This window comes from Polynucleobacter sp. MWH-Svant-W18 (assembly GCF_018687495.1).
GTDB lineage: Bacteria > Pseudomonadota > Gammaproteobacteria > Burkholderiales > Burkholderiaceae > Polynucleobacter.
Window position 1 is genome coordinate 1,495,756 of sequence record NZ_CP061293.1, and the last position, 112,553, is coordinate 1,608,308.

The following is a 112,553-nucleotide window of genomic DNA, read 5'->3' on the forward strand; positions in this document are numbered from 1 at the left end:
GGGTTCAGCCCCCTCTGGGCAAAGACGGCACCGTTCCATTGGCAGCAAGATTACTGCTGCAATTTGAGGGCATCAATCTTGCAGATGATGTTGTCGATATCAATAAGTACTCTAACAATGTCATGGCACGCCAACTGTTACTTACCTTGGCGCTAGAGAAAATGGGCAAGCCAGCCACTACTACTAATGGACAATTGGTGATTCTGAGTTGGCTGAAAAAAAATGGTATGGATTTTCCAGATCTGGTCATTGAAAATGGTTCAGGCCTCTCACGCAATGAAGCGATCTCAGCATCACAAATGAATCAACTCTTGATCGCCGCTCGCAATCTATCTGTTGGAGAAATTTTCTACAACAGCCTGCCTATTGCTGGAACTGATGGCACGATGAGAAATCGCTTGATGACCCAATTGCGTAAATTTCTACACTTGAAGAAAAAACCGGAAGTCAGAATGAAAACTGGCTCACTTGCTGATGTACGAGCCATCTCTGGATACGTCGTTAGTAAATCCGGAAAAATGTATGCAGTCACCTCGTTCATCAATCACCCCAATGCCTGGCGAGGACTAGAGGCTCACGATCAATTACTTTCGTGGCTCTTAGAGGATGGGCCAGAACCAAAACACGCACGCTGAAGACGATCTCTCACGCCATCCCACTCTTCACCCGTTGGTGGCTCAGGAAAAAGAATTAAATCCCAACCCTGCTGGTCTAAATCTCTGAGTGTGCGATACAGCTTGCTAGCAAAACTGGCAGGGTCGCTAGACACAATGATCTCCGACACATCAATAGAGGGATGATCTTCCAAAACTAGTGAGGATTCAGAATCCCAAACAGCTACAGCAACACGCGATTTAATATCTGGAAATTCACTCAAAGCATCCAAGGCGCGACCCGGTGCATATAGAATAAGGGGCGTAGTTGGGGCATAGTGCGCCTTCAAGCTTCCAGAAACTCTGGGGACATCTGCTCCTTCATCGCTTTCATTATTTTGAAGATGAAGTTGACCAGGCAGATAAACATGAACACCTGTTTTAAACAAAATCTCTTTAGGAGTAATGACACCGGGGCGCAATAAAATTGCTTTATCACCTGACGAAAAATCAATGATGGTGGACTCAATTCCAACTTCGCAATCCCCGCCATCCAAAATCATCAAATCCAATATTCCTTCAAATTCATTACGCACATCGGCAGCGCTAGTTGGCGATACCTTGCCAAAACGATTGGCTGATGGAGCAACAACAGCACCCTTAAATTTTCGCAATAGGGCTTGAGCAATCGGGTGCGCAGGGGCGCGTATGGCAACAGTATCTTGCCCGCCAGTCAGCGCATTCAAGACACTTTTTTCTTTTTTAAAGACCAAAGTTAATGGTCCTGGCCAAAAGGTGTTGATTAATTTCAAGGCATCTTCAGGAATATCTCTAGCCCAAGGAGCCAATAAAGGGACCCAATCTATCTGCGGCACATCAAATTGATTAGCGGCAGCAATATGAACAATTAATGGATGATCAGCAGGCCTGCCTTTTATAGTGAAGATCTTCTGAATCGCCTCAGGATTTTTGGCATCGGCTCCCAGGCCGTATACGGTCTCTGTTGGGAATGCCACTAGACCACCATCACGAAGGGTCTGTACTGCCTCATTAATCACTGCAGATGATTGCAGTGGCGTACTGGCTGAAGACATTCTATGGCTCGATACCTAATTCCGCGGCAACGGCAGCACAATTTTGACGTGCTTCATTTAAAGCTTCACCCAAGCAATTAATGTGACCCATTTTTCTACCGATGCGCGGTGCTGACTTACCGTAGAGATGTAACTTTGCATCAGGGTGTGCCAAGACTTTATTCCAAGCAGGCTCTTTAGCATTCTCTTCGCTACCTTCAAACCAAAGATCTCCTAGGAGATTTAACATCGAAACCGGCGCTAGCTGTCGAGCATCGCCTAGCGGTAAGCGCGCCATTGCTCGAACTTGCTGCTCAAATTGACTCGTGACGCAGGCATCCAAGGTGTAGTGCCCTGAATTATGTGGGCGGGGCGCAATTTCATTAGCCACAATATCGCCGTTCTTGAGCACAAAGAATTCAATACAAAGAACGCCAACGTAATCAATCTTCCGAATTAATGCTTTGGCCGCATCAATAATTTTTTTCTCTTGCACAGGCTTTAATGAGGGTGCCGGAACAGTAGATGTATGCAAAATGCCATCGCGATGAATATTTTGTGCGACCGGATAGGCCACTACCGCATCGTCGTAACCACGCACTACCAAAGCAGAGACCTCGAAATCCAAATCCATCCGCTTTTCGAGAACACAGGGCACGCGCCCAAAATTATTCCATGCAGAAGCCAATTCTTCAGCATCATAAACAGTGGCCTGCCCTTTACCGTCGTAACCCATGCGTGCAGTCTTCAGTATTCCTGGGAGCAATTCTTCTGGAACATGTGCAATATCGGCATCATGCTCAATGACAAAGTTTGGAGCGGGGCCAATATTGGTCTCCGCCTTCCAGGTTGCTAAGAATTTTTTCTCTGCAATGCGATTTTGGGCAAGAGAGACGCAACTACTTCGAGGCGCCACAAATACCCCTAGAGACTCTAGCTCATCTAAGGCTTGTGCTGGAACATTTTCAAACTCAGTACTTACCGAGGCACATAAGGATGCCATTTCTTTTAAAGCAGCTGAATCTGTGTAATCTGCTTGAATGCATTTTTCTGCAATTGAACCAGCTGGGCTATCAGGACTAGGATCTAAGACGCACACTTTATAGCCCATAGCTTGTGCAGCTTGAGTAAACATACGCCCCAGTTGACCGCCACCCAAGATACCTAAATATGAACCCGGCAAAATGGGCTCTAAATACTCTGCCATGTATTAATATCCCGGCAAATTCATGGAACGCGCAGTATCAGACTGCTTACTGCGAAACTCTTCTAGACGTTTAGCTAAATCAGCATCATGAAGAGCCAGTCCAGCAATCACATGTAAAGCGGCGTTAGCTGCACCCGCCTCGCCAATAGCGAAGGTAGCAACTGGAATCCCTTTGGGCATTTGCACAATTGAATACAAAGAATCTTCACCACGCAAATATTTACTAGCCACAGGAACACCATAAACAGGAACAATAGTTTTAGAAGCGAGCATACCTGGCAAGTGAGCTGCACCACCTGCTCCAGCAATAATTGCCTGAAGGCCATTAGCCTGGGCATTTTCTGCGTACTGGAACATGTCATCGGGCATGCGATGTGCGGATAGAACTTTGGCTTCATGTGCCACACCAAATTGCTCGAGCATCTGAGCAGCATGCTGCATAGTGTCCCAATCTGAATTGGAACCCATCACTATTCCGACTATTGGCTTCTTGCTCATTGCTTCTCCGAATACCTTAAATTCTTCTAAGACCTCTATTATCCCCGAGTTAAGACTGCTCAGTAAGCCTACTTAAGGCTTCGCGATACTTTTGGGCGGTTTTTTCAATAACTTCAGCAGGTAATTTGGGAGCTGGCGCCGTCTTAGGCCAAAGTTTGCCATCTACCATGGCAGTTTCAAGCCAATCACGCACAAACTGCTTGTCATAAGAGGGTGGGTTTGAACCAACGTAATAGGTCTCCGCCGGCCAGAAGCGAGAAGAATCCGCTGTCAGAATTTCATCCATCAAAACTAATTGGCCCGCATCATCTAAACCAAACTCAAACTTGGTATCAGCAATAATGATTCCCCGAGTAGCGGCGTACTCAGAAGCCTCTTTATACAAACGAATACTCACTTCGCGGATCTGGTTGGCCAATTTCTCACCAATCAACTCCACCACCTTTTCAAATGAAATGTTTTCATCATGCTCACCCACTTCTGCTTTAGCAGCAGGCGTGAAAATCGGCTCAGGTAATTTTTGCGCATTCTCTAGACCATCAGGCAGGGCAATTCCACAAACCTTGCCAGTCTCTTTGTAATCTTTCCAACCGCTCCCGGCTAAATAGCCACGCACTACAGCCTCAACCAAAATTGGCTTCAAGCGCTTGGCAACTACTGCACGTCCCTGGACCTGAGAGACCTCTTCTGCAGTAACCACGGATGTTGGATCAATTCCAGTTAAGTGGTTTGGAATAACTTTGGCCAACTTATCAAACCAAAAATTAGCCATTTGATTCAGAACGACTCCCTTCTCGGGAATCGGTTCACCCATCACCACATCAAATGCAGATAAGCGATCAGTAGTGATCATTAGTAGCTTGTCATTGCCTAGTGCATAGACATCGCGCACCTTGCCTTTAGATAACAAAGGTAATGACTGAATAGAAGTGGCATACAAAGCTGGCATTGTTAAATCACTTTACGATCTGAGCAAGTTTTCCGCTCTTATAGAGTTCTGCCATTTTTTCTAATGGGATGGGTTTAATTTTGGATGCTTGACCTGCAGAACCAAAAGCCTGAAAGCGTGCAATACAGACTTTTTTAGCTGCTTCACGGGCAGGCTTTAAATAATCGCGTGGGTCAAACTTACTAGGATTCTCAAATAGATAACGGCGAATCGCTCCTGTCATTGCTAAGCGAATATCGGTATCAATATTGATCTTACGAACGCCATTTTTAATACCTTCTTGAATCTCTTCTACTGGCACGCCATAAGTCTCTTTCATATCGCCGCCAAATTCTCGAATCTCTGCAAGTAGTTCTTGCGGAACACTAGATGAGCCGTGCATGACTAAATGGGTATTCGGAATACGCGCATGAATTTCTCTAATGCGATCAATTGCCAAAATATCGCCAGTGGGTTTCTTAGTGAACTTGTAAGCGCCATGACTGGTACCAATTGCGATGGCTAAAGCATCGCATTGGGTAGCTTTCACAAAATCAGCAGCCTGCTCAACATCCGTTAACAACTGCTCTCGAGTCATAGTGCCGTCTGCGCCATGGCCATCCTCTTTATCACCCTTCATTGTCTCGAGTGAGCCTAATACTCCCAACTCGGCCTCTACAGTGACTCCAATGGAGTGAGAGAACTTCACTACCTCTCTAGAAACATCTACGTTGTATTCATAGCTCGCCACAGACTTTCCATCAGCCTCTAAAGAACCGTCCATCATGACACTAGTAAAGCCACTCTTGATTGCTGCCATACACACAGCTGGACTTTGGCCATGATCTTGGTGCATTACGACTGGAATATGCGGATAGGCTTCAACAGCAGCAGAAATTAAATGGCGTAAAAAGGCTTCACCTGCATATTTACGTGCACCGGCAGAAGCCTGCATGATCACTGGGGAATCAGCTTCATGAGCCGCCTCCATAATTGCAGTGACTTGCTCTAAATTATTGACATTAAATGCTGGTAAACCGTAACCATTCTCAGCAGCATGATCCAAGAGTTGACGTAAAGATACTAAAGCCATGATGTTCTCTTTGTTAATAACGTTAATAGTAGTAATTCAATATTTCGATGTAATAGGTAGATGAAAAAATTTAATTGGTTTTCACCTGGATAATTTTGAGGCTGTTGGTACCGCCCGGTTCGCCCATTGGCTCGCCTGAAGTTAATACCACTGTATCGCCCTTTTTAATTGCACCTGCTTGCTTTAAACACATTTCTACTTCTTGCAAAGCAGTATCCCGATCGCGGCTGTAGTCCAAACCGAGTGGGGTGACATTACGGTAGGTGCTTAAAGAACGTTGCGTAGCAATCTTCGAAGTCAAAGCAAAAATTGGTACGTGAATATTATGTCGACTCATCCAAATTGCGGTTGAGCCGGAGTCAGTAAGCGCAGCAATTGCATTCGCATTTAAGTGATGAGCGGTAAATAAGGCCCCCAGCGCAATTGTTTGGTCTATTCGAGTAAAGGTTTGATCCAAAAAGTCGGTATCTAATTGCACACGATAGGACTTCTCTGCCTCGACACAAATTTCTGCCATCGCCTTAATAGTCTGCACTGGGTACATGCCAGTAGCCGACTCAGCAGAGAGCATCACTGCATCAGTGCCGTCTAGTACCGCATTTGCTACATCACTCACTTCGGCCCGCGTTGGCACTGGCGCACTAATCATTGACTCCATCATTTGAGTGGCGGTGATCGTAAACTTATCAGCCTCGCGCGCCCAAGCAATCATGCGTTTTTGGAGTGCTGGTACAGCTGCATTACCCACCTCGATTGCTAGATCACCGCGAGCAACCATAATGCCGTCGCTTTCTGCAATGATGCTTTTGAGAGCATCTGGCTCTATCGCCTCTGCACGCTCGACTTTGGCGATCGTTTTTACCTTACCAACTCCATACTTAGCACTTGCAGCATCTGCTAGCTTACGGGCATAGGCCATATCTGCGCCATCTTTTGGAAAGCTAATCGCCAAAAAGTCAACTCCCATAGCAATCGCCGCATCTAAGTCAGCAATATCTTTCTCAGTCAAGGCTGGCGCAGTTAAACCTCCACCTGCACGATTAATACCTTTGTTATTAGAGAGCGGGCCACCTTGCTCAACGAGCGTGAAAATCTCTCCACCCTTGACGCTTTCAACCCGAAGCACTACTAAACCATCGTTTAATAGCAAGCGATCACCTGGCTTCACATCGTTTGGCAACTCTTTGTAATCAAGGCCTACGCGTCCTTGATCGCCTAATTGACAGGCAACATCTAAAACAAATTTTTCACCTTCTTTCAGAAGGACTTTGCTATCAGCAAATTTTCCCACCCGAATTTTTGGACCTTGCAGATCCGCCATGATGCCGACTTCTTTACCCACTTCAGCGGAAATACTTCTCACCAAATCATGACGAGCCTTATGATCTGCAACCGTACCGTGTGAAAAGTTTAGACGCACGACATCGACGCCCGCACGAATCATATCGCTTAACACCTCAGGCTTTTCTGATGCAGGCCCTAGAGTGGCGATGATTTTGGTTGCTCGTAACATATTTAGTCTTTCGCCCGTTCGGCTAATACTGCAAAGGCTGGTAAGGTTTTACCTTCGAGAAACTCCAAGAAAGCGCCGCCGCCAGTAGAGATGTAATCCACTTGATTTTCAATACCGTACTTCGCAATAGCAGCCAAAGTATCGCCGCCGCCAGCAATCGAAAATGCCGGCGAATGGGCAATAGCAGCAGCCAGCATTTTGGTGCCGCCGCCGAATTGATCAATTTCAAATACACCTAAAGGGCCATTCCAAACAATCGTACCGGCGTGGGCGAGCATGATTGATAAACGAGCTGCAGTCTTAGGTCCAATATCCAAAATCATATCGTCCTCTGCCACCTGATCTGCAGGCACGCGATTTGCACGCGCCAGTGGTGAAAGCTCATTCGCTACAACGACATCCTCTGGAATCGGAACATGCGCACCACGTTTTTCCATGAGCTCCATGATTTCTCTAGCTTCCTGCACCAAATCGGGCTCAGCAAGTGATTTACCAATCGGCAGACCTTTAGCTAGCATGAACGTGTTGGCAATTCCGCCGCCAACAATCAGTTCGTCAACCTTGTCAGCCAAGGCTTTAAGGATAGTGAGCTTCGAAGAAACTTTAGAGCCTGCAACAATTGCTACTAGTGGACGCTTCGGGCTTGCCAATGCTCGACTTAATGCATCCAATTCAGCAGCCATCAAAGGGCCAGCACAAGCAACCGGTGCAAACTTTGCAACCCCATGCGTAGTTGCTTCAGCACGATGTGCAGTACCAAATGCATCATTGACATATACATCACACAAAGCGGCAATCTTTTTTGCTAACTCGTCGCTATTCTTTTTCTCGCCAATATTCAAACGGCAGTTTTCCAGAAGCACCACTTCTCCGGGATTAACTTCAAAACCACCCTCAACCCAATCACTTATCAGCGGAACCTTACGATTCAGTAAGGTAGCAATACGATCAGCCACGGGCGCCAAACTATCTTCAGATTTAAATTCGCCTTCAGTCGGACGACCCAAGTGAGAGGTCACCATCACCGCCGCACCAGCATCCAAACACATCTGAACTGCAGGCATAGACGCCCGAATACGGGTGTCTTCTGTAATGTTCCCCGCTTCATCTTGGGGAACATTAAGGTCAGACCGGATTAAAACCCGTTTTCCCTTCAATTGGCCTGACTGGGCCAATTCACTTAAACGCTTAACTTTGAATAAGGTATCCGGCATGAGAATGTATAAATAAGGTGGTTTTTAGGGAATGCTCCATTCTAAATCGTCCAGCCTTCGCACCCAAGGGATCTGAGCCATCAAACCACCCCGCCTGCTCTACAATAGGAGTTTGGGCGCATTTTCAGTCGGGGGAGCTAAAACCCTGGTTGAGCGCCCCGATTAACCAGATACAAAAAGGTAGAGAAAATGTCGATGTCCGACCGCGATGGCTTTATTTGGTCCGATGGGAAGCTAATTCCTTGGCGAGAGGCCAATATTCACGTCCTTACACACAGCCTGCATTACGGCATGGGCGTATTTGAGGGAATCCGGGCCTACAAGACTCCTAATGGCACAGCCATTTTCCGCCTTCCAGAGCACGTCAAACGTCTCTTTAATGGCACCAAGATCTTCCAAATGAATATGCCATTCAGCCAGCAAGAAATTACCAAGGGCATTATTGACGTAGTCAATAGTAATGAGCTGGAGGCTTGCTACATCCGCCCAATTATTTTTATTGGCTCCCAAAAACTAGGCATCTCCCCGAAGGGTAACTCTATCCATACTGCAATCGCAGCCTGGGAATGGGGTGCTTATCTCGGCGAGGATGGTATTAACAAAGGTATTCGTGTGAAGACTTCTTCATTTACGCGTCACTTTGTGAACTCTTCATTAGTACGCGCTAAGGCATCTGGCTATTACATCAACTCCATTTTGGCTAACCAAGAAGTCACTGCCAATGGATATGACGAAGCCCTATTACTAGATACTGAAGGTTATGTGTCTGAGGGATCTGGTGAAAATATTTTCATGGTGAGCGATGGCATTGTTTATACGCCTGATTTAGCTTCATGCTTAGATGGCATTACACGCGATTCAATTATTGAGATTGTGAAAGATCTCGGCTTAGAGTTGCGCGAGAAACGCATCACTCGCGATGAAATCTATTCTGCTGATGAAGCTTTCTTCACTGGCACTGCTGCTGAAGTAACCCCGATTCGTGAGCTTGATGATCGCACTATCGGTGATGGTAAGCGCGGTCCTATCACTGAAAAAATTCAGAAGACGTATTTTGATGCTGTTTATGGCAGAAGTGATAAATACAAATCTTGGCTCACCTACGTGAAATAATTTCTTTTAGTGTTTAGGAATAGCATATGACTCAAGCTCAAGCGTTAATGGTAGATGGTAAAGATCTCCCATTACATTGCCCAACGAATCAAACACCAGCCTGGAACTCTCATCCACGGGTGTTCTTGGACATCACCAAAACCGGGGAAGCAAAGTGTCCATACTGTGGCGCTGAGTACAAACTCATTCCTGGCACCGAGCCACACGGACACTGAGCCTCATCAGCGCCTTTCATCAGGCGCTGAGTCGGGATACAACATATGCGAAGTATTCTGATCATCGCCCCGAACTGGATTGGGGATGCTGTAACTACCCAGCCACTTCTGGCCACTCTCAAAGCACAATATCCAGAATCTAGAATTGATGTTCTGGCTAGCCATTGGGTTGCACCCATCTATCGCGCTTGCTCGGAAGTTAACCAAGTCATTGAAGCCCAGCTCGAACATAAAAAACTACAGTGGAATTTACGCAAACAGTTAGCTAAAGAGATTGAATCTAAAAACTATCAAGCCTGTTTTGTATTACCCAATAGCTTTAAGTCTGCTCTTATTCCTTGGCTGGCTAATATTCCATTTCGTATTGGCTATCGTGGTGAATGCCGTTTTGGCCTGATCAATGTAGCGCTTGATAATCCCAGCAAAGTGAATCGCCCACCGATGGTGGAACACTACTTAGCACTCAGCCATCTCCTCAAAGAAGGTGAGCTAGCCACTTCGGTCAAGCTAACACCTAAGCTCAATATCCCGCAGATAGCAAAACAATTAGTAGAAAAAAAGATTCAGGATCATGGCGTCAATCCTCAATCTATTTACGTACTGTGTCCCGGTGCAGAATATGGCCCTACTAAGCGCTGGCCTACCGACCATTTTGCAAAACTCACAAAGCTTTTATTAGCCGAAAATTCTAGCAATCAGGTGATCTTGTTAGGCGGCAAAGGTGACCATATTCTTGGCCAGGAAATTACATCCCAAGCGGGAGCTGTAGACAATCTGCAGAACTGGTGTGGTGAAACCTCGCTAGATGAAGCGATTGCCCTAATTAGCATGAGTAAGGCCGTCATCAGCAATGATTCGGGCTTAATGCACATTGCAGCAGCTCTCAATACTCCTCAGATTGCTATCTTTGGATCCAGTGATCCAGCCCATACTCCACCCCTTTCCAATAAGGCTAAGGTGATCTGGTTGAATATGTCTTGCAGCCCATGCCATAAAAGAGAGTGTCCTTTAGGCCACTTACTGTGCTTAAAAGACATCCTGCCGGAACAAGTATTCGCTACACTCAACACCTTGTAGTAATTTCTCAGGAAAAGTGAGCTATGTCCAAACTTGCCAGACTCTTTCATAATGCAGATGAAGTAGTGGATGCTTGGCGCGATGCATTGCGTCATCGGGATGTACAAAGCGCCTTAGATATTTGGCTTGATGATGACTCTATTACCTGCGTACTACCTGAAGGTCACCGCTTAAGTGGACATGCTGAAATCCGCAAGGGTCTAGAACGTTTACTCTCTAAGCAGCCCTTATTTCTTGAGCCAATTGCTTGTATTAGCCACACTATCTTGGGTGCTGCGGTATATGACACCACAGAAGCAGTTCACCTCAGAGCAGATCAAGTAGAGGCTGAGTTTTTTCTTAATATCACCTTGGTCCTTCTGCAAGATAGTCAAGGTTGGCGCATCGCCCATTTACACGCAAGTCGCTCTACCGAAGAAACATTTGACGCTCCGTCAACACCACACGGACTGCATTAATCATCATCATGGATGAGCAAGTATTACGATCGCTCATCAAATGGCCTAATGTGCCAGATTGCTACGGCTGGCTTGCTTTAGATAGAAGAGGTCAATGGCGCATGCGGGATGAATTTGCGCAGCAACATCAATTACCAGGACAAGTCATTAATCATCAGGGATTAAAAGAATTTATCGCTAGAAACTATACCAGCGATGGTCAAGGTAGATTCTTTTTTCAAAATGGTCCGCAGCGAGTCTTCATCACCCTTGATGCTACACCCTGGATAGTACGGATCAACTCAAATAATGAGGGTTTACAGTTCACTACTCAATGCCACAATACGATTGAACCACGCGCAGCATTCAGTGATGAGCTTGGAAATATCTACATCGCTGGCTCAATAGATCCAGCGCCCTATAAAGAGCAGGATGCGTCGTCATTTACCTATGGAGATCACATGAGCGTAGCGCTCTTACATGATCATGACTTAGATCAATTTTCTGAATTAGCAAAATTGCATCAGGCTGCCTGTAGTTTTGCTGGCACTTGGACTTGGCAAGAAAAGCAGCTTCCACTGGACCCGATACACTCCGATGAGCTGGCTGGTCGCTTTCATTTCATCCCAAAACCAAGCAATCAGAGCAGTGTTTAGCTCGGCAACTTACCTTGCTCCTTGAGTTCATCTCGGTATTGCCTTTGCATTTCACGTAAGCGGGCATCGATACTAGAGCCTTGATAGTAATCAGAGTCGCTAGCCGTGCGAGCGATCTTTAATTGCTCAATTGCAGAGGGCCATGCACCCTCCAAGGCATATTTTTCACCCAATGCGAAATGACGCATTGCTACATTTTTAGCCTGATCATAGGCCTTAGATAATAAAGTCCACCACACAATTTCATTGGGCTGTAAGCGAGTGCGAGCTTTTAGCCAAGTAATGGCATCATTAGTACGCCCCAATGCTAACTCCGCATTAATCATTGCAGCCCCAGCTGCGTAAGACTGTGGGTATGCGCGTAGAGTACTTTGTGCGATTTGCAAGGCTTCCTCTCCTTTGCCTTTAGCCAATGCCAATTCAGAGGCAGTGATATCTAAGGATAAGCTTTGTCTTTGAATCGGCGAGCCTGGAGCGCTAGCGGTCTGCGCAAGATTGCGCGCTTGCTGCAAATACGACTCTGCTTGATCAATTTTTCCTTGCCGTTGCGCAATGAGAGCCAAACCATAGAAACCCTCCATTTGCTTGCCAGCTTGTGCTTGCTTACTAAAGCTCTCAAAAGTATTTTTTAGGTCATATAGCCCGCTTGAAGTCCCTGACTGCTCCATGCGTGCTCTCGCTTTAATGAAATAAAACTCCACTGAGGTGGGAACATTACGTGATGCCACAGTTCTAGCACGGTCCTGCATATCAGCTATACGATCTGTTGTTAGGGGATGGGTGCGCACATAGGCTGGTACGCCTTTATCCATCACACCAGTGGCTTTTTGCAAACGCTGAAAAAAACCTGGAGCACCATTCACGTCATAGCCACTCGCATCTAGAATCTGAAAGCCAACTCGATCAGCCTCACGCTCAGCATCCCTCGAATAGGAGAGTTGATTGTCAACGGCGAGAGCCTGACCACCTTGCATTAGTCCAGCAGCTGCAGAGGGGTTACGAGACATCGCTAACGCACCAAGTACCATGCCCGCAATAGCAATCATAGTGTTAGTCGATTGCTTATCCATTTGACGCGCGAGGTGGCGTTGCAATACGTGCCCCGTTTCATGGCCCATGACCGAGGCAACCTCAGAATCAGTTTCAGCGCTGACAAGTAAGCCAGTATGAAAGCCTATAAACCCACCTGGTAAAGCAAACGCATTGATACTGCTATCTTTAACCGCAAATACTTCAAAGTTATAAGCGCCACTCCCTTGCTCATTGGCACCCCCAAGCTGCAATTTTTTGGCTGCCTGCAGTAAACGACGCTCCATCGTGTTCAGAAAATCATAAATTGGTAAGTCGTTGGAATAATCTGGATCAGGTCGGATTTGACGCATAATCATCTCGCCATATTTACGCTCATCGATTCGACTTAATGAGTCCCCACCTGGATCGCCCATATCAGGCAAAACAATATTGGGCTGACTTCTTGAGGCATTACGCGATGGTAATTTAGAAGATTGAGCCTCAGGGGACTGCATAGCCCTGCCAATATTTTGGATAGCTGCAGAATTACCCTCTACAGAGACATCACCTGCGGTAGCAGCCACAACAGGCGCAATACCATAAGGCATCATGGCCAATATGAGCTGAATGGACAAAACTCGCTGCAAAAAAGAGGTTTTTTTAAGGGGCTTTATATCCTGCATACCTATATGGTAAAACTTATCCCATGAACAAACTAACTCATTTTGATGACAGCGGCCAAGCCCACATGGTAAATGTAGGTGATAAAGCTGCCACCCATAGGGTTGCCATTGCCACCGGCAAAATCAGCATGCTTCCCAAAACCTTCAAGATGGTGGATGCAGGGACCCATAAAAAAGGTGACGTGCTTGGAATCGCCAGAATTGCAGGTATACAAGCATCTAAGAAAACGGCTGATTTGATTCCACTATGCCATCCGCTAGCCTTAACCCATGTAAGCATCGAGTTTCAAAAAAATAATCAAGAAAGTAGTATCAGCTGTCAAGTCCGAGCAGAAACTACAGGCCCTACTGGGGTTGAAATGGAAGCCCTCACAGCAGTCCAAGTTGCCCTTCTCACAGTTTATGACATGTGCAAAGCAATAGATCGCGGCATGGTGATGGGAGATATCAAACTACTTGAGAAGAGTGGCGGGAAGAGTGGTGAGTGGAAGATGAAGAAATAAAAACTAAACCAAAGAGTAGTTTTTAAAAAATATGGTTAGCTCTATCCAATATTCGCCCCAAAAGCATTAAAAAATGCTATAAAACCGCTTGCAAAAAATCTTTGGAGACTCTAATTCCCTGATTAAACTGTGCATGAACATCTTTATATCTAAATACCTTCATCACCCCATCACTAACATATGGGTCAATGAACATCTGATCCCTTGGGAAATCCTGGTAATCGCCGAGCCAAACCAATGTAGGAATTCTAAGCATTGAACTCATTGTTTTAATACCGCTGTCACTGGCTATAACTGCGTTGCACTGTTGAATATAAGCCAAACTTTTAGCTGGGTTTTCATGACTAACGAGCCTTAGAGTATCTGATTGCGTTAGACCTATCGGCTCTATTTCATGCCTCAGACCAAATACTATTACATTGTAGTTATTCGATATAAGCTCCTTAATTACTTTCGCTGGTATAGATTTAAGGACCATACCAAATTGTTTTTGGGTCTTAATAGAATAGGCACTTCCGTTAATGTGAATACCAACCACCGGCTTACTATTATCAAACAATGGCTGCTCAATATCGAGTGGATTTACGTCAAAGTATTGTGTGCGGGGACAGTTGATATATTCAGGACCTCTTGGCAGAGAGTTCAATAACTCAATCTTCTCTTGCTCGCTATTAAAAGTAGAAAGGCTTTCAAGCTTAATTCCAAAGGCTTCAAAAAAAAGCTTAGCGCCCTTAAGGTGGGTTACACAGACATATTTAATTCCATGCTTATTAGATTTAACAAATGGGATGCATTGTAAAAAATCTCCCATACCGCCTTGCAATAGGACTACCTGTTCCATGCTATCAAATCCCTCATAGAGTTTTCCGAATTAAACTATTGGCCCTCAATTTCTAGATAACTATCCTGCGTAACGCTCTCTATAGAGCTGTTTCCCACATTTAGAACAAATATATGCTTTAAAGTGGGGGCCTTTGCTCTAGACATTGGAGATAATTCTGAACTAGGGCCTGTAAGGCACTTTCATAAACAAGCCTGGGATGTGCCTACTTGAGCCACAGTAACCCCATTTAATATCACAACTATTTTAATTGGTTGCTTGCAATATTCATCGCGACTGCGCTTTTCCAATAGCCAATCCGACCATTTCTCATCTTTTACCTTGATTGCTCTGATTTCAACCCAATTTTTAATTGGCAAAGCAGCAACAAGAAATAGCACTGCAATAACAATATTCTAAATCATCCTTTAAGCTCCTTACGACCCATTATATTCAGAGTAACAACTACCAAATCCTCTCTAAAAATCAACTACACATGGCACTCCGCAATAAAGTGAGTCTATTTCCGCCATAGTCTAACTTATAGCTATCTTGTCAAACTATTTTTTAGACTTTACTACTCACTATTTATGGCATATACAAAGCAGTAGACCGATGTATGGTGACGGGAGATATCAAACTACTTGAGAAGAGCGGCGGCAAGAGTGTTGAGTGGATGACGATGGAGTAACTTAACAACCTCGATACCCTACTTAAAGTATCGCCTAACCAATAGAGATGTGCTCTGGCTGTAGATCTGCCTGATATCTCTCATACATTTTGATGTAAGCCGCCTCAAGGTTTTTAGTAAAAAGAGGTGTGTCAAATAAGGGGGTAGTCAAACGGTTGTTTGCTAATTTCAATTTAATATCTGTGAGCTTCTGAGGATTTCTTGCTAACTCTATCGCCAATGCCTCATATTGTTCTTGAGTATTGGTAATGAGTTCTGGCAAATCAATGGCATTCAAAAGACTGGCAGCTACACGGCTAGCAAAAGATTGACCCATCATCGTCAATACTGGCAGCCCAGCCCATAAGGCATCGCTTGCCGTGGTGTGAGCGTTATAGGGAAAGGTATCTAAAAACAAATCTGCTTGATTATGGCGCGCTAAATGCTCAGCCGGGGGCAATCTATTTGCAAAGACTAATCTTTCCGCATCAACCCCTCGATTTTGAGCTTCTTTTTTGAGATTTTCAACTACCCAAAAATTATCCTGCAATAACCACAAAACACTTCCTTCGACCGCCTGCAGTATTCGCATCCAACCATCGAAAGTTGCAGGCATTATTTTGTAATTATTATTAAAGCAACAAAAGATAAAGCCCTGATCTGGAAAACCCAATTCCTTTCTGATGAATTGTCTCTTCGCAATAACTCTTTTTCTATCGTTCGATTGATAGCTATGAGGTAATAAAACTACTTTTTCGGAGTAGCTATGCTCTGATAGCATAGGAATAAGAGTTTGATCGGCAATGATGTAATCAATGTAATCAGCCCCCATCGTGCTGGGGTAACCAAGATAATTTACTTGGATTGGCGCTGGTCGATAAGAAAAAATTCTAGTTCTTGAGTCTTGAGTAAAGCCCTTTAAATCAATAGCTATGTCTATATTTAATCTTCTACTTAATTGAGCGATCTCTATATCTGACTTATTACCAACCTCAATAAAATCGTCAAATGAATTTTCTAGCCGCTGCCGCATCTCATCCCTGATTTTTGGGCCAAATGAAAACCCAACTATCTCGAATTGACTTTTATCGTGCAATTCAAAAAGTTCAGCCATTAAATACCCAGTAGCATGATTGTGAAAATCTCCTGAAAAATAGCCAATGCGGATTTTTTCATTTCTGGCATATTTAGGAATTGGGCCTAAAGTAAGATTCTGTGGATGCTCTGATTGAATATATAGTTCAGAAGATTTTTTATGGGCAAGGGGATCGTCGCTCAACGCAAGCAGGGCAAATGGCTGTGAAACCTTCTCATTAGCCCCCACCTTTTTGGAAATAAATTCTAAGGAATCTGCCAAACTTGACCAGCTGCAAATTTTCATCTTGGTGTGAACTAAATCTCCACGCACCCAATCAATATCAGGCTTAAGGCTGAGGGCTTTGTCGTAATGGACAATCGCTTCGTTGTAACGCTTGAGCTCATTAAGAACGTTACCCTTGTTAGACCAAGCTTCTGCATAGTCAGGCTTTAGGCTGAGTGCTTGATCATAGTGAGCAATAACCTCGTCATAACGTTTGAGCTCATTAAGAACGTTACCCTTGTTAGACCAAGCTTCTGCATAGTCAGGCTTTAGGCTGAGTGCTTGATCATAGTGAGCAATAGCCTCGTCATAACGTTTGAGCTCATTAAGAACGTTACCCTTGTTAGACCAAGCTTCTGCATAGTCAGGCTTTAGATTTATAGCTTTATCAAAAAAGTTGATGGCCGATTCGAACCTATTTAATTCTTTTTCGATCAGACCTAAGTTTAGGTATGCCTCACTATTATCGCCTTCAATCAGAAGAGCTTTTTCAGCAGCTGCCTTCGCTTCGGAATACTTTTGTAATTTTAATTGTGTTGCCGATAGATTGATTAATGTCGAGACCCTATCAGGCATCAGTTCATGAGATTGAATAAACTTACATTCTGCTTCAGAAAAATTCTCTTGTTCAAAAAAAATGCAGCCATTTAAAAAAAATTCCTTCGCTAATTGAAAATTACTCATGGTTCTTATTTTTAATATGGAAAAATAATAGTGAAAACACTCTACTCAACCAATAGATAGATGTTCCGGTTGTAAATCTGCCTGATATCTCTCATACATTTTGATATAAGCCGCCTCAAGGTTTTTAGTAAAAAGAGGTGTATCAAACAAGGGAGTTATCAATCGGTTGTTTGATAATTTCAATTTAATATCTGTGAGCTTCTGAGGATTTCTTGCTAACTCTATCGCCAATGCCTCATATTCTTCCTGGGTATTGGTAATCAGTTCTGGCAAATCAATGGCATTCAAAAGACTGGCAGCTACTCGACTAGCAAAAGACTCACCCATCATTGTTAACACCGGCAGTCCAGCCCATAGGGCATCACTAGCGGTAGTTCCGGCATTATATGGAAAGGTATCTAAAAACAAATCGCATACCCGATAACGAGCCAAATTTTCTTCCGGAGCAATAAAATATCCAAATACTAATCTCGCACCATCAACCCCTCGCTTCTTTGCCTCGTTTATTAGATTAGTCTTTGCTTGCTCATTGTCTGCATAAAGGAAAAGGACGCTACACTCAACGGAATTCAATATCTGCATCCAACAGTCAAAGGTGGCAGGTAAGATCTTGTAATTATTGTTAAAACAACAAAAAACAAATGCTGTTTCTGGAATACCGAGCTCTGCCCTTGTAAATTTTCTATCAGAGATAATTCGTTTTCTGTCATTTGCCTGATAGCTAGGTAAGTAGACAATTTTTTCAAGATAGAATTTCTGCAGATCCTCAAGAATAATAGTTCGATCCGCCAACAAGTAATCGTAATATTTTGCGCCCATTGTTCCTAAATATCCAATATAACTTAACTGGATAGGTGCGATACGATACGAAAAAATTCCTGTCCGACTATCTGCAGTATGGCCCCCTAGGTCTATCGCAATATCAATTCGTAGATCTCTTGCTAGTTTTGCAACATCTACATCAGACATCGCACTGACATCAATAAATTGACTGAAGGCCTGATTTAAACGTAAACGTATAGGACTTTGATCATCAGCACCAAAAGAAAAGGCAATGATTTCAAATCTATCTTTATCGTGTAATTCAAATAGTTCTGCCGTTAAGATTGAGACGGCATGATTTCTGAAATCTCCTGAAAAATAGCCAATGCGGATTTTTTCATTTCTCGCATATTTGGGAATCGGACCTAAGGCATTATTCGACTGGTATTTACTCTGTGTATAAATTTGAGCGCATTGCCTATGCATCTCAAGATCGTCATTTAGTGCGAGCATTGTAAATGGTGGTGCAACTCTATCACCGGTCGAAATGCCTATACGTAGCTTTTTTATGCTTTGATCGAGCCCATTCCAGTGACAAATTTTCATTTTTGTATGAAGTAGCCCCCCCTCAACCCAATCGAGACTGGAAGCAAAGCTAAGCGCCTGTTCATAGTGAAAAATTGCCTGTTCATAAAGCTTAAGTGCATTTAAGACAATAGCTTTATTAGACCAAGCTTCTGCATAGTCAGGCTTTAGGCTTAAGGCTTGATCGTAGTGGGCAAGTGCCTCGTCATAACGTTTGAGCTCATTGAGAACGTTTCCCTTGTTAGACCAAGCTTCTGCATAGTTAGGATTGAGACTTAGAGCCTTATCGTAGTGGGCTAGTGCTTCGTCGTTACGTTTGAGCTCACTAAGGGCATTGCCTTTATTGGACCAAGCTTCAGCATATTTTGAATCGATTTTTATTGATTTATCGTAAGCTTCAAGAGCATTGACGTACTCTTTAAGTTCAAGGTATACATTTCCGATATTACTTAAAGCCAAAGCATTTTTTGGGAAGGCTTTTAGCGAATTTCCCAAATGCTTAAGAGCTTTCGAATACTCCCCCCTTTGGGCTGAGATAACTCCTAGAAGCCTAAGAACATCAGCATTGTTAGATTGAAATCTTAATGCCTGCTTTAGATATAACTCGGCCGACTCTAAATTTGAATTTCTAAGAGACTCAAGCGACTTGGTTAGAAGAAAAGCAATTTGTGGATTCATAAAACTATTTTATATCGATCAGAAAGTAGCAAAAATTGGCATTAGGCTTAACCAGGCCCTAAATTAACTTGGTTAAGCCTCATATTTTCAAGTCCTCATTTACTAATTCTGCATTCTGAAGGGAGCAACTGAGGCAAAAGATTGGTTTCAGTGGATCTGCAAGACCAACCACCCGACCATGTTGCCCCCTCTGGTTTTGATAAATCTAATGGCTGAGGTGAATTTGCGTCAGGATTATTTGTGGGTACTAGATGCAATGTGTTCTTACCTTCGGGCGCAACGCTCACTTGGTAGTCAATTGCAATGGCGCCCGAAGGCATAATTTCAATTAATTTGACGCTGCGTGTTGGGCCAAAGGTAAAAGAGCCGTTGGTAGCCTCATCCATCGCAACCGTTCCACGACTGGCAAATGCCTCAGTGACTGCCAACTTTGCACTAGAAGATAAATTCATACCTTCAACCACGCGGCTACGAGCAATGTAGTCTTGATACTGCGGCACCGCTACTGCTACCAAAATTCCAATGATGGCAACAACTACCATGACTTCAATCAAGGTGAATCCAGATTCTTTGTCTTGCGTTTGTGTCTGCATATCTTTTAGCTCCTGAGGTGAAAACCCTCATCATCTACTCTATACCCCTTGCACTCAAGGCAGCTATATATAAAAAAGCCAGCTTTAGAGGCTGGCTTTTACTGATACTGGTGCAAGAAATTATGCTGGTTTGCTGGAATTCTTTTTCTTTAAATAGGTTCCCAGCAAAATCACAATCGCAACCCCAACACCTTCAAAAATCATATGGGCATCTTCCATGGCAGCTTGAATCGATTCCTTTATTGCTGGGTCTTCAACCAACATTCCGCCGGCCAATAATCCTAATAGTCCGGCACCCAAGGTAATGATGACTGGAAAACGATCCATCACTTTCAACAACATCGTGCTACCAAAAATAATCAATGGAATAGAAAGTCCCAAACCAATAATAAGCAGTGCCAGGCGAGTTTCTTCTGGCCCCTTTTGCGCGGCTGCAGCAACAGCCAGAACATTGTCTAAACTCATCACCAAATCAGCGACCAGGATTGTTCTAATAGCACCCCAAATATTAGAGTGCCCCTTCATTTCAGCTTCATCATCACTATCAGCTAATAACTGAACGCCAATATAGACCAGCAAAATTGCGCCAATTATCTTCAAATAAGGCAAGGTGAGTAGTTGAACAGCAGTAATGGTTAACACCACACGCAAAATAATTGCAGCGGCACTACCCCAAAAGATAGCTTTCTTTTGTTGATGGGATGGTAAATTCCGAGAAGCCAAGGCAATCACCACAGCGTTATCGCCAGATAGCAAAATATTCGCCACAATGATTGATAAAAGTGCGGCCCAAAATGCTGCACCTGAAAAGACTGAAAAATCCATTTTGTCTCCCTACTTTTTTATTTTTTTGTCTAACTATTGAATACTTAAAAGGGTGCTGTTTAAACAGCGCCCTTTTAATTACAACATGGCTTTTAATAAAGCAGCCATTTCAGATGGGTTCTTTGTTACTTTGAAGCCACATTCCTCCATCACAGCAAGCTTGGCATCGGCGGTGTCAGCACCACCAGAAATCAAGGCGCCAGCATGACCCATACGCTTTCCAGGAGGCGCAGTCACACCTGCAATAAAACCAACTACCGGTTTTTTCATATTCGCCTTGCACCAACGAGCTGCTTCAGCCTCATCTGGGCCACCAATTTCGCCGATCATGATTACTGCATCTGTTTCGGGATCTTCATTAAACATCTTCATGATGTCGATGTGCTTCAAACCGTTAATTGGGTCACCACCAATGCCAACTGCAGTAGATTGACCTAGGCCAATCGCTGTCAATTGACCTACTGCTTCATAGGTCAAAGTACCAGAGCGACTCACAACCCCAATACGGCCCTTTTTATGAATATGGCCGGGCATGATGCCGATCTTGATTTCATCTGGAGTAATGATTCCTGGGCAGTTAGGGCCAAGTAGCAAAGTCTTTTTGCCGCCAGCAGCTTCTTTTGCGTGCATCTTGTTACGCACTTCAAGCATATCGCGCACAGGAATACCCTCTGTAATACAAATTACAAAGTCCAAGTCAGCTTCAACAGCTTCCCAAATAGCAGCAGCCGCACCAGGAGGCGGCACATAGATCACAGAAGTTGTTGCACCAGTTTGCGCAGCAGCTTCTTTTACTGTTCCATAAATTGGGATGTTAAAAATAGACTCGCCTGCTTTTTTCGGATTTACACCCGCAACAAAACAGTTTTTACCATTTGCATATTCTTGACATTTTTCAGTGTGGAACTGACCGGTCTTACCAGTAATTCCCTGGGTAATGACTTTAGTATTTTTATTAACCAAAATAGACATTTTGAAATTCCTTGATTATTTGTTTTTGGCAACAGCAGCAACTACCTTAGTAGCAGCTTCAGCCATTGAATCGGCACTGATGATTGGCAAACCAGAGTCAGCAAGAATTTTCTTGCCAAGCTCTTCGTTTGTACCCTTCATGCGCACAACCAAAGGCACTGTGAGGTTTACTGCCTTACATGCAGTAACAACACCATCAGCAATCACATCGCAACGCATAATGCCGCCGAAGATATTGACCAAAATTGCCTCAACGCTCTTGTTTTTCAACATGATCTTGAATGCTTCAGTTACTTTCTCTGCTGTCGCACCACCGCCAACGTCCAAGAAGTTTGCTGGCTCACCACCAAACAGCTTAATGGTGTCCATGGTTGCCATGGCCAAACCAGCACCGTTAACCAAACAACCAATATTGCCATCTAAAGAGATATAAGCAAGGTCAAACTTAGAGGCTTCAATTTCAGCTGCATCTTCTTCATCGATGTCGCGATAAGCAACGATTTCTGGATGACGGAATAGTGCGTTTGGATCAAAGTTGAACTTCGCATCGAGCGCCTTGATCTTGCCGTTGCCCTCAAGAATTAATGGATTAATTTCGACCAATGAAGCATCGGTATCCCAATAAGTCTTATAAAGGTTTTTGAATACATCGCGAGCCATTGGAATAGAGGCTTCAGGAACGCCAATGCCTTTTGCAACGATATCGCAATCTGCATCTGTTAAGCCAAGCAATGGATCAACAAATACTTTGATAATTTTTTCTGGATGAGATTCAGCAACTTCCTCAATATCCATACCGCCTTCGCTAGAGGCCATGATCACATTTTTCTGTGTTGCGCGGTCAGTAACGATACTGAAGTAGTACTCTTTTTGAATATCTGCACCGTCTTCGATTAAGAGACGATTGACTTTTTGGCCTTCAGGTCCTGTTTGGTGAGTCTTGAGTTGCATACCCAAGATTTCGGAAGCGTATTTCTTCACGTCGTCCATGCTTCTAGCCAACTTCACACCGCCGCCCTTACCGCGACCACCTGCATGAATCTGGGCCTTTACAACCCATACTGGGCCGCCTAGTTTTTCAGCAGCTTTCACTGCCTCATCAACACTAAATGCAGGAATGCCGTTAGGAACAGGCACATTAAATTGGCGAAGAAGCTCTTTGCCTTGGTACTCGTGAATTTTCATAATTACTCCGAAACGGTATCTTTTTTAGCAAGTGATGAGGATTAGTTAAACCGATGTTGCCTGTATCTCATACTTACCCTAGAAATAGCCAAATTAGCTAAATTTGAATAAATGCGAACGGCTTGACCGACTCCATAAGTCTATCATGCTGCAACGCGGCAAATCCTCGCTGGTGATCCGTAATTGCCCTAATCAGGCTGCTGACCGCCAATGATTTTGCCGACCACTTCCGAGCTAAAACCCTTCGAAGCTAAGAAGCGATATTGCCTGGCACGCTCTTTCTGATCCTGTGCTTTTATCCCATATTTGCGGAGCCACAGTTCATAAGCCCGTTGGTATTCAGTCTCCTTGAGTGACTGTAGCAGCTTGCTTGACTGAGCCGCCCCAATGCCAGCTCGCTCTAACTCACCTTGAATTTTTCGCATTCCGTAGCGCTCGCTGCGCCTACGTACCAGCGCTTCAGCAAATCGCTCGTCTGAAAGCCAACCGCGCCCCTCAAAATCATCCAAAACAGCTTCAATCTTTGATTGCATAGACTCGGGGGTTTGATCCACTTGCTCAGCCCAGAGCTTTGCCCATCTCGCCTCAGATTCTGCAAGCTTTGCTGCTAATCCTTTACGACTGTATTCGCGGAGGGATAAAAGGCGCAAAGCCCGAGCTTTGAGACTCGGGCTTTGCTTGACTCTTTCTTTGCTGCCTAATTCAGACATCGAGTTACTCGACTTCCTCTTCTTCGCTCAGGACATCAGTGACTACTGCAGAGCCAGTTTTAACGCCTAACTTTTCCCGAATCTTGGCTTCAATATCTTTGGCAATCGCTGGATTTTCTTTCAAGAAATCGCGCACATTGTCTTTGCCCTGACCGATACGGTCGCCGTTATAGCTATACCAGGAGCCAGATTTCTCAACGATATCGGCTTCTACGCCCATATCAATAATTTCACCTTCCCTAGAAATGCCAGCGCCATACATGATGTCAAAAATTGCTTCACGGAATGGTGGTGAAACCTTGTTTTTAACAACCTTCACTCGCGTTTCATTGCCAACCACTTCATCGCCTTTTTTGATGCTACCAATGCGACGAATATCCAAACGCATAGAAGCGTAGAACTTGAGTGCATTGCCACCAGTAGTGGTTTCTGGAGAGCCAAACATCACACCAATCTTCATACGAATTTGGTTAATAAATATCACTGTTGTATTGGTGCGCTTGATAGCGCCAGTCAATTTGCGCAAAGCTTGACTCATCAAACGTGCTTGCAGGCCTGGCAATGAATCGCCCATATCACCCTCGATCTCAGCCTTTGGAACTAAAGCAGCAACTGAGTCAATCACGATCAAATCAATCGAGCCTGAACGCACTAAAGCGTCTGCAATTTCTAAGGCCTGCTCACCAGTGTCAGGTTGAGAGATTAATAAATTATTTACATCGACACCGAGACGTGAAGCGTACTGCACATCCAATGCGTGCTCTGCATCGATAAAGGCGCAGGTTCCACCAAGTTTTTGCATTTCTGCAATCGCATGCAAAGTTAATGTTGTTTTACCGGATGACTCTGGGCCATAAATTTCAATCACACGACCACGTGCAAGACCGCCGACTCCAAGGGCAATATCTAGACCCAGGGAACCGCTTGATACCACCTGAATATCTTGGCTAATTTCAGCGTCGCCCAATCTCATGATTGAGCCTTTGCCAAATTGCTTCTCAATTTGTGCCAAGGCTGCTGTTAGCGCCTTTTGCTTATCTCCGCTCATTCCTTCAAATTCAGAAGAGGCTGATTTTCGTTTGTCATCCAAGGCCATTTTTGATTCCTTTTCGCTTTGTATTGGGCTTTTTCCCGAAGTTTTATCTACTGTTCCACAACTTAGGACTTACTGTATATAAAAACAGTAGTCTTTGCAAGCGACTTTTGAAAGGAATTTACGGATTTGCTAATAAGCCACGCTCTAAAGGGGTGCGGTCCCAATAGAAAAAGAGGGGCATAGCCATTGCCCAAATCAGCCCAAGTAGGATAAAACCGGGTAATTGACCTCCAGGACCCCACTCCCCAGCTCCCAGTCGAATCCCTGCTTCGTAAGACAATGGGCCGCAAATACCCCCTAAAACAGCCGCTAAAGTCGGTCTGTCACGCAACCAAGACAAAGACCCATTAATGGTGGTTCCCACTAACACCCAAAGAGTCCACATCCACAAGGGCGATAAATAGGGGGCAGGCCAAGCATCCCCAAAATTGATATAGCCCAAATACATGATCAGGGTATCAGCAGCGACTCCGAGGATGAGGGCCTTGATGAGAAGGCTAATTTCTGTTTTTGGAGAAGGTGAACGCCAGATATGAAAGGCAATATAGGTCAAAGAGGCCAGAACAGCCCACAGCACTTGATGGTTGGCTGCTCCTAATACACAGGCAAACCAACCAGCCTGAAAGAGTACAAAGTTCCAAAATTTAGCCATAGGTAGATTCTAGCGAGACTATGAAAAAAGGCCACTGCCGGTGGGCAATGGCCTTGGGACTTGGTGGCGAATCAGGGATTTGAACCCCGGACCTGCGGATTATGATTCCGTCGCTCTAACCAGCTGAGCTAATTCGCCGAACTGGAGATTATAAGGTCAAATCGCCTTGAGAGCCAGCCTCCCTAGGATTGATAACGAACGCGATCAATCAGTAGCATATGTGGCACTGTCAAAGCTGCTAAACCAACAAATACGAATCTTAGCAATCGCTCATAGTCAGGTAACTCTGGAAGATAAAACCAGGCCAATACTGCAATGAAAACTACTCCCATCATCGGAGCCAAGGATATCAGCCCCAATTTCATGAAAGGCATATCCGCATAGGCTTTGGTACGCAAAATATGTCTTAAGCTGTGCATCCCACAAAAGTACAGTGTAAAGGCGACTAATGGCGGAGCTAGGGTAAAGTTACTAGACCAGATACTGTTAGTGATGTCTTCCATTTAGGTGAGACGCGGTCTCTTTCTAAAAAGAAGAATGCAGTAGAAGCAACCAAAGCCATAGAGATCAGCCAAAAACTGATGCCTACAAAGTCACTTGGCTGCAATACCTTGGATGCTGCCCAAACCGGGGTGCTAGTAAGTCCTAAAGCAAAACAAGAGCCTAGAGCAAACTTCACCTTAGACCAGATGGAATTGAATTTCATGTTGTCTCCTATGTGGTATTCCTGATCAAACTCTAACAAAAAAACAAAAAAGTTTGTCAAAAGCAAATATTAACTACAAAGAGAAAATGTATATTTGAAAGCTCTATTTAGGGAATCCAGAAAAATAACTAGGGTAAATCCTAGCTAATAATCCCCTTGTTAAGAACGCAATCCCAGCAATACAAGCGACATTTTTGAGATTTTTTTAGTGATTTAACAATCCTCTGCCCACAAACACAGATATGACAAAAATTAATATTTCTGTCATAACAATTTAGTAAAAACTTTCATAACCAATTGAAAGACAATATGGCAGAAAATAATCAAAATGGATGTTTAATCGTTGGCGAAGGTGTAAAGCTTTCGGGTACATTCAACGTTCCCGATATTGCCTCTATTTCTGGCACTATTGAAGGTGAGCTGACAGCACGAGAAATTATTGTTGGCGCGACTGGTGTACTTAAAGGAAAAATCTCTGCGGAAGTTGTTGACCTACGCGGCGAAATTCATGAGAACCTACATTCCAAAAAATCGCTTTTCATACGCGCAACTGGTAAAATTAGTGGATCAATTCAATACGCTGAAATTGAAATTGAAAAGGGCGGAGATTTGCAAGGCACCCTAATAAAAATAGACGCTAACGTTAATTCCTCTTCACAGTCATAAATCATCATGTTCAGCAAAAAGAAAGAGAATGAGGATGTCCACGATAGCGAGGAAACGTCCATAGAACACCTAGAGGTCGAGGAGACCTCAGTACGGCACTCGGAAGCAGTTCACCTTAAACCTTCCATCATCAGTGAAGGGTTTGAATTTATTGGTGAAATTAGATCTAAGGGCTCCATCACCGTTGACGGAAAACTCAAGGGAACTGTTTCAGTTCAATCGTTAACTATTGGAAGCACTGGTAGTGTTGATGGCAATGTCTCTGCTGACAATATCAACGTTAAGGGTCAGCTTTCGGGGCAGATGGAATGCAGGGATCTAGTAATTGGGGGTAGAGCAGTTGTTGAGGGCTCACTCTCCTACTCCAACTTAGCCATTCAGCGTGGTGGGATCATCAAGGGCGATCTCAAGCGTAAATAGAAGCGCTCCTTAACGCTGCTTCTGTGCCTCACGTATTACTGCATTTGCATCAATCGCCGGATTTATTTGAGCCCCTTGAATGATGAGCCCAATAATTTGGGAACCGTGTTCAATACCAATGGTTCCATAAGTTACGTCGCCTCTGACTACCGCAGTTTCATAAAAGTCAGCGCGTTCTTTTGCGTAAATATTTCCCTCAACTTTGCCAGCTACCATAACCCGATATGCAGTAATGTCGCCAATTACAACTGCGCCCTCACCAATAGCTACCGTGACCCTGGCATCTGGATCGCTCTCAATATTGCCGACAACTTTTCCATCAATCCGCAAACTATGGGCAATTACCATTCGACCAAAAATTTCTGACGTTTTTCCAACCAGGGTCTCGAAATGCTCGCTTGTTGGCTTTAGGGAAATTTTCTTGCGCTTATCAAACATGGTTATCTCAGAAATTTAAGTTAATTGTCATATTACAGCGAGAGCTTTAAATGCTCAAAAAATTCTTTAAATGTGGGCACTCACATTTAATTACTACTAATTAAATTAAAACCATAAGCAATTCAATATTGTGTGACATAGTTTTATGTCCGAATTTTCATCAAAATTTAGTAATATCGTAATTCGCCAATTACATCTGCAAAGATCCAAGGAGACCTTCATGATGTTTAAAAAAACCAAGAAAAAAGCTTTAGGTAAATCAATTCAAGATTTTGAATCGATACTGGGGGCCAGCATTCGGGTTGACGGTAATCTCATCATTGCAAAGAGCGTGAGGATTGATGGCAACTTATACGGCAACATTTTGCAAGAAGAGGGCTCTGAGGCGACTATCGCTATCGCGCCAAGCGCTTGCATATTCGGAGATATCCGCGCTGAACACATTATCGTGGCGGGCTCAGTGAAGGGTAATATCTTTTCATCCGGAAAAATTGAGTTGCTTGCTCATGCTCATATTGAGGGTGACATCACCTACGGCAATATAGGTATTGAGATTGGCGCCAATGTAACCGGTAAGCTGTTACAAATTTCAGTGGCAGGCGTGGCTGATGAGGCTGAGCTCCTTCTGTCTCAAATGAAACAAAAAATTCCAAGCTAAAACATGCAAATCATCTGGGTATCCGGCCCTGTTGGGCACATCCGTAAGATCAATCTGACGTACCGCCATTTGTTGATTGGCTCTTGCTCGCTGATCCTAGCATTAATTCTAGTAGGGGCAAGTCTGCAGTATTTTGGATTTCGCATGGCAATTGAATACGACCCCCAATTGGCCAAGCAACTCGGCAATTTACATTCGCCTGTGGAAATAGAAAATCTCAACGCAATCTACAAATTGAAGTTATTGGAATTAAACGATCGCATTCTTGCAAACAATCAAAAACTGAATCAACTAGAGACCCTTAATAAGAAGCTTGAGCAACTTGCCACCCCATCCGCCCTTAAAAGTTTTAGTCCGAAACAAAACTCCCTTGGGGGTAAATTTATTCCCTTGAATTTAGCTAGCGAAGCCAATAATTCTCGACCACTAGAATTGTTTTCAAACATATCGACCCTAGTGCATTTGCAAGATCAGTATGCTGAGGCTTTGATTCATCAAAACGCTAATTTCTTAAAATGGATCGAATCCAAACCCACGGGAATGCCGATTCAGAATATATTCAGTATTTCTAGTGAATATGGTCCCCGCATAGACCCCTTTAACCGAAGGGAAAGCTTTCATTCTGGCTTAGATTTTCAATCCCCCATTGGCACACCCATTACAGTCACAGCAAATGGCCGCGTGCTCAAAGCTAACTGGGATGCAAATTATGGCCGGCTTTTAATCATTGATCATGGTGATGGTTATCTTTCAAGGTACGCCCATACTCAGGAAATTTATGTTCGCGAGGGGGATGACGTCAGACGTAATCAGGTTGTTGCTTCCGTAGGTACAAGCGGAAGATCAACTGGACCTCACTTGCATTATGAGATTGTCAAAAATGGTGAGGTCATCAATCCTAAGGGGATGCTAATCGGCTTGACTGATCGCTAAATTGCGGTTGTTTGCGTTTGATATTGCAAGCTTTTATTAGGGTCAAAAGGAATCTCAGCATCACCCTCTCTTTGGTATGAAAGAATTGATGCATACCGATATAAATCCAGAGTTTTTTCAAGCGCTTCCTTAAGTGACTCAGCATAAATACGGATTATTGAGATCTTTGCATCCTCATTTTTAATTAAGAGTAGTTTTATTTTCCAAAACATCTTACGATCCTTCGTTCTTCTCAACAGAGTTTTTTGCCCGCAAAAATTGAGGGATAAATAGGTCAACTACTTTTCGCCCAAATCTCTCATTTTTCAATGGGGTTGATGGCAGCGCCGATATGGGCGCTGAATTTTTAATTGCGCCAGGTACCATTACTTGGCCTTGCATGTAACTTCTAGAGGAAATACTAGCGCCACTTTGGATAAGTTTGCTCAATCTCGCTATCGAGCAATACTTTTCATAGATAAAGCTCCCAAATTCGCAAAAATTCTTCGCAACGCCCTCATCTTCCGCCTGACAAAGAAAGCTGCCGCAATAATATTGATCAATATCGCTTACTTTTAGTACTGGTGGGCTAATAAAACAATTATCGTTTCCAGATACAAAGGGAAACATGCCTAGAGTATCTTGACTAGGTTCAATTCTGCTCGGCACCATAACCATGATCTGCTGTTTTTTTCGGGCAACTGCAAGATTTCTTTGAAGGTACTCCAGGGCAAAAATTTCAGAGCTAGCCATTTCTACTCGGCTGATTGAGCTTGGAATAATAATCATGTCGAATTCCAGCATAAACTCGGAGGGTAAGCTATGCGTCCAAGTCAAGTCGGCAATGACAAGCTCTGCAGCTTTTGTGCAGCCTCTTAATGCCGCCTTGGCCTCAAGCAAGACTAAGCCAGAATTATTTTGGTTTTGGAGGTGCGCTTGACAAATCTCAATACCAAAATTTGATGCCTTTTTTAACCAATTAGATGAAGAGGACTGTTTATCAAAATCGACAAATGCCGTTTTGATTCCTTGCTTCAACGCAAAAAAAGCTGCTAGATTTGCAGAAATCGTGCTTTTACCAACGCCACCTTTTTGGTTCGTAATTAATATTTTAATCGGGGTCACGAGAAATCATTGCCTCTGCTAATTGTTGGCTTGTCTTGAGCAATAGAACCGACGAGCATAGATCTGCTTTATTGCAATTTGATGTCACTTTCGCTCTTTGCTGATATTTTGCCTAAATCGTGTTTGACAGACCTCATCAGGTAGATTATTTTGGGTAATGTTCGGGGTTTCCACACTTAAGGTCGTCAACCTCCCCCACCTCCCCCTCCCACTTCAACAGCCTGTCCTTTTCTAAGAATACGATGATTAAACCCACTAAACCTTTGCGACTGTTTACCGCGCTTTTTTAAGTGCATGTATTGCATCCATGCTTTTTTTAGGGGGCCGCTCTAAATCCGATAGCAAGGGATCGAAAATCTTGGAAGCGGCAATCTCACCAACCATTCCACCATTTACATTTGAAGAAAATGGCCAAGTCGTTGGAGTCGATATGGAAATCTTTAAAGGATTTTGTGAGACCCGTGGTTACACCTACAAAATAAAAGCATATGACTTTGAAGGCATGCTTGGTGCGGTCGCTAGCGGTCAAGCAGACGTAGCGTTTTCTGGAATTTCCATCACCCCTAAGCGCTTACAAGTAATGGAATTTTCCAATCCCTACACTCAAAATGGCTGGGATTTGGTAAGCCTGACAAAACGGAATATTCGGATTACCAATCTATCGCAACTTAAAAATTATTCCATTGGCTTTCCGGCGGGCGCAGTCTTTATGGCTTATATCAAAAATGATTGGGAGCCCAAGGGCATTTATTCTGCAAGCCAAGTCAAGCTTTATCCTTCAATGAGTGAAGCGTTAACCGATCTTAACAACGGCAATCTCGATCTTGTTTTTGTCGATAGCTCAATGCTGCTGACCTATATTAATAAGATGAAAATGCCTCTCACGAGCAGCTACGCAGTCCCCTATGAAGATAAATTGGGTTTTGCTTTTGTTAAGAGCTCTCCTATTCGGGATGATTTCAATAAATATCTTGCAGAACTAGGCCCAGAGAAAATTCAAGCTATGGAAGAAAAATGGAGTAAGTAATCTTTTTTAGCCGACTGGCCACCCTTAATCACTTTTTCAGTTTTCAGGTTTGGCCTATCAATTTTCCAACATATCAATAAAAGCTAATCGCAGACCAAGTTTCCGGGAAACTTCCTTTGGGATGCACGCTCAGCCATTACTTCGAACCGACTGCGAATGCTATGTTTCATGAAGTATTCAATCACCACATTTGGAATCATCGAATTTGGCTCCACCAGAGACTCATACCTAAAAATTGTTTTACCTTTGTCTGGGAACAACTTCCAAGTACCCTTGTAATACTTTGTATCTCCACTAATTTGCTCAAAATTCAATTGTCGATTTGGGGTCTCCGTGTATTCAATCACCGACTGAATTTCAATCGGGATAAACAAGATTTGCTCCTCAACCACTCGCTGTACCCGCACTCTATTGCCCGACCTTGAAATCACTTTTGACTCTGTGATACCCGGAATATTTTTAGCATCCTCATAGTCACTTAGAAATGCAAAGGCATTGCACAGATTGATCGGCACAAGATAGCTGGCATGAATTTGAAAGCGGCCATCAATTGCATTAACGGTAGTTTGTACATCAAAAGGATTGCCAGATTCTTGAGCAAATGCTTGCAGACAACATAGAAACAGCGTTGCGGAAAAAATCCATTTCATTGATGGGCTTTATGAGTGAAATAAACCATTGAAGAATAGCAAAAAACCACCCGAGGGTGGTTTTCCTGCACGTATCTCATGAATGCTGAATAAATTAATTTGAGGTTCCCGTCGTATAGTCGTATACGGGCGCAGGGCTCCCCGCAGAACCCTTCAGGGCAAGGCTATGAACTGTTTCCGCCTCATCTGCTTGCACCTCCTTGGTCGCGCCTAACAAGTCCTTGAGCTCTTGCTTGACAACATCCAGTCGGTCCTCTAGACGACGAAAGCGCGGATTCAATTCATCAGGGATCTGATGAGGGTTGCTTAATGCAATCTCAGATTGATCTTGAATATTGGCTTGAACTTGAGTAGCAACAACTCCGATACCCACACAAAGCGCAGTCAGCACAACAAAACTGAGGCGTGGCTTACTTTTAATAAATTGATATGGCATTTATAGCTCCTGTGAGTAAATTAATAGGCTTGTTCTTGATTAAGGGCTTGATTGAGATAGGAAATCACTTGCTCAGTTTTTGGTATTGGATCTCCAACACCAAGGGTGCTAGCACTCACGAGCCCAGCAAAAAAAGACATTGCAGATACCAATATGAAAGCATTGAACTTATTCATCGCCACCCCTTTTTTAGAAATCATTTGCGACCCACCTACTTCAACAATATAGGGTGAAATTAAGTCACTTTAGCGATGGATTTATGACAAGTTAGCGTCTGCTGGTGTTTGGAAGACCTAAAAATGTGGGGCTGATTTTTTAATGGAAAAATATTTTGAGCGGCGGTAGAAATGTCATATTTCTTCCTGAAAAATGAGGCTGCTTGTGGGGTATCAAGCGCTATTGAAATGGGGAGAAACAAATGACCACCTTTACAACTGAAGATCGAGAGCTGTTTGAGAGAGAGCCGATCCCGTTTTACGGATACTGCTATTTAACAGACCCAGCTGCGCACGATAAGAATTTGATGGGTCAGCCTGTCTTTAAAAAGATGAAAGTGGAATATCGGATTGACGATAGCAGCGAAGATTTAGAGAGCTAATCGACTCTTATTGGCTTTAAGTCTTACTATAGAGGGATGCGATTCCATCCCAATGTACTCGTTTCTTTCTGCATTTTGAGCGCCCTATTGCCATTAGGCACATCAGCAGCGCAAATTTACATCACTAGCTACCCATCTGAAGCCAGCGCCAAGGTCTATGTAACGAAGTATGCATCCGAGGCAAACTGTATTGTTTATGAGACTCAATACTCCTCTGAAACTGATCCAGGAGTCTGATTTTATACAAAATACAAAACTAATGCGCGTGCCGTAATTTATTACACCCAATACAAATCCGAAGCAGATCTCATTGTGTATTTCACAAAATACAAAAATGAAGCCCGCTGCCGCTATTAAACCTTAGTCACTAAACCCTACATCACCCTCCCATGAAACTACTCTCCATATCTGCAGGCAAAGTTGTATCGCTTTTTGGCGACCATCACCCCAACTACCAATCTGTTGCTTCAGCGATTCATAAGAAGAGTATTAGTAACCTACAAAATCCTACCTCAGTCGAGATTGGCGTATTAGGTGTAAAGGGTGATGAACAAGCAGACCTCAGTGCTCATGGCGGGATTGAAAAAGCGATCTACGCTTATCCGGCTGAGCACTACGCATTTTGGAATCAACTCTTGACTCGTGAAACAAAGAAGTTGACCGCTCTAGAGTACGGAGCGATAGGCGAAAATTTCACGATTGAGGGCTTGCTAGAAACTGAGGTATTTGTGGGGGACATACTCCAAATTGGAGAGCTCGAATTTGGAGTAGTCAAACTTCGTGAGCCCTGCTTTAAATTCAATGCCACAGTCGGTTATAAAGGCGCCGTCAAAGCGATGTTGCAATCCGGCTTTAGCGGCTGGTATCTACGCGTCTTAAAAACGGGAATATTGACTGCTGGCGCACAAATCAAGCTCATCCCCGGACCAAGAGAGCTTTCCATTGCCCAGCAAAATCGCAATCTACTCCAAAGCCGTAATCAACAAAATTTGTGGGAATAAAAAAACCCGACCATTGCTGATCGGGTTTCTTATTTGATGCAGACTACAGAAGCTTAGTAAATCTTCTTAGTCACGTGCGTAGATATCTACGTCTTTGGTTTCTTTAACAAACAGTGTACCGATTACCAATGTCATCGCAGCGATGATGATTGGGTACCAGAGACCGTAGTAAATGTTACCGTTTTGCGCTACCAAGGCAAAGGAGATCGTTGGCAACAAGCCACCGAACCAACCGTTACCAATGTGGTATGGCAAGGACATAGAGGTATAGCGAATGCGGGTTGGGAACATTTCCACCAACATCGCAGCGATTGGACCATAAACCATGGTTACCAAAAGCACTAAGTAAACCAACAAGAGCAATACAGCAACATAGTTAATTTGTGCTGGATCAGCTTTAGCTGGATAACCTTCTTTGTTCAAAGCTTCACGAATTGCTTTCTTGAACTCAGCATCCTTTGCTTTAGCTTCAGCAGGGTCAAGACCCTTAGAAGAATAGCCAGGGATTTCTACATCACCGATTTTCACTACAGCAACAGTTCCTGCTGGCGCTGGAATAGTTGTATAGCTAGCAGAGTTAGAGGCCATCACTTGTTTTGCAATATCGCAAGAACTTGTGAATTTCGCTGTACCCGTTGGGTTGAACTGGAAAGTACATTCTGCTGGATCAGCAGTAATGGTTGCTGGTGCAGTAGCCATTGCTTTTTCTAACGCTGGGTTAGCAAAGTGGGTCAAGGCATTAAACACTGAAACTGGTGTGTTAGGAATGTAAGTAATTACAGCCAATAACAAACCAGTCATGATGATGACCTTACGACCAATCCTATCTGACAAGCTACCGAATACCACGAAGAATGGTGTACCGATGACCAATGAAGCAGCAATCAATAAGTTTGCAGTCTTAGCATCCACCTTCAACACTTGGGTGAGGTAGAACAAAGCATAGAACTGACCTGTGTACCAAACCACTGCCTGACCTGCAACCAGGCCAAACAATGCCAAGATCACAATCTTCAAGTTCTTCCATTGACCGAATGACTCGCCCAAAGGTGACTTTGATAGTTTGCCTTCTTCTTTCATCTTCTTGAAGGCTGGTGATTCATTCATGGACAAACGAATCCATACAGATACAGCCAGCAATGCGATAGAAACGATGAAAGGAACACGCCAGCCCCAAACTTCAAAGTCTGGGCCAGTAAATTCACGTGTGAACAAAATCACGAGCAAGGAGAGGAACAAACCAAGAGTTGCAGTTGTCTGAATCCAAGCTGTGTAGGCACCACGCTTGCCATGAGGGGCATGTTCTGCAACATAAGTGGCAGCACCACCATACTCACCGCCCAAAGCCAAACCTTGAAGCATACGCAATGCAATCAAGATCACTGGAGCAGCAACACCAATAGTTGCATAGTTAGGAAGGATACCCACAATGAAGGTTGCGCCACCCATCAAGAGGATGGTGACCAAGAAGGTATATTTACGCCCGATCAAATCTCCCAAGCGGCCAAACACCAATGCACCGAATGGACGCACGATGAAACCAGCAGCAAACGCCAACAAAGCAAAAATGAAGGCTGAGCCAGCATCTAAGCCTGAGAAGAACTGCTTGGCAATAACGGCAGCCAAAGAACCGTAAAGATAAAAGTCGTACCACTCAAAAACCGTGCCCAATGAGGATGCAAAAATGACTTTGCGTTCTTCGGCGGTCATTGGGGCTGCTTTAGTTGATGTTGACATCAGTAGCTCCTAACTATTTTTATTGAAATAAAAAACAACGGGTCGATTATGCTTTGAAAAAAATCAAAGAAATCGACTACTTAGGGTAATTCCCCATCAAAACGACTCGGGGTTTTCCCGAGAAATATGCAAACTAGAGGCATTCAAGCCACATGCCTAAGCCTAGCGTCTAATCGCATGGGGATTGGGTCCACGAAGTGACAGCGCAATTAACGCGTTTTAGTAATAAACATTTTGGGAACATGGAGATCCCAATAAATCGCTGCTGCACGTAAGCTAAAAATACAGAACATACAAATCACAGAACCCTCTAGTGCATATTGCGGAATAAAGTTCAAAATCAGTACGTAAGCGCAACAACCCAAGGTCACCGGAATTGCATAGAGTTCATGTGACATCAAGAGCGTTTTGCGTCCAGCCAACACATCTCGCAATAAGCCTCCGCCAATTGCGGTAATTACGCCCAAGATCACGGGTGCAACAGGCAAACCAAAGTTCATGATCCAGGCCTTATTGGCTCCTTGAATAGCAAACAGCGCTGCGCCAAAGCCATCGATATACAACATCCAACGATAAATTTGTGGCTGAGTAAAAAAAGATTCAGCAAAAAAGGTAAGTGCGCCTGCACCCAAAGCTAGCCAAACGTAGATTTGGTTTTCTGACCAAAAGATGGGGGCCTCTAAAATAATGTCTCGAATCGTACCCCCACCAATTGCGGTAATTAGCCCTAGCACCAACACCCCAAAAAGGTCGACCCCACGATCAGCAATTGCTAGAACGCCTGTCACAGCAAATGCCATGGTTGCTATCACGCCAATCCAGAAATTAATCTCTTCCATGGCAATAAGTCTAAAGCACTTTAAATACGCTCTTACCTAAATTGCTGCCTGTGAATATACTCATCTCCATGTCTTTAGCAAAAACTCTCTATGCAAACCAAGCTCTATAGTTTTTGGCGTAGCTCCGCCGCCTTTCGAGTTCGGATTGCTCTAAACCTCAAGGGCGTGGACTATGCAGTTATTCCGGTGCACCTAAATAAGCATGGTGGCGATCAACAATCAGCAGAGTATGCAGATAAAAATCCGAATCGCTTAGTTCCCCTACTAGATGATGGAAAAAATTCTATTCATCAATCGCTAGCCATTATTGAATACCTTGAAGAAATTCACGCTGAACCCGCTTTACTTCCAAAAGTGTTAGTGGATCGTGCTTGGGTGCGCTCACTCGCCATGGACATCGCCAGCGATATTCACCCCATTACCAACCTGCGTGTATTGCGCTATTTAATAAAGCAATTGGGTATCAGCAAAGAAAATAAAGATATTTGGTATCAGCATTGGATGCATCTAGGGCTTGAAAGTCTAGAAAAGCAGCTCGGCAAGGATTCTCGAGTAGGCCGCTTTGCTTATGGTGATCAACCGGGTTTGATCGATATCTGCCTTGTGCCCCAATTATTTAATGCCCTAAGCAGTCAAATGGATACTAGTTGCTACCCCACACTCATGAGAATCTTTGGTGAGTGCATGAAGTTGCCGGCATTTATCGATGCGTCCTGGGAAAACCAAATAGATGCCGAAGGATCAAATCCTACTGTTGCTCCATAGAAATAGTGAGAGTGTTACCAGGGAACCCATAGTAGTAATTAATACAACACGAGAAATCACGCTCCCATCTGCTTTGTAATACTGTGCCAACATAAAAGGCCCCGTCCCCGTTGGCAATGCACTCAAAATCACAATCGCATTTACCCAAAGTGTGGGCAAATCCAAAATTTGGGCAGCAATACACCATGCTACCAACGGTTGAATAATGAGTTTGGCAAAACTAATACTCCATGCCTGAGCTGGAAGGGAGTCGCTTTTTTGCGTCAGAAATAAACCAATTGAGACCAAGGCACAGGGGGTGGCAGCAGCCGCTAGAAAAGCAATTACTTGTGATGCAGGCCCATACATCTGAAATTCACTTGCAGCCCAAAGTAAGCCTGCGACTGGTGCTATGAGTAAAGGGTTTGTACATAAAGATTTGAGAACACTCAGTATGACTTCATGGGATTTTTTATGCGACAACATGCCCACCTCAATCAACACAGTCGCTAAGGCAAACATTACAAACACAATAAAAGTAGAAATAATCGCCGGCGCTAAACCATCTTGCCCCAATGCCAATGCACAGAGGGGAATGCCCATGTATCCAGTATTCGAGTAAGAGGCAGATAGCCCATCAAAACTCGATGCTGCTAAATCATGAGTGCGATACCAGCTCACACCAAGGACGAGGATAAAAACCAGAAAACAACTCATCAGGAAAGCAAAAATGAATTCTGGTTGCCACAGTGTTTGCCAACCACTAGTTGCCGCAAAATTAAATAACTGGGCTGGTAATGCAAGCCAGACCACAAAACGATTTAGCTCAATAGAGGCGCTTACCCCCAACTTACCAGTACGGCCACAAACATACCCTATGAGTATGAGAGCAAAAACGGGTAAAACGACATTGAATACGTAGAGCAATTGACTTCGCTTGGAGTTAAGCTATTTTCTTTAGGGATTTGATGTAACGCTGTGCGTTTTTTACGTAACGTCCCGCGATATCAGCGATACCCGCAATTTGCTCAGGGCTCAGGGCCTTCACCGCTTTGGCAGGAGAGCCAATAATCATGGAGCCTTCTGGAAATTCTTTTCCCTCAGTAACGAGAGCGCCTGCCCCAACGAGGCAGTTCTTACCAATTTTTGCGCCATTCAAGATCACCGCACCAATTCCAATTAAGCTACCATCGCCGATTTCACAACCGTGCAACATCACTTGATGTCCAACCGAGACATGCTTACCAATCAAGAGTGGATAGCCAGGATCAGTATGCAAAACAGATGCGTCTTGCACATTGCTGCCCTCGCCAACCTGAATCAGATCATTATCGCCACGAATCACAACCTTTGGCCAGATGCTGGCATTTTTATGCAGCTCTACTTTGCCAATTACTTCCGCGCTTTCAGCAACCCATACGCCTTCAGATAATTGAGGGGTGTATCCGTCTAGTTCATATATAGCCATGACCCATTATAAGTAAGACTAGGGTAAGACCTAGGTCTGGAGTCATTACTGAGGCGCAAACGATAAAATGGATCGGTTATGATGATTTTTCACACACTTAAGGGAGAACCCATGAAGAAAGTCCTCGTTGTTTTAGCTGCGCTCGCAGCATTTTCTGGCCTGACCCAGGCTCAAGAAACCATCAAAGTGCTGAGCACTCAAGAATTAAGTAGCGTTTGCAAACTCCCTGCAAGCCCGGAATCACGAAGCTATTGTGTGGGCTTCACAACTGCGGTCTATGAAACCTATTTGGCAACTCGACACCCGCAGCGCGCCAAGCCATTTATTTGCGTTAAGCAACCTGCGCCATCACGTGATCAAGTCATTAGTGACTTTGTAAAGTTCGCACAAGAAAATCCTCAAGTAGCTGATAAACCAGCAGCAGGCGTTTTCCTAGGCTTCTTGGCTTCACGTTTTCCTTGCGCCCGAAAATAATCGGCACATCTAGCTAGTTCAAAATACATTTAAAGGATCAGTTGATATGAAAAAAATTATCGCGATTACGGCAGCAACCTTAGCAATCGTTGGCTGCTCTAATATGAGTAATACTGAACAGCGCACACTTTCAGGCGCTGGTATTGGTGCAGCTGCAGGTGCAGTCGGCACCGCTATTTTCCATGGCAACCCGATTTGGGGCGCAGTCGGTGGCGCAGCAGTTGGTGCAGCATCTGGCTATGTATATGATGCCTACAAGAAAAACCAAGCCTCTGAATACAATGCTGGCTACAACGCTGGAAAAACAAATCAGCCTGCTGCAGCTCCGAATTAAAAATAGTATTGCAGTAGCGTAAACCGAGCCCAGCTTGTATTAATTTACAAGCTGGGTTTTTATTTGGATCTCTCCGGATAAAGCTTTATGTATAGGACATTTGTTGGCAATCTCTAGCAAACGCGCTTTTTCTTCAAGGCTTAAATTTCCGACTAGCGTGATATCGCGGGTGAATTTCTCTATATCATCGCTTCGCTCAATGTCTACAGTCACAATTGCATTCTCCAAGCCCATTGCTTTACGAGTGGCATACATTTTCAAAGTCATGCTTGTACAAGCAGCCAAGGCAGCGCCTAAGTATTCGTGAGGATTAGGGCCTGATCCACTACCGCCCTGATCAAGCGCTGCATCGGATAGAAATTGCAAGTCATCTACAAGCAGTTTTTGCTGTAGCGGCCCATCGCCAAACTGCGACTGTACTTTTCTCATATCAACCTTTCAACTCAGAATTTATTTGCTATTAAGCAGTATGTGGCTTACTCACTTTAGCCGCCGTAGGCAGCTCCGCTTTCTTCCAGGCACCAAAACCACCCTCTAAATGCGACACTCTGGGTACACCCATTTTTTGCAAAGTTTGCGTGGCCAACGCAGAGCGCCAAGCAGAGGCGCAATATAAAACTAAATGCTTGCCTTCACCAAAGATAGGTTTGAAATACGGGCTTTCAGGATCAACCCAAAATTCCAGCATGCCACGGGGAGCATGCAGAGCGTTAGGAATCATGCCATCTCGCTCTAATTCACGAACATCTCGTATGTCTACAAAGACAGTGTCTGGATTCTCCAATAAAGCACCTGCCTCTTCTACAGATACCGTTTCAATTTCAGCCATTGCCTGGGCTATAAGGTCTTGATACCCAATCTTTAATTTCACCAAAATCTCCTAAAGTAACAATCTATTGAAGTACTTCATCATTTGCTACCATTCTGCTATGAACTTTACCCCGATAGAGCTTGGTGCCAGCATTATTTTTGCAATTGCTGTGTTGCATACCTTCTGCACTGCGTATTTTGAATCCCTTGCAAAAAGATCCCCCTCCCATGCCGGACTATGGCATCTGTTGGGCGAAGTAGAGGTTGTCTTTGGCTTTTGGGCTGCCATTTTATTTATCTACATCTCCCTGATCGGAAATTTGGATACCGCAAAAGATTATCTAGATAAACGCAACTTTACCGAGCCCTTATTTGTTTTTGCCATCATGATTGTGGCTGGTAGCAAACCGATTCTGTATATCTCTACTGAAATCTTGCAGCTACTCGCTAAAGGATTGCAGCTTGGATTGCGCATGAGAGCCACACCTGCCCTTTATTTTTTAACCCTCTGCATCACACCCTTGCTGGGCTCTCTGATTACTGAGCCTGCAGCAATGACTTTGGCTGCTTTTTTATTGCGCGACCTTGTTTATAAACATCAATGCTCAAAAGCCCTATTATTTGGCACTCTCGGAGTTCTGTTCGTCAATATTTCGATTGGCGGAACATTAACCAACTTCGCAGCCCCACCTGTGCTCATGGTAGCTTCAACTTGGGGCTGGAGTTCGGGCTTTATGTTTGCCAACTTTGGTATTGAATCTTGTGTTGCCATATTTATTAATGCATTGTGCGCGACGCTGATATTCCAAAAGCAGTTGATTGATTCAGGGAGTCCTGGAAAATCGATAAAAATTCCAGCAGCAGTGATTTTGGTGCACTTACTCTTTTTGCTTGGTGTAGTGGTGTTTGCTCACGACCCCACGATTTTTATGTGGTTGCTACTATTTTTTATCGGATATACCACTGCATATCCCAAGCATCAGAGCCCACTCATTCTCAAGGAAGCTTTATTGGTTGGATTCTTCTTGGGTGGATTGGTGGTCTTGGGCGCCCTTCAAGGATGGTGGCTACAACCCATCCTCTCAAACATGAGCCCCAGCGCAGTGTTTTATGGCAGCCTCGCTCTCACAGCAATTACTGATAATGCTGCGCTGACCTATCTTGGCTCTCTCGTTACCGGAACATCTCTTGAATTTAAACTCGCCTTGGTAGGAGGCGCTGTTGCTGGTGGAGGTCTCACTGTGATTGCAAATGCACCAAACCCAGCAGGCATCGCTATCTTGCGTCAACACTTCCCAGGTGGCGCAGTTTCTGCTCTCTATCTATTCCTAGCTGCGCTTCCGCCCACATTTATAACAATTCTGGCGTATCGATTCTTATAAACAGTAAAATCTGAGCTTCGCCCCCAGCTATAAACCTGAGAACGGCATATGAAAAAGCTCTATATCAAAACCTTCGGCTGTCAAATGAACGAGTATGACTCGGGTAAGATGGCCGACCTCTTACATGCCGATGACGGCATGGAGCTCACAGATAAACCCGAAGATGCCGATGTGGTACTTCTGAATACCTGTTCAATTCGTGAAAAAGCCGAAGATAAAGTTTTTTCTGATCTCGGTCGCTTACGTGAACTCAAAAAAACCAAGCCCAATTTACTAATTGGTGTTGGTGGTTGCGTCGCTAGTCAAGAAGGTCAACAAATTGTGAGTCGTGCGCCTTATGTGGACGTAGTATTTGGTCCGCAAACCTTGCATCGCTTATCGGATCTGCTTGCCCAACGTCGGAAGACTGGCGTATCGCAGGTAGATATTTCTTTTCCGGAAATTGAAAAGTTTGATCACTTACCCGCCTCAAGGCAAACCCGCGGGTCTGCCTATGTTTCAATTATGGAAGGCTGCTCCAAATACTGCAGTTACTGCGTAGTTCCCTATACGCGAGGCGAGGAAGTCTCAAGACCCTTTGATGATGTCCTCACCGAGGTGGCAGGGCTTGCAAGTAAAGGCGTAAAAGAAATCGTATTGCTGGGACAAAACGTCAATGCTTATCTTGGGCAAATGGGCGGTACGGATGAGATTGCTGACTTTGCATTGCTGATCGAATACATTGCTGATATTCCTGGGGTCGAAAGGATACGCTTCACCACGAGTCATCCAAAAGAATTTACTCAGCGCCTGATTGATGTGTATGCAAAGGTTCCGAAGCTAGTGAGTCACTTACATCTCCCTGTGCAGCATGCATCAGACTCTGTTCTCTCTGCTATGAAACGTGGCTATACAGCACTGGAATACAAAAGCATCATTCGCAAGATGCGAGCAGTGCGCCCAGACCTCACTTTATCCAGTGATTTCATTGTTGGTTTTCCAGGTGAAACGGAAGCTGATTTTGAAAAGCTTTTAAAGATGGTGCAAGAACTAGGGTTCGATAACAGCTTTTGCTTTATCTTTAGTCCTCGTCCCGGGACCCCAGCTGCAAACCTGAGCGATGACACCCCCTATGAAACTAAACTCAAACGACTACAAACGCTGCTGGCTCTCGTTGAGAGTCAAGCCAATCACATTAGTCAAAGAATGTTGGGTAATACAGAGAAAATTTTGATCGAAGGCCTGGCAAAGGATGGGGTTAATCTACAAGGTCGTGCGGAGAATAATCGAGTGGTTCATTTCACAGTGCCTGATCAGGATATTGAATCCTTGATTGGACAAATTGTGGACATTCGCATCACAGAAGTGCTCAACTACACCCTGAGAGGCGAACTGGTTCAAGCATATGCCCACTAAACTCAATATCGATATTCAGTTTGCGAGTCCTACTATTGAGGTAGCATTAGCAAAGACAGCTTCATCCATGCTGATGAAAAAATGGGTAAGAGCCGCAACCGATCATAGCGGCTTACTTACTCTGCGCTTCGTAAATGCAGCGGAAGGCAAAAAACTGAATTTCGCTTTTCGCAAAAAAAACTATGCAACCAATGTTTTAACTTTTCCGTATGACTTATCTAAAAATAGTTTGACTGCGGATATTATTTTTTGTCTACCGGTTATTCAGAAAGAAGCTAAAAATCAAAATAAGACCTTAAAAGCCCATTTAGCGCACCTCATCGTCCATGGTTGCTTGCATGCACAGGCTTACGATCATGAATCACAAAAGGATGCTGTAAAGATGGAGGGCTTAGAGGTCAAAATCCTGCAAAATCTGGGTTTTCCAAACCCTTACCTAGATCAATAACTGCCTATCAACGGCCCATTTAACGATTCAACATATTTCTACGCTATTCTTGCAACATGCCTGACCCCAATAAATCTCTTTTAAATCGCTTGGCGGAATTTTTAACGCCCGAGCCATCCAGTCCTAACGAACGTCGCCAAGAACTCATTGCCACACTGCGCGAAGCCCAAACTGAGGGCTTAATTGATGCAGATGCACTCTCTATGATTGAGGGGGTATTTCAAGTAGGTCGCTTGTGCGCACGAGATATTTTGGTACCCCGCGCACAAATTGATTGGATTGATATCAATCAACCCCTCAACGAACTCATCAAAAGTGTGATCGAAGCCGCTCATTCACGCTTTCCTGTCTTTGAAGGTAGTCGTGATAACGTGATCGGCATCTTGTTAGCAAAAGATTTGCTCCGCCATGCAAGTGAAAAAGATTTCCAGGTACGCGACTGGTTACGTCCCGCAGTATTCATTCCGGAATCAAAGCGCTTGAGTGTTCTCTTGCGTGACTTTAAAGACAACCGCAATCATTTGGCGATCGTTGTCGATGAATATAGTGGTGTAGCGGGAATTATCACCATTGAAGATGTTCTTGAACAAATTGTTGGCGACATTGAAGATGAGCACGATATTGACGAGGAAGCAGATAACATCATCTCTTTGGACAATGGCGATATTCGTGTCAAAGGAATTACTGAGCTAGATCAGCTCAATGAAGCTCTGGGTACACAATTCGCAGAAGAGGATATCGAAACAGTTGCTGGCCTAGTTGTACAAAAACTGGGGCGCGTTCCCAAAATTGGCGAGCGAATTGCAATCGATGGCATCGAATTTGAGGTACTTCGTGCGGATCCTCGGCAGATTCATATTTTGTTGGCTCGCCAAACTCCTAAAAAACTTGACTGAGAATTGCCTTGCTTGATTTGCATTCCAGTAAGGATCGCTTCAACCCTAATGCTTTAGCATTCTTTACGCTTTTTATTCTGGGCGCGCTGATTGCGCTTGCTGCGGAACTTCCTTACGGCGGTTGGATTCAAATTCCACTGCTGAGTTTAGTGTGGTGGCGCTTCAGTTTGCAAAATCAAGGTTTACGCAAACACTATCTTTTCTCAGGAATGGTTTTTGGGCTTGGTTACTTTGTAGTCGGTCTATGGTGGCTCTACATTAGCCTGCATGATGTAGGCGGAATGAATGCTCTCCTATCTTGTGCGGCTGTTTTTTTACTATCTGCTTATGTTTCCCTGTATTTTTCGGTAGCGTGTTTCTCGCTTCATTGCTTTAAATATTCTCGCTTCACAGGTTTATTTTTAGCCGCCAGCTGGGTAGTCAGTGAATATTTACGTGGTGAATTATTCACAGGCTTTCCATGGATGGGTCTTGCTGAATCCCAGGTTAATGGGCCTTTTGCAGCAATGGCACCTTATTTTGGCGGGTTAGCATGCACCTTTTTGGTGGTGTATGTCTCCTGGCAAATCTTTCAGCTCAAAAAGTATGTTGCCTATACGACTTCAACACTTTTTCTTCTGGGCTGCATTATGGTTGCAGCAAACCAATGGTCCTTTACTAAGCCGATTGGCGAGCCAGTCACAGTTGAGCTCATTCAAGGCAATTTCTCACAGAGCCTGATCTTCAAACCCGAAGGCGTACTACAACAAATTCATTTTTACAGCTCTACCATGCTGCAATCCAATGCAGAATTAATTGTTGCTCCAGAGACTGCTTTTTCTTGGCCTGAAAATAATTTACCCAATGGTCTACTTGAGAGCTTGCAAAGCTTCGCAAATTCCACTGGCAGCAATTTGCTATTTGGCGTCATTGGCCGAGACCCCAAACCCCAAGAGTTTTCAAATCGCGCCCTTGGACTCTCTCCTTCAGAGAATCCCTATCGATATGACAAAAATCATTTGGTGCCTTTTGGAGAGTTCATTCCCCCAGGCTTTCATTGGTTCGTAAATGCTTTTAGTGTTCCATTAAGTGATTTTGCGCGCGGTGGAAATGCTCAAGAAAATTTCATCATCCACAGAAAAAATCAAGATCCGGTTTATGCCGCTGTCACCATTTGCTATGAAGATGTATTTGGTGGTGAGCTAGCTAGTCGAATTCGAAATAATCCCAAGCCCACCAACCTATTGATTAACCTGACAAATCTTGCTTGGTTTGGTAAGTCTCAGGCACCGACGCAACAATTGCGCCTCTCCCAATTACGCTCTCTAGAAACTGGCTTGCCTGCCTTAAGAGCCACCAATACTGGCATTACGGCAGTATTAGGTCCAGATGGCAAAGTATTGCAAGTACTTCCAGAGTTCATACAAGGCACCCTAAGCACTCGAGTTCAGGCTTACACCGGAAAAACGCCCTATGTCATGTGGGGCAATTTGCCGATTTTGAGTATTTCTTGTCTCTTACTGATCTGGGGCTTGATTCGTCATCGTCGTTTTTAGCGACTTTTAGCCGTCACCCTTGCTAGCCATGTAAAATCAATGGCTTAGCCAGGTTAAACATGCTTACTTTTCAGCAAATCATTCTCAAACTACAAGATTATTGGGACCAACAAGGTTGCGCCCTGTTGCAACCTATCGACCTTGAGGTTGGCGCTGGGACATCTCATACTGCAACCTTCCTGCGGGCGATTGGTCCCGAGCCTTGGAAGGCTGCTTATGTCCAACCTTCGCGTCGACCGAAAGATGGTCGCTACGGAGAAAATCCCAACCGACTACAGCACTACTATCAATATCAAGTTGTCCTAAAGCCTGCACCAGAAAATATTCTGGAACTGTATCTTGGCTCTCTAGCAGCTTTGGGTCTTGATCTAAAAGAGAATGATGTGCGCTTTGTGGAGGATGACTGGGAGAACCCGACATTAGGTGCCTGGGGGCTGGGTTGGGAAGTTTGGTTAAACGGCATGGAGGTGACGCAGTTCACCTATTTCCAGCAAGTCGGCGGTCTTGACTGCAAGCCCGTTCTTGGTGAGATCACCTACGGTATTGAGCGTCTTGCGATGTACATTCAAAACTGCTCAAATGTTTATGACCTAGTTTGGGCTGATGGCATTACCTATGGTGATGTTTATCACCAAAATGAAGTCGAACAGTCTTGCTATAACTTCGAACACTCCAATACGGATTTGCTATTTGCAAACTTTACAAATTTCGAGAGTGAAGCAAAACGTCTCATGGAAGTGCCATTGGCTTTACCCGCCTACGAGATGGTTCTTAAAGCAGCGCATACTTTCAATCTACTTGATGCTCGTGGCGCTATCTCTGTTACAGAGCGTGCAGCCTATATTGGTCGCATTCGCAACCTGTCACGCTCAGTAGCGCAAGCCTACTTTGAATCTCGAGAAAAACTGGGATTCCCAATGTGTCAACGCCAAGCAATATGAGCACTACTAATAATCCGATTCAATTAGCCACTCTGTTGATTGAAGTATTTACAGAAGAGCTTCCGCCCAAATCACTTCGCCGCTTAGGCGATGCATTCGGTGAAGGCATCTTCTCCGCTTTAAAAGCTGCTGGTTTGGCAACAGCAGATTCGCAAGCTACTAGTTTTGCAACACCCCGTCGCTTAGCAGTACAGATCAGCAATGTTTTGAATCAGGCACCAGACTATCCTGTGCGCGAGAAGTTATTACCAACGAGCATCGCCTTCGATGCTCAAGGACAAGCAACAGCGCCTTTACTCAAAAAATTGAGTGCTCTTGGTTATGGTGATATTCACCTCTCTACCCTGGAGAAATCAGGCGAAGGAAAAAACGAGGCTTTATATCTGAACGTCATTGCTCCTGGTGCAGCACTGAATCAAACTGCACAGACAGCTCTTGAGCAAACACTCAGCAAATTACCAATTGCCAAAATGATGTACTATCAAGTGCTACAAAAAGATGGGCAGTTGGCCGATGTTCAGTTTGCTCGCCCAGCCCATCGAATCTTGGCTTTGCATGGTGACCAAATTCTCAATATTAATAGCCTAGGGATTTATGCTGGAAATCTTACAGAAGGCCACCGCTTCCTAGCCCCAGGAAATCTCACCATTGCCTCAGCAGATCAATATGAAAATGATTTGCAAACTAAAGCCAAAATTATTCCGAGCTTTAACAAACGTAGGGCACAAATTGAATCTGCTCTTTTAAAAGCTGCTGGCAGTGATCTTGTCTTAATGCCAGACAGCCTCTTGGATGAAGTAACAGCTTTGGTTGAGTGGCCAGTAGTTTATGAATGTCTCTTTGATCAAGAATTCTTAGAAGTACCACAAGAGTGCTTGATTCTCACGATGCAGACCAATCAAAAATACTTTGCGCTGACAGATCAAAATGGCAAGTTGCGCAATCGCTTTTTGATTGTTTCTAATATTGAAACCGCTAAGCCTGATGCGATTATTTCTGGAAATGAAAGGGTTGTACGGCCCCGCCTTTCAGATGCGCGCTTTTTCTTCCAGCAGGATCAAAAGCGTCCTTTAGCATCACGCGTTGCTGATTTGGGTAAAGTGGTTTATCACAATCAGTTAGGTACTCAGCTAGAGCGCAGTAAACGTGTTCAGGCAATCGCAGTGGGTGTTGCAAAAAAACTCTCTGCAGATGAAGCCCTTGCAAGCCGAGCTGCAGAAATTGCAAAAACAGACTTACTAACCGACATGGTCGGTGAATTTCCAGAGCTGCAAGGCATTATGGGTCGTTACTACGCCACTCATGACGGAGAGCACAGTGACGTTGCCGCTGCTTGCAGTGAACATTACATGCCTCGCTTTGCGGGCGACACATTACCGCAAACCCCTACCGGCACCATCTTAGCGATTGCTGATAAGCTTGAAACCTTGGTTGGCATCTGGGGTGTAGGCCTTGCTCCAACTGGCGATAAAGATCCCTACGCTTTACGCCGCCACGCTCTAGGTATCTGCCGCCTGCTCTTGGAAAAAAATCTCTCCTTGAGCCTGCCAGAGTTAATTGAATTATCTCGTAGTCAATTTCCACAAAAAGATGTTCAAGAAAAGGCAAATGCTGCAGCGATATATGAGTTCATTATTGAGCGCTTGCGTGCCTACTTGCGCGATCAATCTGTTGCAGGAAAACCCTTTACTAGTGCTGAAATTGATGCCGTCCTCAGCCAAGGTCCCGCACAAATCAACGATCTTATTGAGCGCTTAACTGCCCTACGCGAATTTAATGCTCTGGCAGAATCTGCTCAGCTAGCAGCAGCAAATAAACGCATCAGCAATATTCTGAAGAAAACGAATACCCCTATTCCAGCTTCTTGTTCTAGCAAGTTACTGCAAATACCAGCCGAAGCAACTCTCTATCAGACTTTAGAAGCTATTACCCCTGCACTTAATACTGCTTATGAGAAGCGTCAATTCGTTGAACTCCTTAAAGCACTGGTTGCCTTAAGCGGTCCCATTGACCAGTTCTTCGCCGATGTAATGGTGATGGACCCCAATACTGAACTGCGCGACAACCGCCTAGCTCTCCTGCAACAACTTCACCAGAAAATGAATCTCATTGCCGATCTCGGCAAATTGGCATGAGCACTAGCTCCACAAAACTCATCATCCTTGATCGCGATGGCGTGATCAACGATGACCGTGATGATTATGTGAAATCGATTGATGAGTGGGTTCCCATACCAGGAAGCCTAGAGGCAATTGCACTGCTGAATCAAGCAGGCTACCAAATTGCTGTGGCAACCAATCAATCGGGTTTATCAAGGGGTTATTTCACAATTAATGACCTGCATGCCATGCACAGCAAGATGGATAAATTGCTACAGCCATTAGGCGGTCATATTGATAGCATCTTCTTCTGCCCACATACAGACGCGCATGGTTGTGACTGCCGCAAACCTGCGCCAGGTCTCATGAAAGAGATCGCACTACGCTATAAAAAAACCGATAGTACGCAAGCTCTTTTGGGGGTGCCCATTGTGGGGGACTCATTGCGCGATCTTCAGGCCGGCTTAGCTCTAGGAGCGATCCCCCATCTCGTTCTCACCGGAAAGGGCGAGAAAACTTTGGCCAAAGGGGATTTGCCTGAGGGCACTCAAATTCATGCGGATTTGCTGTCGTTTGCACACTCACTTCTCGAAGATAAGGTTTAGAAAACTGATGACTTTTATTCGATCACTACTATTCGCTCTTTTTCTCCTCATCTTCACTCCAATTTGGTCAGTGTTATGTATGCTGGCCTTCCCTTTCCTTAGTCCAGAACATCGTTATAACTTCATTGGCTTTTGGAACAAGGTGGTGATTTGGCTGCTCTGGCATCTTTGCGGAATACATTATGAAATTCGCGGCATGGAAAATATGCTTGCAGTACTCAACCAACCAATTGTGATCTTGAGCAAACATCAATCTGCTTATGAAACAATCGCCTACATTGCCTTACTACCAAAGCAGCTATGTTTTGTCTTCAAACGTGAATTACTTTGGATTCCCTTCTTTGGCTGGGCTTTGGCTTTACTCAAAATGATTCATATCGATAGAGCAAATAAACAAACTGCAGCACTTTCAGTTGCGAGTCAGGGACGCAAGCGATTAGCTGAAGGTAAATGGATCATGTTATTTCCAGAGGGCACCAGAACACCCAGAGGCTCTACAAAGCCATACCGCAAAGGCGGCGCCCGCCTTGCAAGTGCTACTGGTGCTTTAGTTATTCCGATTGCACATAATGCTGGTAATTTCTGGCCTAAAAATAGTTTTTTGAAACAGCCTGGTACCGTGATTTTCTCAATTGGCCCAGCTATTGCTTCCGAAGGTAAATCTGGTGAACAGTTGCAACAAGAGGTTGAAGGCTGGATCGAAGCTGAAATGCGTCGCATTGATCCAAGCGCTTACCAATAAAATATTTAAGCGGCTAAGATCTTAGCCCATTCAATATAGCGCTGAACCGAAATATCTTGCGCTCTGGCCTTTAATTCAATCTCAGTCAATTTCAATCTTTCAGCATAAGCCTGCAAATTGGTTCGCAGCATTTTTCTTCTTTGTGAAAAAGCTGCAGCCACCACCTGCTCTAAGGTGCCCCATTGAGTCGAACTAAGATCAAAGTCTTTGCGGGGAATCATGCGCACTACAGCCGAGTTCACTTTTGGCTGAGGATCAAATGCTTCGGGAGGAACCTCCAAGACAAGCTCCATATCGTAGCGAGCCTGCATCATCACTGATAACCGACTAAATTCAGAACTACCCGCTGTGGCCACCATTCGCTCCACCACCTCAGCTTGCAACATAAAAATCTGCTCATCAACATCATTTGCGGCGGCAACAAGATGAAATAGTAGTGGAGAAGAAATGTTGTAGGGCAAATTACCGACTACCTTACATGGTCCTTTTTTGTCAGTACGATTTTTAGCCCACTCTGAAAAATCAAATTGGAGAGCATCCCCTTCAATTACTTTTAAGCCATCAAGATTTTGCTGATTCCAATAAGCAACTAGGTCGCGGTCAATCTCCAAGAGATCAAGCTGCTCTAGGTTTCTCAGTAAAGGCCTCGTCAAAGCACCAAGACCGGGGCCAATCTCAATCACATGCATTTCTGGGGCAGGCTTAATTAAGGCCACAATGGAGTAAATAACGCCATCATCTTGCAAGAAGTTTTGACCAAAACGTTTTCGCGCGCGATGCATGCCTTAATTTAGCTTTCGGGTATTTAAAGCTAAGGTATATGCCAAGCGGAGAGCATCTAACATGCTGCCGGAGTCTGCAATTCCTTTTCCAGCGATGTCTAAAGCGGTGCCATGATCAACCGAAGTCCGAATAATTGGTAGGCCTAGAGTCACATTTACTCCCCCGCCAAAGCTTACAAACTTAAAGGGGGCTAGGCCTTGATCGTGATACATCGCAATAAAAGCATCTACTTGCTCAAGTGCCCCAGCATCAAACATCGTATCCCCAGGATAAGGTCCTGTGACATCAATGCCCTGCTGATTAGCAGATTCAATTGCAGGTGTAATGCACTCCATCTCTTCAGTGCCCAAATAGCCTGCTTCTCCTGCATGCGGGTTTAAACCGGCAACTCGAATCTTGGGTTTAGAAATACCAAATTTGGCTCTTAAATCTTGGTCAACTATCTGAATTGTTTCCAAAATCAGGTCATATGTAAGCGCAGCTGGCACATCCCTCAAGGGCAAATGAGTAGTTACTAGAGCAACTCGCAAGTCTCTAGGACTCTTGATTCCTAAAAAACCCTTTGCTAGTGGAGCGCATAGCATCATGACAACATGCTGCGTATTGCAATGCTGTGCCAAATATTCTGTATGGCCAGTAAAAGAAATGCCAGCATCATTGATGACGCTCTTTTGAATTGGCGCTGTGACCATTGCGTCATAGCGCCCCTGTAAGCAAGCATCTATAGCTTGATCAAGCATGCTGAGAACGTATGGAGCATTAGAAGAATTTAAGAGCCCCAGCGCTGAAGGAGCAACTAAGGGAACAGGGTCAACCGTAAGGCGTTTGAATATACTTGGATCAATTTCTGAGTCAACCCTTAGTAAATCTGGGTCACCCAAAAGAGTAATGCGTGCATTCGGTTGTTCTGCCAAAAAGTCTTGGGCGGCAGCCATGGAAACCTCAGGACCAACCCCAGCTGGTTCGCCGGTAGTAATTACCAGATTAACGAGGGGCTGAGCTTGCTGCATCATCAACATTCAGGATTTTGACCGTTGCTGTGTCACGCAATTCACGCAGCCAATCCTGATAGGCTTGCTCAAATTTTCTTTCGCGAATCGCCGCGCGCGCGAATTCTCGCTGCTTCTCAACAGTTAATTGCGCATCTCGACGCTCGAGTACTTGAATCAAGTGCCAACCAAATTCGGATTTGACTGGATTACTAACTTCGCCAATTTGCAATCGATTCATTGCTTGCTCAAATTCTGGGACTAAATCTCCAGGCCCCATCCAGCCCAAATTTCCGCCATTAGCAGCTGAGCCATCCTCGGAATATTTTTTAGCCAACTCACCAAAATCAGCAGTTTTGGCGCGCACTTGATCACGATAGCCCTGCAAGCGTCTTTCCGCATCTTGATCCGATAAACCAGGCCTATTTTTTAACAAAATATGGCGTGCTAGGGTTTGCGTGATTGGAATATTTTGAGGGGTTGATGGGGTCTCTGATGCTGCAGCCTGTTGCTGTGCAGGTGCGGCAGCGTTCATGGCACGCCGATCAATCACCTTGAGCACATGATATCCCGCAGGACTTTTAACCACTGTATTGACTACCTGACCACCGCCGGTATTTCTAACGGCTTCATAAAATAATTGCGGTAAGCGATCAGGGGCTCGGTAACCCAAATCCTGAAATTTAATTTTCGGATTCTCTTTTGCTGCTGCTGCACCGAGTTGCAAGAAGTCGACATCACCTCTAGCGTCTCGCAATAAAATTTCAGCCTGCTTCTTAGCATCAGCCTGAGCCCCAGCGCCAGCAGAGGGATCAACCGGAATAAAAATTTGCGCTACATCAATCTCTTCAGGTGCACCCTTAACTGGAGGGGCTGATCGTGGAGCGCCATTACCTTGCATTGCACGTTGACGATCAGTAATAAAATTATCAATCTCTGCATCAGAGATTTTGATCTTTGATTCTACTGAACGCTCACGATAGCGACTGACAACTACATCATCGCGGAGAGTGTCTTTATAGCGATCAAACGACATACCCGTAGCAATGATTTTTGCCTTGAACTCAGCATACGTCATTTTATTTCTGCCGGCGATATCTCCAATAATTTTGTCCAATTCTTTATTGGTCACTCCGATACCCTCTTGTTCGGCATTTTGCAATTGAATTTTTTCAATAATTAAGCGATCTAAAATTAGTTTTCGTAGATTTTGACCTTCAGGCAACTTCACGCCTTGCTTTTGAAGACTTACAATTCGATCATCAATCTCCTTACGAGTGACATACCCAGTATTGACAACTGCAGCAACGCCATCAATATTGCGAATCTTTCTATCTGAAGCAGTAGAACTATGTGATGAGTCTTGAGCGGATGCAACTCCCACAACGAATAAGATCATCCCAAAAAGGATGGCAGACAAACTCTGTTTTAAAAAACTCCTACAAAGCATCATTGATAATTCTCATATATGGAGGGTGGTATAGGCTTAGAGGTAGGCATATATCCTGGAACATTTAGCCTCATGATATCAACTGGATTACTACCAGCGCTAGCAAAGCCCCTAAATTCTATCTGGAACAGGACCTGGGTGGTGGTAATCAAAGAAGTATTAACGGCCTGAGAATATGCTCCACGAAAGGTCCAACAGTCTCTAGTCCACTCTAATCCAACCAACGTGTTCAAAGTTTTAATGGTTAAAGCATCGTAACCCCAGCGTCCCAAAACAGAGACTTCGCGTGTAAGAGGCCATTGACCTGAGACATTGTATTGATCAGTAGTTGTTGCACCTGGAGTCGCTGTTTGATTGTTTTGTGTAGAAGCTTGAATTGGAGGTGACCAGACATTACGATAACCAAAGTTTAGACTTCGGCCAGGAGTTGGTCTCCAGCTAGCACCCACGGTTGTCTGGACAAAGCGATTTAACTGGGTGTTGTACTGACCAAACATATCTGCACTGAAGTTACCCAATAGACGCACCGATGCAGAACCCAGAGTATCTGAATAGGTAGTGGGGTTAGCAATATTTCCATTTAGACCAACTTTTTGACCTGTAAATTGCTGCTTTTGTGCCAGCGTAACATTGGCTCGCTCAGCGCCCGTATTAGCCTCAATCATTCGACTAGTAAGGCCAACTGTTGCAGCATTAACGTCTGAGATACGGTCGTTACCAATAAACGTATTTGCGGTAAAAATCTGAGATACGCCAAAGCCTGCATCAGCAGTATCAAACAATGGTGTGTTTGCTTGACTTTGATAAGGGGTGTAAGCATAAAAAGCGCGCGGCTCCATTGTGAGGAACATATCACGCCCAAAAAAACCTTTGAGCTCTGAAGCATCTCTCTCAAACGCTAAACCAGAATCCAATGTAAAGGTTGGAATGGTAAATCCCTGAGCGTTTGGGGTGCCAGGCGTGTAGGCAGTTGCGTTATAAGTGTTTGACTGAAAGCTAATCGTAGGCGTGATGTAGTAGCCAGGAGTAATTTGTGGAAGCGAAAGTGCGCCTTTAACCACGGTTCTGTCAGCCTGAGTGTATGCGCCAGGTACAGGGGCATTAAAGTTGCTACCTAAAGCATAAGCAAATCGAGTGTAATCGGTAGAAAAAGTGGTTTTTGGCCCAGTAGGTAATGCTAAGTACTTACCGCTTGCATCCGATACAGTAGGAGTCAACTGGCCATTGTATGCAGCAGTGATGTTGGGCATTACGTTGTATGGCGCTTGCACAAGATTATTTGGATCCGGCTGCAAGGTTTGAAAGTTAGCGACCTTTGCGCCAACCACCCAATTGCTCAATTCACCAGTCAGCTGCTTACTAGTGCCTGCCTCTTGCCTAAATTGATTGGTAATCTGCCCAGCAATACTTTGAGAAAAATCGGTTGGGTACAAACTATCTGAGACACGAGCCATATTGACGTAACCCGACCATGATCCAGGCATCGGGGCACCTCCAGGACCAACCCCTCCAGCAAAAACTTGTCTTTGCTGCCAGTCGTACTTCCACCGATTTGTACCAGTTTGTTTATCGTATGGCAAATAATCACCAGCTAAAGTTCCAGAGTATTGGGTATCTAAAAAACGATACTGCGCACCCAACATAAAACCACGATGATTCATTTCTCGGGGCAACAAAAGCAAATCACGGTTGGGGGCGATATTGACGTAGTAGGGCTGCGTAATATCTAAGCCATTGTTTGAGTTATATCCGACCACTGGAGCCAATAAACCCGAACGACGCTGCCCGCCAGTGGGGGCAGTGAAGTATGGGACATAAGCAATCGGTACATCAAAGAAACGCATGACGCCATGCGTACCAACCATCTCTTTCTGCTCATTGTCAATTTCCAAAGTGCTGGCTGTGAAATACCAATCCATATTTTCTGGAGTGCAAGTGGTATAGGTAGCTTTATCAAATACAAATATATCTGGGCCAGCAATAGTTAACTTTTTAGCAGAGCCACTAGCACGGTTATCGCGCAACTCATATGATGGCGTCTCCATTGCACCTTCTCGAGCATCTACCTTGAATTGACCTGCTGGACCCTTAAATGTGACATTGCCTTTTGATAGTTCAGCATTTCCAATTAAGTCAGCAATATCCGTATCTGGGTTGTAAGTGATTTCGTCCGCCTTTAACGCCGCTCCATTGCGACGAATTTGTGCCCGACTCTTTAAGTGCATATCGCGATTCACCACACCATCGATCGTGTCACTTGAAGTAAAAGTCAATGCCTTTCCATCCTCGATTGGCTTGCCAACTCGTAGTTGGTCGTCCAACTTCAAAACAGTGACATTACCGCGATCTGGTATGAGCACAGTATTCGTATTTAGCTGTGTCACAGGAGGCAGTGGAGAGGGTGCCTGGGCATAAATCGGGAGCGCGAATTGAAGCAATACCACCCCCGTCATTACTCGCGGGGTTATAGCCAAAAAAAGAGGGGCGCAACGGCCGGCGCAACGGCGATAATGACTCATGGATCCAGACCAGCCTTATTATACGAATCGACCATGACTGACGCTCGCTTAAACACCCTTCACGCCTGGCTAAAAGCCCTCCAGCCTAACTGGCAATTAGATCTAGACTCCCTGACCCCAGCCTCTGCAGATGCGAGCTTTCGGAGGTATTTCCGAATAGAGTCCCAAAAACCTGGTTTTGAGACTTTGATCGTGATGGATGCGCCACCTCAACACGAGCCCTTAGATACCTTCATTCAGGTGGATTTATTGCTCTCAGATGCGGGATTAAATGTGCCAAAAATCTTGGAACAGAACATTGTTGATGGCTTCCTTTTATTAAATGATCTCGGCAGCAAAACTTATCTTGCAGAACTCAATAATGCAACAGCTGATCACCTATACAAAGATGCCACACATGCTTTAGTGCAAATGCAAATAGCAAGCAAGCCTGGCGTATTGCCAGACTACGATAAGGCCTTGTTACAGCGTGAATTGGATTTATTTCCAGAATGGTATTTACGCAAACATCTCGATATCGAATTAAGCACATTACAAGAAAATCAAATCAAGCAATCCTTTGCGCTCATCATTGCTAATAATTTAGCGCAAGCCAAGGTATATGTACATCGCGATTACCATTCACGCAATTTAATGGTGACCACTAAAAATAATCCTGGGGTGATTGATTTTCAGGATGCCGTGTATGGTCCCATTACCTACGATGCATCCTCCCTATGGCGTGATGCTTATATCGCTTGGCCAGAAGAACGCGTTATTGACTGGGTTATCAAATTTTGGGAAGAAGGTCGGAGAGCTGGACTCCCCATGCCAAATGATTTTGGTGAGTTCTATCGCGATTTTGAGTGGATGGGATTACAGCGCCACCTCAAGATTCTGGGCATCTTTGCTAGGCTCTTTCACCGGGACGGCAAAGACGGCTATCTCAAAGACATCCCATTGGTATTAGAGTACGCGATTACGACTGCCAACCGCTATATCGAGTTAAAGCCCCTAGCGCGCATTTTGGAATCCACTCGCGAAAATAAGCCCTAAGTAAATTCGAATGCGCAAGATCAATCCTCTTCCTTGTTTTTTGCTTGCCGCTGGCAGGGGGGAGCGGATGCGACCGCTCACAGATCATTTACCAAAACCTTTACTCACCATCAACAATAAATCCTTGTTGGCGTGGCATCTTGAAGCACTCGCCAACGCACAATTCAAAGAGGTCGTCATTAATCATGCATGGCTTGGCGAAAAAATAGAAGCCGCACTGAAAGATGGTCGCGAGTTCAATTTAAATATTCAATACTCGCCAGAAGGTACCGCTCTAGAAACCGCCGGCGGAATAGTCAAAGCACTAGCCCTCATGAATGCCCAGGATTACTTTTTAGTCATGAATGGTGATGTATTTACCCCCGGCCTACCAATGAATAAGCTTATCGAGACCGCCAATAAACTTCGTATTGATCCCACTAAACCATTGGCACACCTGTTGATGGTTCCAAATCCCGCTCAACATCCTCATGGAGATTTTTATCTCTATGGAAGCAAGGTTAGCAGTGAAGAGTCTCCAGACTCTGAAAAGTTGACGTTTTCAGGGATTGGCATCTATCACAAGGATCTCTTTAAAGACCTGCAAATCGGGGCTCCCGCCAAACTAGCCCCCCTTTTGCGAGAGGCGATGACGCAAAATAAGGTCACTGGTGAAAAATATTCTGGTCCATGGCACGATGTAGGAACTCCGCAACGCTTGCAAGAGCTAAATGCAGCTTATGAATAAAACAACTATCTATCAAGACCGCAGAAACGCATTAGCAAAACACATCTTCAGTAAAAGCGGTGGTGGTATTGCAATCATCTCCACTGCACCAGAAGTAAGTCGCAATCGCGATAGTGAATTTCCTTACCGCCATGACAGTGATTTCTTCTACCTAACGGGATTTGAAGAGCCAGGGGCAACTTTAGTCATGCAAGTTAGCAATAGCGGAAAGAGTTACGAACTTCAATCGCATTTATTTTGTCGACCCAAAGATCCAGAGCGAGAAATTTGGGATGGCATTCGTCTTGGGCCAGAAGCTGCACCTGAAGCACTTAGAATTGAATTTGCTCATAGCAATCACGCTTTAGATCAAAAGCTCAGCGAACTTCTGGCTGATCAAAAAGCAATTTATGTCCGACTTTCTGAAAGTGCCGAAGCAGATCGACGCTTACGCCATTGGATGAAAGAAGTCCGTGGTAAAGCACGCGCTGGCGTCAATCCACCATCCGAGTTGCATGATGTTGAAGCCCTGATTCATGAGATGCGCTTATTTAAAGATGTACATGAGCTAGATACTATGCGTCGCGCTGCGGCTATCTCAGCCCGCGCCCATATCCGCGCAATGCAAGTTTGCAAACCCGGAATGCGCGAGTACCAACTGGAAGCAGAATTGCTGCATGAGTTCCGCAACAGTGGTGCACAGAGCGTTGCCTACAACAGTATCGTGGCTGGGGGAGTAAACTCTTGCATCTTGCACTACCGTGCTGGGAACACTGAATTACGCAGTGGTGAACTATGTCTGATTGATGCTGGTTGCGAATTAGACAGCTATGCTTCTGATATCACCCGCACTTTTCCGGTGAATGGAAAATTTACTGGGCCACAACGATCTCTTTACGACATTACCCTAGCCGCTCAAGAAGCTGCGATTGCCGTGACAAAGCCAGGAAATAGCTTTATGCAGCCTCATGAAGCAGCTCTTCGCGTGCTGACACAGGGTTTGCTTGATGAAAAATTACTCAAACTCTCTGAGTTGGGTTCGCTTGAAAACGCAATCGAGACCGGTGCCTATCGTCGTTTCTATATGCATCGGACATCTCACTGGTTGGGAATGGATGTCCATGATGTTGGCTCCTATCGCGAGGTAACTCAAACTAATGCTGCCGAAGATAAACCTTGGCGCATCTTGCAAAGCGGTATGGTCATCACAATTGAGCCAGGACTCTATGTGAGACCTGCAGCAGATGTTGATGAAGCCTTTTGGAATATTGGCATTCGGATTGAAGATGATGCCGTTATCAACAACACCGGCTGTGAATTAATTTCTCGAGGTGCTCCAGTTAAGGCAGATGAGATAGAAGCACTCATGAAAAACCAATAAATCATGCGTTCTCAATCTTGCGATATCTTGATTCATGGAGGCGGCCCAGTTGGGCTTGCTTGTGCTGCTTGGACTTTACAAAAATTTCCAGGGGCGCATCTCACCCTCCTAGATCGCAACCCAGAAAATGATGCTGATCTTGCAAGCGCTGATAGTAGGGGGATAGCCCTATCCCATGGCAGCAAACTCTTATTAGATACGATCCATGCTTGGCCTCAAGAATGCGCCGACATTCACCGAGTACATGTATCGCAAGCCAGTCGCTTTGGGCGTGCACTAATGACACGAGAAGAACTCAAGCAAGATGCTTTAGGTCATATTATTCGCTACCGTGACATTCACATCACCTTACGCCAAGCACTCAGAAAAATTCAAGCAAACAGCCCCAATTTTGTTTGGCAACATATTGATGGCAATGATGTGGCTAATTCAATTCCCGCTAAGTGCGTTGTGCATGCAGAGGGTGGTTTATTTAAAAAGCAGGATTGGGTTGAGGCCGGTCGAGACTATGGGCAATCTGCCTTAGTGGGTTTAGTAGAGGTCGAGAGTGCCGCCCCCCATACAGCCTGGGAGCGCTTTACCGCTGAAGGCCCCTTAGCAGTTTTACCAAGTCACTACGGACCCAATACTTTAAATCTTGTATGGTGCGGATCTCCCGAATCTTCACAGCGTCGCCTGCAATTAAGTGATGCAGATTTTCTAATCTCCTTACAAAATGAATTTGGCTCTCGTATTGGGCGCTTTATTAAAATTCAAGATCGTCGCCTATATGAACTCGGCTTGAACTATCGCAAAGAGATTACCCATGGAAATGAGGTTTGGATTGGCAATGCTGCGCAAGCTTTACACCCAGTCGCAGGGCAAGGGCTGAATTTAGGATTACGCGATGCTTACTTGCTCGCTGAAAAATTAGTTGGGGTATTTTCAGGATCGACAGGAAATCAAACTCTGCTTGCCATCCAAGATGCATTAGAAGGTTACGCCCAGAGCCGCAAAGCAGATAGAACAACCACGATTGGCCTGACAGACTTTATGGCCAGAGTGTTCACTTCAAATCTCATCCCAATTGTGCTTGCCCGCGGATTGGCTTTATCAGCCCTTCAGTGGCTTCCCCCGGTGAAAACAGCCTTAGCTCGCCAGATGATGTTTGGCAGGCGCTAAGACGCTCCAATCGCTTCCAAACTCCAGCCTCTAGCGCCCTCCTTAGATACTGCAACCTGCCTAAAAAATAGGCAGATTTAGGCCTATTTGTGCTAAAGTGTCATGCTTTCCGCACTCACTCCTGGCTATAACCCCAATAAATGAAGATTGGCTCTCATCTCCTCGCAAATAGACTATTTGTAGCCCCTATGGCTGGAGTCACTGACCGACCATTTAGGCAGCTATGCAAAACATTGGGTGCAGGCTATGCAGTTTCTGAAATGGTCGCCTCTAATGCACTGCTTTGGAAAAGTGAAAAAACGCAACGTCGAGCAAATCATGTGGGTGAATTCAAACCAATAGCAGTGCAAATTGCAGGCGCTGATCCGGCGATGATGGCGGCAGCGGCAAAAATCAATGTGGAACACGGCGCACAAATTATTGACATCAATATGGGTTGCCCGGCTAAAAAAGTTTGTAACGTCGCCGCGGGTTCAGCATTACTTCGTGACGAGCCCCTAGTGCAACACATTTTAGAGGCTGTAGTCAATGCCGTAGGCATCGGCCCCGATGCAGTGCCAGTCACACTAAAAATTCGAACTGGCTGGGATCGTGAACATAAAAACGCAATTGAAATTGCAAAGCTTGCGGAAAAATCTGGTATCTCTATGCTAACCGTGCATGGCCGCACACGCGCTGATCTGTACCATGGAGAAGCGGAATATGAAACGATTACTGCTGTAAAAAATAGTGTGAGAATTCCTGTAGTAGCCAACGGCGATATCAACACTCCTGAAAAAGCAGAACTGGTTTTAAAAACCACTGGTGCTGATGCCATCATGATTGGCCGCGCAGCTCAAGGTCGTCCTTGGATCTTTCGCGAGATTAACCACTACCTCACTACTGGCTGCAAAATGCCAAACCCAGAGATTAATGAGATTCAAGGCATTATGAATGCCCACCTACTCGATCACTATGAGTTCTATGGCGAGCACATTGGCCTGCGAACAGCCCGTAAGCATATTGGCTGGTATTGCAAAGGTTTAAGAGATTCTCATGCTTTTCGTCAGCGCATGAATACTGCCGACGATTGCAAAACCCAATTACAGATGGTCAATGATTACTTTGATGAGATGAGATCACATTCTGACCGCCTACTTTTTTTAGAAGCAGCTTAGTTCATGCTAAGTTATTTTCGTTTTTAGCACTGCCATTATTTATGACCTATAGACATCCCATTACCGAATGTATTGAAACGCAATTACAGCGTTATTTAGAAGACCTTAAAGGTACGCCGCCAAGCGGTATCTATGGCATGGTTTTAGCAGCAGTAGAAAAACCGATGTTACAACTCGTCATGCAGCATGCTAAACAAAATCAATCCTTAGCCGCGCAATATCTGGGGATTAACCGCAATACCTTGCACAAAAAGTTAGTCGAACACCAGCTGCTGAAATAATTTAAAGCGAACCAGCAATCCATTTATTTAAAAAGATCTCTCAACAATATGATCCGTACAGCCCTACTCTCCGTTTCTGATAAAAATGGCATCGTCCCTTTTGCCAAAGCCCTGCATGAGCAAGGCATTCGGCTTATTTCTACTGGCGGCACTGCAAAGCTTCTAGCGGAGAACAATCTACCAGTGGTTGAAGTGTCTTCATTAACCAAGTTTCCAGAAATGCTCGATGGTCGAGTGAAGACTCTGCATCCCATGGTGCATGGGGGCTTATTGGCGCGCAGAGACTTTCCTGAGCATATGGCAGCTCTGAAAGAGCATGGCATCGACACGATCGATATGCTGGTAATCAACCTTTACCCATTTAATCAAACCGTTGCTAAGGAAAGTTGCTCCTTCGAAAATGCCGTTGAAAACATTGATATTGGTGGCCCTGCCATGCTCCGCGCTGCTGCAAAGAACCATCAAGACGTGACGGTATTAATTTCTCCTGAAGATTACGCCCCCGTATTAGCAGAAATGAAAGCCAATCAGAATGTGGTGTCTTATAAAACCAATTTAGCTTTAGCTAAAAAAGTGTTTGCCCATACCGCTCAATACGATGGGGCAATTGCCAACTACCTCTCCGCCCTAGGCGATGACCTTGATCACAAATCCCGCTCCGCCTATCCAGAGACGCTCCACCTTGCCTTTGAAAAAGTCCAGGAGATGCGCTATGGTGAGAACCCGCATCAATCGGCCGCTTTCTATAAGGATATTTTCCCTGTCGCTGGAGCACTTGCGAATTACACGCAATTGCAAGGTAAGGAATTGTCTTACAACAACATCGCTGATGCAGACTCTGCCTGGGAATGCGTCAAAAGTTTTACTGGAAATGTTGGTGGGGCTGCAGCCTGCGTCATCATTAAGCATGCCAACCCTTGCGGCGTAGCTGTTGGTGCTAGCGCACTAGAGGCCTATCAAAAAGCCTTTAAAACTGATCCTAGTTCTGCTTTTGGTGGAATTATTGCGCTCAATGTTCCTTGTGATGGCCCTGCTGCTGAAGCGATCTCCAAGCAATTTGTTGAAGTCCTCATTGCACCTAGCTTTAGTGTAGAAGCGAAGGCAATTTTTGCCGCTAAACAAAATGTGCGCCTCTTAGAGATTCCATTGGGGGATGCTTTTAATGCATTTGATTTCAAACGCGTCGGTGGTGGTCTACTAGTGCAGTCACCTGATGCGAAAAATGTTTTACCAAGTGAAATGCGGGTTGTCAGCCAAAGACAGCCGACACCTAGCGAGATGAACGATATGCTATTTGCATGGCGGGTCGCCAAGTTCGTGAAATCTAATGCAATTGTGTATTGCGCCAATGGCATGACTCTGGGTATCGGCGCTGGTCAAATGAGCCGCGTCGACTCCGCTCGGATGGCTAGTATTAAAGCTGAGAATGCTGGATTAAGCCTACAGGGTTCAGCTGTTGCTAGCGATGCCTTTTTCCCATTTCGGGATGGCTTAGATGTAGTTGTACATGGTGGTGCAAGTTGTGCAATTCAGCCAGGTGGCAGCATGCGTGATGATGAAATCATTGCGGCAGCAAATGAACACGGTATTGCCATGATCTTTACTGGCACACGTCACTTCCGTCATTAAGCGTAAAGATATAAAGAGCACATGCGCTGGATTGGAATTGACCCAGGATTACGTACTACTGGTTTTGGCATCATTGATGTCGACGGTCAAAAACTGACCTATGTAGCTTCTGGAACCATTGAGAGCGGGGACCCTGCTAAAGGGTTGCCTGAGCGCTTAGGTGCGCTCTATAGCGGGGTAATAGAAGTTTTAGATACTTACCAACCGGGGTCTGCGGCTATTGAAGAGGTTTTTTTAAACGTCAATCCGCGCTCTACTCTGATGCTTGGCCAGGCGAGAGGCGCAGTGATTGCAGCATTAGTCTCAGCCAAGTTACCAGTTGCTGAATACAGCGCATTACGAGTCAAACAGGCAATTGTGGGAACAGGTAGGGCAGCTAAGCCTCAAGTTCAAGAGATGGTCAAAAGATTACTACGCTTAAATCGTGCTCCTGGAACGGATGCGTCGGATGCCTTAGGCGTGGCAATTTGTGCTGCTCATCATGCGCAAATTCCTAAGGCGATCACCACCGCACTCGCAAGCAAGAAGCGTAGTAAGTAAAAATACACATCACAGGTTAAGATCTTCATATGATTGGTCGCATTCAAGGTACTCTCGTCTCAGTTCACCCCCCTAGGCTTTTAGTCGACTGCCAAGGGGTTGGCTATGAAATTGATGTGCCCATGAGCACCTTGTATCAACTGCCGGAAGTAAATCAAAAAATTACTCTCCTCACCCACTTCCAAGTCCGAGAGGATGCACAGCAACTTTTTGGCTTTGCCACTGAAGTTGAGCGTGAGGCGTTTAGACAACTGATTAAAATTAGTGGTGTCGGCTCGAGAACTGCTTTAGCCATTCTGTCAGGTATGAGCGTGAATGAGTTGGCACAGGCAATTGCTCTACAAGAAGCTGATCGCCTCACTCAAGTTCCTGGCATTGGGAAAAAGACTGCTGAACGGCTTTGCTTGGAACTCAAAGGAAAGCTTGCCCCTGATTTAGGAATCGCCAATGGCAAGCCACAGGCGATCGAGGCAAGCAGTGAAGTGTTGCAAGCGCTCTTGGCCCTTGGTTACTCAGAAAAAGAAGCGCTCTTGGCACTTAAACAAATTCCACCTGACAGTACAGTTTCTGATGGTATTCGGATGGGCCTGAAGTATCTATCTAAAGCCTAATTAGCTAAACAGCACTACACTTGCAGCATGGCAATTCATACTGACGATCTCAACTCTATTCCTGAAGATTTACCTGAGGGTAATGATCGCATCGTTAGTGGTGCCGCAGGTAATGCCGAAGCTGTTTTTGAAAAAGCACTTCGTCCTAAACAGCTTGATGAGTATGTGGGGCAAACCAAAGCTCGCGCTCAATTAGAAATTTTTATTAGCGCTACCAGAGCAAGGCAAGAAGCTCTTGACCATGTTCTCCTCTTTGGGCCTCCAGGACTTGGTAAAACCACGCTTGCTCACATCATCGCTAGAGAACTTGGTGTCAATTTGCGCCAGACTAGTGGCCCTGTGCTTGATAGACCAGGTGACCTAGCAGCCTTATTAACGAATCTAGAAGCAAATGATGTGCTTTTTATTGATGAGATACATCGTCTTTCACCAGTCGTTGAAGAAATTCTGTATCCCGCGTTAGAGGATTACAGCCTAGATATCATGATTGGTGAAGGTCCTGCAGCGCGTAGCGTCAAGATTGATCTCAAACCATTTACCTTGATTGGTGCAACCACACGCGCCGGAATGCTGACCAACCCTTTACGCGATCGCTTTGGTATTGTGGCAAGACTTGAGTTCTACACCACAGAAGAGTTGACCAAGATTATCAATCGCTCAGCAAGCCTGCTCAAAGCAAGCATTGATCCAGAGGGTTCAGTAGAAATTGCTAAGCGTGCACGTGGCACACCACGGATTGCCAATCGCCTGTTACGCCGTGTACGGGACTACGCTGAAGTCAAGGGTACCGGCACCATTACCAAAGCCATGGCTGATGCTGCATTAAAAATGTTAGATGTGGATCCAAGCGGATTTGATGTGATGGATAGAAAGCTACTCGAAGCCATCATGCATAAGTTCGACGGTGGACCAGTTGGTATTGATAACTTAGCCGCAGCAATTGGCGAAGAACGCGACACTATTGAGGATGTTTTGGAACCCTACCTGATTCAACAGGGTTATCTACAAAGAACCTCGAGAGGACGAGTAGCAACTCGTCAGGCATACGAACACTTCGGCTTAACACCGCCGAGTGGCAATGCCAGCTTAGACCTGTAGGCCTAATCAGCTCAGTGTCACTTTTGCAAACTTACGTTTGCCGACCTGCACAACGTAGATTCCTGCTTCAATCTTAGCTTGCTTATCTGACAAGGTTGCGCCATCAATCTTCACACCATTTTGCTCAATATTCCGCATCGCTTCGGATGTGGATGGAGCTAAACCAGCAGCCTTTAAGAGACTTGCAATAGCCATCGGAGCACCAGCAAGACTTACCTCCGGAATCTCATCGGGTACGCCGCCCTTAGCACGATGATTGAAATCTTCTAATGCTTTTTCAGCAGCAGCCTGAGAATGAAAGCGCGCTACGATTTCTTGGGCAAGCAGCACCTTGCAATCTTTTGGATTACGGCCAGTAGCGACTTCTTGCTTCATTAAATCAATTTCTGAAAGTGGTCTAAATGAGAGCAATGTAAAGTAATCCCACATCAAATCATCCGAGATGCTTAACAGTTTGCCAAACATCTCTCCAGGCGCTTCGCTGATGCCAATGTAATTGCCCTTGGACTTACTCATCTTCTCCACGCCATCGAGCCCAACCAAGAGGGGCATGGTCAAAATGCATTGTGGCTCTTGGCCATATTCCCGCTGGAGCTCACGCCCAACCAGAAGATTAAATTTTTGATCTGTACCACCAAGCTCTAAATCACTTTTGAGGGCTACAGAGTCATAGCCTTGCATCAATGGGTATAAAAATTCATGAATAGAAATCGGTACACCATTGCGATAGCGCTTTGTAAAATCGTCACGCTCTAACATTCGGGCAACAGTATGTTTTGCTGCAAGCTGAATCATGCCACGCGCACCCAATGGGTCACACCATTCACTGTTGTAACGCACTTCGGTTTTGGATGGATCAAGCACCATGCTGGCTTGTCGATAGTAGGTCTCGGCATTCACGGCAATTTCTTCTGCAGTCAATGGGGGGCGAGTGGCATTACGGCCAGATGGATCGCCAATCATGCTGGTGAAGTCACCGATCAAGAAAATAACCGTATGCCCTAAATCTTGAAGCTGACGTAATTTATTCAAAACAACCGTATGCCCCAAATGAATATCGGGCGCAGTAGGATCTAAACCCAATTTAATCCGCAAAGGGGTCTTAGTAGCCTGACTACGAGCAAGCTTTTGGACCCAATCAGCCTCCACTAAAAGCTCATCACAGCCACGCTTAGTCACTTCTAGCGCTGCAAAGACTTCGGGGGTTAAAGGATATTTTTGTTCTGGTTTAGCCGTCATGCTGATTCGCTTAACTGTTTCAGTTAAATTAGTATTTAAATTGCTAAAGCATAATTGTCGCATTCCTGAGAACCCTATGAACAATCCGCATTCTCTTTACATTGGCCTGATGTCTGGCACCAGCCTAGATGGGATAGATGCTGTTTTGGCGAAGATTGGACCTAAGGGCGAAACCAAAGCTCTTGAGGCGGTAAGCACGCCCTTTGCGCCTGGACTTCGAAAAGCCCTCTTTGAACTCCAAACCCCCGGTCCAAATGAGCTGCACCGAGAAAAGCAAGCGGGCAATGCTTTAGCCTTAGCCTATTCACAGGCAGTAAACCAACTCCTCGAAAAAGCCAATTTACTTACCTCAGATATCGCAGCTATTGGCGCTCATGGTCAAACGATTCGCCACCAACCCCATCTCGGCGAGCTGGCTTACACACATCAAACCCTGAATGCCGCACTCTTGGCTGAGAAAACCGGAATTGATGTGATTGCAGATTTTAGAAGTAGAGACTTGGCTGCTGGTGGTCATGGTGCACCCCTAGTTCCCGCATTTCATGCGCAGCAATTTAAGTCCACCGAAAATCTCGCTATTCTCAATATTGGTGGTATCGCTAATCTCACGCTACTTCCGACAAGCGGTGATGTCACAGGATTTGACTGTGGCCCTGGAAATATGCTGATGGATGCCTGGATATATGAACATCAAGGTAACGCTTTTGATGAGAATGGCAATTGGGCAACCCAAGGAAAAGTGAATCAAGAATTACTAATAAAAATGTTGGCTGATCCATTCTTTAAAAAAGCTCCGCCAAAAAGTACTGGTCGAGATGACTTTCATCTGGAGTGGCTAAAAGAAAAATTGGGTAAAGAAAATCCTCATGCTGAAGATGTGCAGGCTACCTTATTGCACTTAACCGCTCACGCAGCACTAGAAGCTTTAGAGCAGCACGCCCCGCAAACCCAGAAGTTAATTATCTGTGGAGGGGGTGCATACAATCGGGCTTTGATGAATTTATTTAAGGTAAAAGCGCAGAGTCTTTTCAAAAAACCCTTGGAAATCACTTCAAGTGATACAGCAGGAATTGATCCTCAACTCGTTGAAGGCCTAGCCTTTGCATGGCTTGCATGGGCGTATAAAGAAAAACGGCCAGCAAATTTGCCAGCCGTGACGGGAGCGAGGGGCCCTAGAATTTTGGGCGCTTGCTATCCTGCGTAGTGAATTGTTATGCGGAGAAAGAAGATCCGCAACCACAAGTAGTAGTGGCATTTGGATTCTTAATCACGAACTGTGAACCATTGATATCTTCTTTATAGTCAATCTCAGCGCCCACCAAATACTGAAAGCTCATTGAATCGACCAATAAAGTAACGCCATTCTTTTCAAAGAGAGTGTCATCTTCATTCACAGCATCATCAAATGTGAAGCCGTATTGAAAGCCTGAGCATCCACCGCCCTGAACGAATACACGCAACTTCAACTCTGGATTGCCTTCTTCAGCAATCAGGTCAGCCACTTTGGCAGCAGCAGCATCCGTAAACACCAAAGGGGTTGGTGGCTCAGCTAAATCCTGTACGGGCTGTGTTGTAGCTAATTCAGTCATGATTTACTCCTAATTCAAAAGGCAATGTCCCATTTTAGGCTTTTAATGTCTAGCTTGCTGAAGGGTTATTAATCCGCCAGTTATGGGGAAACCGCAATCTGGGTTAAGCCGGTGGTTTCAGGCAAGCCAAACATGAGGTTCATACACTGCACGCCCTGGCCTGAAGCGCCCTTCACCAAATTGTCCTCTACCACCAAAATAACCAAAGTGTCGCCGCCACCAGGACGATGGATAGCGATACGCATACCATTACTACCGCGCACTGAACGTGTTTCGGGATGACTGCCAGCAGGCATTACATCCACAAAGGGCTCATCCTGGTAGAAGTTTTCATAGAGCTTTTGGTAATCAACCTCTTTACCTGCATCTGTTAAACGCACGTATAGCGTTGAATGAATACCTCTAATCATCGGAGTTAAGTGAGGCACGAATGTCAAACCAATCCGATCGTGACCCGCAATAGCCTTTAAGCCTTGGACAATTTCAGGGAGATGACGATGGCCCTTAACGCCATAAGCCTTGAAGTTATCGCTGGATTCTGAAAGTAGCGTTCCAATTTCTGCCTTGCGTCCTGCACCAGAAGTCCCAGACTTAGAGTCAGAGATGATGTGCATCCCATCGATCAAATCTTTACCTCCAGTCGACTTAGGAGAGAGAAGTGGTGCAAGTCCCAGCTGAACAGAGGTTGGGTAACAACCTGCCAACCCAACAACTCGCGCCTTTTTAATGGCCTCACGATTGATCTCGGCCAAACCATACACCGCCTCTGCCAGAATGTCTGGGCAGCTATGTTCCATGCCGTACCATTTGGCAAACTCTTGCACGTCCTTCAAACGGAAGTCTGCCGCAAGATCCAAAATCTTCACATTATTTGCGAGTAATTCTTTCGCTTGCGCCATCGCAACACCATGCGGAGTCGCAAAGAACACAACATCGCATTCATTTAACTTAGCTTCATCTGGCGTCGTAAATTGAAGATTAACCCGACCACGCAAGGATGGGAACATCTCAGCAACTGGCATGCCAGCTTCTGTACGAGAAGTGATAGCAACAATTTTTACCTCGGGATGCTGCGCTAATAGACGTAGCAACTCCACTCCGGTATATCCAGTACCACCAACGATGCCAACCTTAATCATGTCTTTCTCCAAAATACTTCCTAGTGATTACTTCAACTTGTAGAGATTAATACAAGATTCTTACAATTTACCCAATTGTAGAAACAAAAAGGGCCGCTTGCGCGACCCTTTCGATAAAACAATAGCGACTGAAAGAAATTAGCGCTTGCTGAACTGCTTGCGACGACGCGCGCCGTGCAAACCAACTTTTTTACGCTCAACTTCACGAGCATCGCGAGTCACCAAACCTGCTTTAGACAGAGTTGGCTTCAAAGCGTTGTCGTAGTCGATCAATGCACGAGTCACACCATGACGAACTGCACCAGCTTGGCCAGTTTCACCGCCACCAGAAACGTTTACTTTGATATCAAAGGTCGTTAAATGCGCTGTGAGAGCCAAAGGCTGACGAGCAATCATGCGTGATGTTTCACGAGCAAAATAGGCATCGATAGGTTTACCATTAACAATGATTTCACCTTTGCCAGATTTAATAAATACACGCGCCACAGAACTCTTGCGACGACCAGTACCGTAATTCCAATTTCCGTAATTAATAGCCATTTGGGTTCCTTAAATCTCTAACGCTTTTGGCTGTTGAGCCGCATGCGGATGATTGGCGTCGCCGTAGACTTTTAATTTCTTGATCATGGCATAGCCTAGTGGGCCTTTTGGCAACATACCCTTCACAGCCTTCTCCAAAGCGCGACCTGGGAAACGATCTTGCATCTTGTCGAAGTTGGTCGAGCTAATACCGCCTGGGTATCCGCTGTGACGGTAATAAATTTTGTTCAAGCCTTTTGTGCCAGTGACACGGAGCTTAGAAGAGTTGATGACAACAATAAAGTCGCCAGTATCAACGTGTGGGGTGTATTCAGGCTTGTGCTTGCCGCGTAGACGGAGTGCCACTTCACTGGCGACACGACCGAGGACTTTGTCCGTAGCGTCAATCACGAACCATTCATGCACTACCTCATGGGATTTTGCAGAAAAAGTTTTCATGATTTCTCAAATTGTTATGGTCAAAAAAATTACCCCAACCAAACTACGTCCACCTTGGCCCTGCTTATGTTTGCAAGCTCGCAGATTCTGCAATTCAACTGGTACGACAAATTACCGCTGACCGGCTCGGTAATTCAGTAAAGCCTTGAATTGTAACCCAAAAAAAACCCAGGAACTAGTCCTGGGCTGGAATCCACCGATGTTTGGGTGGAGGAGACACTGGGAGGTAAGTCGCAGTCTTGTATAAGACTGACTACCAATATGGTTATTCTACACAAGATTTATTGTGCAATGCAAGAAAATTGACTGGAATCAAGTTTTTGATGTTTTTTAGCCAAATTGAGGTCCCATACCTTTCCTCTAAAGATTGGTAAACTATTGATAATATTGATTAATTTAGTAAGTTAGGGATCACTAATATGGAATGTCGAGTAAGTTGGTTGGGTAATGGTGGCATGGCTTTTTCAGCCGAAACCGGCAGCGGCCATTTAGTGAACATGGATGGGGCCCCAGAAGCGGGCGGCAAAAACCTAGCCCCACGGCCCATGGAGCTCCTATTAGCGGGAGCAGGGGGCTGCTCCGCATTTGATGTGGTTTTAATCCTACAAAGGGCTCGGCAAGCGATTAGCGCTTGCGAAGTCACCCTGCAGGCTGAAAGAGCTACCGAAGACCCTAAAGTTTTTACCAAGATCAATTTGCACTTCACGGTCAAAGGCAAGGATCTTGATCAAGCCAAGGTAGATCGCGCTGTCAAACTTTCTCATGACAAATACTGCTCTGCGACCACTATGCTGGCTAAAACAGCTGAACTGACTTACAGCGTCGAAGTCATTTCTGAATAAGTGCAGAGCCAATCGATAAGCCGGATTCTGTCGCCTAGATTTGCATCTAGGGGCAATCATTCCTCTAGGCCGGCAGTTACCTGACGGCTCAAGCTCCCTACCCGCAGACTCAGCGGGACGCCTCATCGCCTGCTTACTTGGGATTGCTCCAGGTGGAGGTTACCGCGTTTCACCGTAACTAAATACGCTCGTCTCTGTGGCCCTATTCCTCACGTCGCCGTGGATGGCCGTTAGCCATCACCCTTCCCTATGGAGTCCGGACTTTCCTCCCCCTCAATAAAGAGGCGGCGATTGCCCAATTGACTCTGCGCCTGCAGTCTAACGCAGTCAGAGCAAATTGGCTTGTAAAAACAGTGGGGGCGTATTTAAAGCAGTGACCAAGCAATGGTCTCGCCTGCACGTAAGGGAACGATCGTAGTGTCACCTAAAGGCAATTCAGCGGGAATACTTTGTGCTGTTTTAGAAAGAGTAATTTTTTTACTATTGCGGGGCAAAGAGTAAAAATCAGGGCCAAAGAGACTGGCAAAACCTTCTAACTGATGTAATTTTCCAACGCTTTCAAACGCTTCAGCATATAAACCCAAGGCATTGAATGCGCTATAGCAACCAGCACAACCACAGGCCGCTTCTTTAGCGCCCTTAGCATGCGGTGCGCTATCGGTACCTAAAAAGAAACGGGGGTTGCCGCTAGTAGCAGCTTCTAATAATGCAAGGCGGTGCTCTTCACGTTTAAGTACTGGCAAGCAATAATTGTGTGGACGAATACCACCAGCAAAAATCGCATTACGATTCATGAGTAAATGTTGGGGAGTAATCGTAGCGGCAATCGCATTGTTTCCACCACTCGCTGCATCACGAACGTAGTGCGCTGCTTGCTTGGTGGTAATGTGTTCAAACACAATCTTGAGTTCAGGAAAATCTTTTCGTAGTGGCGCAAGCACCCTATCTATAAATACTGCTTCACGATCAAAGATGTCGATTTCAGCATGAGTCACTTCACCATGCACCAAGAGAGGCATGCCTGCAGCTTGCATCGCCTCCAAAGCTTTATAGCAGTGCTTGATATCGCTGACACCAGCATCACTATTCGTGGTGGCACCTGCAGGGTACAACTTAAATCCTACAATCCCTGCCGCTTTAGCCTTCTTCACTTCTTCCGCAGTAGTGTTATCAGTGAGATACAAAGTCATCAGTGGTGTAAAGCTGGTGATCCCTAAAGACTTGAGATTGGATTCAATACGAGATTGATAGGCCTTAGCCAAGTCAACAGTGGTCACTGGGGGCTTTAAGTTCGGCATGATGATGGCGCGCGCAAACTGACGCGCAGTATCTGCCAATACATCCTTCATGACCTCGCCATCACGAATATGCAGATGCCAGTCATCTGGTTGGATTAATTCGAGGTGTGTAGGACTATTGGACATATTATTTATTCAGCAAGATGATACGGAAATCATTCACATTCGTCAGTGTAGGGCCAGTTTCCACCAAAGCACCCAATTCTGCAAAGAAACCATAACAATCATGGCCCTCTAAGAATGAATCAGGCTCCATTCCTTTGTTCTGACTTACTTTACGAATGTCGCTTGTAAACCAGGCCCCTGCATTCTTTTCGCTACCATCAATACCATCAGTATCCGCAGCCAGCGCTGCTAGATCCGGCATATCAACGCTTGCAGCAAATAGCGAAAGAAGGTATTCGCTGCAACGACCGCCTCGCCCTTTCACTCCCTGGGGTATCGTTACAGTGCACTCACCACCAGAAATAATGGCTACCGGCTTCGGAAGCCCTTTTGCTAAATGTTCTCGAGCCAAGCGTGCTTGTGAAACACCAACTTCCTGAGCCTCGCCAGTAATCGTATCCCCTAAAAGGATAGGCTCATAACCTTGACTAAGAACATAGTCGGCAGCAGCCTCTAAACTTTTATAGGCTGTAGCGATCACATGATTAGCCACTTGAGCATTAACTAAGTCGATATCTTTAAGTGTTTCGGGCTTGTTTCCTGCAAGTCCTTGCGCAAGATGACTCAGTACCGAGGAAGGAATTTCATTTTTCCCTAAATGGTATTTTTCAAGAATAGTTATTGCGTCCAAGTAGGTCGAATAATCGGCAGCGCACGGTCCACTAGCAATATCTGCAGGAGCGTCACCTGTCACATCAGAAATCAATAAAGCCTCAACACGGGCGCCACGGGCAATCGCTACCCGAGCTAAATTACCACCCAAAATAGCAGATAGGTGCTTACGCACCACATTCATTTCTTCAATCGGAGCACCACTGCGCAAAAGTGCCTCAGTAGTCTTGCGCATATCCTCAATTGAGATACCCTCTTGAGGCAAAGTTAATAGGCTAGACCCTCCACCAGAAACTAGGCAAATCAAAAGATCGTTCTGCCCCAATTGATTAGTTAAGGCGTATATTGCTTTCGCTCCATCCATGCCCGCCTGATCTGGAACAGGATGACCTGCTTCTACGATTTGTATCTTGCTTGTTGGAGCAGCATGGCCATAGCGCGTTAATACCACCCCCTCAATTTTTACTTGGGGCCAGTGGGTATTGGCATAGGCCTCTACAGCGCTTGCCATTGAAGCACTGGCTTTACCAGCGCCGACTACTAAACATTTTCCCTTTGGTTCTTGGCCAGGTGGGAATATTTTTGCCAAGTGTTGCGGAACAATCAATTGTGGATCAGCCACAGCAACTGCGGCAGCAAAGGCCTTTTTCAGAATTGCTTCTGTCGATACGGTATAGGGAGATTGCTGCATCAATCTATTCTAAGTGCTATTTTCGAGAAAACCATTTCAGAATCGCATCGCCGTTACTAGGAGAAAAACATTTATTGGCAGCCAGCTCAAAGGGAAGCCACTCATATGCCACATGCTCTCTTGGAGAGAGCATGATTTGGATATTATCGGGTACCTGTAGCGCAAACCAATGCTCAGTATTTCTTGTAACGCCAGGGCCGTAACGGAAGCGCCACTCAGGATAGATCTCATACTCAATCTGATGGTGCATATTTTGAAGGGCATCCTCAGGTAATTGGTTGACTGCGATACCAGTCTCTTCAAATACCTCCCGGGTAGCTGCTAATTCAAGATTTTCATCCGGAGCATCTAAACTGCCCGTGACAGACTGCCAGAAACCTTTTCTATCAGCACGCTCTATCAATAAAACATCCCTATTCGATTTATAGATCAGAACTAAAACCGAGATAGGGATTTTCAAGATGGGATGTTGTTTTTTGCTTATGCCGCAGGCGCAGCCTGACGCAAACGAATATGCAGCTCGCGCAACTGACGCTCATCTACTGGGCTAGGAGCCTGAGTTAACAAACATTGTGCACGTTGTGTTTTAGGGAAGGCAATCACATCACGAATTGATTCAGCACCAGTCATCATCGTGACGATGCGATCCAAACCAAATGCAATGCCGCCGTGTGGAGGTGCGCCATACTGAAGAGCATCTAGCAAGAATCCAAACTTCGCTTGCGCTTCTTCAGGGCCGATCTTCAAAGCACGGAAAACTTGGCTTTGTACCGCTTCTTGGTGAATACGTACAGAGCCACCGCCGATCTCGCTACCGTTTAAAACCATGTCATAGGCTTTAGCCAAACATTTTCCTGGATCAGATTCCAGATACTGCATATGCTCATCTTTAGGGCTGGTAAACGGATGATGGCAAGCTACCCAACGCGCCTCACCTTCATCGTAATCAAACATCGGGAAGTCAACTACCCATAATGGCTTCCAGCCTTCAGTAAAGAGTCCATGCTCTTTACCCCAAGTAGAAAGGCCGATGCGCAAACGTAAATTGCCAATCGCATCGTTCACAACTTTTTCTTTATCAGCGCCAAAGAAAATGATGTCGCCATCTTTTGCACCCGTGCGCTTCAAGATGCCTTCAATTGCTGCATCATGCAAATTCTTAACGATCGGAGATTGCAATCCATTGCGACCTTCAGCAACGGAATTCACCTTGATCCAAGCTAAACCCTTAGCGCCGTAGATGCTGACAAACTGAGTGTAGTCGTCGATTTCACTACGACTAATCTCTGCGCCGCCTGGCACGCACAAACCTACTACGCGGCCACCTTCTTGATTGGCAGCGCCTGAAAACACCTTGAAATCTACATCCTTCATCAAATCCGTTAATTCAGTGAACTCAAAGTTCACACGCAAATCGGGCTTATCAGAGCCAAAGCGCGCCATACCTTCAGAGTAAGGCATAGTTGGAAATGGATTGGGCAACTCGACATTCATGGTTTTCTTGAAAATATGGCGGATCATGTTTTCAAACAGCTCACGAATTTCTAATTCACTTAAAAAAGCAGTTTCACAGTCGATCTGCGTAAATTCAGGTTGACGATCTGCACGTAAATCTTCATCTCGGAAGCATTTAGTGATTTGATAGTAGCGATCGAAACCTGCCACCATTAACAGTTGCTTAAAGAGTTGTGGAGATTGCGGCAATGCAAAGAACTGACCATCATGCACGCGTGAGGGAACCAAATAATCGCGCGCGCCCTCTGGTGTGCTTTTGGTCAACATTGGCGTTTCAATATCAATGAAGCCGGCATCATCTAAATAGCGGCGGCACTCCATGGCAACGTTGTAACGCAAACGCAAATTCTTTTGCATTTGTGGACGACGTAAATCTAAGACACGGTGAGTCAAGCGCGTAGTCTCGGATAGATTCTCATCATCAATCTGAAATGGTGGAGTCACAGAAGCATTTAAGATAACCAAGCTATGGCAAAGTATTTCTACTTTTCCACTCACTAAATCTGTGTTTTCAGTGCCTGCAGGACGTGCACGTACAAGGCCTTTAATCTGGATACAGTATTCACTTCTTACTTGTTCAGCGAGCGCAAACATCTCTGGACGATCTGGATCGCAAACCACTTGAACAAAGCCTTCGCGGTCACGTAAGTCAATAAAGATCACGCCCCCATGATCACGACGGCGATTAACCCATCCAGAAAGGGTAACTTCTTTTCCTATCAGTGAATCGGTTACCTGACCGCAGGTATGGCTTCGCATCGACATAACAATTTCCTAAAAATCAAAAATGGTGTGGTGACTGGGTTGCAGTCATACCGCTAGAACTATTGGGTGGTACCGAGCCCATTGAAACAATATGCTTCAATGCTTCCTCAACACTCATCTCCAATTCAATCGTTTGTGCACGTGGCACGATCATGAAAAATCCAGAGGTTGGGTTAGGAGTTGTAGGCAAAAATACATTGACATAGTCTTCGCCCAATTTAGTAGTCACTTCTCTAGCGGGTACACCCGTTTGAAAAGCGATTGCCCAAGAATCAGCGTGAGGGTAACGAATCAGCAGGGCCTTGCTAAAGGCTTGACCGCTTCCAGAAAATAAAGTGGATGAAACTTGCTGAACGCTTGAGTAAATTGAGCGCACAATCGGAATGCGATTAACAAACTTATCCCAGACCTTTAACCACCACTGACCAGCAAAATTAATTGCCAGTAGACCAGTCAACAATATGACTGCAATCACGATCAAGATGCCAACGCCGGGAAGATCTCGGAAATGCTGGAGGTCTCGCGCAGCGTCTTGCGGAAGAACCACAATAATGGCGTGCATTACTGAACCAAATACGCCGTCGAGCAAGCCCAAGCCCCATGCAATTACCCAAACGGTAATTGACAATGGTGCCCAAACGAGGATGCCTGCAATAAAGTATTTTTTCATGTGTTCTGCCTAGCCCGCTATTTTAGCGGTTTAGGAGCGAAACAGCGAAAGCCTAATAAATACCTAGGCTAATGATCAAAATTCCGGCCAAAAATCCACCAGCAAAGAGCAAAGCGCCCACGACCAAGCGACGGGTACGCCGTTCTTCAAGCAAAAGCGCCTTTAAGACCTCCAACTCACCAGTTTGATCTTTTGCTTGATGATTGGCCTGAGTTAGAGCATCCGCAATTAGACGAGGCAAAGTCGGCAAGATCTTGGCCCAGGCAGGAGCCTCATCTTTTAGGGAATCGATTAACCCACGCCAACCCAACTGTTTACTAATCCATTTTTCGAGGATCGGTTTGGCGGTTTTCCATAAATCCAAATCGGGATCTAGCTGACGTGCAAGTCCTTCGACATTTAACAAGGTCTTTTGCAATAAAGTGAGTTGCGGCTGAATCTCTACTTTAAAGCGACGCGAGGTCTGAAAGAGTCGCATCAAGACAATGCCCAGGGAAATTTCTTTTAGCGGACGATCAAAGTAAGGCTCACATACAGAGCGCACAGCCCCTTCTAATTCCTCTACCCTGGTATTTGCTGGCACCCATCCTGACTCAATGTGCAGCTCCGCTACACGGCGGTAATCACGATTAAAGAACGCTAAGAAATTGAGTGCTAAATAATTCTTATCAGACTCACTTAAAGCGCCCACGATGCCAAAGTCTAAAGAAATAAATCGGCCAAAGGTTTCTGGCTCTAAGCTGATCATGATATTTCCGGGATGCATATCTGCATGGAAAAAACCATCTTCAAACACTTGGGTAAAGAATATTTCTACACCATCAGCCGCTAATTTTTTGAAATCAACGCCAGCAGCACGTAGCTCGGCTGTCCGCCCAATAGAAATGCCATACATTCTTTCCATGACAATCACATTGGTGTAACAGAGATCCCAATACATTTCAGGAATCATCAACTTTTTGGAATCTACAAAATGTCGACGGATCTGACTTGCATTCGCCGCCTCACGCATGAGATCTAACTCATCGTGTAAATAGGTATCGAATTCAGCTACATTCTCACGCGGCTTTAAACGGCGTCCATCCTCAGAACTCTTTTCAATGACTTTGGCTAAGTCATACATTAAAGCCAAATCGCCCTCAATCACCGGCAGTATCCCAGGGCGCAAGACTTTAATCGCGACTGCTTTGTGATCCCACTCCGGATGCTTCTCAGTTGCACGCAAGATTCCGAAGTGCACCTGAGCCACTGATGCGCTTGCTACCGGTGTGGCATCAAAACTGATAAAGACTTCTTCAATAGGTTTGCCAAGAGCTTCTTCGATTAAACGACGTGACTCTGCATTTGAGAATGGAGGCACTTGATCTTGTAGCTTCGCTAATTCATTAGCAATATCTTCTGGCAATAAATCGCGTCGTGTTGACAGTACCTGACCAAACTTAACAAAGATTGGCCCTAGTGCCTCAAGCGTTAAACGAATCCGCTCACCCCTAGGCAAGCTGGCGCCGGGCGAAGTCCAGCAGACGACTGTTAATAGGCCCCTGCTCACTCCAGGCTTGAGGATATCGCGCAAGAGTGGCAATAAGCCATAACGCCAGGCTGTAAAGAATATAAAACAGAGACGAGCTAAGCGGCGCACGATTTATTTCACCTTCTGCTCTAGTAGTTGAATGCGCTTCTCGATCCGATCTACCGATTCGCGCAAATCATTTAATACGGCTTTATGGGCCATAAAGTCTCGTTTATTCAAAAGTACTTTTCTTTCTTCGCTCACGTACTCGACAATATTGTCCAGTAAATCACCTGCGGCAGAACGAGAAGCAGCAACCAATTTCTTACCCTGCCTAACTGCAAAGTTTGCAGGCGCATCCCCAAACAGACGCGCTAAATCTTCCTCGTACTCCCAGCGCAGCTGACCGGCTAAACGACCCAATAACTGAGCTAAGTCAGCATCCCCGGTAATTTTGACTGCTTTGAAGGCTTGCTCACGCAAACTTCCAGTAGTTGCAGCCAGGTCGCCAAGAGCTTTAGTTGAAACCTCTAGGCTTAAAGAAGGATCATTCACCACTTCCAGGGGATTTAGTAAACCCGTCGAAGAAATCTCAAAACCCAAATCTCCCAAAGGTAATTTCAACAGAATCGTTTTCCCAGCATGCTTAGCTAACTCAGCTAATGCCCAAGGCTCACTTTCTAATACATGATTAATCCCGCGGCATGCAGCGCCAGCGGCAAAAGTATGGGTAGAGGTTAAATGGCTATTCATGAGTGTAAAAAACCCGCACTAGTGCGGGTTTTCCAATGGAAAGTACCTTAAGCTTAAACCAACTGAGAGATACCCGCCAGTACCCAGCCGCCAGGGCCGTCAACAGGCTTACTCAAATTCCAGATTTCAGAGAAATCGCTTGCTGGGGCGCTTTGCTGTTCACGAATCATGCCGCCAAACTGCACGCTGCAGTAGTAGTGAGCATCAATCGTCTCAATACCTAGAAGTCGCGCATTGATTGTCACAACATCAGTCTGGTTACAAGCCTCAATTCTTCCCGCCAGATCTTGCTGAATGGTGGCAAACATTTCAGGCGTCGTAAATTCACGCAAAGATGCTAAATCACCTTGATCCCAAGCTTTTTGCAGGGTAACGAAATACTGCTTCGCATTTTCAAGAAACGTATGCTCATCAAAACCGGGTGGCAAAGTAGACTGAAATGGCTCAGGCTCAGTACTGACTCCACCAAAGGCATTCGCTGCCGGATTAAATGCCGGCTCTTGTCTTGGTGACTGATCAAGATTGCTTCGTTGCATTGCAGGGTTCACTACATTGGCATTCTGGCCAGCACCTGACATTGCTGGGAGCAATTTTCTGATCACAAACATAATCACAAAGCCAGCCAACATCGCAATCAATAAACCGGTAATGAGTGATGAGGCAGCTTCACCTAAGCCAAAGTGAGAAAGCAAATAACCAATACCTAAACCCGCAGCTAAACCACCTAAGATTCCGCCCATTCCACCAAAGCGACTGGGTGCCGGTGCTTGAGGAGCTGGGGCTGGAGTAGCTGGTTGTGCTTGTTGAGCTGGTTTTTGAACAGGAGCCGCTTGACGTTGCATTGGCGCACTTGGGGCGCGCCCAAAGCTTCGGCCGCCACCTAAACGACCCGCTTCAGCCTGACCAATAGATGCAAACACCAAGATCATGCTTAAGAGAACTGCTTTGAAAAAATGCTTATTCATTGTGATTTACCCCTTCATATAACTTCTTTACAGCTTGAGTTTTTAAGAGCTTAAAAACTATACAACTATCAGTATTTAATACCAATATGTAAGGCAACGATGCCCCCAGTCATTCTATGGGTTTCTACTTCATCAAAACCAACACTCAACATGATTTCTTTCAAAGTCTCTGCATCAGGATGCATACGAATAGATTCCGCCAAGTATCGATAACTTTCTGAGTCTTGCGCAATCTTCTCGCCTAACCACGGCAATACCTTAAATGAATATGCGTCATACACGGGCTGCAAGAAGTCATCAGGCTTAGAAAACTCCAAAACTAGAACGCGCCCACCTGGCTTGATGACGCGACACATCTCCCCCAGGGCCACATCTTTATGGGTCATATTACGCAAACCAAATGCAACAGTCACAACATCAAAATGGTTCGCTGGAAAAGGGATTTTTTCGGCATCAAATTGAACACAAGGCAGAGCCATGCCTCGGTCTAACAAGCGGTCACGACCAACCCCCAACATAGAAGCATTGATATCACTCAACCATACTTGCGCATCAGGGTTGTGCACCCAATCAGCCGCTTTCGCGAAAGCAGCAGCAAGATCGCCAGTGCCGCCCGCAATATCTAAAATCTTTTGTCCAGGCCTAACATTGGCGCGTGCAATGGTAATTTTTTTCCAAACGCGGTGCAAACCAAATGACATTAAGTCATTCATCACATCATATTTACTGGCAACTGAGTGAAAGACCTCAGCAACCTTGCTCGCTTTTTCTGCCTCATCGACGCTTTGATAGCCGAAGTGGGTTTTACTCATTAGTGACTCCCACAAGAATGGCCAGCTTGCGTCATCGGCGCATCACGATCAAGACCTGCTGCTGCCAATTTGGCTAAATATTCTTGCCAGACTTGTTCTTGGTTTTCACATAAGAAATATAAATATTCCCAAGAATACAAACCAGAATCATGCCCATCAGAGAAGGTGGGCTTCAACGCGTAATGCCCCACAGGCTCAAGACTAGAAATCAATACCTCACGTTTACCCGTTTGCAAGGTCTCTTGACCTGGACCATGACCCTGCACCTCAGCCGATGGTGAAACCACTCTGAGCAACTCAAATGGCAAACGATATGTAGGGCCACCTTCGTAAGAAAGCTCTAGCACCTTAGATTGTTGATGAACAACGATATTGCTTGGAATCATTAAACGAGAACCCTCTCAATGCCACCTTGGTTTGCTTTAGCAACGTAATCTTGCATCCAGTCTTTACCCAGTAATTTTTGTGCCATCTCCACCACGATGTAATCAGCAGTCGTATCGCTATCAGCATCAAAACGAGTCAAGCCCTGCAAACAAGATGGGCAACTAGTCAATACCTTGACTTCCCCTGTGAAATCGCCTTTGCGCAAATCATTAGCGCCTTTTTCCATTTCAATTTGCTTGCGGAAGCGCACTTGCGTCGAAATGTCTGGACGTGTCACTGCGAGCGTGCCTGATTCACCACAGCAACGATCATTTTTAGCAATCGCTTTACCATCCTCAAGCTGAATCAACTCATTTACAGTTTTCAATGGATCTTGCAGTTTCATCGGGGAGTGGCAAGGATCGTGATACATATACTTCACACCCGTTACACCAGAGAGCTTGACGCCCTTCTCAGCCAAGAATTCATGAATATCAATGATGCGGCAGCCTGGGAAGATCTGGTCAAACTGGTACCCAGCCAATTGGTCGTAACAAGTGCCACAAGATACGACGACTGTCTTGATATCTAAGTAATTTAAAGTATTGGCTACACGATGGAATAACACACGGTTATCCGTAATCATCTTTTCCGCTTTATCAAAGTCGCCATTACCCCGCTGTGGATAGCCACAACATAAATAACCTGGGGGTAGAACGGTTTGCACTCCTACGTTCCATAACATCGCTTGCGTAGCTAAACCAACCTGAGAGAACAAACGCTCTGAGCCACAACCGGGGAAATAAAACACAGCCTCAGTATCTGCAGAAGTCGTTTTTGGATCACGAATGATCGGTACGTAGTTTGCATCCTCAATATCCAAGAGGGCACGCGCAGTTTTCTTTGGCAAATTGCCAGGCATCTTCTTATTCACAAAGAAAATAACCTGCTCTTTAACGCTTGGCTTACCTACTGTTGCAGGTGGGTGAGCGGTTTGCTGTTTGGTAAACTTCCGCAGAACATCATTACCAAGCCGCTGCAAGCTATAACCCCAGCCAATCATGGTCTTGCGAGCCAAATGAATTGTTTCAGGGCTGGTGGCATTCAAGAAGAACATAGATGCAGCAGTTCCAGGATTAAAGCGTTGTTGCCCCATCTTGCGCAATAAGTTACGCATGTTCATCGTCACATCACCAAAGTCAATCTTGACGGGGCAAGGTGTTAAACACTTATGACACACCGTGCAATGTGCTGCAACGTCATCAAACATTTCCCAATGACGGATAGAAACACCGCGACGTGTTTGCTCTTCATATAAGAAGGCTTCAATCAACAGAGAGGTTGCCAAGATCTTATCGCGCGGACTGTAAAGCAAGTTTGCGCGCGGTACATGGGTTGCACAAACCGGTTTGCACTTACCACAACGTAAGCAATCTTTCACGCTATCAGCAATCGCACCGATATCACTTTGTTGCATGATGATGGACTCATGGCCCATCAAACCAAAGCTTGGCGTATACGCCATACTCAGGTCAGCATGGGGCATCAACTTACCTTTATTGAAGCGGCCCTCTGGGTCAACCCGGTTCTTGTAGCTGCGGAAGTCTTTTAACTCAGCTTCGGTCAAATACTCTAGCTTCGTAATACCGATGCCGTGCTCGCCAGAGATCACGCCATCTAATGAGCGGGCCAATTTCATGATACGGTCTACGGCCCGATGTGCATCTTGCAACATTTCATAGTCATCAGAATTCACGGGAAGATTGGTGTGAACGTTTCCATCACCCGCGTGCATGTGTAAGGCTACGAATACGCGCTTACGCAGAATATTTTTATGAATGGCCTCGAGCTCAGCCAGAATTGGCTCAAACGCCAAGCCACCAAAAATAATGCGCAATTCGGCGCGCACTTCCTCTTTCCAGGATGCACGTAGACTGAAGTTCTGTAACTTCGGGAAGTAAGTATCCATTTGTGTGAGCCACTCAGCCCAACGAGTACGTACCTTACTGATTAAATCCAAGGCCTGTTGAACACGATCACCTAAGATTTCAGCAGTAAGGATCTCATACTCTTCATCGCTCTTGCCCAACGGCAACGCACTCTTCTTCAAAAACGATTCGAGGCCATCAAGTACTTGCAATTTATTCTTAAGAGATAGCTCAATATTGATGCGATCAATGCCATCGGTGTATTCGCCCATACGCGGCAAAGGAATCACAACGTCTTCATTGATCTTGAATGCATTGGTGTGGCGAGCGATAGCCGCTGTACGTGCGCGATCTAACCAAAATTTCTTGCGTGCCTCTGCGCTCACAGCAACAAAACCTTCGCCAACGCGCAAGTTCGCCATCCGCACCACTTCGCTTGTAGCTGCAGCAACAGCTTCTTCGTCATCACCAGCAATGTCGCCAATCAAGACCATCTTGGGCAAGCTATTTCGCTTAGATTTGGTCGAGTAGCCAACTGCTCGTAAGTAACGATCATCCAAATGCTCAAGACCAGCCAGAATTGGGCCGCCTTGTTTACTCAAACCGTCTAGGTAGGCTTTGATTTCAACAATACTTGGAATGGCTTCACGTGCTTGACCAAAAAACTCTAAGCAAACTGTACGCATATATTTCGGCATACGATGCAATACCCAAGTTGCACTCGTAATCAAACCATCACAACCTTCTTTTTGAACACCAGGTAAGCCAGATAAAAATTTATCTGTAACGTCTTTACCTAAACCTTCTTTACGAAAACGCTTACCCTCTACTTCGAGTAATTCTGTTTTGAGAATACGTTGGCCTGGCTCACTATTACCATCTGACCAAGTGAGTTGGAAACGCACAGTTGCGACATCATGGATCTTGCCCATATTGTGATCAAGGCGCTCGACATCCAACCAATTTCCTTCTGGATCGACCATGCGCCAGCTGGCAAGGTTATCCAATGCAGTTCCCCATAGAACTGCTTTTTTACCGCCGGCATTCATCGCAATATTGCCGCCAATGCAGCTTGCGTCGGCAGAAGTTGGGTCAACGGCAAACACCAGCCCTGCATGCTCTGCGGCATCAGAAACACGACGTGTTACGACGCCTGCACCGGTAAAAATAGTTGAGACTTCATGGTTCAGCCCCGGTAGGCGTTTCGATTGAACTCCGCCAATATCCTGTAATTTTTCAGTATTAATGACTGCAGACATTGCATACAGAGGAATTGCGCCACCGGTATATCCAGTGCCGCCTCCACGAGGAATAATTGTGAGGCCCAATTCCACACAAGCTTTTACAAGGCCGGGGATTTCAGATTCATAGTCAGGCTTCAAAACGACTAGTGGGAATTCCACACGCCAATCGGTTGCATCCGTTACATGCGCAGCACGTGAAACGCCATCAAAACAAATGTTATCGCTGGCAGTGTGACGACCCAACTCTTTACGAGCGCGTTTACGAATTTGCTCAACCTCTTTAAAACCGTTCTCAAAATTTTCAATAGCGCGATAAGCGGCGCTTAATAAAATTTCAACTTGTTCTGCAGAGTCACCGTTATTGCGTTTTTTAACTTCGCCCAAGCGATGCCATAAAGCGTCAATCAATTGTTTCCGACGATGGGGGCTATCTAGCAAATCATCCTGCAAAAAAGGATTGCGCTGAACGACCCAGATATCTCCCAGGATTTCAAACAACATGCGAGCGGAACGGCCAGTCCGGCGCACACCCCGCAAGTCATTCAAAACGCGCCATGACTCCTCGCCCAACAGGCGAATCACAATTTCTCGGTCAGAAAAGGAGGTGTAGTTGTAAGGAATTTCACGAAGACGGGGAGAACCCGCCTCAGCATCCAACAACTGGTTCAAAGCTAATGGAGCATTCATAGCGTCATATTTGGTAAATAAGCATTTTAATTGAGCGAACCTGATAGTGGCAGGAAACTGGGAAAGTTGTTGTCCAAAGTAATAAACCCTTGCAAATCTAAGGGCTTAGGAGCCATCCGTGGTACGCTCATTGGATGGCAACGAACTATTTAAAGAAAATTTTATCGGCTCGCGTCTACGACGTGGCCAGAGAGACCGAGCTCCAGCTCGCCCCTGAACTCACCAAGCGTTTAGGCAATCAAGTACTCCTAAAAAGGGAGGATAACCAGCCGGTTTTCTCTTTCAAACTACGGGGCGCCTATAACAAGATGGCCCATTTACCCCCAGAAGCCTTAAAACGCGGTGTTATTGCCGCCTCTGCAGGCAATCATGCGCAGGGAGTCGCTCTAGCTGCAGCCAAAATGAAATGCAAGGCAGTCATCGTGATGCCCGTGACAACACCTAGCGTCAAAATCGATGCCGTTAAGGCTCGAGGCGGGTCTTGGGTAGAGGTCATTCTTCACGGCGAGTCATACAGTGACGCTTTTCAACATTCTGAAGTGCTTGGCAAAAAACGGGGGCTGACCTTTGTTCATCCTTTTGATGATCCTGACGTCATCGCTGGTCAAGGCACGATTGCTCATGAGATTTTTACTCAATACGAAAAACCCATCGATGCAGTTTTTGTAGCAATTGGTGGTGGTGGCTTGATTTCAGGTATCGGTGAATACATCAAAGCAGTCAGCCCAAAAACTAAAGTCATTGGCGTTCAAGCATCGGACTCCGATGCGATGAATCAATCACTCAAAGCAAACAAACGTATTGAGATGAAGGATGTCGGTTTATTTTCAGATGGCACTGCCGTCAAATTGGTTGGCAAAGAAACTTTTCGTATCTGCAAAAAAGTTGTAGACGAAATTGTCACAGTTGATACCGATGAAATCTGTGCGGCTATTAACGATGTCTTTACGGATACTCGCAGTATTCTGGAGCCTGCTGGTGCCTTAGCTATTGCCGGCATGAAGAAATACGTAGAACAAAAACATATTAAGAAGAAAACCTTGGTGGCAGTTGCGTGCGGCGCCAATATGAACTTTAGCCGTCTGCGCTTTGTGGCAGAGCGTGCAGACGTTGGCGAGTTTCGTGAAGCTGTATTTGCAGTAACGATTCCTGAAGAGCGTGGCTCCTTTAAGCGCTTCTGTGAATTACTCGGCAAGCGTAATGTCACTGAATTTAACTATCGCATTGGCGATCAAAGTGAAGCACATATTTTTGTAGGTATTGGCACACAAAAAGCGGGTGATAGTGAAGCGATTGCTAAACATTTCCGCAAAGCGAAGTTTGCAACGATCGATCTCACACATGATGAGTTAGCAAAGTCTCATTTACGTCATATGGTTGGTGGCCACTCTGCCCTTGCCAAAGATGAGTTGCTCTACCGCTTTGAGTTTCCAGAGCGTCCGGGTGCACTCATGAAGTTCTTAACCAGCATGGCACCTAACTGGAATATCAGCTTATTCCACTATCGGAATCATGGCGCTGACTATGGTCGTATCTTGGTCGGTATTCAGGTTCCCCAAAATGAACAGAAGAAATTCCAAACCTTCTTGGCGAAATTGGGCTACCCCCATTGGGATGAGAGTAATAACCCAGCTTATCGTTTATTCCTCAAATAAGATCTAGCAAACATGTCATACACACTCACTGGAAAACTTGTCGTTGCGATCTCCTCGCGCGCCCTGTTTGATTTTGAGGAAGAGAATCGCATCTTCGAATCCACCGACGATAGTGCATATATGAAATTACAGCTTGAGCGCTTGGGTATTGCCGCTCAGACTGGGGTTGCCTTTCCATTGGTTAAAAAACTGCTCGCATTTAACGAGGAAGGTGAGCAACGGGTTGAAGTTGTTATCCTCTCCCGAAATGATCCCGTGAGTGGGTTACGGGTATTCCGCTCTGCTGAGCATCATGGCCTTCATCTCGAGCGCGGCGTATTTACAAGAGGCCGGCCTCCCTATCACTATTTGCGCTCATTACATGCCAACCTCTTTTTATCTGCAAATGAAGATGATGTTAGAGCAACAATTGATGCGGGCTTCCCTGCTGCACGTGTCTATCCCGAGTCCAGCAAAACCGCCGAGTCGCACCCTAATGAAATCCGTATTGCGTTTGACGGAGATGCAGTGCTCTTTTCAGATGAAGCAGAGCAAGTCTTTCAGAAAAAGGGGCTTGAAGCTTTCGTCGATCACGAGAGTAAAAAGGTTGATATTCCACTGCCTCCAGGTCCTTTTAAACCCTTACTAGAGGCCCTCCATAGACTGCAGCGCTCCACCAGTGAAAACGGTATGCGCATTCGTACTGCCCTAGTAACTGCACGCTCTGCACCAGCACATGAACGCGCTATTCGTACGCTAATGGCATGGGGCATTGATGTCGATGAAGCCATGTTTTTGGGTGGCCTTTCCAAGAGTGAATTCTTACGCGAGTTTGAGCCAGACTTTTTCTTTGATGACCAGACTGGACATTGTCAATCAGCAGCCTCTGTTGCCCCGACTGGCCACGTTGTATCAGGCGTATCGAATAGACCTAAAAGCTAAAAATAGACGAAGCAATTCATGGCAACATTACCGCTTGGACAATCAACACAATACCCAGATCAATATGATCCGAGTTTGTTATTTCCAATTCCTAGAGTTGAAAATAGAAAAAAGCTTGGCCTCAAAGCAGATCAAGCATTGCCCTTTGTCGGCGTTGATATTTGGAATGCTTTTGAGCTCAGCTGGCTCAACAAAAAAGGTAAGCCACAAATTGCATTAGCCGAGTTTCAGATTCCAGCAGACTCACCCAACATGATTGAATCTAAATCCTTCAAGCTCTACCTTAATAGCCTCAACAGCGCTCATTTTGAAGATGAACATGAAGTGAGAGAGAGACTGATCGCTGATTTATCTGCGGTGGCTGGCAGCAAAATCAGCACTCGCATCAACCCAACGGAGTCCATTGCTAAAAAGGGGATGCAAGAGATGGGTGGCATCCTGATGGATCGCCTCGATCTTGAAGTAGATCCAAACTTACCTGCAGACCCAAGCCTACTGGGAGTGAATGCGTCTTTTGGTCCTATTGAGCAATGTCTGGTTTCACATCTCCTCAAATCTAATTGTCCAGTGACCGGCCAGCCTGACTGGGCCAGCGTGCAAATTCGCTATCAAGGCAGGCCAATTCTTGAAGAAGGTTTATTGCGCTACCTGATTGGCTTTAGAAATCTTGGTGAATTTCATGAGCACTGTGTTGAAACCATCTTTACAGACATAAAGCGTCAGTGCAAACCAGAAAAACTCTCTGTGTATGCGCGCTATACACGGCGTGGTGGCCTAGATATCAACCCATTTAGAACCGATCACAATTCACCATGGCCGGATAATGTTCGGCATGCAAGACAATAACTTTGCCTAAATCCAGATAAATAAAAACCCCTTGTAGGAAATCCTAGAAGGGGTTTTTATTGTTACAGTCAGTGCCGCTTAGAACGGGATATCGTCATCCATTGCGCCTAGTGAAGCAGCATTTGATGAGGCTGGAGCCGACTGCTCAGCCGGCTTTGAGCGTGCATAGCTTTCGCCACCATCACCACTTCCGCCTACAGGCTTGCCACCAAGCATTTGCATTGTTTCTGCAACGATCTCAGTGGAATACTTTTCTTGGCCACTAGCATCAGTCCACTTGCGGGTACGCAAACGACCTTCAACATAAACCTGCGAACCTTTTTTGAGGTATTGACCAGCGATTTCTGCAAGTTTGCCAAAGAATGCAACACGATGCCATTCTGTGGTTTCTTTCATTTCGCCAGTTTGTTTGTCTTTGTAGCGATCAGATGTTGCTACTGAAATATTGGTAACGGCGTCGCCGCTTGGCATATAACGCGTTTCTGGATCGCGTCCTACGTTACCTACGATGATGACCTTATTTACCGAAGCCATGTTGTCTCCCGAAGAAAAATGCTGCTGTTATTACTACTAAAAAATGATGCAAACTTAAATGAAACCAATGAAGCTACGGTTACGTCTCTGTGGCTACGTCCTTTGATTCTGCTGCTCTTGTTGGCATTTCGCCCATCGACCAAGCGATTATAAGCCAGCAAACTAAGAGCGCTGCGCCCATTGCAAAGACCGATAAATCGCCATGGCTATCCATTAAATAACCCCCAATAGCAGCACCCATAAACAAGCCAATCGATTGGGTGGTGTTGTAAACGCCCAGTGCAGTGCCCTTGGATTCTTTTGCAAAACGTGACACCAAAGAGGGTTGCAAAGCTTCAAGTAAATTAAAGCCTACAAAATAAATGAGTAGAGCCGCTGCAATAGCCATCACTGAATTAGCCTGCATGAATACTATTTCAGCAGTGAATAACAAAATAATCGCAACCAACAATACTGTTCTTAATTTCTGCTTCTTTTCGCCGAAAATAATTGCGGGTGCCATGAATACAAAAGAAAGCAAAACGACTGGCAGATAAATTTCCCAGTGTGAAGAAAGTGGCAAGCCGGCTTGCACCAATAAACGTGGTACCACTAAGAACATGGCTACTTGAGTAGCGTGCAGTACGAAGACACCCAAGTTCAAACGCATTAACTCTGGACGAAAGAAAACTTCTTTCAATGAGGCTTGTTGAACTTTTGCTTCCGGCTTACTCGATGGTAAAACGTAGTAGCTTACAAACATGGCGATCACACCCAGTACTGCCAGAACAATAAAAATTCCACTGAGGCTAATTGCCCGATAAATTGGTGCTGCGATCACCAGGGATAAGGCAAAAGACAAGGCGATACTGCCGCCTACCAGAGCCATGGCTCGAGTTCGTACCTGCTCTCTGGTTAAATCAGCTACCCAGGCCGAAATAGCGGCCGATACTGCACCAGCACCCATCACCCCACGCCCAATAGCTATCCAGAGGAGGTCATCTTTGGCTGCGCAAATCAATGCTCCCGCTACAAATAAGGAAAGGCCCCATAAAACAACCGGTTTGCGCCCAATTCGATCCGATAAACGCCCTAAGGGGATATAGAAACAGGCCTGAACAATATTAAAGATCCCCAGGGTCAAACCGACCCAGAGGGCATGCTCCCCACCCGGTAAGCCCCGAGCATGGATGCTAAATACGGGTAATAGCAGAAATAGGCCCAGCATACGGAGGCCAAAGATGCCTGCTAAGGCCAGAGTGGAGCGGAGTTCAGAAGGATTCATGGGAAAGAGCTATATTAACAAGTTAAGCAAAAAAATCATGAATAACGAAATTAAGATCCGCGGTGCCCGCACCCACAACCTCAAAAACATCAATCTAGACATCCCTAGAGAGAAACTTGTCGTTCTCACTGGTTTATCTGGTTCTGGCAAAAGCTCCTTGGCTTTCGACACACTTTATGCTGAAGGTCAACGTCGTTATGTGGAATCGCTTTCTGCATACGCTCGTCAATTCTTGCAGTTAATGGAAAAGCCGGACGTTGATACGATTGAAGGGCTTTCACCAGCGATCTCCATTGAACAAAAAGCGACCAGTCACAACCCGCGCTCAACTGTGGGTACCGTTACTGAAATCCACGATTACTTGCGTTTGCTCTTTGCACGTGCAGGCACTCCACATTGTCCCGACCATGATCTGCCACTCGAGGCGCAAAGCGTTTCACAAATGGTCGATACCGTACTGTCGATGCCTGAAGATACAAAGTTGATGATTCTGGCTCCAGTAGTCAGTGAGCGTAAAGGTGAGTTTGTTGACCTCTTCCAAGATCTACAGGCACAAGGCTTTGTGCGCTTTCGGGTGCGCTCTGGTGGCGGCACAGCTAATGCTGCCAAAGCAGAAATCTTTGAAGTTGATCAACTTCCAACCCTGAAGAAAAACGATAAACACTCCATTGAAGTCGTAGTCGATCGCATTAAAGTGCGTCCCGATATTCAGCAACGTCTTGCGGAATCTTTTGAAACAGCACTTCGTCTCGCTGACGGTAAAGCCATGATCGTTGATATGGATACCGGCAAAGAAATGATTTTCTCGAGCAAGTTTGCTTGTCCGGTTTGCTCCTACTCACTTCAAGAGTTAGAGCCACGCCTCTTCTCATTTAATAATCCGATGGGTGCTTGCCCCTCATGCGATGGCTTAGGTCATCAGTCTTTCTTTGACCCCAAGCGCATCGTGGCGCATCCAGACCTCTCCCTTGCTTCAGGAGCAATTAAAGGCTGGGACCGACGTAATCAGTTCTACTTCAAGCTATTGCAGACCCTGGCAAAGCATGGTGGCTTCGATGTTGAGAAGCCATTTGAAACTCTCTCCAAGAAACAACAAGATCTCATCCTATTGGGATCAGGCGATGTCACGATTCCGTTTGAATACATCAATGAGCGTGGCAAAAATAGTATTCGTGAACATGCTTTTGAAGGCATCGTTGCGAACTTTGAGCGCCGCTATCGCGAAACTGACTCTGTCACAGTGCGTGAAGAATTAGCCCGTTACCAAAATATTCAAATTTGCCCTGAGTGCAATGGTAGTCGTTTGCGCAAAGAGGCACGCTTTGTCAAAGTAGGCGAAAAGAAACAATCCCGCGCCATTTATGAGATCAGCGCCTTACCGCTGAAAGATGCAAAAGAATATTTTGAGGCGCTTGAACTCAAAGGTGCCAAACGTGAAATCGCCGACAAGATTGTGAATGAGATCAGCGCACGCTTGCGTTTCTTAAATGATGTTGGCCTAGACTACCTTTCTCTGGAGCGTAGTGCTGACACCCTCTCCGGTGGTGAAGCCCAGCGTATTCGCTTAGCCAGCCAGATTGGCTCCGGCTTGACTGGCGTAATGTATGTATTGGATGAACCATCGATTGGTCTACATCAACGTGATAACGATCGCCTCATCGGCACCTTGAAACATCTGCGTGATTTAGGAAATAGTGTTTTAGTGGTTGAGCACGATGAGGACATGATTCGTGCTTCTGACTGGGTAATCGATATTGGCCCTGGCGCCGGCGTTCATGGTGGCGAGATTGTTGCTCAGGGGACCCCTGAGGAAGTCGAGGCCAATCCGAACTCTCTGACTGGCGCTTATCTCTCAGGTCGCGAAGCCATTGCCGTTCCAGAAAAACGTATTCCGGTAAATGATCGCTTTCTTGAAATCATTGGAGCTCGTGGTAACAACTTGCAATCAGTGCATGCCCAGATTCCCGTAGGACTGCTGACTTGTGTCACAGGCGTTTCAGGCTCAGGAAAATCCACTCTAATTAACGACACCTTGCACCATGCTGTAGCCCAACATCTCTATGGCTCTAATGCAGAACCTGCAGCACACGATGCAATGAAAGGTTTAGAGCATTTTGACAAAGTGATTAGTGTTGACCAATCACCGATTGGCAGAACACCACGTTCTAATCCGGCAACGTATACCGGCTTGTTTACCCCAATTCGTGAACTATTTGCGGGTGTCCCAGCGGCACGTGAGCGTGGCTATGAAGCTGGGCGCTTCTCCTTTAACGTCAAAGGTGGTCGTTGCGATGCCTGTGAAGGTGATGGCGTTCTGAAGGTGGAAATGCACTTCTTGCCTGACGTATACGTTCCTTGTGACGTTTGTCATGGCAAGCGTTACAACCGGGAAACTTTAGATATTCGGTACAAAGGTAAAAATATTCATGAAGTGCTCTCAATGACTATTGAGCAAGCCCATGAATTTTTTGAAGCAGTACCGGTTGTAAAGCGCAAGCTCAAAACACTGCTTGATGTTGGCCTCGGTTATGTAAAGCTTGGACAAAGCGCCACTACCTTATCTGGCGGTGAAGCGCAGCGCGTGAAGTTATCTCTTGAACTTTCTAAAAGAGATACTGGCAGAACGCTTTACATCTTGGATGAGCCAACAACAGGCTTGCATTTCCATGACATTCAACTTTTGCTCACAGTAATCCAAACTCTGAAGAAACAAGGCAATACCATCGTCATCATTGAGCACAACCTGGATGTGATTAAGACTGCGGATTGGATTATTGATTTAGGACCCAAGGGTGGCGCAGGCGGCGGTCAAATTATTGCCACAGGCACTCCGGAAGAGGTTGCCAAAAATCCAGCGAGCTTTACTGGCCACTACTTGGCGCCATTACTTAAGCCTAAAGCTGCTAAGCCTGTTGTGGTTAAGAAAAAAGTGAGCGAGAAGGCAAAAGCAACCCATTAATCTCAGAGCAATTTAGCTTCAGCCAAGTCAATTGCCTCCGAATTTCCTGAGATTACTAAAATGTCATTTGCGCGCAGCTCAAGTTCTGGACTCAGAGGCAATTTCACATAGTCTGAGTTTGTCTCTTTGCGACGCACAGCTTGAACGCTGATACCTTCATTTTCGAGATCAAGTTGATCTAAAGTTTTCCCAACTGCCTGTGAATGCGGAAGCAAAGTAACTGAATGCAAACGCCAAGACTCATTCGACCCAAAGTCATCATCTGCTGAACCCCGGAAATAGCCCCTTAATAAGCTATAGCGCTCCTCACGGGCCGTCGTAATTCTGCGAACTACCTTGCGCATTGGTACGCCCATGATAAGTAGGACATGGGATGCCATCATGAGGCTGCCTTCAATCAATTCTGGAACAACTTCTGTAGCACCTGCAGCTTGCAGCTTGGCGATGTCAGAGTCGTCTCTAGTACGAACAAGTACCGTCATCCCGGGACGCAAATGCTCAACCTGGCGCAGCACGCGCATACTTGCTGCACTATCGGCATAGGTAATCACTACGGCCTTAGCCCGTGATAGTCCAGCAGCCATTAAATAGTTCTCACGACTCGCATCCCCATAGACCACGTTATCGCCAGCAGCAGCCGCCTCTTTTACGCGATTTGGATCTAGGTCTAAAGCGATATAAGGAATTTTTTCTTGATCAAGCATCCTTGCCAAACTTTGACCAGAACGTCCAAAGCCGCAAATAACGACGTGATTTTCATTCCGCACACTCTTGGCAGCTACACGCGTTAATGCGAGTGACTGTAATAACCACTCATTACTGGAAAAGCGCATCGCAATGCGGTCGCTGTTTTCAACCAAGAATGGTGCGCAAAACATGGAGAGCAGCATTGCAGCAAGAACCGCCTGACTCAATGTGGGATCAATCAAATCCAAACCATCAATTTGAGTCAGCAAAACAAATCCAAACTCACCAGCTTGTGCTAAACATAGCCCAGTTCTAATGGAGATGCCAGGACTTGATCCAAACACTCTGGATAACAAAGTGATTAAGCCGAATTTAAATAAGAGTGGGCCCACCAAGAGCGCCAATACCAATAGCCACTGCTCCTGGATCACCCTGAAATCCAGGAGCATCCCGATAGTAATAAAAAATAATCCCAATAAAACATCGCGAAATGGTTTAACGTCCTCTTCCACTTGATGTCGGTATGGCGTCTCTGAAATCAACATGCCGGCGAGAAATGCGCCTAAGGCTAGAGATAGGCCAAAGTGCTCTGTAAGGCCGGCCATACCCAAAACAATCAGCAAGAGATTGAGCATGAATAACTCTTGCGAACGTAACTTGGCAACCAATCTGAACCAGCGACTCATGAGTGTCTGACCAATAAAGAAAATCAAGGTCAATGCAACCGTGATCTTGATAGAGGCTGTTGTCAGAGCAAAAAATAGATCCTTAGGATTTTTTCCTAAGGAAGGCAGCAAGATCAATAAGAACACGACTGCCAAATCTTGGAATAGTAAGATACCTACAACATTTCGCCCATGCTCTGCCTCAAGCTCGGAGCGATCCGAAATCAGCTTCGTCACAATCGCGGTGGAAGACATCGCTAAAGCACCGCCAAGGGCAATCGCAGCCTGCCAAGAAATGGGGTAAATCCAGTTCATCAAAAGGCTGGCTGGAACGGCCAAGAGCATTGTCAAAATGACCTGGCTGCCACCCAGACCAAATACGATCTTGCGCATTGCCCGTAACTTATGGAGGTTAAATTCCAGGCCAATGGAAAACATTAGGAAAACTACGCCAAACTCCGCCAAATACTTGACGGTAGCTGAATCATTGGCGATACCCAGAGCATTGGGGCCAATCAGAACCCCAATGGCCAAATACCCCAAAATGGGGGGTAAGCCAAAATAGCGGAAAATAAGCACTCCGGCCACACCAGAGGCCAAGAGAATGAGAGTTAACTGAAGGACTGACGGCATATACTTACTCGATGATAGCTAAGACTCGTGAACGTACCCTAAAGCTTGCGCGCGACACCCTCACAATCGAGGCTGCTGCACTGCAAACCATGCGCGATCGCCTTGAAGGGGCCAATGCTGATGCCCTAGTGCTCGCTGTTGATCTATTACATGGCTGCAAAGGCAGAATCGTCGTTTCCGGCATCGGCAAATCGGGCCACATTGCGCGCAAAATTGCCGCCACCTTTGCCTCAACTGGTTCACCCGCTTTTTTTGTTCACCCAGCGGAAGCCAGCCATGGTGATTTAGGCATGGTGACTAGGGACGACGTTTTTGTTGCCCTATCCAATTCCGGTGAAACCGAAGAATTGCTAACTATCGTTCCCATCGTGAAACGCACTGGTGCAAAACTGATTGCACTGACTGGTGCGCCGAACTCCTCACTCGCTAAATTGGCAGATGCGCATTTAGATACTAGCGTTGAAAAAGAAGCGTGCCCACTCAATCTTGCGCCAACCACTAGCACTACTGCTGCGCTCGCCATGGGCGATGCTTTAGCTGTTGCACTTTTAGATGCCAGAGGTTTTGAAGCAGAGGATTTTATTCGCTCACATCCAGGTGGCAGACTAGGTCGCAAGCAACTCAGTCACGTCAGTGAAGTGATGCGCAGCTTTGATGACACACCAAAGATTTCCATTGATGCATCCTTACAGGAAGCTCTTCTAGAAATGACCTCTAAACGCATGGGTATGGTGGTCACCTTAGATAGCAACAAAAAAGTATTTGGTATTTTGACCGATGGTGATTTACGTCGTTTATTGGAAAAAAATACCAACCTAGATGGCATCACACTAAAAAGCGCAACGACGCCAGCACCACGGACGATTCCGCCAGAACTGCTTGCCGAAGAAGCCATTGAGATGATGGAAAAACACCGCATTAATCATCTTGTGGTTACCGACATCAATGGTCAACTACTAGGCGCACTCAATTTGCATGATTTATTTGCTGCAAAAGTGATTTAGTCATTCATCCTATTAAACTTTATGCCCAGCGCGTTTAACACCCACAATACCAATCCTCTTGCACAGTATCCCCAAGCATGGGAGCGCGCGGGCGCTGTCAAGCTTCTAGTCTTAGATGTTGATGGTGTTTTAACCAATGGGCAAGTATGGATTGGTGCAGATGGTAAAGAATCGCTAAAAGCGTTTGATATTCAAGATGGTCTAGGTATTAAATTATTAGAGCAGTGTGGCATTCCCACCGCGATCATCACTGGTCGCAACTCAAAAATGGTTTTAGCCCGCTGCGAAGAACTGGGAATTAAACAGGTTCACATGGGCGTTGCAAATAAAGCAGTCGCTCTAGATCAGATACTCAAAGGCTTGCAATTAAGCGCTGCTGATTGTGCGGTAATGGGTGATGACTGGCCAGATTTAGCGATGATGAAAAATGCGGGTTTCAGAATTTGCCCTGCCCAAGCCCATGATGCCGTTAAAGAGATGGCGCATTTTGTCACCTCGCGAACTGGTGGCAATAGCGCTGTGCGAGAAGTGTGCGATCTGATTTTGAAAGCGCAAAACCGCTATGAGGAATTGCTCAGCAAGGCCAGTAGTTAAGCAATGCAATTAAGCTCTCAACATATTAAGCAAAGCATTGGTCGCACACTGTTGCGCCTCATGCCATTGCTGTTAATGGGTGTACTAACACTGCTGACTTTTTGGCTAGTCCAAAAAAATACACCACATGAAAAATCTCCACTTGAGCGCGTCAGACTTCATGAGCCGGATTACACCATCAACAATGGTACGCTTTCAGCCCTCAATGAACTTGGCAATACCAAGTATCGAATCTTGGGTAATAAAGTCACGCACTATGATGATGATGCTTCGATTGATATTGCGACGCCCCGCATGCGCTTGTTCCAGCCCGATAAGGCCCCGGTAACGGTCAAATCTGATACCGGCCACCTTGATGGTGATCTCACCATTCTCGACTTAATTGACAATGCCAGTATCTTCCGGCCCGCGCAGGCTGCCACCGCTACCGAACCGGCTACCCTTCGCATGCTGGCAACTTCCAGTTATTTCAAGGTACTGATTAATGATGACATCATTGAATCAGATAGACCCATTACGCTTGAACAAGGCATGTCAATCATGCACTCCACCGAAGGTGGCATTTTTCATAATGTTGAACAAAGCATGACGCTCTTGGGTCAAGTAAAAGGACGTATTGAGCGCGCACCGCGAGGAAGTCCACAACAATGAAGGTACATTCTCGCTCCACCAGTGCATTTTTCATTGCCTTGCTTTTCGGGCTGAGTATCAGTGGATATACCTGTGCGGAAAAAGCGGATCGAGATAAACCTTTGATTCTCGAAGCTGAAAAAGTATCGGTAAACGATGTTCAACAGGTCTATGACCTAAATGGTCAAATCTTGCTCATTAAAGGAACCATCGTTGTCACCGGAGAAGATGGTCACATACAGGTTGACCCAGAAGGATATGAATTTGTTGATGTGAAGGGCTCGCAAAACACCATTGCTAGCTTTCGCCAGCGACGTGAAGGACCTGAGGATGAATTCATGCAGGGCACAGCCAATCAAGTTGCTTATAACGCCAAAACTGAGATCCTGACACTTACTGGTGATGCTAATTTAAAGCGCCTCCTCAATGTGCAAATGCTCGACCAGTTACGTGGCTGGAAAATTGAGTATGACGATGTAAAGCAGTACTATCGGGTTACCCCTCCTCAGGACGCAAAGCCGGATGATCTGCCTTTGGCAAGAGCAATCCTTTCACCAAGACGAAAAGCCACACTAGAGAAATGACAACGGATTTAGCTCAGACCAATCACACTGCAACCCTTAGCGCGCATCACTTACAAAAGCGCTACGGCTCTAGAACCGTTGTACGAGATGTCTCTATCGAGGTGAAATGCGGAGAAGTAGTAGGACTTCTTGGGCCTAATGGTGCTGGCAAAACAACTTCGTTCTACATGATCGTTGGCTTAGTCCCTTTGGACGGCGGCAATATTGTTCTGGATGGCGCAGATATTACCCACCTACCAATCCACGAGCGCGCTCGTATGGGTCTGTCTTATCTTCCACAGGAAGCTTCAGTATTTAGAAAGCTGAATGTTGCGGAGAATATTCAGGCTGTTCTAGAGCTTCAAGTTCAAGGCGGCAAACCTCTGACCAAAGCTGAAATTGCCAATCGTCTCGATGAGCTTCTGGGTGAACTTCAAATCAGTCATCTGCGCAACAATCCCGCCCTATCACTATCGGGCGGTGAGCGTCGTCGCGTTGAAATCGCAAGAGCACTGGCATCTCAACCCAAATTTATCTTGTTGGATGAACCATTTGCCGGTGTTGACCCTATTGCTGTTGGGGAAATTCAGCGGATTGTGCGCTTCCTACGCGATCGCCAAATTGGCGTTCTGATTACTGACCATAACGTACGGGAAACCTTGGGTATTTGTGACCACGCTTACATTATTAGCGAGGGTAGCGTTCTTGCTGAAGGTAAGCCCGATCAAATCATCCAAAATGATGCTGTCCGTAGGGTTTATTTGGGCGAAAACTTCCGGATGTAATCTGGACGGTCTTTCTGGCCGTTTTATTGAATAAAAATCGTTTTCCCTCTTGGATTTCGGCAAATTCGCTGATACGCTGGAGGTTCATGATGTTCCTTTCCCAAAATACTGCTCAAATCATTTCAGGGGCTTGCTGCGCACCCCATGCATGAGCATGCGCACGCGTATATCCGAGGAGATGCTAATGAATTTAAAGATTAATAGCCGCCATGTAGAAGTAACACCAGCCATGCGCACACATCTTGAAGCTGGGATGGCCAAAATTCGCAAGCACTTTGACCATGTAATTGATGCCTCCGCCTTTCTGGTTGTGGATAACGCCAAAGAGAAGGATCTACGTCAGAGCGCCGAGATCACCATTCACCTCAAAGGCAAGGAATTGTTTGCTGAAGCTCACAATGCCGACCTTTACCACGCGATGGATGCCGTGGTCGATAAGTTGGAACGGCAAGTGGTTAAGCACAAGGAAAAGATCCAGGACCACCATCACGAAAAGCGATTTGAGTAAGTCTTGTCGTCAGGACACCTATAATCAATTGCAATGAATGCCCTGACCAATCTTTTTACCCCTGACTGCATTGCATTAGAGAATCCTGCCAAAAGCAGATCTGATGCATTTGCAGCAGCTGGGAACCTCTTTGCCAAACAAGTAGGTATCGATGCAAATGCTGTCGTTGAATTCCTCAATGCTCGTGAAGATTTAGGCTCTACCGCTCTCGGAGCTGGCGTAGCCATTCCTCATGGGCGTGTCAAAGGTTTAAAGCAGCCAAGCGCTGCTTTCATGAGACTAAAAGACCCCATTGATTTTGCCGCTCCAGATGGTCAGCCCGTCTCCATTTTGATCTTTTTGTTAGTTCCAGAAAAAGCGACTCAACAACATTTAGAAATTTTGTCTTCAATTGCTCAGTTATTGTCAGATGCCGACACGCGTGAATTTCTATCCACTGCTACGGATCCTGCAAAGGTATGTGAAAAACTACAGCACTGGGGTGCAGCAAAATGACACAGCCCTTACTCCTAGAGGGAGTAACTGCTCAGCAGATTTTTGATGACAACGTAGCCGATCTCAAATTTTCTTGGATTGGTGGATTAGAAGGGGCTGACCGCACCTTTCCAACAGAAGCAGTAAAAGCAGCTGCAGCCAGTTCAGATTTGGTTGGCCACTTAAACCTCATTCACCCGAGTCGCATACAAATTTTTGGTGAGCAAGAGGTGGATTACCACGCGGCACTAGAACCAAAACAAAGACAAGAACAAATTGCCAATTTGATTTCAAAAACGCCACCCTGCGTCATTGTGGCGGATGGTAAAACTGCAGATCCAGACCTTCAGCTTTTTTGCCAGCGCTCTTCTACTCCCTTATTTACAACGTCGATCTCCGCAGCAGAAGTGATTGATCATCTGCGTATCTACCTGACCAAAATTGGCGCACCCCAAATCACAATGCATGGGGTATTTATGGATATCTTAGGTTTGGGAGTCTTGCTTACCGGGGACTCTGGCTTGGGTAAGAGCGAGCTGGGTCTTGAATTGATTTCTCGCGGCCATGGTTTAGTAGCAGATGATGCGGTAGATTTTGCCCGTCTTGGTCCAGACTATATTGAAGGCCGCTGCCCTGTAATTTTGCGCAATCTGCTCGAAGTACGTGGCCTAGGGCTATTAGATATTCGCACTATCTTTGGTGAAACTGCAGTGCGTCGCAAACTGAAGCTCCGTTTAATTGTTCAACTGGTTCGCAGGACGGATGGAGAGTTTGAAAGACTGCCTCTTGAAGCTCAACATATTGATGTCTTAGGTGTACCCATTCGCACCGTGAAAATTCAAGTGGCGGCTGGTCGCAACTTAGCTGTTCTAGTTGAAGCAGCTGTTCGTAATACGATTTTGCAATTGCGCGGTATTGATACCCTAAAAGAATTTATAGAGCGTCAACGTCAGCAAATGAATGCAGAGGCTGACTCTGTCAAATCCCAAGGTCGACTCCTCTAAGCCATGCAAATTAATCTGATTACCGGAATCTCTGGCTCGGGTAAATCAGTTGCCTTGAGAGCATTTGAGGATGCAGGATATGACTGTGTAGACAATCTACCCGTATCTCTACTAGAAAGCCTCATCAGCACCCTAGAAAAAGAAAATAGTGAACGCATTGCAGTCGCCATTGATGCCCGTCGTGGCCAGTCGATTGCTGATCTTCCATCAATTCTTGAAAATTTAAGGCGCAATCATCAAGTTCGTGTAGTTTTCTTAAACGCCAATACCGATGCTTTAGTTCAGCGCTTTTCTGAAACGCGCAGGCGTCACCCTTTATCAGGCAATACCACTCAATCTGAGTCCGTTACCTTAATTGAAGCAATCGATAAAGAACGTAATTTGCTGGAGCCCCTGCGCCCACAAGCGCATACGATTGATACAAGCAATCTCCCTGCACACGCATTACGCTCCTGGATTGGTGATCTTCTTAAAGATAAACCTCTTGGCCTTTCAATCATCTTTGAATCTTTCGGATTCAAAAAGGGGGTTCCTAGTGATGCTGACTTAGTATTTGATGCGCGCTGTCTCCCCAACCCCCATTACGATAAAGACCTCAGGCCCTTAACTGGCAACGATAAGCCCGTTAAAGAATTTCTTGAAAAAATTCCTGCAGTCATCAGCATGGAAAATGACATTATTCAATTTATTGATAAATGGTTACCTCACTATATTGCTGATGGCCGCAGCTACTTGACAGTTGCTATTGGCTGTACTGGTGGCCAACATCGCTCCGTCTACTTAGTCAATCGGATTAGCGAACACTTCCGTGCACAAAAAGATTTAGCTGATCTACAGCTTAATTTTTTAGATCGCCATCGCGAGCTTGACTCAATCCCTGTAGCAAAATCTTAATTGGTTGCGGCAATCCATAGCGACCCAGTTGATTTAGCGCGACCCACTGCACATCTGGATTTGAAAATTCCAGTGGTTTTATAAAATCCAACTCCCAAATTTGCATCCATAAACGACGGTGCGTAAATACATGTTTGATTTGCTCGCCCTGAAATAGCTGTTGACACGACTTCAGTAATCGCCCCACCTTCTCTTGTGGCAAAGTTGCTGCTAGCAGTTGCTCTAATGCTGGGGGAGCCCTTAAAGCCTGAGCAGCCTTAGGTCTCCAAGCAGACTCTGGCAAACACCATAGCCCGCCCCAGATTGCTTTACTTGGACGTTTTTGCAATAGCACCGAATTCCCAGACCGAATCAATACCATGTCGCAATCGAATTCAGGAGATTTAGCTTTGACAACCTTCTGAGGCAAGGCAAGTACTTGATCACTAAGATTTGCTTGGCAAGCTTTTTCAAAAGGGCATTTTCTTTCGGAGCCTAAACAAACTGGTTTGCGTGCGGTACACCAAGTAGCGCCAAAATCCATCAAGGCCTGTGTATACACCGGCATATCTTGTGGATCATTAGGTAATAACGCTGTTGCCAATTGCCATAGGCGGTCATTCACCACCTTATTCTGAATTGAGCCCTCAACAGCAAACAATCTTGCCAAAATTCTTTTGACGTTGGCATCAAGAATCGGCGCTCGTTCATGAAAAGCAAATGCTGCAATCGCACCCGCAGTCGATCGACCAATACCCTTTAACTGCTCAAGTAGGGCAGGATCACTTGGAAATTTTCCAGAAAATTCTTGCATCACTTGTTGTGCACAAGTATGCAAATTTCTGGCCCGCGAGTAATAACCTAAACCGGCCCACTCCGCCAATACTTCATCAATATCCGCAGCAGCCAATTTTTTGACGGTGGGAAAACGCTTCATAAATCGGGGATAGCGCTCTAGTACGGTTGTAACTTGCGTTTGCTGGAGCATGATCTCTGAAACCCATACTGCATAGGGATCTCGGTTCCCTTGCCAAGGTAAACCAGAGCGACCGCTATGGCCGTGCCAGGCAATCAGCCGAGCAGCAAAAGTATCGCTTAGCGCTTTTGACATTGGGGACAGAAATAGGTGGAGCGTTGCCCTTGGACAATTTGTGAAATGGGGGTTTTGCAAACTTTGCAAGGCAATCCCTTGCGATCATAGACTTTGGTTTGCACCATGAAATGTCCAGGGTCTCCGTCACTGTTCACAAAATCTTTCAAACTACTACCCCCTGCAGCAATGGCTTTTTTTAGAATTGATCGCACTGCATTAGCCAGTCGTACACATTGGGGGCGCGTCAATTTACCCGCAGGTTTTGCAGGATGAATGCCTGCATCAAATAAACTTTCCGAACAATAGATGTTGCCAACACCAACAACTGCTTGTCCAGCCAATAGAAATTGCTTAACTGCAACAGTACGCTTTCGAGAACTCTGATACAGCACTTGGGCGCCAAGCTCGCCTGCGAATTCTGCAGAAAAAGGTTCGACTCCCAATTTTTGCAAAAGGGTATTCTTTTCAATTGGGCCTTTTGTTCTGGGATGCCATAACACTGCACCAAATTTTCTGGGGTCATGCAAACGCAGACTCAATTTGCCAAACTCTAGCGTCACTCGATCATGGGTCTTCAAGGGCTCTGCACTCGGTAAGACCCGCAAAGTTCCGGTCATGCCCAAATGGATGAGTAAATGTCCAGTATCCATTTCAAGAAGCAAGTATTTACCACGTCGGGCAATTGATTGGACTGTTTGTCCAGGCAAAATCTTGGGTAAATTGCTGGGCACCGGCCAACGCAAGCGCCCATCAAGCACTTTGACGACGCTGACCTTACGCCCTTCAAGATGAGGGGTAATTCCTAAACGGGTGACTTCTACTTCTGGAAGTTCTGGCATACAGGGATTGTAGATTCGCGGATTAGAATGTGCTGATGAGCCAATTCCTACAAAAATTCCTGATTCGAGGTCTATTACTTGCCTCTTTATCGAGCGGCCTTGTTCTTGCTAGCTCAGCTTTAGCCCAGACAAAAGGCTCAGATAGCGGGGAAGCTATATTTGAAGTGCTTGCCTCTGAAATCGCTCTGCAACGAGGTGAGGCTGGTTTAGCCTACAACACCTATCTGGAAATGGCTCGTCAATACAAAGATCCGCGCCTTGCCCAAAGAGCGATGGAAATTGCCATTATTGGAAATTCACCTGAGCTGGCCCTCCAAGCAGCAAAGACTTGGGATGAACTTTCTCCAGCTTCCGAAACCAAACCTAAAGAAGTCTTTGTTACCTTACTGATCTTGGGCAATCGCTGGTCAGATGCTATCAAGCCAGCGATAGCACTTTTAAAGCAAGAAACCCCGGCACAACAAGAAAAAACTTTATTGCAATTGCAAGCCCTCCTTGCAAAAGCAAAAGATGAATCAGAAGCATTGAGGGCCTTCTACGAAATTGCATCCACCGTCAGAATCTCACTAAAAGATCCTGGTCTACTCTATACCTATGCGATGTCTGCAGAAAAAGCAGGTCACATCGATGTTATGGAAAAAACCTTGCGTGAAATTTTGCGTAAATATCCTAATGATGCAAACACATTAAATGCCTTGGGCTATTCATTAGCAGACCGCAATACCAAGTTACCCGAGGCGTTTGCACTAATTAGCAAAGCACACCAGCTATCACCAAAAGACAGCTTCATTTTGGATAGCTTGGGTTGGGTGAACTTTCGCCTTGGCAAAAATGCACTTGCCTTAGAACAACTCCAGCAAGCATTCGCTATGAAGCCTGAGGCTGATATTGCAGCCCATACAGGTGAAGTTCTCTGGGCAATGAATCGTCGTCCTGAAGCCGAAGAAATATGGCGACAAGGTCAAAAAATTGATGCAAACAATCCCACTCTAAAAGAAACTTTAAAACGTTTAAAGCCTGACTGGTCATACCCAGAGCCAAACTCCAAAGGCTCATGGGACGGGCGCTTTGCTGTGAAAGTCGTTGGTATTACTGAAAGCCAAAATCAGGGTGGCTCAGGCGGATTTACTCTGACACAGGATGAGCTTAAAGATATTCTGGAGATTCGTAACCCAATGGGTGGATCGATTGCAAAAATTACGATTACTCCCGGTGAAGCAACTCTTGAACGTGATGGTCAAGTGGTCACCGCCATTGACGCAGACACCTTAGTTCAAAATACCTTGGGACTACCACTCCCTGCGCGCGGATTGTCAAGCTGGCTAAGGGGTGAAGTCAGACCTGGCAGTGAAGCAAGCATTGAAAGAAATGCTAAAGGGCAAGTCAGTAAAATTAATCAAGATGGGTGGGACTTGGTTTATACCTGGAGCAAACAGAATCGCCTGGAAAAACTCAGCATGACTCGCAGTTCTAATATTGGGTCAATTGATATTCGACTGGTATTTGATAACCCGAATGAGTAAACATCATTTGGTGCTACCCGCACCAGCCAAGCTAAATCTTTTTCTTCATATTATTGGTCGCCGTACCGACGGCTACCATTTACTCCAATCCGTTTTCCAATTGATTGATTGGTGTGACATAGTTAGCCTAAAGAGCATTCCAGAAAATGCAGTACGCCGCATTAACCCGATAAGCAACGTTCCTCCAGAAAATGATTTAGTAGTTAAGGCTGCAAAATTATTAAAAGAATTTTCTTGCTTTGAAGGTGGCGTAGAAATTGATCTCACCAAAGAAATTCCGATTGGAGCAGGATTGGGTGGCGGCTCTTCTGATGCTGCAAGCACCCTCATTGGACTCAATACCCTCTGGAACCTTGGGCTCGAGAAAGAAACTTTGGCCAATTTAGGCCTTCAGCTGGGTGCAGATGTGCCTTTTTTCATCTGGGGCCACAACGCTTTTGTGGAGGGAATTGGCGAAAAAATTCAAGAAATTACCCTGGAAAATCGTGACTTCTTGGTCATTTTCCCCAAACAGGGAATTGCCACAGCTAGCATTTTTCTAGGCCCTGAATTGACCCGAAACCACGCCCCGATTACAATTGATGGTTTTCTTGCATCGCCATGGTCGAATTTATCGAACGATTGTGAGGCGGTAGCGATGCGGATTTGTCCTGAAGTGAAGCAAGCTTTGGATTGGATTACCCAGGCAGTACCTGGCTCAGAGCCCCGTATGTCTGGTTCTGGAAGCAGCGTTTTTACCCTCTTGGATCCCAAGACGGATTTCGCAAAACTGGATAATCTTTTACAAAATCTTCCAAAAGGATGGGTGGGACGAGTTGTTAGTGGGTTAAATAAGAATCCCGCTTACAATTTGATTTCTTCAGATTGACCTGTAGGGGAATCGCCAAGCTGGTTAAGGCACTGGATTTTGATTCCAGCATGCGAAGGTTCGAATCCTTCTTCCCCTGCCAAATACTGTAGAAACGTTAAAGACAACCTTTTGACCCGATAAAGCCTGATTCTATGACTGCCTCTACCCACTCAGATTTACTGACGCTATTTACAGGCAATGCAAATCCCATTTTGGCAGAGGCTGTCGCTAAAGAACTTCATCTCCCAATGGGCAAAGCGTTTGTAGGTCGCTTCTCTGATGGCGAGATTCAAGTAGAAATTCAAGAAAATGTCCGTGGCAAGAATGTTGTAGTGATTCAATCAACTTGTGCGCCTACTAACGACAGCTTGATGGAACTCATGATCATGATCGATGCACTTAAGCGCGCATCTGCTGGTCGCATCACTGCAGTTATTCCCTATTTTGGATATGCCCGTCAAGATCGCCGTCCACGTTCTGCTCGAGTTGCAATCTCTGCGCGCATTGTGGCCAATATGCTCCAGTCGGTTGCAGGCATTGAGCGCGTACTGACGATGGACCTCCACGCCGATCAAATTCAAGGTTTCTTTGATATTCCAGTAGATAACATTTACGCCTCACCAGTGCTCTTGGCTGACCTAGAGGCTCAGAAGACCCAAAAAGATCTCATCATCGTCTCACCCGACATTGGTGGTGTAGTTCGTGCCCGTGCAATGGCAAAACAGCTAGGTACAGATCTAGCGATTATTGATAAACGTCGCCCGAAAGCCAATGTTTCAGAAGTGATGCATTTGATTGGTGAAGTAGAAGGCCGCCATTGCGTCATCATGGATGACATCATTGATACCGGCGGAACTCTCTGTAAGGCTGCTGAAGCACTCAAAGAGCGTGGCGCCAAGGGCGTAACCGCTTACTGTACCCACGCCGTTCTCTCTGGCGGTGCAGTAGCTCGTATCGCCGCTTCAGAACTGGATGAACTCGTCGTTACCGACACCATCCCATTGACTGCAGAAGCTCTCAAAGTGAGCAAAATTCGTCAGTTGACCGTAGCCCCCTTACTAGCAGAGACCCTTTCTCGCATTAGCAAAGGCGACTCCGTGATGTCGATGTTTGCGGAATAAGGCAAAAACCCCGTTTTACCCCGTTTTTGGAACTTCTCAGGCGTTTTTTGAGTATTTTTAGGCAAAAATACCTCTTCCCACGATATAATCGAAGGCTTTTCTGTTTGGTCGCGAACGGAAATTAACCTTAACTAGGGAATTTATTATGAAAGTAGTAGCCTTTGAAAGAAGCGTACAGGGAACGGGTGCGAGCCGCCGTCTGCGCAATTCCGGAAAAACTCCGGGAATCGTTTACGGTGGTAAAGATCCAGTTGCTGTTATCGAGTTAGACCATAACGCACTGTTTCATGCTCTCCGCAAGGAAGCATTTCACTCATCCATTCTAGATTTGGAAATCGGCGGAGCCGCACAAAAAGTGTTGTTACGTGATTACCAAATGCACCCATTTAAACCATTGGTATTGCACATTGACTTCCAGCGCGTTTCTGCGACTGAGAAAGTTCACATGCGCGTTCCATTGCACTTCGCCAATGCTGACACTTCCGCTGCAGTGAAATTGCAAGGCGCTGTTATTAGCCACATCCTCAATGACCTCGAAGTATCTTGCTTACCAGCAGACTTACCAGAGTTCCTTGAAGTGGACTTGGGCAAAATTGAAGTGGGTCACTCCATCCATGCAAAAGACGTTGTATTGCCAAAAGGCGTTACCTTGGTATTGCACGTTGAGCAAGAGAACCCGGTGATTGCAAACGCCCGCATCCCAGCTGTAAAAGCCGCTGAGACTGAAGAGGCCGCTCCTGCTGCCGCTGCAGCTCCAGCCGCTGCTCCGGCTGCTGATGCAAAGGACAAAGCTTAATTTATTAAGCTGCACTGTTTGCAAACGAAGGCCCGCGCAAGCGGGCTTTCTTTTTTCTTTTGTCGAAATACGTTGAAATCTTTACACTCTCACCATGACTAAATTAATCGTTGGACTGGGCAACCCTGGAGATGAACACGAAGAGGATCGGCATAATGCCGGCTTTTGGTTTGTCGATGCCTTGGCGAAACAATTAAATACTCGCTTTGAATCTGAAAAACGCTTTCAGGGCAAAGTAGCAAAAGCCAAATGGGAAGGTGAAGATCTCTTTCTACTCAAACCGAGTACTTATATGAATTTGAGTGGCCAAGCAGTAGGTGCACTTTGTCGCTTTCACAAAATGACACCAGCAGATATTTTGGTTGTTCAAGATGAACTTGATCTAAAGCCTGGAACTGCCCGCATTAAATTGGGTGGGGGCACTGGTGGTCATAACGGCTTAAAAGATATTCAAGCCCACTTAGGGACTCCTGATTACTGGCGACTACGCCTGGGTATTGGTCATCCACGAGATGTGGCTGGTGATGGCCGTGTGATGGATGTGGCTGATTATGTTTTACGCAGGCCGCAGTTAGCAGAACAAAAATTAATTGATGCCAGCATTGAAAATGCTTTGCAAATCTTGCCGCTCTTTATGAAGGGTGATACGCAAACTGCCATGCTGGAGCTGCACTCCAAAGGCTAAATTGCTCAGTTAGCTGAACTTGCCTTTTTACTAGCCGTTAATAGCCTGTACTTTGCCATTAACTGGTCTTGAGATTCGGTATAGCTGGGATTAAATGGGATGCAATCGACCGGGCAAACCTGACGGCATTGGGGCGCATCGTAGTGGCCAACACATTCGGTGCATTTATCGGGATCGATCTCATAAATCTCCAATCCCATATAAATCGCATCATTAGGACATTCTGGCTCACACACATCACAATTGATGCATTCGTCCGTAATCATTAAGGCCATGATTTAGTAACTAGCCCTATGCTTTATTTTGCTGATTACTGGCAATCTTCTTGACCAACCACTTCTCTACGGATGGGAAAACAAACTTGCTAACGTCACCGCCCATTGAAGCAATCTCACGCACAAAGGTACCCGAAATAAATTGGTATTGATCGGAAGGAGTTAAGAATAAAGTTTCAACATCCGGCAGCAGATAACGATTCATGCCCGCCATCTGAAACTCATACTCAAAGTCAGAAACAGCACGCAAGCCGCGCACAATCACCCTAGCATTGTGCTCACGTGCAAAATCCTTTAATAAGCCATCAAAGCCAACTACCTTGACATTAGAGTAGTGCCCCAATACTTCAGTAGCAATATCAATACGCTCTTCCAATGAGAAGAATGGATGCTTGCTGCGACTAGAGGCAACCCCCACAATCAACTGATCAAAAATGCTGGATGCACGACGCACTAAATCTTCGTGACCACGAGTAAAGGGATCAAAAGTTCCTGGGTAAACAGCGACAGTCATAACTCTCCTAAGGCTTTATCAGCTACAGGCAAGAGTTTAGTCCCTTCCACCCCGAAATAGACAAGCTTTTACCTGTCCCGCCTCTAAGTATTTTCCACAATGCCACTCCGGTAAGAGGGCCTCTACCTCCTCGCGGCTTCGCTCAGAGGGAAATTCTACATAAATGCCACCGCCGTTCGAGTCATCGCACACTCTCCCCGCTTCTATCACGGCCTGATCCAACAATCGCGCATCTTGAAAAGGCGGATCTATGAAAATTAAATTGCTGGAGTGATCTGCTTGTTGCTTTAAATACTCCAAACTGTCTCTGTGCAATATTTCAATTTGCCCATCAACTGGGGAAGACTGCAATAAAGAAAAATTTGTCAAAAGGTTTGCATGGGCTTTTTTATCTTTTTCTAACAACACCACAACATCCGCACCACGAGAGGCCGCTTCAAATCCTAGAGCGCCAGTGCCTGCAAATAGGTCTAAACACTGCAAGCCCGTCAGGTCTTGACCAAGCCAGTTAAATACAGTTTCTCGGATGCGATCAGTAGTGGGTCGCAGTCCAGGCAAATCCAATACTGTGAGTAAACGACTCCGCCAAAGCCCCCCAATAATGCGGACTTTTTTTGGAGGCTCTTTCAGATTTTTGATCTGCTTATTTATTTTGAGCCCCTAAAACTACAATTCTCATGCGATCCATTGCCAGATATTTTTGAAATGCAGCCGTCACTTGGTCTAAAGTCACTGCCTCAACTTGCTTAGTCCAAATCTCCATCGTATCCAGTGGCAAATTATTCCAAGCAATCGATGAAACGTTATCCAAGAGCTTGCGATTGTTATCAATACGGAGTGGATAGCCGTTCACCAAATTCGACTTAGCAGCTAGGAGCTCGGCAGGCGTGGGCCCATCAGCAATAAATTTGGCAATGGTTGAACTCATTACCTCTAGGGCAAGAGAAGCTTGATCGCCTTTGGTCTGCAAGCCTGCCTGGAAAATGCCTGTGTCTTTACCAGGGGCAAAATAACTAAAGACGCTGTAGGCAAGGCCACGCTTCTCGCGCACCTCAGACATTAAGCGAGAAACAAAGCCACCGCCGCCCAAAACATAATTACCAACCAAGAGCGGGAAGTAATCTGGGTTGTTCCGGGTCACTGCTGTCATACCCATTGCAATATGGGCTTGCTGAGAATCAAATGGAATTTGCTGTTCACGCTGCGCCAAGGGTTCTATAGGGGACCGTTGCAATTCTGGCAAGCTAGGAATAACAGGGCCTGATTGAGGAATTTTTTGCAGCAAAGCCTGCATGATCTCATTAGCTTCTGCGCGATCAACATCCCCCACAATACTCACAATCATGCGCTCACTGCGATAAAACTGCTTGTGAAATTGCAGCAAATCCATTGTGTTTAGTGATGCTACTGATTTAGTGGTGGGTGAATTCGCCAATGGGTAATTACCATAAACTGATTTAGTAAAACTACGCTCCAACACATACTCTGGCTTGGTTTCGGCTTCAAGTAAATTAGCAATCGTTCTTTTTTTTTCTCGATCAACAATTTTGACGTCATAACTTGGGGCGCTGAGCATCGCGGAAGCCAACTTCACAGCCCGCTCTCGCAAATCCTTTCTACTTAGACTCCGAATTCGTAAAATGGCTCGCTCACCACCGACAGATAGACCGATATTCGCGCCCAAATCCGCAATTTCATCCGCAATTTGCGCCTCATTTAAGTATCCTTGATCTCCCCGAACCCCATAATTCATCAGGGCTGCCGTCATATCTGCGAGTCCACTTTTGTCCGCTGGATCATAACGATCCCCAGCATCGATGCTGACTTCAATATCGACCATAGGAAGCGCTTTGGTTTGTACTAAAAATCCCTTGGCGCCTTTATAACCATCCAGTTGCTCTATCGGCAAAATTGCATATGCAGCTCCATGACAGGTCAATGCCAGCATGCAAGCCAGAATCGTTTTATTGAGAGCATTCATTATTTGCCCTCCTGAGTGGCTGCAGATTTTCGAGCTACTGGATCCAGTACTGCAATAGTTAAACCTTCATCAACTAGATATTTTTTAGCAACTGCTTGAACTTGTTCTGGCGTAATCGTTTGCATCTTGTCCAGCATGTAGTTGATATCCCTCCAGGAGAATCCTGCCATCTCAGTGCTCCCAATTTCCATTGCTTGCCCGAATATAGAGTCGCGCTTATAAATCTGCTCAGACAAAATACGCACTTTGATACGCTGAAGCTCTGACTCCAAAATTCCTTTTTGCTTGAGTTCTTCTAAGGCCCTACGAATGCTCGACTGAGCTTGAGTAACCGTCTTTCCCTTAGCTATCGAGACATTAACAACAAATAATTCTGGTCCACGTGACACCATGTCATATTCCACGCCAACATCATTTACTACTTTTTCTTGCTTCACCAGCACCCTATTTAAGCGAGCGTTGTCATAACCATCCAATACAGCTGTCAGTAGTTCAAGGGCATATGGCTCAACATCATCGAGCTTGCCGGGCTCTAGACGTGGCGCTTTCCAAGCCATGGCCAATTGGGGACTGTCTGCAGGGGCTTTCACTTGCACCTGCTTAATACCTTTTTGGGGTGGCTCTAATTGCGGCTTGCGCACTGGCAACTCTTGTGCGGCAACTGCTCCGTAATATTT

Annotated in this window: 118 protein-coding genes, 2 tRNA genes, 1 other RNA gene and 2 pseudogenes (2 of these 123 only partly in view); 59 read left to right on the top strand and 64 right to left on the bottom strand. The window is 45.5% G+C overall.

Translation table 11 applies throughout. The features are described from left to right. Positions 1 to 635 carry the 3' end of a D-alanyl-D-alanine carboxypeptidase/D-alanyl-D-alanine-endopeptidase gene (dacB, locus tag C2757_RS07480; protein WP_215373949.1) on the top strand. Its footprint begins 907 nt before the window's first position, so only the last 635 of its 1,542 coding nucleotides appear in the window; its start codon lies beyond the left edge, outside the window; the stop codon is at positions 633 to 635. On the opposite strand, the gene C2757_RS07485 is transcribed toward dacB, so the two are convergent. From C2757_RS07485 to C2757_RS07515, 7 genes are all read right to left on the bottom strand, one after another. Further along, complete coding sequence (locus tag C2757_RS07485) at positions 581 to 1,687, bottom strand: L-threonylcarbamoyladenylate synthase (protein WP_215373950.1); 1,107 nt, start codon at positions 1,685 to 1,687, stop codon at positions 581 to 583. The genes dacB and C2757_RS07485 overlap by 55 nt on opposite strands. Position 1,688: 1 nt before the next feature. Beyond that, complete coding sequence (locus C2757_RS07490) at positions 1,689 to 2,873, bottom strand: 5-(carboxyamino)imidazole ribonucleotide synthase (protein WP_215373952.1); 1,185 nt, start codon at positions 2,871 to 2,873, stop codon at positions 1,689 to 1,691. Positions 2,874 to 2,876: 3 nt separating this feature from the next. Beyond that, positions 2,877 to 3,371: a 5-(carboxyamino)imidazole ribonucleotide mutase gene (purE, locus tag C2757_RS07495; RefSeq protein WP_215373954.1), complete on the bottom strand. Its 495-nt coding sequence runs from the start codon at positions 3,369 to 3,371 to the stop codon at positions 2,877 to 2,879. A 49-nt stretch (positions 3,372 to 3,420) separates the two neighbouring features. Then, positions 3,421 to 4,320 (bottom strand): phosphoribosylaminoimidazolesuccinocarboxamide synthase, encoded by a 900-nt coding sequence (locus tag C2757_RS07500; protein WP_215373956.1) that lies wholly within the window; start codon positions 4,318 to 4,320, stop codon positions 3,421 to 3,423. 7 nt (positions 4,321 to 4,327) lie between these two features. Continuing rightward, positions 4,328 to 5,392, bottom strand: coding sequence for a class II fructose-bisphosphate aldolase (gene fba / locus C2757_RS07505; RefSeq protein ID WP_215373958.1), 1,065 nt, complete (start codon positions 5,390 to 5,392; stop codon positions 4,328 to 4,330). A 70-nt stretch (positions 5,393 to 5,462) separates the two neighbouring features. Beyond that, entirely contained in the window at positions 5,463 to 6,905 is a 1,443-nt protein-coding gene (gene pyk, locus C2757_RS07510; RefSeq protein ID WP_215373960.1) for a pyruvate kinase, read from the bottom strand. A gap of 2 nt (positions 6,906 to 6,907) precedes the next feature. After that, on the bottom strand, positions 6,908 to 8,119 hold the full coding sequence (locus C2757_RS07515; protein ID WP_215373961.1) for a phosphoglycerate kinase: 1,212 nt from the start codon (positions 8,117 to 8,119) through the stop codon (positions 6,908 to 6,910). Between the two features lie 189 nt (positions 8,120 to 8,308). Here C2757_RS07515 and C2757_RS07520 point away from each other — a divergent pair, with 189 nt between their 5' ends. The 5 genes from C2757_RS07520 to C2757_RS07540 are packed head-to-tail and all read left to right on the top strand — an operon-like array spanning position 8,309 to position 11,617. Continuing rightward, complete coding sequence (locus tag C2757_RS07520; protein WP_215373963.1) at positions 8,309 to 9,232, top strand: branched-chain amino acid transaminase; 924 nt, start codon at positions 8,309 to 8,311, stop codon at positions 9,230 to 9,232. A 26-nt stretch (positions 9,233 to 9,258) separates the two neighbouring features. Further along, positions 9,259 to 9,447 (top strand): zinc-finger domain-containing protein, encoded by a 189-nt coding sequence (locus C2757_RS07525; RefSeq protein ID WP_215373964.1) that lies wholly within the window; start codon positions 9,259 to 9,261, stop codon positions 9,445 to 9,447. A 45-nt stretch (positions 9,448 to 9,492) separates the two neighbouring features. Then, a complete protein-coding gene (gene waaF / locus C2757_RS07530) occupies positions 9,493 to 10,524 on the top strand; it encodes a lipopolysaccharide heptosyltransferase II (protein WP_215373966.1) in 1,032 nt (343 codons plus the stop codon). A gap of 23 nt (positions 10,525 to 10,547) precedes the next feature. Then, a complete protein-coding gene (locus C2757_RS07535) occupies positions 10,548 to 10,982 on the top strand; it encodes a nuclear transport factor 2 family protein (protein WP_215373968.1) in 435 nt (144 codons plus the stop codon). An 8-nt stretch (positions 10,983 to 10,990) separates the two neighbouring features. Then, positions 10,991 to 11,617: a DUF2946 family protein gene (locus C2757_RS07540; protein WP_215373969.1), complete on the top strand. Its 627-nt coding sequence runs from the start codon at positions 10,991 to 10,993 to the stop codon at positions 11,615 to 11,617. Here the strand turns inward: C2757_RS07540 and C2757_RS07545 are convergent. Next, positions 11,614 to 13,311 carry a M48 family metalloprotease gene (locus C2757_RS07545; protein ID WP_215373971.1) on the bottom strand — a complete coding sequence of 566 codons (1,698 nt, stop codon included), beginning with the start codon at positions 13,309 to 13,311 and terminating at the stop codon, positions 11,614 to 11,616. The two genes, C2757_RS07540 and C2757_RS07545, sit on opposite strands and share 4 nt — an antisense overlap. 23 nt (positions 13,312 to 13,334) lie before the next feature. Between C2757_RS07545 and moaC (C2757_RS07550) the strand changes: the two genes are divergently transcribed. After that, entirely contained in the window at positions 13,335 to 13,814 is a 480-nt protein-coding gene (gene moaC, locus C2757_RS07550) for a cyclic pyranopterin monophosphate synthase MoaC (RefSeq protein WP_215373973.1), read from the top strand. A gap of 76 nt (positions 13,815 to 13,890) precedes the next feature. On the opposite strand, the gene C2757_RS07555 is transcribed toward moaC (C2757_RS07550), so the two are convergent. Continuing rightward, a complete protein-coding gene (locus tag C2757_RS07555; protein ID WP_215373975.1) occupies positions 13,891 to 14,655 on the bottom strand; it encodes a hypothetical protein in 765 nt (254 codons plus the stop codon). A gap of 556 nt (positions 14,656 to 15,211) precedes the next feature. Here C2757_RS07555 and moaC (C2757_RS07560) point away from each other — a divergent pair. After that, positions 15,212 to 15,325 (top strand): annotated as a pseudogene (moaC, locus tag C2757_RS07560) (cyclic pyranopterin monophosphate synthase MoaC); the annotation flags it as partial. 34 nt (positions 15,326 to 15,359) lie between these two features. On the opposite strand, the gene C2757_RS07565 reads toward moaC (C2757_RS07560), so the two are convergent. From C2757_RS07565 to C2757_RS07620, 12 genes and pseudogenes are all read right to left on the bottom strand, one after another. Beyond that, entirely contained in the window at positions 15,360 to 17,348 is a 1,989-nt protein-coding gene (locus C2757_RS07565) for a glycosyltransferase family 41 protein (protein ID WP_215373976.1), read from the bottom strand. Between the two features lie 45 nt (positions 17,349 to 17,393). Next, a complete protein-coding gene (locus tag C2757_RS07570; protein WP_215373978.1) occupies positions 17,394 to 19,373 on the bottom strand; it encodes a tetratricopeptide repeat protein in 1,980 nt (659 codons plus the stop codon). A gap of 95 nt (positions 19,374 to 19,468) precedes the next feature. Then, entirely contained in the window at positions 19,469 to 19,966 is a 498-nt protein-coding gene (locus tag C2757_RS07575) for a pilin (RefSeq protein ID WP_215373980.1), read from the bottom strand. 120 nt (positions 19,967 to 20,086) lie between these two features. Then, complete coding sequence (locus C2757_RS07580; RefSeq protein ID WP_215373982.1) at positions 20,087 to 20,791, bottom strand: TerC family protein; 705 nt, start codon at positions 20,789 to 20,791, stop codon at positions 20,087 to 20,089. A gap of 78 nt (positions 20,792 to 20,869) precedes the next feature. Further along, entirely contained in the window at positions 20,870 to 21,763 is an 894-nt protein-coding gene (gene sucD, locus C2757_RS07585; protein WP_215373983.1) for a succinate--CoA ligase subunit alpha, read from the bottom strand. Positions 21,764 to 21,778: 15 nt separating this feature from the next. Further along, on the bottom strand, positions 21,779 to 22,948 hold the full coding sequence (sucC, locus tag C2757_RS07590; protein ID WP_215373985.1) for an ADP-forming succinate--CoA ligase subunit beta: 1,170 nt from the start codon (positions 22,946 to 22,948) through the stop codon (positions 21,779 to 21,781). A 188-nt stretch (positions 22,949 to 23,136) separates the two neighbouring features. Further along, the gene (gene recX / locus C2757_RS07595) at positions 23,137 to 23,658 is read right to left on the bottom strand and encodes a recombination regulator RecX (RefSeq protein WP_215373987.1); all 522 of its coding nucleotides are present in this window, start codon (positions 23,656 to 23,658) and stop codon (positions 23,137 to 23,139) included. 4 nt (positions 23,659 to 23,662) lie between these two features. Further along, positions 23,663 to 24,754, bottom strand: coding sequence for a recombinase RecA (gene recA, locus C2757_RS07600; protein ID WP_215373989.1), 1,092 nt, complete (start codon positions 24,752 to 24,754; stop codon positions 23,663 to 23,665). Positions 24,755 to 24,872: 118 nt separating this feature from the next. After that, entirely contained in the window at positions 24,873 to 25,406 is a 534-nt protein-coding gene (locus C2757_RS07605) for a DUF2878 domain-containing protein (protein WP_215373991.1), read from the bottom strand. A 61-nt stretch (positions 25,407 to 25,467) separates the two neighbouring features. Next, positions 25,468 to 25,544, bottom strand: a tRNA-Met gene (locus C2757_RS07610). 44 nt (positions 25,545 to 25,588) lie between these two features. After that, positions 25,589 to 25,825: a Brp/Blh family beta-carotene 15,15'-dioxygenase gene (locus tag C2757_RS07615; RefSeq protein WP_251366731.1), complete on the bottom strand. Its 237-nt coding sequence runs from the start codon at positions 25,823 to 25,825 to the stop codon at positions 25,589 to 25,591. A gap of 47 nt (positions 25,826 to 25,872) precedes the next feature. Next, positions 25,873 to 26,112 (bottom strand): annotated as a pseudogene (locus tag C2757_RS07620) (hypothetical protein); the annotation flags it as partial. Between the two features lie 309 nt (positions 26,113 to 26,421). On the opposite strand from C2757_RS07620, the gene C2757_RS07625 reads away from it, so the two are divergent. Further along, a complete protein-coding gene (locus C2757_RS07625) occupies positions 26,422 to 26,778 on the top strand; it encodes a polymer-forming cytoskeletal protein (RefSeq protein WP_215313224.1) in 357 nt (118 codons plus the stop codon). A gap of 6 nt (positions 26,779 to 26,784) precedes the next feature. Then, a complete protein-coding gene (locus C2757_RS07630; protein WP_215313226.1) occupies positions 26,785 to 27,198 on the top strand; it encodes a polymer-forming cytoskeletal protein in 414 nt (137 codons plus the stop codon). 9 nt (positions 27,199 to 27,207) lie between these two features. Here C2757_RS07630 and C2757_RS07635 read toward each other — a convergent pair whose 3' ends face one another. Next, complete coding sequence (locus C2757_RS07635) at positions 27,208 to 27,636, bottom strand: polymer-forming cytoskeletal protein (protein WP_215313227.1); 429 nt, start codon at positions 27,634 to 27,636, stop codon at positions 27,208 to 27,210. 220 nt (positions 27,637 to 27,856) lie between these two features. On the opposite strand from C2757_RS07635, the gene C2757_RS07640 reads away from it, so the two are divergent. Both C2757_RS07640 and C2757_RS07645 read left to right on the top strand, forming a co-directional pair. Continuing rightward, a complete protein-coding gene (locus C2757_RS07640) occupies positions 27,857 to 28,294 on the top strand; it encodes a polymer-forming cytoskeletal protein (protein WP_215373996.1) in 438 nt (145 codons plus the stop codon). A 3-nt stretch (positions 28,295 to 28,297) separates the two neighbouring features. Then, a complete protein-coding gene (locus tag C2757_RS07645; RefSeq protein WP_215313230.1) occupies positions 28,298 to 29,227 on the top strand; it encodes a M23 family metallopeptidase in 930 nt (309 codons plus the stop codon). Here the strand turns inward: C2757_RS07645 and C2757_RS07650 are convergent. Then, complete coding sequence (locus C2757_RS07650; RefSeq protein ID WP_215313232.1) at positions 29,224 to 29,439, bottom strand: hypothetical protein; 216 nt, start codon at positions 29,437 to 29,439, stop codon at positions 29,224 to 29,226. The genes C2757_RS07645 and C2757_RS07650 overlap by 4 nt on opposite strands. Position 29,440: 1 nt before the next feature. Next, positions 29,441 to 30,331 (bottom strand): ParA family protein, encoded by an 891-nt coding sequence (locus tag C2757_RS07655; RefSeq protein ID WP_215338799.1) that lies wholly within the window; start codon positions 30,329 to 30,331, stop codon positions 29,441 to 29,443. 307 nt (positions 30,332 to 30,638) lie between these two features. Here C2757_RS07655 and C2757_RS07660 point away from each other — a divergent pair, with 307 nt between their 5' ends. Further along, positions 30,639 to 31,358: a transporter substrate-binding domain-containing protein gene (locus C2757_RS07660; protein ID WP_215373998.1), complete on the top strand. Its 720-nt coding sequence runs from the start codon at positions 30,639 to 30,641 to the stop codon at positions 31,356 to 31,358. Positions 31,359 to 31,441: 83 nt separating this feature from the next. On the opposite strand, the gene C2757_RS07665 is transcribed toward C2757_RS07660, so the two are convergent. The 3 genes from C2757_RS07665 to C2757_RS07675 form a co-directional block, all read right to left on the bottom strand. Then, entirely contained in the window at positions 31,442 to 32,008 is a 567-nt protein-coding gene (locus C2757_RS07665; RefSeq protein ID WP_215374000.1) for an SRPBCC family protein, read from the bottom strand. Positions 32,009 to 32,102: 94 nt separating this feature from the next. Continuing rightward, positions 32,103 to 32,444 carry a hypothetical protein gene (locus C2757_RS07670; RefSeq protein ID WP_215374002.1) on the bottom strand — a complete coding sequence of 114 codons (342 nt, stop codon included), beginning with the start codon at positions 32,442 to 32,444 and terminating at the stop codon, positions 32,103 to 32,105. A 20-nt stretch (positions 32,445 to 32,464) separates the two neighbouring features. Next, on the bottom strand, positions 32,465 to 32,644 hold the full coding sequence (locus C2757_RS07675; protein WP_215374004.1) for a hypothetical protein: 180 nt from the start codon (positions 32,642 to 32,644) through the stop codon (positions 32,465 to 32,467). Between the two features lie 218 nt (positions 32,645 to 32,862). Here C2757_RS07675 and C2757_RS07680 point away from each other — a divergent pair, with 218 nt between their 5' ends. The 3 genes from C2757_RS07680 (at position 32,863) to C2757_RS07690 (ending at position 34,043) form a co-directional block, all read left to right on the top strand. Continuing rightward, on the top strand, positions 32,863 to 33,042 hold the full coding sequence (locus C2757_RS07680; RefSeq protein WP_215374006.1) for a hypothetical protein: 180 nt from the start codon (positions 32,863 to 32,865) through the stop codon (positions 33,040 to 33,042). A 36-nt stretch (positions 33,043 to 33,078) separates the two neighbouring features. Continuing rightward, positions 33,079 to 33,279: a hypothetical protein gene (locus tag C2757_RS07685; RefSeq protein WP_215374008.1), complete on the top strand. Its 201-nt coding sequence runs from the start codon at positions 33,079 to 33,081 to the stop codon at positions 33,277 to 33,279. A gap of 152 nt (positions 33,280 to 33,431) precedes the next feature. Further along, positions 33,432 to 34,043 (top strand): MOSC domain-containing protein, encoded by a 612-nt coding sequence (locus C2757_RS07690; RefSeq protein WP_215374010.1) that lies wholly within the window; start codon positions 33,432 to 33,434, stop codon positions 34,041 to 34,043. 66 nt (positions 34,044 to 34,109) lie between these two features. On the opposite strand, the gene C2757_RS07695 is transcribed toward C2757_RS07690, so the two are convergent. Together C2757_RS07695 and C2757_RS07700 are read right to left on the bottom strand one after the other, a co-directional pair. Next, on the bottom strand, positions 34,110 to 35,780 hold the full coding sequence (locus tag C2757_RS07695) for an MFS transporter (protein WP_215374011.1): 1,671 nt from the start codon (positions 35,778 to 35,780) through the stop codon (positions 34,110 to 34,112). A gap of 209 nt (positions 35,781 to 35,989) precedes the next feature. Continuing rightward, a complete protein-coding gene (locus C2757_RS07700) occupies positions 35,990 to 36,619 on the bottom strand; it encodes a trimeric intracellular cation channel family protein (RefSeq protein WP_215374013.1) in 630 nt (209 codons plus the stop codon). 90 nt (positions 36,620 to 36,709) lie between these two features. Here C2757_RS07700 and maiA point away from each other — a divergent pair, with 90 nt between their 5' ends. Next, the gene (maiA, locus tag C2757_RS07705) at positions 36,710 to 37,384 is read left to right on the top strand and encodes a maleylacetoacetate isomerase (RefSeq protein ID WP_215374015.1); all 675 of its coding nucleotides are present in this window, start codon (positions 36,710 to 36,712) and stop codon (positions 37,382 to 37,384) included. Here the strand turns inward: maiA and C2757_RS07710 are convergent. Together C2757_RS07710 and C2757_RS07715 are read right to left on the bottom strand one after the other, a co-directional pair. Continuing rightward, entirely contained in the window at positions 37,361 to 38,290 is a 930-nt protein-coding gene (locus C2757_RS07710) for an AEC family transporter (protein WP_215374017.1), read from the bottom strand. The two genes, maiA and C2757_RS07710, sit on opposite strands and share 24 nt — an antisense overlap. Positions 38,291 to 38,306: 16 nt before the next feature. Then, positions 38,307 to 38,831: a gamma carbonic anhydrase family protein gene (locus tag C2757_RS07715; RefSeq protein ID WP_215374019.1), complete on the bottom strand. Its 525-nt coding sequence runs from the start codon at positions 38,829 to 38,831 to the stop codon at positions 38,307 to 38,309. A 111-nt stretch (positions 38,832 to 38,942) separates the two neighbouring features. Here C2757_RS07715 and C2757_RS07720 point away from each other — a divergent pair, with 111 nt between their 5' ends. Next, a complete protein-coding gene (locus C2757_RS07720) occupies positions 38,943 to 39,305 on the top strand; it encodes a Rap1a/Tai family immunity protein (RefSeq protein ID WP_215374021.1) in 363 nt (120 codons plus the stop codon). Between the two features lie 46 nt (positions 39,306 to 39,351). Continuing rightward, positions 39,352 to 39,639, top strand: coding sequence for a glycine zipper domain-containing protein (locus C2757_RS07725; protein WP_216160260.1), 288 nt, complete (start codon positions 39,352 to 39,354; stop codon positions 39,637 to 39,639). Between the two features lie 39 nt (positions 39,640 to 39,678). On the opposite strand, the gene C2757_RS07730 is transcribed toward C2757_RS07725, so the two are convergent. After that, positions 39,679 to 40,068 (bottom strand): OsmC family protein, encoded by a 390-nt coding sequence (locus tag C2757_RS07730; protein ID WP_215374023.1) that lies wholly within the window; start codon positions 40,066 to 40,068, stop codon positions 39,679 to 39,681. Between the two features lie 31 nt (positions 40,069 to 40,099). Beyond that, positions 40,100 to 40,510 (bottom strand): rhodanese-like domain-containing protein, encoded by a 411-nt coding sequence (locus C2757_RS07735; protein ID WP_215374024.1) that lies wholly within the window; start codon positions 40,508 to 40,510, stop codon positions 40,100 to 40,102. 58 nt (positions 40,511 to 40,568) lie between these two features. Here C2757_RS07735 and C2757_RS07740 point away from each other — a divergent pair, with 58 nt between their 5' ends. Genes C2757_RS07740 through C2757_RS07780 form a run of 9 tightly spaced genes read left to right on the top strand, consistent with a single transcriptional unit; the run spans position 40,569 to position 50,492 of the window. Next, positions 40,569 to 41,831: a putative Na+/H+ antiporter gene (locus tag C2757_RS07740; RefSeq protein ID WP_215374026.1), complete on the top strand. Its 1,263-nt coding sequence runs from the start codon at positions 40,569 to 40,571 to the stop codon at positions 41,829 to 41,831. Positions 41,832 to 41,879: 48 nt separating this feature from the next. Then, positions 41,880 to 43,226 carry a tRNA (N6-isopentenyl adenosine(37)-C2)-methylthiotransferase MiaB gene (miaB, locus tag C2757_RS07745; RefSeq protein ID WP_215374028.1) on the top strand — a complete coding sequence of 449 codons (1,347 nt, stop codon included), beginning with the start codon at positions 41,880 to 41,882 and terminating at the stop codon, positions 43,224 to 43,226. Next, positions 43,216 to 43,674: an rRNA maturation RNase YbeY gene (ybeY, locus tag C2757_RS07750; RefSeq protein WP_215374030.1), complete on the top strand. Its 459-nt coding sequence runs from the start codon at positions 43,216 to 43,218 to the stop codon at positions 43,672 to 43,674. The genes miaB and ybeY overlap by 11 nt, the downstream gene beginning before the upstream one ends. A 56-nt stretch (positions 43,675 to 43,730) precedes the next feature. Beyond that, positions 43,731 to 44,570 (top strand): HlyC/CorC family transporter, encoded by an 840-nt coding sequence (locus C2757_RS07755; RefSeq protein ID WP_215374032.1) that lies wholly within the window; start codon positions 43,731 to 43,733, stop codon positions 44,568 to 44,570. Positions 44,571 to 44,578: 8 nt separating this feature from the next. After that, the gene (gene lnt, locus C2757_RS07760; RefSeq protein WP_251366732.1) at positions 44,579 to 46,105 is read left to right on the top strand and encodes an apolipoprotein N-acyltransferase; all 1,527 of its coding nucleotides are present in this window, start codon (positions 44,579 to 44,581) and stop codon (positions 46,103 to 46,105) included. A 59-nt stretch (positions 46,106 to 46,164) separates the two neighbouring features. Beyond that, positions 46,165 to 47,046, top strand: a complete 882-nt coding sequence (gene glyQ / locus C2757_RS07765; protein WP_215374034.1) for a glycine--tRNA ligase subunit alpha — start codon at positions 46,165 to 46,167, stop codon at positions 47,044 to 47,046. Continuing rightward, the gene (gene glyS, locus C2757_RS07770) at positions 47,043 to 49,181 is read left to right on the top strand and encodes a glycine--tRNA ligase subunit beta (RefSeq protein WP_215374036.1); all 2,139 of its coding nucleotides are present in this window, start codon (positions 47,043 to 47,045) and stop codon (positions 49,179 to 49,181) included. Before glyQ ends, glyS begins: the two co-directional genes overlap by 4 nt. Continuing rightward, positions 49,178 to 49,750, top strand: coding sequence for a D-glycero-beta-D-manno-heptose 1,7-bisphosphate 7-phosphatase (gene gmhB / locus C2757_RS07775; RefSeq protein ID WP_215374038.1), 573 nt, complete (start codon positions 49,178 to 49,180; stop codon positions 49,748 to 49,750). Before glyS ends, gmhB begins: the two co-directional genes overlap by 4 nt. Before the next feature lie 7 nt (positions 49,751 to 49,757). Next, complete coding sequence (locus C2757_RS07780) at positions 49,758 to 50,492, top strand: 1-acyl-sn-glycerol-3-phosphate acyltransferase (protein ID WP_215374040.1); 735 nt, start codon at positions 49,758 to 49,760, stop codon at positions 50,490 to 50,492. Positions 50,493 to 50,497: 5 nt separating this feature from the next. On the opposite strand, the gene rsmA is transcribed toward C2757_RS07780, so the two are convergent. From rsmA to C2757_RS07800, 4 genes are read right to left on the bottom strand one after another with little or no spacing between them, the layout of a single operon-like run. Continuing rightward, positions 50,498 to 51,274, bottom strand: coding sequence for a 16S rRNA (adenine(1518)-N(6)/adenine(1519)-N(6))-dimethyltransferase RsmA (gene rsmA, locus C2757_RS07785; protein ID WP_215374043.1), 777 nt, complete (start codon positions 51,272 to 51,274; stop codon positions 50,498 to 50,500). A 3-nt stretch (positions 51,275 to 51,277) separates the two neighbouring features. Beyond that, complete coding sequence (gene pdxA, locus C2757_RS07790; protein ID WP_215377037.1) at positions 51,278 to 52,288, bottom strand: 4-hydroxythreonine-4-phosphate dehydrogenase PdxA; 1,011 nt, start codon at positions 52,286 to 52,288, stop codon at positions 51,278 to 51,280. After that, positions 52,260 to 53,717: a peptidylprolyl isomerase gene (locus tag C2757_RS07795; RefSeq protein ID WP_371817017.1), complete on the bottom strand. Its 1,458-nt coding sequence runs from the start codon at positions 53,715 to 53,717 to the stop codon at positions 52,260 to 52,262. The genes pdxA and C2757_RS07795 overlap by 29 nt, the downstream gene beginning before the upstream one ends. Next, positions 53,714 to 56,098: an LPS-assembly protein LptD gene (locus C2757_RS07800; protein WP_251366734.1), complete on the bottom strand. Its 2,385-nt coding sequence runs from the start codon at positions 56,096 to 56,098 to the stop codon at positions 53,714 to 53,716. The genes C2757_RS07795 and C2757_RS07800 overlap by 4 nt, the downstream gene beginning before the upstream one ends. 168 nt (positions 56,099 to 56,266) lie before the next feature. Here C2757_RS07800 and C2757_RS07805 point away from each other — a divergent pair, with 168 nt between their 5' ends. The 10 genes from C2757_RS07805 (at position 56,267) to ruvB (ending at position 65,832) form a co-directional block, all read left to right on the top strand. Continuing rightward, a complete protein-coding gene (locus tag C2757_RS07805) occupies positions 56,267 to 57,268 on the top strand; it encodes an aminoglycoside phosphotransferase family protein (RefSeq protein WP_215374048.1) in 1,002 nt (333 codons plus the stop codon). A 10-nt stretch (positions 57,269 to 57,278) separates the two neighbouring features. Next, a complete protein-coding gene (gene murU, locus C2757_RS07810) occupies positions 57,279 to 57,995 on the top strand; it encodes an N-acetylmuramate alpha-1-phosphate uridylyltransferase MurU (RefSeq protein WP_215374051.1) in 717 nt (238 codons plus the stop codon). Then, positions 57,988 to 59,355: an aminopeptidase P N-terminal domain-containing protein gene (locus tag C2757_RS07815; protein WP_251366736.1), complete on the top strand. Its 1,368-nt coding sequence runs from the start codon at positions 57,988 to 57,990 to the stop codon at positions 59,353 to 59,355. Before murU ends, C2757_RS07815 begins: the two co-directional genes overlap by 8 nt. A 3-nt stretch (positions 59,356 to 59,358) precedes the next feature. Beyond that, positions 59,359 to 60,516: an FAD-dependent monooxygenase gene (locus C2757_RS07820; RefSeq protein ID WP_215374057.1), complete on the top strand. Its 1,158-nt coding sequence runs from the start codon at positions 59,359 to 59,361 to the stop codon at positions 60,514 to 60,516. Positions 60,517 to 60,656: 140 nt separating this feature from the next. Next, on the top strand, positions 60,657 to 61,673 hold the full coding sequence (dusB, locus tag C2757_RS07825) for a tRNA dihydrouridine synthase DusB (protein ID WP_215374060.1): 1,017 nt from the start codon (positions 60,657 to 60,659) through the stop codon (positions 61,671 to 61,673). A gap of 41 nt (positions 61,674 to 61,714) precedes the next feature. Beyond that, a complete protein-coding gene (locus C2757_RS07830; protein ID WP_215374063.1) occupies positions 61,715 to 61,954 on the top strand; it encodes a helix-turn-helix domain-containing protein in 240 nt (79 codons plus the stop codon). Between the two features lie 48 nt (positions 61,955 to 62,002). Next, positions 62,003 to 63,583: a bifunctional phosphoribosylaminoimidazolecarboxamide formyltransferase/IMP cyclohydrolase gene (gene purH, locus C2757_RS07835; protein ID WP_215374066.1), complete on the top strand. Its 1,581-nt coding sequence runs from the start codon at positions 62,003 to 62,005 to the stop codon at positions 63,581 to 63,583. A 21-nt stretch (positions 63,584 to 63,604) separates the two neighbouring features. Next, complete coding sequence (ruvC, locus tag C2757_RS07840) at positions 63,605 to 64,123, top strand: crossover junction endodeoxyribonuclease RuvC (RefSeq protein ID WP_215374069.1); 519 nt, start codon at positions 63,605 to 63,607, stop codon at positions 64,121 to 64,123. Positions 64,124 to 64,152: 29 nt separating this feature from the next. Then, a complete protein-coding gene (gene ruvA, locus C2757_RS07845; protein ID WP_215374071.1) occupies positions 64,153 to 64,734 on the top strand; it encodes a Holliday junction branch migration protein RuvA in 582 nt (193 codons plus the stop codon). 27 nt (positions 64,735 to 64,761) lie between these two features. Beyond that, positions 64,762 to 65,832 (top strand): Holliday junction branch migration DNA helicase RuvB, encoded by a 1,071-nt coding sequence (ruvB, locus tag C2757_RS07850; protein ID WP_215374074.1) that lies wholly within the window; start codon positions 64,762 to 64,764, stop codon positions 65,830 to 65,832. Positions 65,833 to 65,838: 6 nt separating this feature from the next. Here ruvB and tyrS read toward each other — a convergent pair whose 3' ends face one another. Next, positions 65,839 to 67,071 (bottom strand): tyrosine--tRNA ligase, encoded by a 1,233-nt coding sequence (tyrS, locus tag C2757_RS07855; RefSeq protein WP_215374077.1) that lies wholly within the window; start codon positions 67,069 to 67,071, stop codon positions 65,839 to 65,841. Positions 67,072 to 67,147: 76 nt separating this feature from the next. Here tyrS and C2757_RS07860 point away from each other — a divergent pair, with 76 nt between their 5' ends. Beyond that, positions 67,148 to 68,275 (top strand): anhydro-N-acetylmuramic acid kinase, encoded by a 1,128-nt coding sequence (locus tag C2757_RS07860; RefSeq protein ID WP_215374079.1) that lies wholly within the window; start codon positions 67,148 to 67,150, stop codon positions 68,273 to 68,275. Between the two features lie 7 nt (positions 68,276 to 68,282). Here the strand turns inward: C2757_RS07860 and erpA are convergent, their stop codons facing one another. The 4 genes from erpA to rplM form a co-directional block, all read right to left on the bottom strand. Then, entirely contained in the window at positions 68,283 to 68,660 is a 378-nt protein-coding gene (gene erpA, locus C2757_RS07865; RefSeq protein WP_215374082.1) for an iron-sulfur cluster insertion protein ErpA, read from the bottom strand. A gap of 80 nt (positions 68,661 to 68,740) precedes the next feature. Then, positions 68,741 to 69,799, bottom strand: a complete 1,059-nt coding sequence (gene argC, locus C2757_RS07870) for an N-acetyl-gamma-glutamyl-phosphate reductase (RefSeq protein ID WP_215374085.1) — start codon at positions 69,797 to 69,799, stop codon at positions 68,741 to 68,743. Between the two features lie 138 nt (positions 69,800 to 69,937). Then, positions 69,938 to 70,339: a 30S ribosomal protein S9 gene (gene rpsI, locus C2757_RS07875; protein WP_071466175.1), complete on the bottom strand. Its 402-nt coding sequence runs from the start codon at positions 70,337 to 70,339 to the stop codon at positions 69,938 to 69,940. Between the two features lie 9 nt (positions 70,340 to 70,348). Further along, entirely contained in the window at positions 70,349 to 70,777 is a 429-nt protein-coding gene (gene rplM, locus C2757_RS07880; RefSeq protein ID WP_011903721.1) for a 50S ribosomal protein L13, read from the bottom strand. A gap of 419 nt (positions 70,778 to 71,196) precedes the next feature. Between rplM and C2757_RS07885 the strand changes: the two genes are divergently transcribed. Further along, on the top strand, positions 71,197 to 71,619 hold the full coding sequence (locus tag C2757_RS07885; RefSeq protein WP_215374088.1) for an OsmC family protein: 423 nt from the start codon (positions 71,197 to 71,199) through the stop codon (positions 71,617 to 71,619). Here the strand turns inward: C2757_RS07885 and rnpB are convergent. The 12 genes from rnpB to C2757_RS07945 all read right to left on the bottom strand — a co-directional run bounded on the left by rnpB (position 71,620) and on the right by C2757_RS07945 (position 85,600). Next, positions 71,620 to 71,926, bottom strand: an RNA gene (gene rnpB / locus C2757_RS07890) — RNase P RNA component class A. A 58-nt stretch (positions 71,927 to 71,984) separates the two neighbouring features. Then, positions 71,985 to 73,043, bottom strand: a complete 1,059-nt coding sequence (pyrC, locus tag C2757_RS07895) for a dihydroorotase (RefSeq protein ID WP_215374091.1) — start codon at positions 73,041 to 73,043, stop codon at positions 71,985 to 71,987. Between the two features lies 1 nt (position 73,044). After that, complete coding sequence (locus tag C2757_RS07900; protein ID WP_215374094.1) at positions 73,045 to 74,385, bottom strand: glycerate kinase; 1,341 nt, start codon at positions 74,383 to 74,385, stop codon at positions 73,045 to 73,047. Between the two features lie 16 nt (positions 74,386 to 74,401). Further along, positions 74,402 to 74,845 (bottom strand): dihydroneopterin triphosphate diphosphatase, encoded by a 444-nt coding sequence (gene nudB / locus C2757_RS07905; RefSeq protein ID WP_215374097.1) that lies wholly within the window; start codon positions 74,843 to 74,845, stop codon positions 74,402 to 74,404. A 20-nt stretch (positions 74,846 to 74,865) separates the two neighbouring features. Next, complete coding sequence (aspS, locus tag C2757_RS07910) at positions 74,866 to 76,665, bottom strand: aspartate--tRNA ligase (RefSeq protein WP_215374100.1); 1,800 nt, start codon at positions 76,663 to 76,665, stop codon at positions 74,866 to 74,868. A 16-nt stretch (positions 76,666 to 76,681) separates the two neighbouring features. Further along, positions 76,682 to 77,335 carry a DUF502 domain-containing protein gene (locus C2757_RS07915; RefSeq protein ID WP_215374102.1) on the bottom strand — a complete coding sequence of 218 codons (654 nt, stop codon included), beginning with the start codon at positions 77,333 to 77,335 and terminating at the stop codon, positions 76,682 to 76,684. Between the two features lie 52 nt (positions 77,336 to 77,387). Next, a complete protein-coding gene (gene ubiB, locus C2757_RS07920; protein WP_215374105.1) occupies positions 77,388 to 78,974 on the bottom strand; it encodes a ubiquinone biosynthesis regulatory protein kinase UbiB in 1,587 nt (528 codons plus the stop codon). Between the two features lie 3 nt (positions 78,975 to 78,977). Beyond that, positions 78,978 to 79,598 (bottom strand): SCP2 domain-containing protein, encoded by a 621-nt coding sequence (locus tag C2757_RS07925; protein ID WP_215374107.1) that lies wholly within the window; start codon positions 79,596 to 79,598, stop codon positions 78,978 to 78,980. Between the two features lie 53 nt (positions 79,599 to 79,651). Further along, on the bottom strand, positions 79,652 to 80,563 hold the full coding sequence (locus C2757_RS07930) for a Tim44 domain-containing protein (RefSeq protein ID WP_215374109.1): 912 nt from the start codon (positions 80,561 to 80,563) through the stop codon (positions 79,652 to 79,654). A gap of 68 nt (positions 80,564 to 80,631) precedes the next feature. Next, complete coding sequence (ubiE, locus tag C2757_RS07935) at positions 80,632 to 81,375, bottom strand: bifunctional demethylmenaquinone methyltransferase/2-methoxy-6-polyprenyl-1,4-benzoquinol methylase UbiE (protein WP_215374112.1); 744 nt, start codon at positions 81,373 to 81,375, stop codon at positions 80,632 to 80,634. Then, on the bottom strand, positions 81,375 to 81,761 hold the full coding sequence (locus C2757_RS07940; RefSeq protein WP_215374115.1) for a gamma-butyrobetaine hydroxylase-like domain-containing protein: 387 nt from the start codon (positions 81,759 to 81,761) through the stop codon (positions 81,375 to 81,377). The genes ubiE and C2757_RS07940 overlap by 1 nt, the downstream gene beginning before the upstream one ends. Then, positions 81,761 to 85,600, bottom strand: coding sequence for an FAD/FMN-binding oxidoreductase (locus tag C2757_RS07945; RefSeq protein ID WP_215374118.1), 3,840 nt, complete (start codon positions 85,598 to 85,600; stop codon positions 81,761 to 81,763). Before C2757_RS07945 ends, C2757_RS07940 begins: the two co-directional genes overlap by 1 nt. Before the next feature lie 134 nt (positions 85,601 to 85,734). Here C2757_RS07945 and ilvA point away from each other — a divergent pair, with 134 nt between their 5' ends. From ilvA to queF, 3 genes are read left to right on the top strand one after another with little or no spacing between them, the layout of a single operon-like run. Beyond that, positions 85,735 to 87,255, top strand: coding sequence for a threonine ammonia-lyase, biosynthetic (gene ilvA, locus C2757_RS07950; RefSeq protein ID WP_215374121.1), 1,521 nt, complete (start codon positions 85,735 to 85,737; stop codon positions 87,253 to 87,255). A 12-nt stretch (positions 87,256 to 87,267) separates the two neighbouring features. After that, positions 87,268 to 88,176 carry a 5'-nucleotidase gene (locus C2757_RS07955; protein ID WP_215374124.1) on the top strand — a complete coding sequence of 303 codons (909 nt, stop codon included), beginning with the start codon at positions 87,268 to 87,270 and terminating at the stop codon, positions 88,174 to 88,176. 18 nt (positions 88,177 to 88,194) lie between these two features. Then, positions 88,195 to 89,022 (top strand): NADPH-dependent 7-cyano-7-deazaguanine reductase QueF, encoded by an 828-nt coding sequence (gene queF / locus C2757_RS07960; protein ID WP_215374126.1) that lies wholly within the window; start codon positions 88,195 to 88,197, stop codon positions 89,020 to 89,022. A gap of 78 nt (positions 89,023 to 89,100) precedes the next feature. On the opposite strand, the gene ssb is transcribed toward queF, so the two are convergent. Both ssb and C2757_RS07970 read right to left on the bottom strand, forming a co-directional pair. Then, a complete protein-coding gene (gene ssb / locus C2757_RS07965) occupies positions 89,101 to 89,556 on the bottom strand; it encodes a single-stranded DNA-binding protein (RefSeq protein WP_215295892.1) in 456 nt (151 codons plus the stop codon). Between the two features lie 79 nt (positions 89,557 to 89,635). Beyond that, positions 89,636 to 90,820 (bottom strand): MFS transporter, encoded by a 1,185-nt coding sequence (locus C2757_RS07970; RefSeq protein ID WP_215374129.1) that lies wholly within the window; start codon positions 90,818 to 90,820, stop codon positions 89,636 to 89,638. Between the two features lie 37 nt (positions 90,821 to 90,857). On the opposite strand from C2757_RS07970, the gene uvrA reads away from it, so the two are divergent. Continuing rightward, positions 90,858 to 93,779 (top strand): excinuclease ABC subunit UvrA, encoded by a 2,922-nt coding sequence (gene uvrA, locus C2757_RS07975; RefSeq protein WP_215374131.1) that lies wholly within the window; start codon positions 90,858 to 90,860, stop codon positions 93,777 to 93,779. A 2-nt stretch (positions 93,780 to 93,781) separates the two neighbouring features. Here the strand turns inward: uvrA and C2757_RS07980 are convergent, their stop codons facing one another. After that, positions 93,782 to 95,764, bottom strand: a complete 1,983-nt coding sequence (locus tag C2757_RS07980; RefSeq protein WP_215374134.1) for a monovalent cation:proton antiporter-2 (CPA2) family protein — start codon at positions 95,762 to 95,764, stop codon at positions 93,782 to 93,784. A gap of 11 nt (positions 95,765 to 95,775) precedes the next feature. On the opposite strand from C2757_RS07980, the gene C2757_RS07985 reads away from it, so the two are divergent. The 9 genes from C2757_RS07985 (at position 95,776) to rapZ (ending at position 102,220) form a co-directional block, all read left to right on the top strand. Beyond that, entirely contained in the window at positions 95,776 to 96,768 is a 993-nt protein-coding gene (locus tag C2757_RS07985) for an SIS domain-containing protein (RefSeq protein ID WP_215374137.1), read from the top strand. 21 nt (positions 96,769 to 96,789) lie between these two features. Further along, positions 96,790 to 97,362 (top strand): HAD family hydrolase, encoded by a 573-nt coding sequence (locus tag C2757_RS07990; RefSeq protein ID WP_215374140.1) that lies wholly within the window; start codon positions 96,790 to 96,792, stop codon positions 97,360 to 97,362. Between the two features lie 3 nt (positions 97,363 to 97,365). Continuing rightward, positions 97,366 to 98,013: an LPS export ABC transporter periplasmic protein LptC gene (gene lptC / locus C2757_RS07995; protein WP_215374143.1), complete on the top strand. Its 648-nt coding sequence runs from the start codon at positions 97,366 to 97,368 to the stop codon at positions 98,011 to 98,013. After that, positions 98,010 to 98,576, top strand: coding sequence for a lipopolysaccharide transport periplasmic protein LptA (gene lptA / locus C2757_RS08000; RefSeq protein ID WP_215374146.1), 567 nt, complete (start codon positions 98,010 to 98,012; stop codon positions 98,574 to 98,576). The genes lptC and lptA overlap by 4 nt, the downstream gene beginning before the upstream one ends. Then, entirely contained in the window at positions 98,573 to 99,340 is a 768-nt protein-coding gene (gene lptB, locus C2757_RS08005) for an LPS export ABC transporter ATP-binding protein (protein ID WP_215374149.1), read from the top strand. The genes lptA and lptB overlap by 4 nt, the downstream gene beginning before the upstream one ends. Positions 99,341 to 99,524: 184 nt before the next feature. Next, on the top strand, positions 99,525 to 99,848 hold the full coding sequence (gene hpf, locus C2757_RS08010; RefSeq protein WP_215374151.1) for a ribosome hibernation-promoting factor, HPF/YfiA family: 324 nt from the start codon (positions 99,525 to 99,527) through the stop codon (positions 99,846 to 99,848). A gap of 33 nt (positions 99,849 to 99,881) precedes the next feature. Further along, entirely contained in the window at positions 99,882 to 100,343 is a 462-nt protein-coding gene (locus C2757_RS08015; RefSeq protein ID WP_215374153.1) for a PTS sugar transporter subunit IIA, read from the top strand. Beyond that, positions 100,340 to 101,326 (top strand): HPr(Ser) kinase/phosphatase, encoded by a 987-nt coding sequence (gene hprK / locus C2757_RS08020; RefSeq protein WP_215374155.1) that lies wholly within the window; start codon positions 100,340 to 100,342, stop codon positions 101,324 to 101,326. The genes C2757_RS08015 and hprK overlap by 4 nt, the downstream gene beginning before the upstream one ends. 3 nt (positions 101,327 to 101,329) lie before the next feature. After that, positions 101,330 to 102,220: an RNase adapter RapZ gene (rapZ, locus tag C2757_RS08025; protein WP_215374158.1), complete on the top strand. Its 891-nt coding sequence runs from the start codon at positions 101,330 to 101,332 to the stop codon at positions 102,218 to 102,220. Here rapZ and mutY read toward each other — a convergent pair. Beyond that, the gene (gene mutY, locus C2757_RS08030) at positions 102,165 to 103,310 is read right to left on the bottom strand and encodes an A/G-specific adenine glycosylase (RefSeq protein ID WP_215374161.1); all 1,146 of its coding nucleotides are present in this window, start codon (positions 103,308 to 103,310) and stop codon (positions 102,165 to 102,167) included. The genes rapZ and mutY overlap by 56 nt on opposite strands. Next, positions 103,295 to 104,131 carry a bifunctional DNA-formamidopyrimidine glycosylase/DNA-(apurinic or apyrimidinic site) lyase gene (gene mutM, locus C2757_RS08035; RefSeq protein WP_215374164.1) on the bottom strand — a complete coding sequence of 279 codons (837 nt, stop codon included), beginning with the start codon at positions 104,129 to 104,131 and terminating at the stop codon, positions 103,295 to 103,297. Before mutM ends, mutY begins: the two co-directional genes overlap by 16 nt. 35 nt (positions 104,132 to 104,166) lie before the next feature. On the opposite strand from mutM, the gene C2757_RS08040 reads away from it, so the two are divergent. From C2757_RS08040 to pth, 6 genes are all read left to right on the top strand, one after another. Continuing rightward, positions 104,167 to 105,654 carry a lipoprotein insertase outer membrane protein LolB gene (locus C2757_RS08040; protein ID WP_215374166.1) on the top strand — a complete coding sequence of 496 codons (1,488 nt, stop codon included), beginning with the start codon at positions 104,167 to 104,169 and terminating at the stop codon, positions 105,652 to 105,654. Next, positions 105,647 to 106,522: a 4-(cytidine 5'-diphospho)-2-C-methyl-D-erythritol kinase gene (gene ispE / locus C2757_RS08045; protein ID WP_251366737.1), complete on the top strand. Its 876-nt coding sequence runs from the start codon at positions 105,647 to 105,649 to the stop codon at positions 106,520 to 106,522. The genes C2757_RS08040 and ispE overlap by 8 nt, the downstream gene beginning before the upstream one ends. Positions 106,523 to 106,527: 5 nt before the next feature. Next, positions 106,528 to 106,604: transfer RNA gene (locus C2757_RS08050), tRNA-Gln, on the top strand. Positions 106,605 to 106,656: 52 nt separating this feature from the next. Continuing rightward, positions 106,657 to 107,625: a ribose-phosphate pyrophosphokinase gene (locus C2757_RS08055; RefSeq protein WP_215374169.1), complete on the top strand. Its 969-nt coding sequence runs from the start codon at positions 106,657 to 106,659 to the stop codon at positions 107,623 to 107,625. Between the two features lie 145 nt (positions 107,626 to 107,770). Further along, positions 107,771 to 108,421, top strand: a complete 651-nt coding sequence (locus C2757_RS08060; RefSeq protein ID WP_215374172.1) for a 50S ribosomal protein L25/general stress protein Ctc — start codon at positions 107,771 to 107,773, stop codon at positions 108,419 to 108,421. A gap of 94 nt (positions 108,422 to 108,515) precedes the next feature. Continuing rightward, on the top strand, positions 108,516 to 109,106 hold the full coding sequence (gene pth, locus C2757_RS08065; protein ID WP_215374176.1) for an aminoacyl-tRNA hydrolase: 591 nt from the start codon (positions 108,516 to 108,518) through the stop codon (positions 109,104 to 109,106). A gap of 5 nt (positions 109,107 to 109,111) precedes the next feature. Here pth and C2757_RS08070 read toward each other — a convergent pair whose 3' ends face one another. The 5 genes in view from C2757_RS08070 to C2757_RS08090 are tightly spaced (at most 36 nt apart) and all read right to left on the bottom strand, a layout consistent with a single transcriptional unit that may run on beyond the window. Beyond that, positions 109,112 to 109,381: a YfhL family 4Fe-4S dicluster ferredoxin gene (locus tag C2757_RS08070; protein WP_215374179.1), complete on the bottom strand. Its 270-nt coding sequence runs from the start codon at positions 109,379 to 109,381 to the stop codon at positions 109,112 to 109,114. 16 nt (positions 109,382 to 109,397) lie between these two features. Then, the gene (gene coaD, locus C2757_RS08075) at positions 109,398 to 109,895 is read right to left on the bottom strand and encodes a pantetheine-phosphate adenylyltransferase (RefSeq protein ID WP_215374182.1); all 498 of its coding nucleotides are present in this window, start codon (positions 109,893 to 109,895) and stop codon (positions 109,398 to 109,400) included. A gap of 36 nt (positions 109,896 to 109,931) precedes the next feature. Next, positions 109,932 to 110,546, bottom strand: a complete 615-nt coding sequence (gene rsmD, locus C2757_RS08080; protein ID WP_371817042.1) for a 16S rRNA (guanine(966)-N(2))-methyltransferase RsmD — start codon at positions 110,544 to 110,546, stop codon at positions 109,932 to 109,934. After that, positions 110,539 to 111,876, bottom strand: a complete 1,338-nt coding sequence (locus C2757_RS08085; protein WP_215374185.1) for a pitrilysin family protein — start codon at positions 111,874 to 111,876, stop codon at positions 110,539 to 110,541. Before C2757_RS08085 ends, rsmD begins: the two co-directional genes overlap by 8 nt. Next, positions 111,876 to 112,553 carry the 3' portion of a pitrilysin family protein gene (locus tag C2757_RS08090; RefSeq protein ID WP_215374188.1) on the bottom strand. 690 nt of this gene lie beyond the right edge of the window, so 678 of the gene's 1,368 nt are visible here — the last part of the coding sequence; its start codon lies off the right edge, out of view; it ends in the stop codon at positions 111,876 to 111,878. Before C2757_RS08090 ends, C2757_RS08085 begins: the two co-directional genes overlap by 1 nt.

What these genes read in the sequence shown, in the direction of transcription:
- C2757_RS07485 (WP_215373950.1), bottom strand. Translation starts at nt 1,687, where the DNA reads ATGTCTTCAGCCAGTACGCCACTGCAATCATCTGCAGTGATTAATGAG.
- C2757_RS07490 (WP_215373952.1), bottom strand. Translation starts at nt 2,873, where the DNA reads ATGGCAGAGTATTTAGAGCCCATTTTGCCGGGTTCATATTTAGGTATC.
- purE (WP_215373954.1), bottom strand. Translation starts at nt 3,371, where the DNA reads ATGAGCAAGAAGCCAATAGTCGGAATAGTGATGGGTTCCAATTCAGAT.
- C2757_RS07500 (WP_215373956.1), bottom strand. Translation starts at nt 4,320, where the DNA reads ATGCCAGCTTTGTATGCCACTTCTATTCAGTCATTACCTTTGTTATCT.
- fba (WP_215373958.1), bottom strand. Translation starts at nt 5,392, where the DNA reads ATGGCTTTAGTATCTTTACGTCAACTCTTGGATCATGCTGCTGAGAAT.
- pyk (WP_215373960.1), bottom strand. Translation starts at nt 6,905, where the DNA reads ATGTTACGAGCAACCAAAATCATCGCCACTCTAGGGCCTGCATCAGAA.
- C2757_RS07515 (WP_215373961.1), bottom strand. Translation starts at nt 8,119, where the DNA reads ATGCCGGATACCTTATTCAAAGTTAAGCGTTTAAGTGAATTGGCCCAG.
- C2757_RS07520 (WP_215373963.1), top strand. Translation starts at nt 8,309, where the DNA reads ATGTCGATGTCCGACCGCGATGGCTTTATTTGGTCCGATGGGAAGCTA.
- C2757_RS07525 (WP_215373964.1), top strand. Translation starts at nt 9,259, where the DNA reads ATGACTCAAGCTCAAGCGTTAATGGTAGATGGTAAAGATCTCCCATTA.
- waaF (WP_215373966.1), top strand. Translation starts at nt 9,493, where the DNA reads ATGCGAAGTATTCTGATCATCGCCCCGAACTGGATTGGGGATGCTGTA.
- C2757_RS07535 (WP_215373968.1), top strand. Translation starts at nt 10,548, where the DNA reads ATGTCCAAACTTGCCAGACTCTTTCATAATGCAGATGAAGTAGTGGAT.
- C2757_RS07540 (WP_215373969.1), top strand. Translation starts at nt 10,991, where the DNA reads ATGGATGAGCAAGTATTACGATCGCTCATCAAATGGCCTAATGTGCCA.
- C2757_RS07545 (WP_215373971.1), bottom strand. Translation starts at nt 13,311, where the DNA reads ATGCAGGATATAAAGCCCCTTAAAAAAACCTCTTTTTTGCAGCGAGTT.
- moaC (WP_215373973.1), top strand. Translation starts at nt 13,335, where the DNA reads ATGAACAAACTAACTCATTTTGATGACAGCGGCCAAGCCCACATGGTA.
- C2757_RS07555 (WP_215373975.1), bottom strand. Translation starts at nt 14,655, where the DNA reads ATGGAACAGGTAGTCCTATTGCAAGGCGGTATGGGAGATTTTTTACAA.
- C2757_RS07565 (WP_215373976.1), bottom strand. Translation starts at nt 17,348, where the DNA reads ATGAGTAATTTTCAATTAGCGAAGGAATTTTTTTTAAATGGCTGCATT.
- C2757_RS07570 (WP_215373978.1), bottom strand. Translation starts at nt 19,373, where the DNA reads ATGAATCCACAAATTGCTTTTCTTCTAACCAAGTCGCTTGAGTCTCTT.
- C2757_RS07575 (WP_215373980.1), bottom strand. Translation starts at nt 19,966, where the DNA reads ATGCAGACACAAACGCAAGACAAAGAATCTGGATTCACCTTGATTGAA.
- C2757_RS07580 (WP_215373982.1), bottom strand. Translation starts at nt 20,791, where the DNA reads ATGGATTTTTCAGTCTTTTCAGGTGCAGCATTTTGGGCCGCACTTTTA.
- sucD (WP_215373983.1), bottom strand. Translation starts at nt 21,763, where the DNA reads ATGTCTATTTTGGTTAATAAAAATACTAAAGTCATTACCCAGGGAATT.
- sucC (WP_215373985.1), bottom strand. Translation starts at nt 22,948, where the DNA reads ATGAAAATTCACGAGTACCAAGGCAAAGAGCTTCTTCGCCAATTTAAT.
- recX (WP_215373987.1), bottom strand. Translation starts at nt 23,658, where the DNA reads ATGTCTGAATTAGGCAGCAAAGAAAGAGTCAAGCAAAGCCCGAGTCTC.
- recA (WP_215373989.1), bottom strand. Translation starts at nt 24,754, where the DNA reads ATGGCCTTGGATGACAAACGAAAATCAGCCTCTTCTGAATTTGAAGGA.
- C2757_RS07605 (WP_215373991.1), bottom strand. Translation starts at nt 25,406, where the DNA reads ATGGCTAAATTTTGGAACTTTGTACTCTTTCAGGCTGGTTGGTTTGCC.
- C2757_RS07615 (WP_251366731.1), bottom strand. Translation starts at nt 25,825, where the DNA reads ATGCACAGCTTAAGACATATTTTGCGTACCAAAGCCTATGCGGATATG.
- C2757_RS07625 (WP_215313224.1), top strand. Translation starts at nt 26,422, where the DNA reads ATGGCAGAAAATAATCAAAATGGATGTTTAATCGTTGGCGAAGGTGTA.
- C2757_RS07630 (WP_215313226.1), top strand. Translation starts at nt 26,785, where the DNA reads ATGTTCAGCAAAAAGAAAGAGAATGAGGATGTCCACGATAGCGAGGAA.
- C2757_RS07635 (WP_215313227.1), bottom strand. Translation starts at nt 27,636, where the DNA reads ATGTTTGATAAGCGCAAGAAAATTTCCCTAAAGCCAACAAGCGAGCAT.
- C2757_RS07640 (WP_215373996.1), top strand. Translation starts at nt 27,857, where the DNA reads ATGATGTTTAAAAAAACCAAGAAAAAAGCTTTAGGTAAATCAATTCAA.
- C2757_RS07645 (WP_215313230.1), top strand. Translation starts at nt 28,298, where the DNA reads ATGCAAATCATCTGGGTATCCGGCCCTGTTGGGCACATCCGTAAGATC.
- C2757_RS07650 (WP_215313232.1), bottom strand. Translation starts at nt 29,439, where the DNA reads ATGTTTTGGAAAATAAAACTACTCTTAATTAAAAATGAGGATGCAAAG.
- C2757_RS07660 (WP_215373998.1), top strand. Translation starts at nt 30,639, where the DNA reads ATGCTTTTTTTAGGGGGCCGCTCTAAATCCGATAGCAAGGGATCGAAA.
- C2757_RS07665 (WP_215374000.1), bottom strand. Translation starts at nt 32,008, where the DNA reads ATGAAATGGATTTTTTCCGCAACGCTGTTTCTATGTTGTCTGCAAGCA.
- C2757_RS07670 (WP_215374002.1), bottom strand. Translation starts at nt 32,444, where the DNA reads ATGCCATATCAATTTATTAAAAGTAAGCCACGCCTCAGTTTTGTTGTG.
- C2757_RS07675 (WP_215374004.1), bottom strand. Translation starts at nt 32,644, where the DNA reads ATGATTTCTAAAAAAGGGGTGGCGATGAATAAGTTCAATGCTTTCATA.
- C2757_RS07680 (WP_215374006.1), top strand. Translation starts at nt 32,863, where the DNA reads ATGACCACCTTTACAACTGAAGATCGAGAGCTGTTTGAGAGAGAGCCG.
- C2757_RS07685 (WP_215374008.1), top strand. Translation starts at nt 33,079, where the DNA reads ATGCGATTCCATCCCAATGTACTCGTTTCTTTCTGCATTTTGAGCGCC.
- C2757_RS07690 (WP_215374010.1), top strand. Translation starts at nt 33,432, where the DNA reads ATGAAACTACTCTCCATATCTGCAGGCAAAGTTGTATCGCTTTTTGGC.
- C2757_RS07695 (WP_215374011.1), bottom strand. Translation starts at nt 35,780, where the DNA reads ATGTCAACATCAACTAAAGCAGCCCCAATGACCGCCGAAGAACGCAAA.
- C2757_RS07700 (WP_215374013.1), bottom strand. Translation starts at nt 36,619, where the DNA reads ATGGAAGAGATTAATTTCTGGATTGGCGTGATAGCAACCATGGCATTT.
- maiA (WP_215374015.1), top strand. Translation starts at nt 36,710, where the DNA reads ATGCAAACCAAGCTCTATAGTTTTTGGCGTAGCTCCGCCGCCTTTCGA.
- C2757_RS07715 (WP_215374019.1), bottom strand. Translation starts at nt 38,831, where the DNA reads ATGGCTATATATGAACTAGACGGATACACCCCTCAATTATCTGAAGGC.
- C2757_RS07720 (WP_215374021.1), top strand. Translation starts at nt 38,943, where the DNA reads ATGAAGAAAGTCCTCGTTGTTTTAGCTGCGCTCGCAGCATTTTCTGGC.
- C2757_RS07725 (WP_216160260.1), top strand. Translation starts at nt 39,352, where the DNA reads ATGAAAAAAATTATCGCGATTACGGCAGCAACCTTAGCAATCGTTGGC.
- C2757_RS07730 (WP_215374023.1), bottom strand. Translation starts at nt 40,068, where the DNA reads ATGAGAAAAGTACAGTCGCAGTTTGGCGATGGGCCGCTACAGCAAAAA.
- C2757_RS07740 (WP_215374026.1), top strand. Translation starts at nt 40,569, where the DNA reads ATGAACTTTACCCCGATAGAGCTTGGTGCCAGCATTATTTTTGCAATT.
- miaB (WP_215374028.1), top strand. Translation starts at nt 41,880, where the DNA reads ATGAAAAAGCTCTATATCAAAACCTTCGGCTGTCAAATGAACGAGTAT.
- ybeY (WP_215374030.1), top strand. Translation starts at nt 43,216, where the DNA reads ATGCCCACTAAACTCAATATCGATATTCAGTTTGCGAGTCCTACTATT.
- C2757_RS07755 (WP_215374032.1), top strand. Translation starts at nt 43,731, where the DNA reads ATGCCTGACCCCAATAAATCTCTTTTAAATCGCTTGGCGGAATTTTTA.
- glyQ (WP_215374034.1), top strand. Translation starts at nt 46,165, where the DNA reads ATGCTTACTTTTCAGCAAATCATTCTCAAACTACAAGATTATTGGGAC.
- glyS (WP_215374036.1), top strand. Translation starts at nt 47,043, where the DNA reads ATGAGCACTACTAATAATCCGATTCAATTAGCCACTCTGTTGATTGAA.
- gmhB (WP_215374038.1), top strand. Translation starts at nt 49,178, where the DNA reads ATGAGCACTAGCTCCACAAAACTCATCATCCTTGATCGCGATGGCGTG.
- C2757_RS07780 (WP_215374040.1), top strand. Translation starts at nt 49,758, where the DNA reads ATGACTTTTATTCGATCACTACTATTCGCTCTTTTTCTCCTCATCTTC.
- rsmA (WP_215374043.1), bottom strand. Translation starts at nt 51,274, where the DNA reads ATGCATCGCGCGCGAAAACGTTTTGGTCAAAACTTCTTGCAAGATGAT.
- pdxA (WP_215377037.1), bottom strand. Translation starts at nt 52,288, where the DNA reads ATGATGCAGCAAGCTCAGCCCCTCGTTAATCTGGTAATTACTACCGGC.
- C2757_RS07795 (WP_371817017.1), bottom strand. Translation starts at nt 53,717, where the DNA reads ATGATGCTTTGTAGGAGTTTTTTAAAACAGAGTTTGTCTGCCATCCTT.
- C2757_RS07805 (WP_215374048.1), top strand. Translation starts at nt 56,267, where the DNA reads ATGACTGACGCTCGCTTAAACACCCTTCACGCCTGGCTAAAAGCCCTC.
- murU (WP_215374051.1), top strand. Translation starts at nt 57,279, where the DNA reads ATGCGCAAGATCAATCCTCTTCCTTGTTTTTTGCTTGCCGCTGGCAGG.
- C2757_RS07815 (WP_251366736.1), top strand. Translation starts at nt 57,988, where the DNA reads ATGAATAAAACAACTATCTATCAAGACCGCAGAAACGCATTAGCAAAA.
- C2757_RS07820 (WP_215374057.1), top strand. Translation starts at nt 59,359, where the DNA reads ATGCGTTCTCAATCTTGCGATATCTTGATTCATGGAGGCGGCCCAGTT.
- dusB (WP_215374060.1), top strand. Translation starts at nt 60,657, where the DNA reads ATGAAGATTGGCTCTCATCTCCTCGCAAATAGACTATTTGTAGCCCCT.
- C2757_RS07830 (WP_215374063.1), top strand. Translation starts at nt 61,715, where the DNA reads ATGACCTATAGACATCCCATTACCGAATGTATTGAAACGCAATTACAG.
- purH (WP_215374066.1), top strand. Translation starts at nt 62,003, where the DNA reads ATGATCCGTACAGCCCTACTCTCCGTTTCTGATAAAAATGGCATCGTC.
- ruvC (WP_215374069.1), top strand. Translation starts at nt 63,605, where the DNA reads ATGCGCTGGATTGGAATTGACCCAGGATTACGTACTACTGGTTTTGGC.
- ruvA (WP_215374071.1), top strand. Translation starts at nt 64,153, where the DNA reads ATGATTGGTCGCATTCAAGGTACTCTCGTCTCAGTTCACCCCCCTAGG.
- ruvB (WP_215374074.1), top strand. Translation starts at nt 64,762, where the DNA reads ATGGCAATTCATACTGACGATCTCAACTCTATTCCTGAAGATTTACCT.
- tyrS (WP_215374077.1), bottom strand. Translation starts at nt 67,071, where the DNA reads ATGACGGCTAAACCAGAACAAAAATATCCTTTAACCCCCGAAGTCTTT.
- C2757_RS07860 (WP_215374079.1), top strand. Translation starts at nt 67,148, where the DNA reads ATGAACAATCCGCATTCTCTTTACATTGGCCTGATGTCTGGCACCAGC.
- erpA (WP_215374082.1), bottom strand. Translation starts at nt 68,660, where the DNA reads ATGACTGAATTAGCTACAACACAGCCCGTACAGGATTTAGCTGAGCCA.
- argC (WP_215374085.1), bottom strand. Translation starts at nt 69,799, where the DNA reads ATGATTAAGGTTGGCATCGTTGGTGGTACTGGATATACCGGAGTGGAG.
- rpsI (WP_071466175.1), bottom strand. Translation starts at nt 70,339, where the DNA reads ATGGCTATTAATTACGGAAATTGGAATTACGGTACTGGTCGTCGCAAG.
- rplM (WP_011903721.1), bottom strand. Translation starts at nt 70,777, where the DNA reads ATGAAAACTTTTTCTGCAAAATCCCATGAGGTAGTGCATGAATGGTTC.
- C2757_RS07885 (WP_215374088.1), top strand. Translation starts at nt 71,197, where the DNA reads ATGGAATGTCGAGTAAGTTGGTTGGGTAATGGTGGCATGGCTTTTTCA.
- pyrC (WP_215374091.1), bottom strand. Translation starts at nt 73,043, where the DNA reads ATGTCCAATAGTCCTACACACCTCGAATTAATCCAACCAGATGACTGG.
- C2757_RS07900 (WP_215374094.1), bottom strand. Translation starts at nt 74,385, where the DNA reads ATGCAGCAATCTCCCTATACCGTATCGACAGAAGCAATTCTGAAAAAG.
- aspS (WP_215374100.1), bottom strand. Translation starts at nt 76,665, where the DNA reads ATGTCGATGCGAAGCCATACCTGCGGTCAGGTAACCGATTCACTGATA.
- C2757_RS07915 (WP_215374102.1), bottom strand. Translation starts at nt 77,335, where the DNA reads ATGAAAAAATACTTTATTGCAGGCATCCTCGTTTGGGCACCATTGTCA.
- C2757_RS07925 (WP_215374107.1), bottom strand. Translation starts at nt 79,598, where the DNA reads ATGAATAGCCATTTAACCTCTACCCATACTTTTGCCGCTGGCGCTGCA.
- C2757_RS07930 (WP_215374109.1), bottom strand. Translation starts at nt 80,563, where the DNA reads ATGAATAAGCATTTTTTCAAAGCAGTTCTCTTAAGCATGATCTTGGTG.
- ubiE (WP_215374112.1), bottom strand. Translation starts at nt 81,375, where the DNA reads ATGAGTAAAACCCACTTCGGCTATCAAAGCGTCGATGAGGCAGAAAAA.
- C2757_RS07940 (WP_215374115.1), bottom strand. Translation starts at nt 81,761, where the DNA reads ATGATTCCAAGCAATATCGTTGTTCATCAACAATCTAAGGTGCTAGAG.
- C2757_RS07945 (WP_215374118.1), bottom strand. Translation starts at nt 85,600, where the DNA reads ATGAATGCTCCATTAGCTTTGAACCAGTTGTTGGATGCTGAGGCGGGT.
- ilvA (WP_215374121.1), top strand. Translation starts at nt 85,735, where the DNA reads ATGGCAACGAACTATTTAAAGAAAATTTTATCGGCTCGCGTCTACGAC.
- C2757_RS07955 (WP_215374124.1), top strand. Translation starts at nt 87,268, where the DNA reads ATGTCATACACACTCACTGGAAAACTTGTCGTTGCGATCTCCTCGCGC.
- queF (WP_215374126.1), top strand. Translation starts at nt 88,195, where the DNA reads ATGGCAACATTACCGCTTGGACAATCAACACAATACCCAGATCAATAT.
- ssb (WP_215295892.1), bottom strand. Translation starts at nt 89,556, where the DNA reads ATGGCTTCGGTAAATAAGGTCATCATCGTAGGTAACGTAGGACGCGAT.
- C2757_RS07970 (WP_215374129.1), bottom strand. Translation starts at nt 90,820, where the DNA reads ATGAATCCTTCTGAACTCCGCTCCACTCTGGCCTTAGCAGGCATCTTT.
- uvrA (WP_215374131.1), top strand. Translation starts at nt 90,858, where the DNA reads ATGAATAACGAAATTAAGATCCGCGGTGCCCGCACCCACAACCTCAAA.
- C2757_RS07980 (WP_215374134.1), bottom strand. Translation starts at nt 95,764, where the DNA reads ATGCCGTCAGTCCTTCAGTTAACTCTCATTCTCTTGGCCTCTGGTGTG.
- C2757_RS07985 (WP_215374137.1), top strand. Translation starts at nt 95,776, where the DNA reads ATGATAGCTAAGACTCGTGAACGTACCCTAAAGCTTGCGCGCGACACC.
- C2757_RS07990 (WP_215374140.1), top strand. Translation starts at nt 96,790, where the DNA reads ATGCCCAGCGCGTTTAACACCCACAATACCAATCCTCTTGCACAGTAT.
- lptC (WP_215374143.1), top strand. Translation starts at nt 97,366, where the DNA reads ATGCAATTAAGCTCTCAACATATTAAGCAAAGCATTGGTCGCACACTG.
- lptA (WP_215374146.1), top strand. Translation starts at nt 98,010, where the DNA reads ATGAAGGTACATTCTCGCTCCACCAGTGCATTTTTCATTGCCTTGCTT.
- lptB (WP_215374149.1), top strand. Translation starts at nt 98,573, where the DNA reads ATGACAACGGATTTAGCTCAGACCAATCACACTGCAACCCTTAGCGCG.
- hpf (WP_215374151.1), top strand. Translation starts at nt 99,525, where the DNA reads ATGAATTTAAAGATTAATAGCCGCCATGTAGAAGTAACACCAGCCATG.
- C2757_RS08015 (WP_215374153.1), top strand. Translation starts at nt 99,882, where the DNA reads ATGAATGCCCTGACCAATCTTTTTACCCCTGACTGCATTGCATTAGAG.
- hprK (WP_215374155.1), top strand. Translation starts at nt 100,340, where the DNA reads ATGACACAGCCCTTACTCCTAGAGGGAGTAACTGCTCAGCAGATTTTT.
- rapZ (WP_215374158.1), top strand. Translation starts at nt 101,330, where the DNA reads ATGCAAATTAATCTGATTACCGGAATCTCTGGCTCGGGTAAATCAGTT.
- mutY (WP_215374161.1), bottom strand. Translation starts at nt 103,310, where the DNA reads ATGTCAAAAGCGCTAAGCGATACTTTTGCTGCTCGGCTGATTGCCTGG.
- mutM (WP_215374164.1), bottom strand. Translation starts at nt 104,131, where the DNA reads ATGCCAGAACTTCCAGAAGTAGAAGTCACCCGTTTAGGAATTACCCCT.
- C2757_RS08040 (WP_215374166.1), top strand. Translation starts at nt 104,167, where the DNA reads ATGAGCCAATTCCTACAAAAATTCCTGATTCGAGGTCTATTACTTGCC.
- ispE (WP_251366737.1), top strand. Translation starts at nt 105,647, where the DNA reads ATGAGTAAACATCATTTGGTGCTACCCGCACCAGCCAAGCTAAATCTT.
- C2757_RS08055 (WP_215374169.1), top strand. Translation starts at nt 106,657, where the DNA reads ATGACTGCCTCTACCCACTCAGATTTACTGACGCTATTTACAGGCAAT.
- C2757_RS08060 (WP_215374172.1), top strand. Translation starts at nt 107,771, where the DNA reads ATGAAAGTAGTAGCCTTTGAAAGAAGCGTACAGGGAACGGGTGCGAGC.
- pth (WP_215374176.1), top strand. Translation starts at nt 108,516, where the DNA reads ATGACTAAATTAATCGTTGGACTGGGCAACCCTGGAGATGAACACGAA.
- C2757_RS08070 (WP_215374179.1), bottom strand. Translation starts at nt 109,381, where the DNA reads ATGGCCTTAATGATTACGGACGAATGCATCAATTGTGATGTGTGTGAG.
- coaD (WP_215374182.1), bottom strand. Translation starts at nt 109,895, where the DNA reads ATGACTGTCGCTGTTTACCCAGGAACTTTTGATCCCTTTACTCGTGGT.
- C2757_RS08085 (WP_215374185.1), bottom strand. Translation starts at nt 111,876, where the DNA reads ATGAATGCTCTCAATAAAACGATTCTGGCTTGCATGCTGGCATTGACC.